This window comes from Kineobactrum sediminis (genome assembly GCF_002868715.1).
GTDB classification, from domain to species: Bacteria; Pseudomonadota; Gammaproteobacteria; order Pseudomonadales; family Halieaceae; genus Kineobactrum; species Kineobactrum sediminis.
In genome coordinates, this window is the sequence record NZ_PKLZ01000012.1 from 1 (window position 1) to 115,343 (window position 115,343).

Genomic DNA, 115,343 nt, shown 5'->3' on the forward strand with positions numbered 1-115,343 from the left:
CTCGCATTGTAGCATTTGCTTAGCAAAGCCGATGCTACAATGCGAGACCTGACCCCGGCCCTTGCTTTCCATTTCCCGCAGGCGGATACTTTTCCCATCCACCGCGGGGAGCGATGCACGATATGAATAAATTCTTTGATCAGTTAGGGCTATTGGCTGGCGTAATCGGGGTAGGCTTCTGCATTCTGGCCGTCGCAACTCGTCTCATGGGCCAGTATTATTTATTTGGTACAGAACTACGGATGTGGCTGCTCGGTGGGATTGCCTTAATCGTTATGGGCTGTTTTGCCAAGCTTCAGGTGCTTACGGCAGAATCCGCCAAATAACTTTACTAGCTATGCAAAGTTATTCTTTGCCGCTTTAGGACCAGTGCGAAAGCTTTAATACATGGCAAAAGCCTCTCCTCACGAAAGCGCAGCTCGAGTCTACCGGAACAAGCGCCGTCTCAAAAATCAGCTAAATGCTACCATGCGAGACCTGACCCCAGCCTATACACCAAGCCACCGATGCTACAATGCGAGACCTGACCCCAGCCGTTCCAGGAGGGCCTGGGCGGCGGGTTTTTCGGCGAAGTCGGGGCCGTTGACGAGGCTTTGGAGGATTTCGGCGGCGCGGATATTGTCGCCGGAGGCGGCAAGGATCCGGGCGCGGTGGTAGCGGAACTGGCGTGAGTCGGGCGAAGCATCCATGGCCTTGCGGTTGGCTTCAAGAGCCTGGGTATAGTCGCCGCGCTCCAGCAGGATCATCGCGTGGGTGTCGAGGACGGCGGGGTTTTCAGGCGCAATGTCCAGTGCCTGCCCAACGTAGTCCAGTGCGAGATCGGAATTGGTAGCGCGATATACCCAGGCCAGATTGTTCAGGGCGACAACGTCGCCAGGATTCAGACTGTTCAGGCTTTCGTACACTTTCACTGCGTCGGCATCGCGGCCTTTGCCCAGATAAAAAGACCCCAACTGGTTCAGTACCACGGTGTCTTCAGGATTCTTGCTCACCCAGTCCTCAAGCATTGCGCCCGCTTCGGCTTCCTTGTTCTGCTGCAGCAGGGCGGTAGTCAAGAACACCAGTGAATTGGTATCGGGCTGATTGCTGTGCGCCTGGCGCAGCAGGTTCTCTGCCTCCTTGAATTCACCCACAGTGAGTGCAATACGCCCCCGGGCAAGGTTCAGCTGGTTGGCCGGCACTACCTCAGGGGGCAGCAGGGCCAATTGATCACTCGCCTCGGTGAGCTTGTTCTGCTGTAACAGAATCTCCACCAGTAGCTTGCGGGAATTGTGGTCCGCCGGTTGTACCGCTACCGCCTTGACCAGCAATTCCTCTGCCGCCGGCAAGTTGCCGCTGGCACGCTCCGCCTGGGCAACCAGCCTCAACGCCCGGGGATTCTCGGGCAGCAACTCCAGCAACTTGCGTCCGGCGGTGACGGCGGATGCCGGCTCATTTTCAGCCAGGTAAGCACCCACCAGCAACTGGTGCAATTGCGGCTCGGTGGCGTTGCCATCCCGAACCTCGGTCAGCAGCGAGATGGTTTCACGGGTCTCACCCTTGCGGAAATAGTGCCGCGCCAGCATCAGCCGGGGTCGCACCGCATCGGGGTTGGCAGAGACCGCAAGCTTCAGGCTCTCTACCATGTCGTCTGTCTCGCCGCGCTCCTCGTGCACTGCGGCGATATTCAGCAGCATCGCCAGGTCGCCAGGGGCGGCTGCCAATCCCTCTTCGAGGATTTTCAGCGCGGCGTCGGAATCGCCATCCTGCATGGCCAAAGCGGCCAGTCCCTGGCGCGCCCCGGCGTTTGTCGGGTCAAGCGCCAACACCGTGTTGAACTCCTGCTCGGCCAGCTCGAGGTTGCCATCTTCGATTGCCAGCTGCGCCGCCAGCAAAGCGGGCAGAACGCTGTCCGGCGCATCCTTGCGAAACTGCTCCACCTCGGCCAGCGCGGCGGCCTTGTCGCCGTGAGCCACGTGGGCGCGCACCAGCCTGGCCCTGACATTCTCATTAGCGGGATTCATGCTCCTGGCACGCTCCAGCTCTTCGATGCCGCGCTCAATGTCTCCCGCGCGTACCAGCTGGGTTCCCAGCTCCATGCGCACATCGGCAGACCCCGCGTCGGCACCGGCCATATCGTCGTACACTTCCGCACTCGCGGAATGCATGCCCTGGGCGGTCAGGGCAATGGCAAGCAGGTTCATTGCTGCACTATTCATGGGATTTTCTTCCAGCAGTTTGCGCGCTATGGTTTCTGTCCGCGCAGGGTCACCCTGCTGCAGGTACAGGCCGCCCATTAACTGCCGGGCATTGTTGTTAGTCGGGTTTGCCGCCAGGAAGGTACGCAACTGCCCCTCGGCGGTCGCGAGGTTACCCGCGCGAAAATTGCCCTGGGCCGCAAGATACAGGCTCGGCATATGGTCCGGCATCATACCCAGCACGCTGTCCAGGCGCTCCAGCGCCAACTCGGTATCACCCGCCTCCATCGCCAGGCTGGCTCGCGCATAATTCACGCCGGGGTGCTGGGGAATAAGTTTTTCCAGCTTCTGCAACTCGGTATCAGCGTCGGTTGTATTGCCTTGCGCTGCCAGCACGTTTACCAGGCTAAGGCGCTCACTCAGCCGCGAGGCATTGAGGTCCGCCACGCGACGGAATGCCTCGGCCGCCTCGTCCAGCTTGCCCTGGGCCTGGGTGAAACTGCCATACAGGCTCCAGGCATCTTCGAAATCCGGGCTGCTCTCAGTCAGTTGCTGCAGCATGTCGCCGGCTTCAGCAATCGCGCCGGTGTGACGCGCCAGCACAACGGCCTGGGCGAGCCGCACCTGGTCGCTCTCCGGCGCCAGCTCAAGTGCCGAATTCAGTGTTGTTTCAGCGGTGAAGGTGTCGCCGGACATCGCCTGCGCCCTGGCGAGAAAGGCCAGAAAATCGGCATTATCCGCAGCAAAATCAAAGTCACCCTCGCGGTACTGGTCGACCAGGTCCTGGTTGCGGCCGGAGGAGACCAGCGCCTCGGCATACAGCGCCGCCACCTCAGGGTCATCCGCCGTTGCCAGGGAGCGCTCGAACTCATAGGCGGCGTCGGCAAGATTGCGCTGGCGCAGGTAGGACTCACCCAGCAGGCGCCTGCCCGCCGCGCTGTCCGCCTGCTGCTGCAGTGCCGTTTTGGCATCAATGATAGCGGCGTTTACCTTGCCCTCATCAAAGGCCTGTTGCGCCCGCAGCAGCAGTTCATCGTGCGACAGTTGCTCGGAGCAGGCGGAAAGGGCCAGGGCACAGAGGCCTGTGAGCAATAACTTGCGCGGAAACGGTGCGAGCATAACGACGACTCTCTTCAACGAGTTTAAAGGACTCACTGTAGGCCAAGATCACTCCACGGCCAAGGCAAGAAACGGGCAGCCGCTCACAAAACGGTGAGAAAAGCCGTCAAAACCACCTTCTGAGTTCCAGGTACACGCGGTCGCTGTCGTCATACTGGCCAAACAGGCCGATTTCGCTACCGCCGAACCAGTCCGCGCCCACCTGCAGGCGCCAGCTTTGGGTGACATTCCAGGTAAGGCTGGGCTGGAACGACCAGTCGCTGCGATTGAGACCACTGAGATACAACAGCTCGGCCTCCAGGCGGTCCGTGAAACGGCGGTTGAGGAGCACGGTAATCCCCACTTCATCGGCATCAAAACCCAGCGCCGGGCTGTGGTCGAATACATGGCGACCGTAGAACTGCAGGTCCAGGCGCCAGTCACCCCGGGGGATCATCACTCCCAGCACATAATCCAGGGCGTCGCTCTCCTCCAGGCCGAAGCGCGCCGCGGGGTCCGCGGACAGGAATTTGCGCCCGAAGGTATGCACCGCCTCCCCCTTGAGCACAAAATCCAGGTAGCCTTTGGAGAACGTGGTACCCAGCTGGCGGATGCGATCGTGGCGCAGCTCCAGCCCGGTTGCCGTGCGATACAGCGTCGGAGCCACATCCGTGCTCTGGTAATAGAAACCCGTCAGGTCCCAACCCCCCACCAGCCGCGAATACCGCGCCCCAAAGCCATGATTCGACAACTTGCCCCGGCTTGGCGTTATATGGTCGGGAACCAGATCGGGGGTCAGGTCTCGCATTGTTGCATCGGCGGGAATCGGGAACGGGTAGAAGTCACTCCCGGGCTCGCCAATCTCGTTGTAGCTGGGGTACGCCACCCACAGCAGGTCAATGTGGGAATCGCCGATAAAGCGCTCTGCGCGCACCGCCCACTGGGGAATGCGCATGGTCTCAAACTCGGGCAGGAAGAATTCGCGGGTATCCTGGGCGGACACCACATCGGCGAGGAACAGGCCCACCATTTCACCCCACACCACGTGCTGGCGGCCCAGGCGGTATTCCCAGTCGGCGGCACTGAAATCCAGATAGGCCTCGCGGATGGAGAAGTCACTGCGCTGGTCATTGCGCACCGCGCTGGGGTAGAAATCATCCTCCACACTGTAGGCGGCGTCTCCCTCGGAGCGCGTCATGAGCTTGAAGCGCCCGCCCCAGTCCAGCTCGCCGGTCACGCCCAATTCAAGTCGCGCACGCAATTTCGACCAGTGGCTGGGGTCCGCCACCGTATAGGCACCGGCCAACTCGCCATAGCCGCTCACCCGAAGGTCAGTCACCCTGGGCGCCGGGCGCGCGGGTGACACTGGAGCGGACAAGCCGGGCCCGGTAGCGGCAGCGTCATCGGGTTTAGTATCCGCTTCCCCGGCTTCCACCATCACCGCGTCAGACTGAACCGCCGCCACCCTGCCATCACCGGGCTCTACACTGTCCTCAACAACACTATCCTCAACAGCACCCTTCTCAACAACACTCCCCTCAACAGCATTCTCCTCAACAAGGCTCTCCTCAACAGCACTCTCCTCAACAACAACCTCTACACCCTCATACAAATCCACCACCAACCGATGCCCACCGTTAGCGTCCGGTCGCAGCACAAAATCCTCGCGGCGCAGATCCGGGTTTTCCAGGTCCAGCACCAGGCGCAGGTTATTGCCATCGCGCGCAGCACTGCGCAGGCCGGCCACCGGGGTTGCGGCGAACAACCCGGCAGGCACACCACCGCTCAGGCGGGTATTCGCCAGGTCAATTACGATACGATCAGGGTTGGTGAGGCTGAAGATGCGGTATTCGGGCACGGCGCTGAGGTCCAGCACCATCCGCGTACGGCCGGGGTCCCGGCCCACCCGGATGGTAGCGGATGCCGGCACCGGCGATACAGCGCCAACAGCCACGCCGTTAGCGCCCTGGGTGGCATCCCCATCCGCCCCGCTCGCAGGAAACACCCCCACCGCCCCGGCGAGAACCACAACCAGCGCTGCACTCGCGGAGCGAAGAACATGCCCCACCGTGAGGGCTCGCGGCAATGTCACACGCCGGGCCCCTGCGGGTGTGCAGCTTCGCTATGCCTCACCGATTCAACACCGGCAAGCTTGGTCTCCAGCGTAATGATACGGCCATCTTCCATGTGTACCAGGCGGTCCGCCATGTCCATCACATGCGCGTCATGAGTGGAAAAAATGAACGTGGTGCCGGCGTCGCGATTAATGCCCTGCATCAATTCCAGAATGCCGCGCCCGGTCTCCCGGTCAAGATTGGCGGTGGGCTCGTCGGCCAGTACCACTTTGGAATGAGTCGCCAGAGCGCGGGCGATGGCAACACGCTGGCGCTGGCCTCCAGATAGTTGGTTGGGGCGGTGCCCGGCATAACGGGTGAGCCCCACCATATCCAGGTAATAGGCCACCCGCTCGCGGCGCTGGGCTTTGGACAGCTCCCGCAACTGCAGCAGCGGGTAGTCCACATTCTCCTGGGCGGACAGCACCGGCAGCAGGTTAAAGTTCTGGAAGATAAAACCAATGGTTCGCGCGCGCACCTCGGCCAGCTCATCCGGAGTCTTGCCAGACACATCCTGGCCGTCCACAAATACCTTGCCCTCGCTGGGATTATCGATGCAGCCAAAAATATTGAGCAGGGTGGATTTGCCGCTCCCGGAGGGCCCGGCGATGGCGAGGAAGGAACCCGGCTCCACTTCCAGGGTCACATCACGCAGGGCCTCTACCACCTGTTCACCCAGGAGGTAGCGCTTACTCACGTTTTCAACCTTTACAATAGCCATGCTGTAGAGCCAGAATGTTTTTTGAAGACCGCCACAGGATATCACCCATGTTCGTCACTTTTGCAGCAAAAACCCGGCTTTTACCCATTCTGGTTAGTGCGCTGGTTCTCAGTCTGGGTACAATTTCGAGCACCCTGGCGGAAACTGCCGCTGAAACATCAACAGTCGCACCCGCAATTGACGCCAACGCCCTGGTACAAAGGGCCGACACCCTCCGCTTCCCCCGGGAAAGCTTCCAGACCGACATTACCGTGACCAACTACAGCGCTGGCGAGGCCGGCGACGTGCGCCAGTACGAGGTGCTGTCCCGGGGCAACGAGAACACCATCGTCCTCACCACGGCACCGGCGTCCGAGCGCGGCCAGGCCCTGCTGATGCGCGGCCGGGATTTGTGGATTTTCATGCCCACGGTGTCACAGCCGGTGCGCCTGTCCCTGGCGCAGCGCCTTACCGGGCAGGTAGCCAACGGTGACCTGGCCCGGGCCAACTTTGCCGGTGACTACGACGCCACCCTGGCCGCCACCGAAGAGGTGGATGGCGTGCAGGCCCACGTGCTGGACCTTACCGCAGTGGGCCGCGGGGTGACCTACGCCAAAGTGCGCTACTGGGTGTCGGTAGCGGATGACAGGCCGATCAAGGCGGAGTTTTATGCGGTGTCCGGGCGCCTGCTAAAAACCAGCCGCTACGAAAACTTCGCGGAACTCGCCGGCCAGATGCGCCCCACCCGGCTGGTGATTGAGGATGCGCTGAACGCGGGCGATTACTCAGTGCTGGAATATGCCACCATGGAGCTGAAAGACCTGCCGGAGCGGATGTTCACGCGGCAGTATTTGAAGCGTCTGTAACAGCCTGCTAGCGCTCCATACGCAGTGAATACGGGTTCAGGAACTGCCGGCCCCACAGCAGATTCCTGTCAACTTCGCTGAGTTCAGCGGTATCACACACGTCACTCCAATGCTGCTCTATCGCCGCCATCTGTTGTGCAAAAATCGCCCTGGCCCTGGTTTCAGACAGCATGAAGCCCGCCGCGGCATCAAGGCATGAAGCCAGCTGGCTCAGGTTATTATTGCCGGATATCAGCATCGCCTGGGACGCCTCATTACCGGTACGCCCCTGGGGACAGATGTCATAGGCAGGCGTGAGGGTGAGGGACCGGCCATCCCAGAATGCCGCATGGTTACGCGCATGATCATCCGTATTACCGCACAGAATGTTGAATACCAGCCGTGAAAATAATTCCTCCAGCGTTTCTTTTGGCTGGGTAAAGCGACGGCGAATAATCTCGGCCAGGGTTTCATAGCTGGCATAGCGCGCCATCATTTCATCCAGGCCGAACAGCGTCAGTGCGGATACCATCAGCTTACGCGACCAGCCCTGGGCACCTGGCATGCGGTCAAAACGTTCAATCAACAGCACGTCCTTGTTAGCGGCGCGAGCGAGCCGCACCGGCGCAACATCAAGCCCCAACAATGCAGCGAGGCGCATCGCCACAAATTCCGCTTTCACCACACTGTATACATCTGAGCTGGAAGAAAACTTGGCGATATACTTTTTACCATGCTCCTCAATCAGCGCTTTGGGCCTGGCACCGCCAATAGAGCTACCACGAAACAGGGCCTGGTCAAGCTCGGGGGAAAGGGGGATGCCCTGCTCTACCCGCTCAGCCGATTCCAGCAATTCCAGCATGGTCACGTTACTGACGGCGCGCGGCACATACTCCGTGGGTGAGGCCTGAAAATCGAGGCCGCCGATACGGTCAGAACCGGACTCCAGCAAATAGGTGAACTCATCAAGCTCAGCGGTATCGATCCCCGCGCCCTTGCGACCCAGTGTTTTATTGATGATAACGCGCCGTCCCCAGGCATCCGGTGCGGCATCCCTGATACACCCCGCCATATTGAGACCTTCAAGCGGTGCCAAGGCACCGGGCCGCAACGGCAACTCAGGCTCATAAATCGCAATCGCGGGCGCACCACTGCGCGTGCGTTCAAGATAACTCTGGCCATAATTGAACAGCATTTTGCCATCGCCTGATATCACCCGCCCGGCGACCACCGGTTCTATCTCACCCGGTAACCATATCCACACAAACGCCTCCCTGCCAGCCTTAAAAATCATCAAAAACTGCCTCTCCGCCGGTTTTTATCCTTTGCGGCAGCAGGGCGATCTTGTCGCGGGTGTGATCGGTATGCCGGGCCAGGGCGGGGGTATCGTGATCAAACAGGGTCACTCCCACCAGCGCGGCCACCTCGAAAACCAACCCGACTGCGCAGCCCATATCCCCGTTCTCGATTTTTTGCAGGGTTGCCCTGGATATACCGGCGCGTTCCGCCAGGTTTTTCTCGGTCCAGCGGCGCTGCTTGCGGCCAAGGCGGATCTGCTCGCCCAGCAAGGTGACGGCTTCCCGGGCGTATCGGGTGTAGGTTCGCGGCATTGTCATTGCAGGTCTCCCGGCAGCATTAAGACCACTTTAATGATCATTAGATACCCTAAAGATCACAATACTAGTCAAAGAAGCCGAAAATCGCCAGTGAAAAACTAAACCCCCTCCCGCAGCGACTCCGCAATATCCGCCCGGGACGCCCTCAGTGCCGGGCGCACCGCGGCCACGATGGGCGCCAGCAGCCCGATCAGACCAGACAACAGGGTGATCTCCCAGCCCAGGCGGATCAGGGAAATGTAGCCCAGGTCCGAGTTGGGAGGTGGCGGCATGGGGATGCCGATGGCGGAGATACCCAGGGCCAGCAGGTTGCCGGCGGCAATGCCGAAACCGGCGCCGAGCAGGCCCAGTATCGCGCTTTCGGCGATGATCAGGCGCAGGATCTCGTTCTGGCGGCCGCCGCAGGCCTTCATGGTGCCAAATTCCGCGGCGCGCTCGTGTACGTTCATGTTGATGGCGTTGCTCACGCTCAGGGTGACCATCAGCAGGATCACCGCCACCAGGAAGCCGAACTGCTGCTGGTACAGTTCCACGGTCTGCTCGTAGAAGGGGTTGAGCTCGGTCCAGTCCAGCACTTCATAGCCCTGGGGCACCATGGTGGCCGCCACCCGGGCAGCAACAGCATCGGTGTCCCCGGTGCGCTGCAGGGTCAGCACCGCCAGGTGCACACCATCGTCGCCCATCAGTTCCTGGGCAGCGGCCAGGGGAATACGCACGGCGCGGGCATCGTAGTCCTTGGAGAAGGTCTGGAAGATGCCCACCACTTCAAACTCCAGCACATTCACCGCGCCGTCCGGGGTATTGGTAAGCAGGTTGGCCCAATCACCGGGTGCCAGGTCCAGGGCCTGGGCCACACCGGCGCCCAGCATCATGCCGTAGCTGTCTGCCGCTTCCAGCTGGCGGCCCTCGGACACATTGATATAGGTGCCCAGCCTGGCCTCCGCTGCCGGCTCCACGCCCTCCCCCATAATGGCCCAGTCAGTACGGCCATTGTTGAGCAGCCCGGTGAACACCATGCGCAGCAGTACCTCATCCACCCCGGGCACCGCGGCCAACTCGCTGCGCAGGGCCTCTGGCGTATCGATAAGATAGGCCCCGGCGTCGCGGGTGCCGTGTTCACGGTAGCCACTGCGGCTCACCTGGATATGCCCGGACTGGGAGTGGATCATGGACTCGCCCAGCTCATCCACCGTGTCCTTGATAAAGCCGCCGGCGAGGATCAGCGCCACCACCCCGAAGGCAATGGCGAACAGCGTCATCGACGAGCGACCGCGATGGCGGAACACATTGCGCGCGGCCAGGCGCCACAGCTCAGACATTACACACCTCGAACATGCAACACCTCAGCGCCCATTGCGAATGGCATCCACAATCACCATCCGCGAGGCGCGCAGCGCCGGGTACAGGGAAGCCAGGGTGGTGGCCACCGCGGCGATAACCACCGTCTCCAGCACCATGGACGGGGTGAGCAACAGGGCCGCATCGTAACTGCGGGCGAAACTCGGCGGCGGCGGCATTTCAACCTGCGCCAGGGCCAGCAGCCCACCCAGGCCGAACGCCACCACCACGCCGATCAGCGCGCCCAGCAAACCCAGCAGCGCGCCCTCCAGCAGAAACCCGCGCAGCACCTGGGCGCGGCGGGTGCCCAGCGCCATCACCGTGCCTATTTCACCGGTGCGCTCCAGCACGCTCATCATCATGGTATTGCCAATGCCCAGCAGGATAATGGCGACCACAATGCCCTTGACCAGTTGCAGCTGCTGGGCGAACAGCTCCGAGGCGCGGGCGTAGAATTCCGCCAGCGCGTGCCAGGGCTGCACCTCAAACTCAGCGGCCGGCAGCGCATCGCGCACGCTGGGCAGCAGGGCATTGGTGGCCCCGGTGGTTTCCAGGAATACCAGCCAGGCGTGGGCCCCCTCCACCTGCACCAGGCTGCGCGCCAGGCCGATGGGCATGAGCAGCGCGGCATCGTCAAACTCCTTGCTGAAGGAGCTGAAGATACCCACTACCTCGGCCTCCGCGGCGCCCAGGTGGCCCTCTGGCGTATTGGCGAGCAGAACGATGGCATCACCCACCGCCACCTCCAGCTGCGATGCCAGGCCCCTGCCCAACACCAGCTGGCGCTCATCCCCCGCGGCCAGCCGCCGACCCTCGACCATCCGCAGGGAGCGGTCATCCACCATGTCCACCGCCGGGTCAATACCCTCGGCCATGAACGGCAGGGTCACCTCGCCAAAACTCGCCAGGCCGTTCACCAGCAGGCGCGGCGCCAGGGCAGCACCCCCGGGCAGCAGTGCTTCATCCAATGCGACCTCCCGGGGCAGCAGATAGGCATAGGGATCACTGCGGCCCTTGTCGTGAAAGCCGGGCCGGGTGATCTGGATATGGCCGAACTGGGAGCGGATGGTGGCCTCGCGGAACTCGTCGAACATGGCCTCATTAAAGCCACTGGCGGTGAGCATGGCGGCTACCCCGAAGGCGATGGCCAACAGCGAGGTGAGGCTGCGCCGGAAGTGCCGACGCAGGTTACGCAGGGCTATTAACATGAGCTATTGGCATGGGCTTTCAGCAGGGCCTTAAACATGGGCGCTCACCTCATCCGCGGCCGGTAGATAACGAAACTTGCGCTCGTAATCCAGGCTCATGCCGTGGGGAAAATCCGCATAGGCGAAGCAGCGCAGGGCCGGTGCGGGCGCACCACGTTCCCTGGCAGAAGCCGCCATTAATGCAGACAGCTCAACCGCCATTTCGGCCGGCGCCTGCACACAATTGCGGCCCAGCTGTATATGCAGCGCGGGGCCATCGGCGCCAGGCAACACCCGGAACGCGCCGGACAGATGATCTGCCAGGGCAGCATCCCGATACAACAGCGCCTTGAAATGGTCCACGTGCCAGTGCTCGCCAATGCGATCGCGGTCGCGGCCAACAATGGCGACCATCGGCAACGGCTGGCGGTACAGCGCCAGATACAGCTCCGACGGCAGGCTGCGCAGCTCGGCGTCCGGCACCCAGCGGGCCCGGTCACCGGTCTTGTAGCGAATCATCGGCACCGGCGCCAGGTTATCCAGCATGGTGACCACCAGATCACCTACACCGTCGTCATCCGGCTCCAGCACCTCCACAAAGGTGCGCAGGGGGTTGTAGCAGAAAAACGCCGGCAACAGCGCATCGGGCTGCTGCCAGTGCCGCTCCCGGCGCAGGGCAATGGTTTCAGCGGTTTCGAAAAACAGGTTCAGACCCAGTTCCCCCACCCCCATGGAACTGCCTATGAGTACGCCACCCGGGGTGTCGATATCCGCGCCCAGGCGCCTTGCCAGATAGCTGCGAAATTCCTCGGAAAACATCTCCTCGCCCAGGATCACATGGGTACGCAGGGCAGACCAGTCGAAGGCCTGCTCGGCGGCGTAGTCCAGCAGGCGCTTACAAAACAGGGGGTCGACACACAGGATCACCTGCTCGAACAGGGGCCCCGCCTGGCGCAGGATCGCCAGCGCCATATCCTCGCGCACGCTCACATTGGCCACACACACGGTATTGGAGGTAAACACCACCCCCATGGGCAGGCAGTTCACCAGCAGCGTGCTGCGGCCGTCGATATCAAAGGCGCCCTGCAGGCCCATGTCGATGTCCGCCGGCGTAAACGCCAGCTGGGCGCGGGTACTCAGGCCAAAGGCAAAATTGCTGCCGCCGTGGCCGGAACTGGTCAGCACCCCCGCCAGCGACGCCGGTGCCACCGTGGACGCCACCAGCTCGTGGATGGGAAAACGCTCAAACAGGTCCGCTTTTTCCAGCACCGGGGCGCGCTGCAGAATCTCATCGGCGGCCAGTTTGGTGCCCGGCGCCACTCCGGCTTCCGCCAGCAGGGCCCGGTAGGCGGGGGATATCCTGGCCGCCCGGGCAAAGGCCTTTTGCAGGCGCTTCCTGGACACCGCCGCAAGCTTCGCCGGGGTTTGCCGGGCGAGCAGTGCCAGCACCAGGGTGCGTTTGAATTTTGTGAGGGAGAAGGCCATAAGCGGGCCTGGTCAGTAGGGCCGCAGTGCGGTGTTAGCCATTGATAAACCACTCCAGCAGCTCCGGGCTGGTAGCGCGCAGCTGGTCTTCCAGCTTCCTTAAATCACCGATATAGGGGGTTACCGGGCCGTAATAGTCGTGTTCGTCACCAATCGCGGTGAACACAAACCCGTACATGGCCAGCACCCGAGCCAGGGACCTCTCCATGGCCGCATACCAGTAACGGATATTGTTCTTGCGGCTGAAGCGGTACATCTCCCGGTACAAACCGAGCACCAGCAGGGGCCCATTAACACGCTGGTTCCTGAACCGGGTGTCGTCGTTACCGTTCTCGAGTGCTTCCGCGTTAACGCCATCACGGGTATCCCCCGCACGGCGGCGATACTGCCGGCTAACGGCCAGCCGCGACACCTCAACTGCCTCCATCACCGGCGGGCGCTCAAAATCACTGTGTGGTGGGCAATGGGCTTCATAGGGAAACGGCTCACCAGGTTCAGGGAACACCAGCCTTGCCGTGCCTATTACCACGTTATCAGCATTCAGGGCGGCAAAGTGTGCCGAACGGTGGTCAACCTCGTCGCACTCCAGCCCACTGGGATAGTCCGCCGCACTGAGGAACTCGCACTCAAGGCAATACACCTGGTAGCGCAGGGCATACAGGTCATGCAATGTGCCTTCACTGCTGCCAATTTCAAAGGCTTTAAGCGAAAAGTACTTTTCCAGGGCATCCAGCGGCGCTGCTGCAGATTTCATAGCCCTCCCCACCCCGTTCATTATATCTGCCGCGAGCATAACACGTTTCTGCGCCGTGTCAGCCGCCCCGAGGACTCACCCGCGGTAGTATAACACCCATAAAAGCTTCAGGTTTAATCGACAAACCAATATTGATAGTTCAGGGATTCTTAAAAGCGCCTCAATAAACAACCCCAATTAAAGCACGATCCTAGGGAAGCCCTAGTTGAGCGCCAGGCGGGAGAGTTCGCCAGCAACTGTCAGGTTTTTTTACATCCGACAAGATTCGCTTATCCCTGTAAATCATATCTATCTGTTTTTACGACACTTTTACCACATGGCACAGTATGTGCTTTACCGATAATGCAAATCCCCTCGTGACCAAAGCGCCACGAGTAGGCACCTGCTTTCATTACCCAGGAGACACAACATGAAATACTTACTGAAACCAGCTGTTGCAGCGACCGCACTCGCGGTGACGGTCTTCGCGGGCAACGCTGCTGCCGTCCCGCTGTCCCAACTTTACTTCTCTCAGTCAGCAGGTTGGGTTGACCCGAGAGCTGATGGTGACACCAACACCGGCTTCTTCGGTGGCACCAATACAGAATTCAGCATGACTGGAACCGAGGCCAGTGGCGGCGCCGGCCCTGGCCCCGACGGCACTTATACAGGCATGCAATGGAGAGGGGCTCCAGGTACTACTAGTGATCCCAATCCATTCAGCCAGATTAGCATTGAGTCTTACAACGATACCGAAAGTAACTCGCTTTATGGCGCGAGTGGTACGTCAGTGAGTGACCTGAATCAGGAGTTTGCCAATACCGGACAATGGAACGCAGGGGAGTTTTGGGTCATTGATGAACTGATCCAGGAAAATAATGTACTTTTCGGCCCTGCAAGCCAGTTTCCCAACCCACTCTGGAGAGCTGATACCTTGGCAGACTTGCGCATTTTCACGAATGCAGGGCGCACCACCCAACTGCTTAGAGATTTCCCCAGTACAACACGGATAGAGTTCTGGGAGACAGTCAATACAGAAGGATTTGACGACTGCACCCCTACAGACCCCTATGCTACGATTGATGATGAGCCTTGGGGGCCCTGCGCAGACCGTTACCGGGTTGGTTTGGGTGAATTCGCTGCCATCAGCGAAGCGCTGGACGGCTATCTCTATACTATTAGCTTCACGCTTTTCCCGGGCGCGGTAGAGGACTCGGCTGGTAACGTAATAACCGACGGGAGCGGAAATCCAATAAGCACAATCGTCGATGTAGATCCAACTGGAACCGGAGAGTTTATCGATGTATACACTCCCGAAATAGCACCGGGGTTCAGCAAGCTCTATGTGGCAGCGAGTTGGAATGTGCAGAAAATACCAGAACCTTCCATTTTAGGTTTGTTTGGTATCGGCATGCTTGGCTTGGGTTTGACTGCGGCAAGACGCCGCAAGCACAAGCAGAGCTAATCTCGAGCAAGAGGCAGCCTGTTTGAATAGACAGCCTATCCTCCAACACAGGCACCGCCAAAAAAGGCCTCTCTGAGGCCTTTTTTTTGTATAATTGCGTTTTTTCGTGAACGCAGCTGAACTGCGGCGTGATTATCTGGCTCCCCATATAAAGATTATCCCGCCACAGTGATTGACTCAGAACTCACAAATAGCGTCAGTAATTTTCGACCATCACTTTTTTACCGCTGGAGTAAGCACGCAAAATGACATCAATCGACCTCACTCACGACCTGGTTCGCACCTGCCTCAACCTCGATGCCAGCGAACCACTGACAGCAGACACGTTCCTGATGGGCGGGTTCCCCGAGTTTGATTCGATGACGATCATGGCATTGATTGAGCATATTGAGGAAGCCCTGGGCTGCGAGATCGACGACGACGAGATCAGCGGCGAGACTTTCGAAACCGTGGGTTCACTGGCGGAATTCGTGGCCGGAAAGATGGGCCCCCCCGGCCACTGACCTCAGTGGCGGTGGTGCTTGTCCGGCAGGGACTGGATGTAGATCACGAGATGATCGATTTCTGACGGTTGCAGAAACTCTCCCCAGGGCGGCATCAGCGGGCTCATACCCAGCGCGGCACCGCCCTTTTCAATGACCGCGTGGATATCCTCTGCGGAACGCTGAAAATGGTATAAAGGGGATGTCAGGTCTGGCATGGGCACTCCCAGCAAGGGCGCATCCGGCCCCTGGCCGTCACCGGTAACACCGTGGCAGCGTGCGCAATTGACGGCGAAGGACGCGGCACTGGCCTGCTCATCGTAGTCTGCGGGTGCAGCAGTGGGCGTGTCCTCGCGCTGTACCACATCGGCCTCCTCCGCGCGCACCAGCACCAGCACCTCGCCACTGGGCTCTGATGCCGCGCCCAGTGTAGTCACCAGAATCTCCCCGGATTCCAACTGTGCGACTGAGCTCACGCCCCGCTGGGCGTACTGGCTAGCTCTTGCGATCAAATCAACGTCATCTACCCGAGACTGATCCGCGGGCATGACAAAGATCTTCGCGGAATAATTGTCGGCAAACACGTACTTGCCCTGCAGCGAGGGATAGCGATCACCACGATAGACCACACCGCCAATCACCGCGCGATCATAGGCACTGTGCTCGTAGGCATAAACAGGACCCTGCTCGGGGACATCCAGCGTTTCCGGGCCAGCCCGGCCGGTGGGGTGATGCCCCTCCGCCATTGGGTACTGGTAGTGCTTGCCAGGCTCTATAAGATTGACCTCCTCCCAAATCGTGGACCCGACATCGCCCAGCCAGAGATCGCCATTGGCGGGATCGAAGCTGAAACGGAACGGATTGCGCAGCCCCAGTGCCCAGTACTCGCCGCGGATATCCGGATGATCGACAAAAGGGTTGTCCGCCGGCACCCGGTAATTCTGCAGAGAGCCCCAGTAGAAGGGCTCGGGCGACAAGTTGTCGGGCTGCTCATCCACGTCCAGCCGCAGGACGGCCGAACGCAGTACGGTAGCGGAGCTGCGAGCCTCCTGGTCCCGGGGGTGCACTCCCTCCCCAACGCCGACATACAGGTAGCCATCCGGGCCGAATCCCAGCGAGCCACCGTTGTGGAAGCCGCTGCCCTCACGCTGCAGCACCATGAGCGGGGTTTCCGTGGCACGGCGCGCAGCCGGGTCCGGGGCGGCGAAATCAAAGCGCGATAGCCGGTTTACCTGATCCTCGGCGGGGCGGGTATCCGTGTAGTAGAGGTAGGCAAACCGTGAACCTGCATCGTCCGCGAACCGGGGGTGAAATGCCAGACCCAGGGCCCCGTTTTCCATTTCCACCTCGCCGAGCTGGTCACTGATATCCAGCACCAGTTCCTTTTCCGTGGCAACCGGGAACGGTACGCGGTACACCCTGCCCACCCGCTCCAGCACGTAGAGACCAGCGGTATCGCCGGGCGCCTGCCGTACCAGCACCGGCTGCTCGAAAACCAGCTCGGGGTAGAGGTTCTTCAGGCCCCATTCCGACGCGGGCACGGGATTGAACCAGATGCGGACCTGGGTAATGCGATTCGCGATGTCCCGGTCGACCGTGAAGGCCATACCCAATGCCAGCGGCACCAGGAAATATCCTATCGCGAGTACGCCAGGTATGCTGAGCAGGCGTCGCACCAGACTCCAGACAGGCTGCCAGATTGAGGCCAGCACGCCCTGGCGGTCTCGCACCAGGCAAACCATCATCATGGCCAACAGGTAGAAAACCGTGGATATCAGCCCGATGGCGGCTATCAGCTGAGGGTCATAGTTGATAGTGGTGGCCAGAAAGCTGTAAAGCGATGCCGTTGTGTAGGCAAACAGGTAAAAGAGGTACTCCGTGCCAAACCGACGCAGAGAGCTGAAGCCGTGACTCCTTAGGATCACGTTACTCAGTATGATTTGCCCAAGGTACACCGTGACAAATATCCCCGCCAGACTCCACAAATCGCTCTGGCTGACGTAGACATCCGGCAGGCGCAGCACCGCCCCGGGTATGATCGCCACCTCCCGGGACAGGACATACCCCAAGATACAGGCCACTACAATGAACAGCAGTTGCAGCAGAGCTACCGCCAACTGCATTCGATACCCGGATTGCTTCACGGTATGCCCCTTCAGAATGATGATTACGGTATAGTGCCCACATTGCCACCATGATGACAAGCGCACACAGGGAGAAAGCGTGAAGCACACCACACTGGCCATTGCCGCCGCAGCTCTATTGTTGGCCCCTCCGGGCCAAACCGCAAACATGGACACGGTAACCGTCACCGGCAGCCGGCTGCCGCAGGCCACATTGGGCGCACACAGCAGCCTCTCGCGGACTGAGATCGAGCGCATCAACGCACCCGACACCGTGACCCTGCTGAAGCAAGTCCCCAACCTGCTGATATCCCGCAATGGCGGCCCGGGTGGCCATGCGTTCGCCTCTATTCGCGGCGGCGAGCCCAACTTCATTCTCGTCATGATTAACGGGGTAGCCGTAAACGACCCGACCAATAGCAGTGGCGGTGGCTTTGATTTCAACCAACTGGACCCGTCGATTATCGAACGGGTGGAGGTGTATCGCGGCGGTATCAGTGCCGTACATGGTGGCGAAGCCATCAGCGGGGTGATTCACTTTATTACCCGCGAGCGAGGTACCTCAAGCGTGGCGGTGGAAGCGGGCGGTGACGGTCAGCGCCGTGCCAACGTGACCCTTGCAGGCACCCGTGAAGGCCCTTGGTCGGCCCTGCTCAGCCTGGCCGCGGCCCGGGAGGACAGCAGCGTATACGCCAACTACGACAACCAGCAGGCCCTGCTACAGCTACAGGCAAAGGGCGAGGACCAGCGCCACCAACTGCTGTTCAGCGGCAGCCGGACCAACCGGGAAAGCCTGGCCGAGGACAGCGGCGGCATTCGCTTTGCAGACCCGCTTGAATCCGAAATCAGGGACAGTCAACAGTGGCTCGCCAGCTGGCACAGCGAACACCAGGCGGATGGCAACCGCACGTGGACCACCCGCCTGTCATGGAGTCGACACCAGGAGGAGATCGACAACCCAGGAATCCGGCAGGGTGTTCTCAGTGGCATTCCGCCCAGTGTCGTCCAGTCCGACTACCGCAAGCTGGACGGCGAATTCTTTGTGCGCTGGAAGCGCACCCCGGATCTGTCTTTCATCGCCGGGGTCAGTGGCCAACGGGCCGATGGCTACAACCGCGGCACCCTCGACTTTGGCTTCCCGGTACCGGTGGACTACAGCCTGACGCGAGAAACCGTCGGTGCATTCGCAGAGGGCTCGCTACGCCTGGGGGCCACTTCCCTTGACCTGGGCGCGCGCTATGACGCCCCCTCCGGCTTCGACAGTGAATCTTCAGCACGGATTAGCCTGAGCCGGGACCTCGGTCCCGGTACCCGCCTGTTCGCAGCCTACAGCGAGGGCTACAAGCTCCCCAGTTTTTTTGCATTGGCCCACCCCCTGGTCGGCAACCCCGCGCTAAAACCGGAGCTGAGCCGCAACAGTGAAATCGGCCTGGCCACAGAAACCACAACAGGTACCCGCCTACAAGTCAGCCTATTCCATAACCGCTACCAGGATCTGGTGGACTTCGACGCCGACCTGTTCCTCTCGGTCAATCGCAGCGAAGTGACCGCCAAGGGGGCGGAGTTGCAGGGCACCCTGCCGCTAGCCAGCTGGCTGTGGGTAAACCTCGACATCACCTACCTGGACACTGCCATTACGGACTCGGACAGTCGCCTGAGACGCCGGCCGCAGTGGTCTGGCGGACTGCAGTTGCAAGCTGAACTGGGGCCGGTGGAGCTGATGCTGGCGGCAGATTCCAGAGGTTCATTCCACGACGCATCCGTCGCTACGGGACCGGTTAAGTTGGGGGGATATACGGATATCAATGCCACGCTGCTGTGGCAGGTCAGTGAGCGCCTGAGAATCTCGGCCAACGTGGACAATTTGGGCAACAGGCGGCTCGAATCCTCGATCGGCTTTTACGCGCCAGGCCGGCGGGCCAGGATTGGCTTGCAACTAAAGATCTGACTTGCACCTCACGGCCAATGACCCGCTCTGCTGAGCTGGTTTCTAAGCCCCGGCAACGGGAATTCCGCGTCATAGGCTATCTTCGCGTGGCGCCTGGCTTCCGGATAGTTTTTCATGGCGGCCAGCAACAGGCCATAATTGTAATGCAATTGTATGTTGCGGGAATCGAGTTCCAGCGCTTCCACATAGATTGCCCGCGCCGCTTCCAGCTTGCCGACCTTTTGAAGATGCATGGCGTAAAGCATCCGGGTTGTCGCGTCACGGGGGCTGAACTGGATCGCCCGCTGAAACCAGCACTCTGCGGGGATGCGCAGCTGCTCGCCTTTGCGGCTGGACACCATCTGGTAACGAGAAATCGCGTTCAGGGCACGATGATGATTTGGCCATGCTCCCAGCGTATACGCAAGATCGCCATAAGGAAGCATCGTAGTGCTTCCTCGCTTCAGTGATTCCACATCGGAGGTGAAGTGGTAGCTCTCCACTGTATGAAGCTGCTTCCCTAAACTGGCCCGCTGCGTGTAATCAAACGGTCCATACGTCCCCCCAGAACCCGAGCATTGAAGTCCCAGAAAGTCCATACCGACAAACGGGGCTCCTGGCTGTGTCTGAGCGTGGACCAATGGGACACCGAGCAACACTGCCAGCGCCACAATACCGCGAAGGTACCTCATATATCTTGCCTCCATTATCCTTTATGCCACAGTCTACAATATTTGGCTGTAATAACTTGAAAACGATGTATTACTGGCGATCCCGTCACAACTCCCAAGCCTCGCGAGCACCAACACATTTACCTTTCCGAATGCAACGGTTAGCATGCCATTTCAGTATGGAGGCTTGGGGCAAGAACTTCACCAATAGATTGATAGTCGAGAATTCAAGTGAGCTCAATGACCGTTAGCCGCGCCACCACCAGAACACCATCAAATCGAGATGCAAACAACTGCAAAAATGCCTCCGAGCCACTGGTGAGCGTGGTGATACCTGCTTTTAACTGTGACGGCTGCCTGTCGCGAGCAATCAAGAGTGTACTGGAGCAGACCTATACCCATTTTCAATGCATCGTCGTGGATGATGGATCAACCGATGACACCGCCGCTGTCGCCGCGTCCTATGGCGGTAACGTCAAACTGGTCCGGCAGGAGAATAGCGGGGTATCTTCTGCCAGAAATACTGGCATCGAGCACGCCAGCGGCGAACTTATCGCCTTTCTTGATGCAGATGACTGCTGGCACCCCTCCAAGCTGGAGAAACAGGTTCAGCTGCTTCAGGAGCACCAGGATGTCGTACTCGTCAGTACCGACCTGATAACATATTCGCCTGAACGCCTGGGCAGTGGCTCGCTGGCATCAGTCACGCAGCCATATGGCCCTGACATATTTGAAATCCACTCGGATTTTTTGCCGCTGTTCCGCAATCCTTACCTCGGCACACCTAGCGTGATGGTAAGAACCCACCGCGCTAGAGAGGTCGGTGGCTTCGACACTACCCTGCCCATTGGCGAGGACGTAGACTTTTTTTTTCGAGTCTGCAAAGGCCGCTGCTACGCCAAAATAAGGCAGCCTCTGGCCATTATTCACCAACGCAGTGGAAGTCTCACGAGGACACTGCCGGGGTACCGCTACAATCTTGAGGTGATCGACCGACTGGAACACAATCATCCTTTGTTCGCGCACAGCCATGCCGAAGAGTTCACCAGGCAGCGCCTTTCGGTGTACGGGCGCTGGATCGACAAATGCCTATACATGGGCAAGGGTCAGCAGGCCAGAACACTGCTAAGAGAAAGCAAGAAGCACGGGCGCCTTGAGCATCCGAGCTGCTTGATCCTTAAGTCCTATTTCGCCCAGCCTATCGCTTGGCTAAGAAAATTCGCCCGTCGTTTCAGTTGGATGACGGAAACAACGGCGAGCCGCGAGTACTAACCAATCATGTGGATTCTGACTGACGAAACAACACCCCCCCCAACTGGAGTTCGCTGGCTAACCTTTGCCGCCCAGCCCTCGCGGACAAACTCTACCCGCCTCAACATCGTGACAGAGCACCCCTCGCTGCTATGCGAGGATGACCGGTTTCATGCAATTGTGCTTGGCAGGCTACGCCCGTATGGTCAGGACTACGGCCTTGAGCAGCCCGGCACCTGGTTTCTGGAGCAGTTTCATGGCGCTCCCACGCATTTCTACAGCAAAGTTGCAGGCTTTTTTGCCATCATTCTGCTGGACAAGGACAGTGGCAATATCCACCTGATCAGTGACCATGTTGGCAGTGTTCCACTCTATACCGCGACTGAAGCTAATCAATGGTGGATTACGGACTCCCTGAAACTGCTGGAGCCACACCTGCCGGCCATTAGTAAATCACTCAATGCACAGGCGATTTACAACTACTGCTTTTTTCACTGTATTCCTTCACCTGGCGCAATCTACAAGAGCTTCACGAAATTACAGCCGGGGGAACAGGTTGATGTTGACCTGACAGGCAAGTCCACGCGACGCAATCTATATAAACCACCCTATAACTACAGCCCAGCGGCACCGGCTATACTGATGGCTGAGTGCAGACAGGTCATACGGGATGCTGTCAGGCGCAATATAGCTCCGGCAACCGGTGCATTCCTGAGTGGCGGGCTTGACAGCTCAACCGTCGCAGGGATGTTCGCAGAACAACAACCCGGAGCCCCGACCTTTGCAATAGGATTCCATGCCGAGGGTTATGATGAGTCTGCTTATGCCCGCACCACGGCACGTCATTTTCAAACAACGCATCACGAACACTACCTCCAACCAGCAGAAATTAGCGACAATTTCTCTGCGGTTGCGGGCTTCTTCGACGAGCCGTTCGGCAACTCCTCTGCCATGGCCGCCTTTATCTGTGCCCAGGTAGCTCGTGATCACGGTGTCGACGTCTTGTTGGCGGGTGACGGGGGGGACGAAATATTTGCCGGTAATGAACGCTACGCCAAGCAAAAACTGTTCGAGCTTTGGGGACGGGCACCAACCGCGCTAAGCGGACCGTTGGAAGCCTTGCTGAGCACCCAATTGGGTGAACTGCCCCTATTGAGAAAGGGCCGAAGCTATATCGAGCAGGCGTCTGTCCCCCTGCCCGATCGTATGGATAGCTGGAACTTTCTGAATCGCTTTGAGCCGTCACATGTTTTTGAGGAATCTTTCCTCGCAAAAATTGACGCATCGACACCCAGTCGTGAAAAACGGAGTCGCTATGAACAGTGTCCGTCGCAGGATCCGGTGGAACGCATGATGTATCTGGACTGGAAGTTCACCCTGGCTGACAACGATCTGGTGAAGGTATCCAGCATGTGCCGAAAGGCCGGGGTGGAGGTACGATATCCGTTATTTGAAAAGGAAGTGGTTGATTTCAGTTGTACAATTCCCGCTCGCGTGAAACTACCGGGCAGCAAGCTGCGAAACTTTTACAAAAACAGCTTTCGCGAGTTCCTGCCCGAGACAACGCTGAATAAGGAAAAGCATGGTTTCGGCCTTCCTTTCGGCTTATGGATGAAAGAACAGCCCGCCCTGCAACAGCTAACAGATGAGACGTTAAAGAAACTCAAGCAACGGGGGATATTTCGGCCCGATTTTATAGAGGACGCCATTACCAATCATAAGTCCGGGCACTCGGGCTACTTCGGAGAGCTGATCTGGATTATGGTGTCGCTTGAATTTTGGCTGGCAAGCAGAAGTCCATGAATCTCACACACTCTGCTTTATCACTGGTAGGAAGGGCACTGGCAAGCGGAAAACTTTCCATTCTCATCTATCACCAGGTGCTGGATGCGCCAGACCCCATGCGCCCCACCGAACCTACGGCAGACATATTCGAATGGCAGATGGCATTACTTGCCCGCCACTGCAATCCCATGCCGCTTGCCGACGCGGTCCAACACCTGCGCGAAGGTAGCTTACCCGCCAACACGGTCTGTGTAACCTTTGACGACGGCTACGTGAACAACCTCACGGTGGCTCAGCCCATTCTTGAGAAGTACCAGATCCCTGCAACGGTGTATGTCGCCACGGCTTTCAGTCGAGGCGAGAACATGTGGAATGACCGAGTTATTCACCTGTTCAGTGATCCTGCGCGCGAGACACTCCAGCTTGAGGACAGAGTTATCTCACTGGGATCCTGGGAGCAGCGAAGGTCAGCAGCACAGCAGATGCTGAACGAGTTAAAGTACCTACCGGTAGAGCAGCGGCTGGACCGGGTGGCTACGCTTTACCAGACCAGTGGAGTGGAGGAACAAGCACCCCTGATGATGAATCCGGGCCAGATTCGGGCGCTGTCTGAGAGAGGCGTGGAAATCGGGGCGCATACGGTAAACCATCCCATTCTCAAGGAATTGGATGCCGATGCCCAGCGGAGAGAGATAGACCAGAGCAAGGCTGACCTGGAATCCTGGGTCGGGCAGGAGCTTAAACATTTTGCCTACCCAAACGGCATTGAGGGCAGGGATCTCGATGGGAGTACCGTCCAGCATGTACAGCAGGCTGGTTTCGACACCGCGGTTGTCACCACCAAGGGGACCTCGGACAAGAGCACCTCCCCTTTCCTGCTTAGACGGTTTACGCCATGGGACAGGATTCCGTTTCGGTTCCACCTGCGCCTGGTTCACAACCAGGTACTGTCGTGAACGGGCGCCCTAAGGCCAATCGCTATACAGCGTTCTTTCGCAGGCATGGCCTGGCAGTTGGCGCTGCGCTGGCCGCCCATCGATTGATCAGCAAACTGGGGAAGCAGTCCGGATTGTACTGGTACCGGTTCTACAAGCAGCCACTGGATACAGCGATAAATGCTCGCACCAGCGGGAAGCTGGAGTTCAGATGGCTGGAAAAGTATGAAGACCTGCTGGCGCAGTTGCCCAGACCTTTGCCAAACCTGAAGGCAAGGTTCGAGCAGGACGTACAGTGCCTGATCGCTGTCAAGCAGGAACAAGTGGTAGCCTGCGCCTGGTTTGGCTTTGGCGAGTTTGAGGAAGATGAGGTCCGCTGCACCTATGTTCTGCCAGCCACTGCGGTGTGGGATTTCGATATTTATGTCGTGCCGAAATATCGCATTGGCAGGGTATTTCTGCAAACCTGGCAAGAGGCCAATCGCACGCTCACCCAAAGAGGCTATGCCTGCACCTTGAGCCGTATTTCCGCCTATAACATGCATTCCATTCGCTCCCATGAAAAGCTGGGAGCCAAAAAAATAGGCAGCGCCCTGTTCCTGAGGGTGGGAATGGCGCAAGTAATGATAGCCAGCCGCCGACCTTACTGTTCGCTGTCCTTTTCGAAGAAACGATCACCGCGCATTGACTTGCTGGAGGTTTAGTTGCCATGGCAATAAGCGGGCACTTCATTGCTTCCGCAAGGGGCCGGATTTTCCTGTCGGTCACGGGACAACTACAATCCGGCAGGGCAATACTTTGTCTGCCACCCCTGTTCGAGGAAATGAACCTGTCGCGCGCCGTCATCGCTAAGCAGGCGCAGTACTTCGCCGCTCACGGCCTGCCCACCTGCGTTCTGGATTACTATGGGACTGGTGACAGCGAAGGCAATGTCAACGAGGCCACCGCCCAGGTCTGGCTGGAGGACATCATCGCCGCCGGAGACTGGCTCAGACAGCAGGGAGTCCAGGAAATTGTTCTCTGGGGGGTGCGCTTCGGAGGCCTGATCCTGCTGCATTTCCAGAATGCGCTGCATGATGCGCTGCCAGTGAACCGGCAACTGCTCTGGAAGCCCGTGACGGCGGGCAAACTCTATATCAGTCAGTTCCTGCGCCTGAAGCAGGCCAGCACGATACTTAACGGCAGTAACGACAAGGTGAACTGGCGGCAGCGCATCGCTGATGGCGATAGCATAGAGGTGGCGGGCTACCCGCTCAATGAGCCATTGGTCCGTTCAATCGAGGCACTTGAGGTACCTGCCGGCCTGGCGCCGCTCAGCCACATTGGCTGGCTGGAGCTGGGAGCAACTACAATCACGCCAGGGGTCCAGCGTGTGACAAGTTCCTGGCCTGCCAGTCATTATTGCCTGGATGCCCGGGAGAGCCCCCTGTTCTGGCAAACGCCTGAAACATTTACCGTCCCGGCCCTGTATCCTCACAGCCTCGCCATGCTGGAGGAATAGGTTGTGGAAAGAGCCCTGGCCATCCCAATCAAAGACCTGCAGATGCTGGGCATCCTGCATCAGCCCGAAACATGCGCGGAGGTTGGTGTCGTGCTGATCGTTGGTGGCCCACAGTACCGGGTCGGCAGCCACAGGCAGTTTGTCCAGCTGGCCCGGGCACTGGCCCGGGAAGGTATCACCTGCCTGCGCTTTGACTACCGGGGAATGGGGGATAGCGAAGGCGGCAAGCAGCCCTTCGAGAATATTGACCTCGATATTGAGGCAGCCTGCGATGCCTTCAGTGCGGAAACCGGTATTCAACGCATTGTTCTATGGGGTCTTTGCGATGCCGCCTCTGCCGCGATGATCTATGCGCCCACGGACCCACGCATAGCGGGACTGGTGCTATTGAACCCTTGGCTGCGAAGCGAGGCAGCCATGGGAAAAACCATGGTACGCCACTATTATCTGCGGCGGCTGCTCTCGATAAACTTTTGGCGTAAACTGCTGGGAGGCAAGGTAAACATGAACGGAAGCTTGCAGGACCTTGGTGGATTTGTGCATGCCAGCCGCGAGAAGGAGGAATTGCCAGAGAACAGCTATCAGGCCCGGATGCAGGCCGGGCTGAACCGGTTCCGGGGCCAGATCTGCCTGATACTGAGCGGGTCGGATCTGACGGCCAGGGAGTTCGAACAGCAGGCCCTGGAGGATACACAATGGGCCGCACTCAAGTCCGGGAAGGCGCAAATACACAGGCTGCCGAAAGCAGACCATACTTTCTCGTCCGCTGGCTTCAAGACCGAGGTTGAAGCACTCACCTGCGAGTATATTGCAAGCCTCATAACGGAGGATCCGGCAAGATGATTGCATTGCGTCATTTCCTGTTGTCAGCAGCAATGCTGCTACTTGTGCCCGGGGTACACGCCAGTGAATACGGAGCCGCCAAGCCAGAGCTCGAATCACAACGCTCAGTGCTGAAAAAACTTGCGAACCTGGCGCCCAATCACGCGATCCGGCTCGGCAACGCACGGGTCCTGGGTGAATTCAATGAGGTCGCCAGGAGATTCAAACTGGATCAGACAGGCCCCATGGGACGGGACTACTCCATCAAAATGGTGTGGGCGCCTGAACGCCAGCGGGCACTGTTTGCAGGAGCCAATCACGGCCGCCCTCACCGCTTGAATGACGTCTGGGAATTTGATCTCGGCGCGCTTGCCTGGGTCCTGCTGTACCCGCCCGACAACCCCCGCAGCTACGCCGGCCTTGGGCCTGACCCCAGCGATGTAAGGTTCAGGGACGGCATTCTAGTGACCGAGCGCGGCGGCCCCGTCGTCATCGGTCACAGCTGGTGGGGCATCACCTGGGATCAAATGACCCGCGAACTGCTGTTCATGAACACCTGGGATACCAACCAGCACGAGGTCATCAAGCAACTGCAAGGAAACCCTGGCGAGCGTTACAAGGGGCCACCACTGTGGGGTTTCGACCCGCAGACCCAGCAATGGCGGTTCCGCAAGACTAGCCCCCCCTTTCCGCGAGCACCGTTCGGAGGCTTGCTTGAGTATGTTCCCGCTCTTGGGGGGGCAATCTGGCATACCAATCACTGGCAGATGTTGGCCACCTGGCTTTATTCACCCGACACGCAATCCTGGACAAACCTGCGTGCCAATGCGGAGACAGGGGATTTCCAGGCGCAGTCCCCCAAAACGGAGCAGGTAGGTTACTATGACCCTGAACGCAAAGTTATCATCTCCCAAAGGGGGCATGGCACATTTCAATTTGATATCCACAAGAAGCGCTGGAGCAAGATACTGGCGCGGCCAGAGCAGGAAGAGCACTGGCCCGAGGGCCATGACGCCTTCGCGCCCATGTATCGGGATCCGGTAACGGGTCACGGACTGTTGGTAGACTTTAGAAGCAACAACCTGTGGTCCTATGACCCGAAGGATAACTGGTGGACAAGACTCAACCCGAAAGGCGCCGATATGCCTAACGGAAACAAGCGGCTCGCTTATTTTGATGTGAAACACGGCGTCCTGGTAGTTGTGGATGGAGTACAAGTCTGAGCATACCGTTATCAGTAAACAGCGCATGCTGACAGAGACCAATGTGGAGAGAAATGTGAACTACCGCAATGCAGACCGATATTTTCCAGACGCCAGCCGCAGCCCCTGGCAGCTCGGCCTCTACAGCTTCGTGCTGGCGCTCATGCTGCTTGCTCTACCGGGCACCCTCAAGGCTAGTGTACCCCTGAGTGACGGCCCCCGCGGAATGACATGTGGCGCGCATTTTGCGGCCGCACATGCAAGCTGGCAACGGGGGGGGGGAGACTGGCTGGATGCCCGAGGGGAACTCTGGGGCACCGAACCATTCGACAGTACCCGGGTACGTCCCTCCTCCAAACGTCAGATCATCCGCTGGGATATCACCTCAATGGCGGGCAAGTGGCAAGCCGGAGCTCAACCTGCCGGTGCACTTTTCCTGCGCTCCCTGCCCAATGCACCCGAGGGGGTAGTCAACTTTCGCAGCCGGGAAAGTGACGATCCCGAAGTAAGGCCGCTTTTGGTGGTTGAATGGGACAACGGTGAAATCACAAGCCTCGCTCCAACAGCCGACACTTCTATCAACTGTACGACCATCAGGGGCCTGGGCGGTGGCTCTCTTTTTTCTGTTGGGGGCAATGATAACGCCATTATCATTTTCCCATTCAAGGCTGATCCGCAACGAAAGATACACAAAGCAGAATTAAAGCTGACAACCGACAAGCAGTGGCACAACGGGTCAGCTGTAGGCGTTTTCCAGGTACATCCACCCTGGGCTACCAGTACAACGTCGCGTATGGGCCTCGCCGCCAACCACCCCGAGGATAGGGATATTGTCTCCCATCCAGCAGTCTATTTTGCAACGGGCTTTGAAGAACGAAACTGGCCAGCAGGATGGAGCCATGCGGGGCGAACCAGCAAAACACAACCCGTTGATGACGATGAGAATGGCTTTGCGCCACTCCAGGGCCGGGCACTACGTACCACCCTGGTTCCCAAAAAGAATTTCGCCCTGGATCTGCGCTACGATTTTGCCAAGCTGCACCGCGAGGAGCCCGAGGAGGCTTACTTTCGCTACTACCTAAGATTTGGCGACAACTGGAATCCATCGGCTGATGGAGGAAAGCTTCCCGGTTTCGGCGGCACTTATAACAAGGGCGGCTGGGGTTTACGGGCATCCGATGGGTACAACGGCTGGTCTGTACGTGGAGCATTCATGCGCAGATCCGACAACGTTCCCGAAATGACCAACAAAGTCGCGATCGGGTCCTACGCATACCATGTCGGAATACAGGGAGCGCCGAGTGCAAACTGGGGGTGGGGTATGGGACCTACAGGTTGGCTACAGCAGAATAAATGGTACAGCGTTGAGCAATACGTAAGAATGAACGAGCTTGGGCAGTCCGACGGTGAATTCAAAGCGTGGATCGATGGCCAACTGGTGTTCGAGCGCAGCGATATCCGTTTCCGGGACACGAAGGAACTGAAGATAGAAAACGTGTGGTTCAATGTCTACCATGGCGGAGTTACCAAACCACCTCATGAAATGTCGCTATATATAGACAATGTAGTAATATCCCGGGAATATATCGGGCCAATGATAAAAGAATGACCGCTCTGCTCACGACCGGAGCACCGACCTCCGAGATCCGCCACAAACCTCCCAAGCTTAGGCCTTGTGCCGCGCGACTATAGAGGACTTCATGACTAATCCGCTTAGGCGCCCTGCTGGTCGAACAAGCAGACATAAAGATATCGTGCGAAGGGCATTCGTCCTTAACTCTAGTAATTTGGGCCGCAGGGTTATCAGCGGCGCAACCTTTACATTTATTGGTATTGTTCTTAGAACACTGCTCACACTCGGATCAGTAGCTGTATTGGCCCGGCTTCTTTCTCCCGCGGACTTCGGCTACATCGCCATGGCGACGGTGATAACCGAGTTTGCGGCATTATTCAGCAATTTTGGCTTCAGTGCGGTACTTATCCAGCGCAGGGTTATTACTCGTCTGCAAATTGATACGGTTTTCTGGGCATCCGTCATGCTGGGCATCACACTCAGCTTCTTTGTGTTTGGACTTTCCTTCTTCGCCAGTTGGCTCTACTCAGATCCACTGACAGGAGAAATACTTCGGGTTCTTTGCTGGATTTTTCTAATTGAGGGGCTTGCTATTGTTCCCCATGCATTGCTGGCGCGTCTCATGCACTTTCAAACTGAGTTTTGGATTCAAATCAGTGCGATGATTGTTCGGGTATCTGTCGCCATTACATTTGCCTACCTGGGCTTTGGCGTTTGGAGCCTGGTTGCCGGTTCAATCGCAGGATCTGTGATGTCAGTTGTGCTTAGTCTGCTGGCAGTACCTTATTGGCCTCGGCGCCGGTTTCACCTTGCTTACCTTTCGTCAACCTGGAAGACCAGCGGAAGCTATTTTGGCGGTGGCTTGTTGTTTTATTTGAATATGAATGTTGACCTCGCGCTCATAGGGCGGCAATTGGGCGCGACCCCACTGGGCTATTACCAAAATGCCAGATCGCTGACAGATGAAGTGAGATCACGCATTGCCATACCATTACAGCGTGTTCTGTTTCCGGCTTTCTCGGCCATACAGCATGACCGGGTACGAATGCAGGATTCGGTGATGCGCAGCGCCCGTATTCTTGCCGCGATCATCTTCCCAATAGGATTTGGCCTTTCGTCGGTCTCCAGAGAGTTAGTGCCAATATTGTACGGCGACAAGTGGCTACCTATGATCCCGATCCTGACCATGTTGGGACTAAGTATTGCATTACGCGGTTCAACAGCAATTATCACGCCCGTCTTCAACGCAATGAACCGTGTTGGATTGGCGCTGAAGTACAATCTTTTCGGAACAATGCTTGTTGTCACGGGAATTGTAATCGCCCTACCTTATGGTCTCGAAGCAGTATCAATTGCTATCGCAATCACCTCATTATATTCAGTTGTTACATTCCGAATTGGCCTGGGGTTGATTGGGCTGAGATCTAGACATCTTTGGAAGATACTGGGGCCACCCGCAGTGGCGTCTATACTCATGTGGATATCCATCTCCATCTTTCGAGGTCTTAGTCATGACTGGTCATGGCCATATACACAAGCACACCTTCTTGTCGCGCACATGCTATTAGGTGTCTTTATCTATTCCATTTTTCTCAACGTCATATCGTTTCAGTATTTCAAAGACTTCAAAATACTCGCCACCAAGATACTTGGACGACCATGATTGTCCGTTTTTAAAGATCGACAGACAATGCTTTTCAATTTCACAATAATTTGATGCCTAGGGGACGCGATAGGAGATAAAGGCTTACAGTCAATTTCATTAAATTAAGTCTACCTTGCCTGCTTACCAAAGTACTTCTCATCGACCAAAGAAGGCCTCGGCAAAAGCTTCGTATAATTTGCCTTTTTGCGATTGAATACCGAATGGGCTTCAAGCCTTCCAATAACACGTTATCCCCCAAGGAAGCTTGCAATACAAAATATTTTGTGCAGGCCGCTCCGCGACAAAGTAAAATCTCCTCACTGGACAACACGCTCCCGCAGTGACTTAGCGCGCTGGCTACGTCCTCCACCATCTCAGGAACAAGTCCTTTACTGGCCATGACGCTCATTCTTCTCATTAATGCCAGGCGCTTAGGGTATTTTGCCTCTTGCATCTTCTCCGGCAAATATTCCATCAAATTCAAAGCAGATCTTACCTTCCTTCCGATCATTTGATCATATCTAAGCCAGATATTATCCTTCTCTTGGTAATCATGCAAAGCATTGAGCGGCCCCCTCACACCACTGTGGAGTCTGACAATAAAGGTCGGCGTATTTGTCATGATTGCCTTCCCTTGATGAAGAAGTCTGATGATTATGTCGTAATCCTGAGATCGTAATAGTGCTTCATCGAATGGCCCAACATCTCTTAGTAGACTGGTGGCGATAAGCATGCCCGGAAGCGTAAAGAAGCAGCCGCACAATACCTGGAAAAAAAAATCCTCATTTGAAACCATGGGAAATTGGTACTGTTGCGTTGATATTATTTTTCCATCCACATCGTCCACACCGACAAAATGAGAACTAATCACCAGATTTACGTCCAGTGCTTCCGACAATAAAGATGCTCGGTGAGAAATTGAATCTGGAAGCGCCACATCATCATCATCAAATAACCAAACATAGTCTGATGTAACAGATGGCAATATGAAGTTTAGAGCCTGCGCCTTACCTCCATTAGCCTTATTTACCACAGTGATCCTGTCGCCGAATTGGGAAAGCACTCCAAGAGTATCATCGGTTGACCCATCATTAACGACTATTATTCGATCCGGTTTCATCGTTTGCGCGAGTAGACTCGCTATACACTCGGCTATGTACTTCGCTCGGTTGAACGTTGGAATAATGACCGTGACAGAGATACCTTCGCTCATGACTTTTTGCACCCTCATCAACACTTCCGGCTATTACTACCGCGTCGACCTAGACCTGGTTAAGACCGCTATCCCCTTTTCTGCGAAAGCGAATTCGTTCAATTTAAACTGCGGAAATTCTCTGAGCCACTGCGCTACTATAAGTGACTCATCCTCCCTAGCCGCGTCATCCAGAAAGATCGTACATTCCTCAGCCAGAAGCTCACTTAAAACATACAATGCGGGCAACCTTGCTTTTGCACAGATCGTGGCGGGAGGCCCATCAATGACGAGCATATCTATCTTTTTGTCCTTCGGCAGCTGCTCAATGTTATACCAAGAACCGTGCCAATCCGGGAGATCAATAGCCCCCAAAGGCGCATCAATGATTTGCGCATTTTCTTCAAATTTGTGCAGTTCCAGCAACCTACGTGTCTTGCTCGCGTAAACGGGGTCGTGCTCAAGACTGAAAACGTGACCGCCATAGTTTCTAATACATCCACTTATTATCAACGTACTAACGCCACTACTACATTCGAGCACGGTCTTTGGAGAAGTATCTTGAATGTGGCGAACCAGGTGGTATAAGAAGTCCGGCGAAGCCGCCCATCCCCGCATAGGAGGAAACCCATGTGTGGGCTTAACTTCGACATATAGTCCTAACAGAGCTTCAATCTGACTATAAATATTTGCAATAGACAGGTTGGTCTTTTTCGATGAGCTATCTATCAGCGAAGATAGCTTATGGTAAATCCACGCTGCAATCAAAAGGTACAAAGCCGCAAGAGCAAGCAATTGCATAATAAGCATGGTTCCTGTGTGCATTGTTGATCTCCATAATTTTTCGTAGGTGGGCTCAATAGTTTTCATAGCTACGTTATTGTCGGCATAATGCCAGCTATGAAAATTCGCAACTTCCAATCAGTAGTTCTCTCCCGATCCACGAGCTCATTACACAGTGGCTCTAACATCCTGACGCAAACCTGTAGGCCTTGGCCGTGCAAGACCGGCGTCTGATACTGACAAAAGTGCATCCCTATTCATGGCCATCACCGCGATTATTCCAAGAACAGCATAAAGCAGGTCGAAATAGGCCAGACTAACATTGGCCCCTGTAATACCATACCCCACTAGAGAAAGTGTCAAGGCGCTAGCGAGTTGCCGGAACCAGTAGACATTCTGCTGCCTAGCCACCTTTAAGCTCTTCAAGTTTTCCAGTAGCGCTAGAAGTAAAAACATCAGAAAAATACCAAGCCCTACAAACCCGTGATCGCCCAAAACCTGGAAATAAATATTGTGGGCCGCTTTTGGGTTCTGCCAATCCGGTATTGGCGGTGTCTTCACTGGCGGGTAGTCTGGAGTCAAGGGCGCGTAGTAATTCCAAAGCCTAGGCTCTATTACGGCACCGAAGCCTCCCCCCGTCAAAGGATAGTCCAGCGCGATCATGGTTGATATCTTCCATGCCCACAGCCTGCCAATAAATGAGCTGTCGTCTTGCGCAGCCGTCGATATTGTGGCTTGGCGATCCCGCCAATGTTCTGGAGTTTTGTCATACAGCACCGGAACAACCAGCAACGCTGCTAGCAACAGCACTACTTTATGGCGAGACTTCAACCAGAATGCTATTGCCAGCACTATCAAGCCGATAAATCCCCCGCGAGAACCAGTGCCGACAATAGCCAGAATATTGAGCGCCAAAAGCCCCCATAGGCCCAGCCTCAGGGTGTGGTGCCTGGTCGTCTGCGCCAGGTAGATAACAAGAGGAATGCACATGTTTACCGCCACGGCAAAGTCATTTCTATCACGTATGATGCCTGCCCTGCCCACGACCTGGTGGCTGCCACCCGAGAGTATAAACTTCACTGCTTCCATAGCGGCGTATGCGGATATCGCCAGTACAATGGCCCAAATAAGAGTATCGATATGTAGCCGCTTGGTGATGATCAAGGTGATAAAGAGATAAAGGAGGAGGATTTTCAGGAACTGGTTCCAGTACCCCCACACCCAAGCTGGGTCCGAGTTCATGTTAAAACTCGTTGTAATCAGCGTCCAGAACCCAAACAACAATACCCAGGCGCCCAAGCCATTAATACGCATCTCTTTATTCTTATAGACAAAGAGGTAAGCGAGAACCGTGACCACAACGATCGTCAGGTTCAACCTGAAACTGTTAGAAAACCCGAAAGCCCACTGAGTCGGGGCCATCAGGGCAATCCATGCCCAGGCAGCAATACCGATATACGGCCGTCGGAAAGCGAAGTAGACCGCCACAAACAGGAACCCTACCAACAATAGGTCGCGCATTAATCTTCATCCTGTCGGTCCGCCCACCAGAATAGGTAGCACACACAGATCACAACTAAAAGCAGAAACAAGCTGTCTATCATCGATAGTCTACCTTGCTGAACATACTCCGGAAATCACCCGACTCTTGAGTGTGAGAACCCTCACCTCTGTTTCTCTGAAATTCTTTGCACCTGGTTCGACTTGGCCCAAAGCAAGATTAGAGAAAGTATATCATTGAGCCTCTCTCTTCTCTCGTGACGTAGACCACAGTTTCAACGTTTTCTGAAAGATGCACACCAAAACGAGAATGGCACCTTCGCGGCCCCTGTTGTACCATGAGCAAACCGAACGACACAGGCTCAGGCGGCTCCTGTATGACCACACACGTCGCTGTCACCTTCGACATCGAGTTCGACATCAACGGCACCTTCGCAGCCCCTCGAACGCGCACTCCTCAGGGTGCAATTTCGCTGACCGGGCAGCCAGGGCAACCAAGCGGACTGCCGGTGATCCTGGACATTCTGGACCATCACGGGGTGCGAGCAACATTCTTCGTGGAGGCACTACAGGCCAGCTGGTTCGGGCTGGAGGAAATGGGCAGGATCGTGGAGCTCCTGAGTGCGTGTGGGCACGAAATTCAACTCCACCTCCATCCAGCCTGGCTAATATTCGACAAGCCAGACTGGATATCACACATTGGGCGTGAACCACCACGCGCCGCCGTCCATGATACGCTGATCAATCTGTCGCATGAACGGGTCACTGAGATAATACAACGTGGCAAGGCGGCGTTTGTGGCATGGGGGCAGCCTGAACCGGTCGCCCTACGTACCGGCAGCCTGTTTATGGAGCGCCACCTGTACTCGATATTCAGAGCTAGCGGTTTGACGGTTTCTTCTTCCGTTGGCCTCGGTATCCACCAGCCCGAGGATCACGCCATGAAACTATTCCAGCGACCAAGGCTGCTTGATGGAGTTTTGGAGATACCGGTCAGCAGTTATATCGGAACTGACCACCTCCTGCGACACAAGACCCGGCTGGCAACGCTTATCGGTATGGGGCTTCGGGAACAGCGTACATGGCTAGCCCAAGCTGCGGCAGAGGAGACACCCGTTCTCGTGTTGTTATCCCATGCCAGTGAATTCCACAAACCAAAGAGCGTTGACGGGAGCTACCAACGCAACACATTGACCGAGCGCAAGTTTGAACAGCTTTGCCACCAGCTAACTCAATCGCCGTCGTTGAAACCAGTGACAATCAGCGAGATAGCGACCACCCTGGGCGACTGCATCGAGTCCGTTGATACCCCCATCGTCCTGCCTCGCGAGGCTTCTTTTCTGCGTTTTCTGGAAACTGCGTCGCACAAGGTACTCCAGGCATGACGAACTCTCCATCCAAGCTCCGTTTTTCCCTGGCGAATCGTACGTTGTTCGCAATGAAACTGAACCTCCTTCATATCAATGCGCTCGGCAGAGCCAGCACCGACAACTTCCGTGCCTTGCTCCCAGCGGCATGGGCACAGGACGTGGACGGCTACCTCTTGCATTCGGTAACTTTGGCGAGCGAGCCTCCCGATCTCGTTTTTGATCACGGGCAAATCCAGTATGTGTTGCAGCGCTACTCCCACTACCTAACCGATATGAGCATAGGGTTCGAGGATTTCCAGAAAATCAAGTCATCCAAGACCCGGTCAACCCTGCGGCGCAAAATCAGGAAATTCACCGAGGCCAACAAGGATCAAACACTCGACTGGCGGGAATATCGTACCCCAATTGATGTCGATATATTCCTCGAGCTTGCACAGCCACTTGCACAGGCCACATATCAGGCAAAGCTATTCGAGGGAGCACTACCCAATAGTCCGGAATTCAAGGAGCACTCCCGACACCTGGCAGCAGCCGGCCGATTGCGATGCTACCTTCTGTTTCTCGACCAAAGTCCAGTAGCCTACTTGTATTCGCCGATTGACCACCGAACAGCGGTCTATGCCTACCTCGGTTATGATGCTGCAAAAGCCGGGCTCTCACCAGGTACTGTACTGCAGTACCTCGTGCACGAAAGCTTGTTCGCTGATGCCGATGTAGACTGGTTTGACTTTACTGAGGGAGAAGGGTCGCACAAGGCCTTGTTCGCCACTGAGCAGGTCTCGTGTGTGAACATATTGTGCCTTGTTGATACATGGAGGAACCGGGCTTTGATAAAAGTTCATTCCTACTGGAATAGGGCAATCGATGAGCTGAAGCGATTACTGCGAAAATAATAGGCTAGATTCACAGCCGAACAGCCAAAAAAACCGAACAGGATTGCGAAGAGAGCATGTATCGTGGGAGAAACTTGGTATTCAAGAAGAGTCAGGCCCGGTGCCGAAGATCAATGCCAATCGGCCCAACTGGACAATGTTATTGAGCATGATCCGGCATGGCTTTTCGCACAGTGCGACAGTGGAGACAAGCACATACTTGCGCTAACCGACGGAGAAGATCGCCTGATACCACTTTTTGTACACAAAGGAAGGCTGTCCTTCAGTATTGGCGAGCTCACCATAGGAAGCCTCTCCGTTTTAAGGCACGTACTTGTAGGAAACTTTACCGGAATTTCACGTAATAGCTGGCTGGAGGCCATCCAGGCACTGTGCAATGGACTGACTGCGCGGTCAGCAGTTTTTCTTCTAGGTGTTGTGGATGGGGAGGAGCTCGACGCGGCACTGCTTTCACCAGAGCTCCAAAATCGCCTCCTTGTTCTCCAGCAAGGTCCCGTGTACCAACGCAGAATGTGTAAGCTTGGAACAAGTCTGGAGGAGTACCTGCAGGGACTGTCCTCAAAATCACGACAGGATGTCAAGCGAAGCCTTCGTCGATTTCAAAATGAGTACCAAGGCCGATTTTCGCTCTCTGTATATTCGTCTGCCTCTGAAGTGGCCACCTTTCTGGATACGGTGGAACCGGTGTCCAGGCGAACGTATCAAGGGAAATTGCTGGGCTTGGCCATTGACAAGAAAGGACACATAGGCCACAAGGCTCTTCAGGGTGCCAAGCTTGGTTACACTCTATGCCTGCTGTTAACAGTCGATGATAAACCCATAGCCTGGCGGATAGGCTTTCTTTACCAAAACGTATTCTACAGCCACCATATCGGATTTGAACCAGAACTCAGGCGGTTTCACCCGGGTGTGGTAATGCACCTTGAGACAATCAGATATCTCAGCGAGAGCCATCCGGAGATCGACATTCTTGACATGCTGTACGGAGACAACGATTTCAAACGCAAGGTTGGTAATTCAACGCGACAAGAGCGAAACATCTATCTCTTTCAAAAAAATCTGTATGGTAGATTCGCTTGGGTTTTACTGAGAAGTTGCAATTTCGTATCCCAAAAAGCAGGAGCGGCACTTGAGTATCTGGGTCTGAAGAACACTCTTCGGGCAGTAATCAGGAAGATAGCGGCTTCCTGATATTGAGGCCCAATGAAGCGCAACCCTGAGTGCCCAGAAGATTTCCTCCTCTGGTTGTCACAATTCTCCCCCGTCTCTTCCATCCAGCTTTATTAAATGCTCGTTGGGAGGCGTGATTGGTAGATCTCACATGAGCCAGGCATTTGTGTATACCCATTTGGCGCTCCTCTGAACACGCAAATGCCATTAGATGATTAGCCAACCCCAAGCCACGGCACTCTGGGCGGGTATACAAATAGTTCAGGAAAGCAACTCCCGGCGCCAGTGAGAACAGCAGATCAATCGGCGAATCGACCGTGGTTTTTCCATAAAGAATATTAAGCTGAACTGCAACCTTACTACCATCAAGAGCATAATAAACGTGGCAACCTTGAGCTATCAGCTCTCTACAGGACGCTCCCGAATGTTCATTGAGCTGATCTTCAACAATTGGATCAAGCAGGCTTTGGCTACGATAAAACTTGAATAGAGGCAGAACACGCCCTATGGATTCCTGGTTGTCCCTCGTGTCATGGCCCAGCGATTTCGCAAACACGTCATGAATCTGAACGCCTGTCATTTTGCGTAGAGCCCAGAAGATGACAGCCCTCAAAAATTCGGGGCGGCTCAGATTTTTCAGTTTCGCGTACATGCGGCTCCTGCACCAAACCCAAGTTAGCTCCGTACGACCTGACGAAGTCTACTGCAATGACCACAAAAGTCATTCAATCGGCAGTCCATCCGCCAGCACCCGATATCAATATGGCGATTTAATTCGAGTCTGGCAAGATGATCCTGAAGGTTCGTACCTTTTAATAGCACGATATCACCAGGCTGGAGGATAGTATCAAGGTACTCCGCCGCGTCACGTACTTCAGGAAATGCCCGTATTGTTTCATCACGCAACTCATTCAAGGCATCAAGCGCTTTAGCTGCCTGGGTACCGACCAACAGTACTTGGTCCGCAACCTGTCTCGCCTGCTGCGCAATTTTTGGATAACGTTTTGAAGGGCCAAGGCTTGAATCGGAGACTGTTCCTATCACTATGATCTTTCTTCGTGCTTCTGCGTTCTTGATAAATCGAAGCGGCAAGTCAATCGACCAATGTGGAGATTTCCAGTCATCTCGCACAAACACTACACCATCCTCATGCGCCACAACCTGCATCCGGCCTTCAGCGGGCACAGCGTTGGCCAGTGCCGCAATCGCATCCTCAAAGTCAACACCAGCTGCAACTGCGACACCCAGTGTACTGATTACGGCTAACGATTGATGTTCGCCATGAAGGCCGGTCACGACTGTGTAAGAAGAACCATCGTACTCGACCTGGAGAGTGAGGGGAGCCGGCCAACGCGACGATACGTTGGTTAACCTCACGGTGGCATCTTGAGCCCAGCCCACCCAGACCTTCCTGCAGCGGCTTGCTTCGCCTATTCTTTTTACCAATGGGTCATCAATATTGAGCACTGCCACACCCGAACTGGGCAAACCCCTAATCAGCTTTGCCTTCTCATCAGCAATCCCTTCGACACTTTTGAAGGCGCTGTAATGGTCTCGACCAATTGTCGTAAGCACCCCTATCTGCGGCCGACTTAACCTGAGTCGTAAATCCATTGCGCCAGGCTCACCCCCGGAAAGCTCGACAACACAATAACGGTCCTGACGTCGAGTCCGCAGAACAAGTGCTGCAACGTGGATGCGGTCATTATCTGTCCCGCTATTGCTGATGCATGAACCAAACCGGGACAAGACAGTCTGGCAGAGATCCTTTGTTGTAGTCTTACCTGCACTACCTGTTACGCCAATAAAAATCGTTTGCAAGTTTAGACGGCGCCAAGCCCATGCCATTGGATAGGCCAGCAATCTTCGGGAAACTTTGTACACCCAACTTTCAACCATAAGTGACCTGAAGGACATCAATGCTCGCACCCACACACCCCACACAATCGAAAAATACAGTATTGGCCAGTGCAAGAAGAAACTGGCGTCCCGTTGACGACACGCAGTCGATGCGCCTTCCCGCGACAAAGGCACACCTCTGAAAGCCTAAATCTTATAGCGCCCCCAAAGCCCTGTATGCTACGATTGCCAAGCTCAAAATGCCAGCAGGCACTGAGTAAATCAGCAAATAGGATAGCCCTCGAGGAGACACCTAATTGGCGCCCGTTTGCTTCTATTCCGAGGTTGCCCTTATATGCATGTCACCTCTATTCCCATAGCAGGTATAAAGTTTCTCTCTGCCTGCGTACGTTTTCGAGCTAATCCAATTACTGCGCTAAAGCGCTTTATAAAGCTTTGCCGAGATGATCTATTCTCGCCAGATGAAATCTATTTCCATCGACTGCTTGATCCGAGAATAGACAATGCAGTGATTAGGCGCATGATCAGCAAGGAGAAAATGCTGGAACCGCAACTGCGATTGAACCCAGCGGGGTTCCGCCATCATGTCGATGATAAAATCACCTTTAACGGTTTGTGCGTCAGGCACGGCCTGCCCACACCTGATATCCACGCAATATTTAACCGCAACAGCGCCAGTAAGCCGAACGGTACACCCTCGCTAAGAAACCTCGAAGATATCGAACGCTATCTAAGGGATACGTCCAATACCCCCATTATTCTCAAACCTGCTGATGGGCATGACGGGGTAGGCGTAGACCGCCTCGAAAAGCGCGGAGAAACCTGGTTCGACATGCATGGTGGACGAGTGACTCCATCCCTTATCTTCTCTCGTGTGCAGAGCCCAGATACATCGCGATGGATATTTCAGCAGGTCGTCGACAACCACCCTGAGATTGCTGAGCTGTCGGGCGCTTTGGGTCTGCAAACAATGAGGATAAGGACCGTTGTGAACGATAACGGGCAGCCTGAATTACTCGGCGCCTTACTCAGGCTGATTTCGGGAGATAACGTATATGATAACTTTCGGGGCGGTGCGACTGGCAATATGCTTGCAGTTTTGGACGTTTCTGATGGACGAATTGTTGAAGTCATTACCAGCAGCAAACATCACCGGGAGATTAACTCTATAACTCACCACCCCGGCACAAAAAAGCAGCTGATTGGCTTTAAAATCCCCCATTGGGAGGATGTTCGAACCCTCGCACTCAAGGCCAGCTTATCATTTAGGCCTTTGCGATGCATAGGCTGGGATATCGCCATTACCGCTGCTGGGCCTATGCTTATCGAAGGCAATCTCACGTGGGGTATTCTTAATCGCGAAAGAGATATCTACGAGTATTTGCAAAGTATGTCTACTGATACCTGAAGAGATAGTTGCGCCAAGTTGTAGTAATGTTTTTTAAGGTTGCTGCTCAGTCTTGGTGACGGAACGACAAGGCGCTGGTGTTTCCCTATCATACTTTGCTCACCACATACCGGAACTTCCCTGACTGCTCGCGCGCAATTGCTTCGACCTGCCTCATCTCAATCGTGACCTCCTGTCCTAGCCGGGCCTGCAGGCCCCGGTGAATCTCCGCCACCATGAGCTCAGTCAGAACGTCCCGCGGTACTACCTCTACCCGCGTCAGCGTCAGTGACTCCTGCACAATGCGGAAATTCGCCACCCCCGGCATATCCCGCAGGACATAGATAAGCGCCAAGCCGTGCAGTATAGTGCCATCCGCCGCGGTGACAAAATCCGTGGTTCGTCCTTCAACGCTGGCCAGCACCGGCAGCCCGCGGCCACAAGGGCAGGGCTGGCCGCCCAAAGTGCCAACATCCCCGGTGCGATAGCGCACAAACGGGAACTCGCTGGTAAACAGGTGAGTGACCACGATTTCCCCCTGCTCCCCCGCAGGTAACACCCTGCCATCACCGTCCACAATCTCCACCACCATATCCTCGGCAGTTATATGCAGGCTGCCCTCCGGGCAGGCGTGGGCGATAAAACCGGCATCGCGGCCGCCATAGCCATTGGCGACGGGGCAGCCAAAGGCCTGCTCTATGCGCTCGCGCTGGTGATCATACAGCCGCTCCGAGGTAACAAACGCCACCTTGATGCCCAGGGTATTGAGTGCCAGCCCCCGGGCCAGGGCGAAGTCCGCAATCAGCGCCAGGGACGATGGGTAACCAAACAGCATTTTAGGCCGCAGCTGCTGGATGCGCTGCACAAACTTGGTGAGGTTGGCCTCGGACATTTCAAAAGCGGACAACAATTCGGTGCGAAACAGCTTGTCCCGCAGCAGGCGCACCCGGTCCTGGGAGCCCAGCTCTATGGGGGAACCCCACACCACGATCTCGGGGTCACCCAGGTCCACCCCCCACCAGCGGGTGGCGCGACGCTTGGCGGCAACATCGTGGCTGACGCGTTCATTGCCCAGGTAGAAGATCAGCGGCTCACCGCTGGAGCCGCCGGTATTGAAACGCTTCAAACCGCTGGCATCCCGGGCCTTCAGGGCGTCGGTATGGGCGCGGATAGTGGGTTTGTCCAGCAGCGGCAGGGCCTGCAAATCAGCCAATGTGGTGACGGCTTCAGGCCGGAAGCCGAGGCTGGCGAACAGGTTTTCATAATAGGGGACGGTGCGACCGATACGCTCCAGAAAGCCCCGCAGGTTGGCCAGCTGCAGCTCTGCCAACTGTGCGGGCGGCAGCCACTGGGACTGGTCCAGGCTTTTATGCACGGCTGTAGTGCTGTGGCCCTTGAGTTTTTCGTGCAGGGGGAACAGCGCACCCGCCACCAGTTTCTGGTAGAGGCTCATGCCGCCACCCCACCAAAGGCGCTGCCGGCAGTGCGATAAGTTGCAAGCCACTGTTCGCCCACGTTGGCCCAGGTGTATTGCTCCACCTCCGCCAGGCTGTTGCTGCGCAGGCGCTGCTGCAACTCTTCATCTCCCACAAGACGCAGAATAGCCGTGGCCAGGGCGGCCTCATCGTTTGGCGGAACCAATAAGCCGGTGTTCTCGTGGCGGAGAATATGGGGCACACCACCCACATTGGTAGACACCACCGGCAGGCCGCAGGCCATGGCTTCCAGCACGGAATTGGGCATGTTATCGACGGTGGTGGGGTTCACCATGGCGTCGGCCTCGGCATACAGGGCCACCACCGCTGGGCGCTGCAGGCGGCCTTCAAAGGTCACCGCATGGCCAACATCCAGTTGTTGCGCCAGCGCTCTTAGTGCGGCCTCCGCCGGGCCACTGCCCGCTATACGCAAGCGCACCTGTGGCTGCACCGCCAACACCCGGGCCAGGGCTTTCAGCGCGGTATCAATCCCGTAAATGGGTTCCAGGTTGCGGGTGATCACCAGCGTGTAGGGTGCGGCCTGCTCGCTGGTGCCCCCGACCCGGGTTTGCTTCCGGGGCTGGAACAACTCGCGATCAATAATATTGGGAATTACCCGGGTGGGCTGGCCAAAGTCGTCGAACACCGCCTTCAGGTATCCCGAGGGCACCACCACCATTGCTGCCCTGGCCATGGAGGGCTTCACCCGGCGCCAGGACTGCTGAAAATAGGCCTGCGCCTCGCCCCCGCGATAGTTCACGATAACCGGCGTGCACCGCCAGCGGCACAGCCACAATACGGGCGCCGCATACAGCTGCCAGGACCAGCCGGAATTCGCCATCAGGTGGACCACATCCACCCGCCCCGCCAGGCGCCACACAGCCAGCAGGTAAGGTAGCAGACGTACCACGGCGCGCAGCCCCGGCAGCCGCGCCACAAAGGCGGGACGAACGGGTGCATTGGTGGCCAGCAACTCCACGGTGACACCCTCCCCTGCCAGCAACTGCGCCAGCTGCGCGGTTTGCATGGCCATGCCGCCATTGGGTGGCGGCACTGGGCCAATCAGACCCAGGCGCAGGAAGGGCTGGCGGGATGATTGCAGCGGCGCCGTCACGCCAGGCTCCAATACACCGCCGGATAACGACTGACACTTGCCGCCCAGGTACGCTCCTGCTCAACAAAAGCGCGGCCGCTGTCGCGCATGGCCTGCCAGCTGTCACGCCGGTCCAGCAGGTCCTGCACCGCCGCCGCCAAGGCCAGGGGCTGGCCCGCGGCGAACAGCATGCCGGTGTCGCCGTGGCGTATCAGTTCCTTGTGGCCGCCGACATCCGAGGCCACCACCAGCCGACCCTGGGCCATGGCTTCCAGCGGTTTCAGGGGAGTTACCAGCTCGGTCAAGCGCATGGCCAAACGCGGGTATATAAAAATATCCACCAGATTATAATAGTCCTGCACCGTGTTGTGGGGCACCCGGCCGGTGCTGACCACCGCATGGGCCACGCCCAACTCATCAATGGCGGTGTTAATGGCCTGTTCCTGCGGGCCGCCACCCACCAACAGCAGGCGCAGATCCGGGTTTTGCGAGAGCAGCCCGGGCAGTGCCTGCAGCAGCAGGGGTATGCCTTCATAGGCGTAAAAAGAGCCGATGAAGCCGAGCACGGTTTTGCCCTGCAGGCCCAGTTGTTGCTGCAGGTCTGCCCGGGCCGGAGCGCCGAAGGTAAAGCTTTCGGTATCCACCGCGTTGGGGATCACGGTGATTTTATCCGCCGCTATGCCGCGGCCGGCAATCTCGGCGCGCAGCCCTTCACAAATGGTGGTTACCGCATCGGCCTGCCTGAACACATGGGTTTCCAGCGCACGGGTGAGCCGGTAGCGGGCACCGCCCTCGCAACTGGTGCCGTGGTCCACCGCCGCATCCTCCCAGAAGGCACGGCATTCATACACTACCGGCAGGCCCAGTTTACGGCCCGCCAGCAGGGCCGCCAGGCCATTGAGGGCCGGCGAGTGGGCGTGCAGAACATCCGGTTTTTCTATTGCCGCCACTTCCTCAATACGCCGGGCCAGCGTGCGCACCACATCCCACTGGTTCAGCAGGGGCAGCCGGAACAGGGCACTGGTGCTGGCCGCGGTGCGATAAAAATGCAGGCCGTCTATCTTCTCTTCCCTGTGTTCAGTAGAGCCCTGCTTGAGCCCGGTGACATGGGCCGTGTGCCAGCCCAGCGCGCGCTGGCCACGCAGCAGGTTGCGGGTGCGGAAAGTATAGCCGCTGTGCAGGGGGATGGAGTGGTCCAGGATATGCAGTATGCGCATGGTGGTTACCGTTACCCGCCCACAACAAACTGGTCATCGCGCACCGTGGCCTGGAACATCAGCAGTGACCACAGGGGCGCGCTGTGGTCGCGCACGCCGGACTGGTGCTCGTCCACCAGCCGCTCCAGGTAGCCTTGGTTGAACAGGCCGGTGGCAGCCAGGCCGCTTTCCAGCAGGTCGCGGCGCAAGCGGGCTTTCAGTGGGCCGCGAAACCATTTGGCTAAAGGTACCCCAAAGCCCATCTTGTCGCGATACAGCACGTCGTGGGGCAGATGCGATTCCAGGGACTTCTTCAGCAGGTACTTGCCCTCCTGGCCACGCAGTTTCATATTGGTGGGCAGGCCGGACACCCACTCGGTAAAGGGGTGGTCCAGGAACGGTACCCGCACTTCCAGGGCGTGGGCCATGCTGGCGCGATCCACCTTGGTGAGGATGTCACCCACCAGGTAGGTTTTCATGTCCAGGTACTGGATGAGTGACAGGGGATCATCCGTGGGGCTGTTGGCAGCGTGTTCATCGAACACGCTGTGTACCGAATAGCCCTGCAGCTCGCGCTTGAGGCTGTCGCTGAACATGGCGGCGCGCTGTTCGTCACTGCAGATGGATACGGAGTGCAGATAGGCCTGCACCGAGTTGCGGGCCAGCGCCTGGAAGGTGGTTTTGGCCCGGAATACCCGCGGTGCCCAGTCGGCCTTGGGATACAGGCGGCCCAGGGCACCAAACACCGGCTGGCGCAGGCCCAGGGGCAGCGCCGAGCGCAGCCGCTCTTCGTTCATGTGCCAGCGGTAGCGGCGGTAACCGGCAAAGTGTTCGTCACCGCCGTCACCGGAAAGCGCCACCGTTACCCGCTGTTTGGCCAGCTGGCATACCCGGTAGGTGGGAATCGCGGAGCTGTCTGCATAGGGTTCGTCGTAGAGCGCGGCCAGCTGGTCCAGCAGGTCAAAGTCGTCGCTGCTCACCGTTTCTTCAAAATGGTTGGTGTGGTAGCGCTGGGCCACCTTGGCGGCGTACTCGGTTTCATTGAACTGCTTGACATCAAAACCGATGGCGCAGGTGTTTACCGATTCTGTTTGCAGCTCGGCCATCATCGCCACCACCGCGCTGGAATCCACCCCGCCGGACAAAAACGCACCCAGGGGCACTTCCGCCATCATACGCACCTGCACTGCCTCGCGCAGGCGGGCCACCAGCTCATCCTGCAGGCTTTCGGGGCTGGCCACCGCCACTGGGGTGAAGGGAATATCCCAGTATTGCTGCTGTGCCGGCACCGGCTGGCCGCGCTTGAACAACATACTGTGCCCGGGGCGCATCTTGTAGACATCCCGGTATATCGTTTTGGGTTCCGGCACGTAACCCAGGGCAAAGTAGTCTTCCACCGCCCGCGGCTCCAGCTGCCGGGGCAGTGCCGGGTGGGCCTTGAGTACCTTCAGCTCCGAGCCGAACAGCAGCTGCCCGCTGGGCAGGATGGAGTAGAACAGCGGCTTGATGCCAAACCGGTCCCGGGCCAGAAACAGGCTTTCGCTGCGGCTGTCATACAGGGCAAAGGCGAACATGCCGCGGAAGTGATCCACACAGCGCTCGCCCCACTGCTGCCAGGCATAGAGGATCACCTCGGTATCGCAGTGGGTGCGGAATACATGGCCCAGCTCGGTAAGCTCCCGGGCCAGTTCGCGGAAGTTGTAGATTTCGCCGTTGTACACCACACACAGGGTATTGTCGGCGCTGAACATGGGCTGTTGGCCGGCGGCCAGATCAATAATCGACAGGCGCCGGTGGGCCAGGCCAACACCGGCGGCAATGTGCAGGCCGCCTTCATCCGGCCCCCGGTGAAACTGGGACTGGTTCATGGCATGGAGCAATTCGCGGTCTGGCTCGCGCAGTTGCTCAAGATCAAATATTCCGGCGATACCGCACATAATCAGGCCTTGCTGGTGTTCGGTGAAAAGCTGTTCCCGGGGCGCTGCAGCAACTCATCATACACCTGTAAATAATTTGCCACCGTGCGCTCCCAGTCAAAATCCGTTTGTACTCTCTGAAGAGCTGCCCTGCCCATGCGCTCGCACAGAACCGGGTTATCCACCAGCGTTTGAATGGCGGCAGCCAGGGCCGCCACATCACCTACTGGCACCAGTTGCCCGGTAACACCTTCCTGTACCAGTTCCGGGTTGCCGCCCACATTGGTGGCAATCACTGGCAAGCCGGTCGCCATGGCTTCAAGCACGGTATTGGAGATGCCCTCCCCCAGTGACGGCAATACAAATATATCCATGGCCGCCAGCAGCGCGGGAATATCATCCCGGTCACCCGCCAGCCAGACGCAACCCGCCAGGCCTTCGCGAACAATGCCCTGCTCCAGCGCCAGGCGCTCCGGCCCGTCGCCCACGAGTATAGCGCGGAGCCTGCCGCGCTCCTCTGGCCGGGTTGCGAAAATGTGGCCCAGTGCACGAATTAGCAGCTGTTGGTCCTTTACCGCGGCCAAACGGCCCACGGTGCCCACTACCCGGGCGCCCTGTGCCGATAAAAAACCGACCGGCATGGCGTCAATAGCCCGACTCAAGTTATTGCTTGTGTTGCTGTTTTCGCCGCTGCTTGCCTGCGGATTTGCAAAGCGCGAGATGAAGCGCGCATGATCCACACCGTTGTAGATGTGGCGAACCCGCGCTGCAGGTACTTTTACCGTGGCCACCAGCCACTGGGCGAGGTCATCACTCACCGCAATAAAACGGTGGATGAGCGGCTGCAGCCCCCGTCTCAGCATCCGGTATTTGCGGTTACTGCCGTCCAAGTCATTAACGTCGCGGCCGTGTTCGCCGTGCACCCGTTTGCAGCCGGGCAGGAACAGGCCCAGGGCCTGGGTTTCCAGCGCTGCCAGGTTGCGGGTGTGCACAATGGCCGGGCGCAATTGGCGCAGGGTGCGCCATAGGCGCCAGTACATACGAAGGTCATGCCCCGGGTTTTTATGCAGTTCAATAATTTCAACATCGGCTGCGGTAATACGCCCGGCAAAGCTCTCCGCCCGGGTGAGACAGATAATGGCGTGGCGGTAACGCCCCGGCGGGCTGCGGTTGATGATGTTGACCAGCCCGTTCTCCAGCCCGCCGGTGCCCAGGGCATAAATGATGTGGGCGACCAGGGGCGGCTGTGTAGAACCCGTATCGGGCATGGCTAGGGGCCAACCTGTGGCTGGCGCTGGTCAAGAACCTGTTCAATGGCGGGCAGATGCAGGCCCAGGAACTGTTGCAGGCGCTGCCGGGCGGCTTCCGGGTTGTCATCCACCGGGGTTGCCAGGAACAACCGCGCACCTTCGCTGCGACCTGAGACCAGTTGCTGCCTGGATTGCAGGAGCTTTACCACATAGGCGTTGCTGGTGTGCTGGCCATCCACCCGGAACCAGGCCCATACCAGCAAACGCTGCCGCCCGGAGGTAACCGTGGCCTCACGAACAATGGTTTCGCCGCCCTCACCCAATCCAACCGCTGGGGCATGTCGGTTTATGACCCGCCAGGCATCGGTATCGGCCAGCCAGGGTTCGCCCCGCTGCACCAGCTCCTCGCCCGCGGTTTGCTGGAGATACTGGCGCAGCAGCAGGGCCACGGGCTGGCCGTTACTGTAATAATGTTCAATCTGGCGGTCCGCACCCTGCTGGTTCGGCTGCCAGTCCCACCCCGGGTTAATGGATTCCTGCCAGCCTGTGGCGGGCGGCGGTATTTGTAGATCGGCCAGGTTCCCGACACTGGTATTGCGCTCCAGCGCCAGTGCCAGCGTGGGGCCGAGCCCTGTGGCCACCAGCACCAGAATCAGTATTGCCGCACTCCGTCGGGTGTCGGGCGCGGGGCCGGTGACCTTATGGTTGATTGCAGTCTCCACCGGGCGCTCGGCCTCCTGCCAGAAACCGCCTATCCAGAACAGCAACAGCATCACCACCCCGAAGAACACCCAGCCGTAAATCAGGTGGTCAACCCCCACCGCCAGCTCCATGCCGCTGAGGTGGCCTATCATCACAATGCCGTAGGCGCGCAGGCTGTTGGCGACAATGGGCACCAGAATGGCGGCCAAAACGAAGGCCGCCCGGCGCCACAAGCTCTGGTAGCTCAGGTAGGCATATACGAGGCCCAGGGTGAAGGAGGCAATGAGATAGCGCACACCGCTGCAGGCTTCCACTACGGACCAGTAGCCCGTGGGCAGGGTCAGGTACATGCCCTCGCGGAATACGGGGATACCGGTGGCCCGCACCAGGAATTCGGTGGAGTCTGCGGTTATCAGCATTAACGGGCCGATCAGGTCCTCGCCCATGGGCACCGCCATGAACAAGAAGCCGAGCGGAAACGCAATGCGCCGGGCAAGCGCGGTGCCCAGGATCGCCCAGATGCCGGTCACCAGAATACCGACAAAGGCGAGTTGCTGCACCACGTTCACATCGACCATGTAGGCGAGTGACCACACCAGGCCACCGCCCGCGGTTAACGACAGCACCCAGGGCTGGGGCCGGGCCACCGCGCCGGTGAGGTCATCGCGACGGCGCCATATCAGCCACAGGCTGATGGGTACGATCAGGAAACCGTGGGTGAAGGTTTCGCTCGCGAGCCAGACACCCACCATACTACTCACGGTATCGTAGAACAGCGCCACCGCCAGCAGGCTGTACAGTGCCACCACCACGGCCAGGCTGCGGCCCGCCAGCAGGCCATCGCTGGCACCCGTATTCAGCGGCTGTTGCTCAGCCAGGGTTGCTTGTTGCATCGCTGTGGCTTCCCGTGTCTTCGTGGTGTGCGGTGTGTGTTTTGGCGTAATAAGGCACCGCGTTATCCTCCCCGAGTAAAAATACCACCTCGGGCAGGTTCTCATCCCAGTTAAAGCCCTGCTGCACACAGCGCCGGGCGCGCTCGCCCAGGCCCGTGTGCGCACCGGCCAACAACTCATCCAGCTGGCGCTGGTAATCGGCCACGGTTTCCGCCAACAGCACATGCTCGCCATGGCGGGCGGCAATACCCTCCAGCCCGCGCTGGCTTACCAGCACCGGGCAGGCCATGGCCATGCCCTCCAGCACCTTGTTCTGCACCCCGCGGGCCACCCGCATGGGGGCCACCACGGCAAAGGCGTGGCGCAGGTAGGGCCGCACATCCGGCACCCGCCCGGTCACCAATACCCCTTCCATGTTGGCCAGTTGCTGCACGGCCCGGGGCGGGTTACCACCCACAATCGCCAGCAGCACGTTCGGGTGGCTGGCGCGCAGGGCGGGCAGCACTTCCCGGGCGAACCAGGTGACGGCATCAATATTGGGCCAGTAGTCCATGGCCCCGGTAAACACCAGGGGCAGGCTGTTCTCGGGAAAGGGGCTGGCTATCGGCTGGCCTGCTTCCGGCGCGGCATCACAGGCGGGATCAAAGTAGTCGCAGTTAACGCCATTATTGTAAAAGCCGATTTTGTGGGCGGTGGCCGGGGACAGCTGGTGGAACAGCTCGGCCTCTGCCGAGGATACAAACAGCCCGGCATCAAATTGCTGCGCCAGCACCTGCTCCAGTTGCAGCAGGCAGCGCGCCTCGCGCCGGTACACCCAGCTCATGGGCGGGCGTTTCTGCGCCGCATACTGCTGCCATTTGTCGGAGTCCACATCGACAAAATCTATCACCTTGCGGGTTAACTGCTCGCCACCCCGGGGTAAAAACTGGGCCATGGCCGAGGAGTACACAATGGCGTGGCGAATGCCGTGTTCCGCCACTGCCTGTTCAACCCAGCGCTGCAGGGGTTTGTCTGCATAATAGGGTACGGAAAGCGCCTGCCCGGTGAGCAGCCCGCGCAGGCTGCGCAGGGTGGCGCGCCAGGACACCAGTGGCCGCAGGTACACCTCGCGGCAGAGCTTTTCCAGCTCCGGGGCCCAGGGCCAGTCTTCCGGGTCATCCACGAAGCTGGCCAGGTAAATGTCAAAGTGCTTGCTGAGGTGATGCAGCAGGTGGAACGCGCGGATTTTATCGCCCTTGTTGGGCGGGTAGGGTATGCGGTGGCAGAGGAACAGCAGCGGCGGCCTGGGCTGCGGCTGCTGGTCGCCGGCGTGACTGCCGCTGGATGCTGCCGCGTTGGTCATGGCCCTTAACCCAGGCTGCGGGCAACAGGCGGGCCCAGCAGGTTGGCCAGCGGCAGCGGCAGGCGCCGCCAGGTATCCACCAGCAGGCGGTATTTGGGATTGCTGGGGTTTACGTCCGGCACCGCAGTCGCCTTTACCAGGAAGTACTCATAGGGCAGCGGCTGCGGCTCAAAGCCCCAGTTCTTCTTGAAATCAAACGGCCCGGTGTCGCGTTTGCTGCGGCCAAAATCAAAGCTGGTGATGCCCTCTTCGGCACTGCGCCGCAACAGGTCCCAGTACATGAAATGGTTGCAGCCCTTGATGTGCCGCGCCCGGGCGATGCTGCCGCCGTAGTAGGGCAGCACTTCACCGCGGAAGTAGAAGCTCATCACCCCGGCCACGTCTTCATCGCCTTCGCGGATCATTAGTACCCGGCAATCGGTGCCGAATTCCTCGCGCAGGATCTCCAGGTAGCGACGGCTGAACACCGGGGTGCCCAGGTTGCGCACGCTCTCGGCGTACACCCGGTACAGGCGGTTGGTGCCCGCCACTTCCTCACCTTCCAGGCCGCTGTTGATGCCCTTGCGGATCATGGCCCGCTGGCGGTTGGGAATGGCCTTGAGGTTGGCGTCGTTGTCTGCGGTGATCGGCTTGCGAAAGGTGTAGTAGAGGTCCTTGGTGGGCCAGCCGCTACCGGAATCCTGCGTATTGCGCAGCTCCAGCGCATCAACCCCCAGGGCCTGTGCACGTTCGCAGGCGGCTGCGCGCAGCGCACCGGCCGCGGCCTCGGAGTTCGCGGCAATGCCGCCGTACACACAAAATGGCAGGCTGGACAGCTTGTAGCCAAACAGGCGGCTGCGCACCTCGGCCAGGGGCAGCACACCCACAATCTCACCCGCCTGTTCCGCCAGCAGGAAGTGGCCGCGGTGGCCAAAGGCCCGCTGCAGTACCCGCTGCCAGGCGAAGCGGTGGCAAAAGCCGGCCTGGGGGCTGGCCAGCACAAAGGCGTCCCAGGCGGCTTCATCCTCGGGGCGGCACAGGCGCACGGTCAGGCTCATGGGCGGGCCTCCCCGGGCTGGAGCCCGTCAGCTGTAGCGCGGACCTTATTACCACCGTCCTGGGCGTGTAGCTCGGCGTTGGCACTGATCACCGGCGCGAACACCCGGTCCATACGGTCCCAGCGAAAATCCCCCAGTAGCTTGACCAGGCGCCCTTCCATGCGGCCCAGGTTGAGGTAGTGGCGGAAGCGGGTTTTGGCGCCCACCCCGGTTGGTCGTGGCTGGTTGGGGTCAATTTCCCAGGGGTGAAAGTAGAACAGGCCGCTTTCACCCTCTCGGCGATTGATCTGTTGCAGTGCCCAGCGCGAGAACGCATAGGGGAACAGGCGAAACCAGCCGCCGCCGCCACAGTTGATATTGCGCCCGGCCAGGGTCAGGGTGGTGACCGGGATCTCGGTGAGGCGACCACCGGCGGCGGCAAAGGCAAAGCGCGGCGCCTCGGGCATGCCGTAGAGGTCATGCCTGATGGGAGCGATACTGGAGCTGTAGGCGTAGCCGGCATCCGCCAGCACATCCAGGGCCCACAGGTTGCCGGCGCCAATGGAGTAGCTGGCGGCGCGGTAACCGGCAACCGGCACGCCGCCGATATCCTCCAGCAGTGCCTTGGTGCGGGTAACGTCCTCGCGGAAATCCTCGGGCTGCTGGGTATTCACCCGGATGTGCTCCCAGCCGTGGCTGGCGAGTTCGTGGCCGGCGGCCACAATACGCCGCACCATGGCCGGGTGGCGCTGGGCCACCCAGCCCAGGGTGAAGAAGGTGGCCTTTACATCGCGTTCGTCAAACAGGGCCAGGATGCGCTCCACATTGGCCTCTACCCGCATGGGAGTGGTTTCCCAGCTGGCGCGCGACACATGCCGTTCAAAGGCAGACACCTGGAAGTAATCCTCCACGTCCACCGTCATGGCGTTCACCATGGCCGCCTGCGCGTCCGGGTGTGTGCCAGGAGATGTCATGCAGCCTGCCCCGCCGCGGCGTTGGCAGCACACCACCGGGCGATGACCGCGACAATGCGTTCCGCCGCGGCGCCGTCCCACAGTTCGGGCTGGCGCCCGGCCTTGCCGCCGCCGTTGGCGATGTCGGCAAAGGCCGCGCGGATGGCCGCGGGATCGGTACCGACAATCGTGTTGGTGCCCTGGGCCACGGTAATGGGCCGCTCAGTGCTTTCGCGCAGGGTAATGCAGGGCACACCCAGGGCGGTGGTTTCTTCCTGGATGCCGCCGGAATCCGTCAGCACCAGGCGCGCGTCGCGCATCAGGCCCAGCATTTCCAGGTAACCCTGGGGCGGCAGGGTCAGGATATTACCGGAAGCCAGCAGGCCATCCAGCCCGGCGGCGGTAATACAGCCACGGGTGCGCGGGTGCACCGGGAACACCAGCGGGGTGTGCTGACTCAATTCCACCAGCACCTCCAGCAGGCGCGCCAGTACCGCCGGGTCATCCACGTTGGAGGGCCGGTGCAGGGTGAGCAGGCCGTAACCTTCGGCGAACCCGGCGTTGGCACCCGCCGCCGCAAGGGTCTGCCGCGGCGGTGTGGCCGAGGCCAGGTTGTACAGCAGGGTGTCTATCATCACGTTGCCGGCGAAGTGAATTTTCTCCGGGGCGATGCCCTCGCGGTGCAGGTTATCCGCGGCGCTGGCTTCGGTGGTGAACAACAGGTCGGACAGCTGGTCGGTGAGGATACGGTTGATCTCCTCGGGCATGCTGCGGTCACCGCTGCGCAGGCCGGCTTCCACGTGCACCACCGGTATCTGTTTTTTCACCGCCACCAGGGCGCAGGCAATGGTGGAGTTCACATCGCCCACCACCAGCACCGCGCTGGGCTTGCGCTCATCCAGCACCGGCTCGAACAGTTGCATGATCTGTGCGGTTTGCACCGCGTGGCTGCCGGAGCCCACGCCCAGGTCCACATCCGGTTCGGGGATATGCAGCTGCTCGAAAAATGAGTGTTTCATGGCGGCGTCATAGTGCTGGCCGGTGTGCAGCAGGCTGGCAGTAATACCGCTACCGGGTGCATTGAAGGCGCGCATGATGGGGGCTATTTTCATGAAATTGGGCCGTGCGCCCACGACGCAGAGAATATGCGGAGGCGAGTTTTGATGCACCACAGGAGGCTCCTAGAAACCGAATCGAACGCTGAAGGTTATCCGGTTCTCGTTGTAGTTGTTAAACGCAAAATCGGAATCACGGGTAACGTACTGGTAGGCCACGTTAACCGAGGTGTCGTTGCCGATGCGCCGGGTAAAGCCAAAGCCCCCACGCCAGGTTTTGGCGTTCTGGCCAAAGCTGCCCACCGCGGGGCCCTGGCCCTCGTTCTCACTCCAGCCCAGGCGAAAATCGGCGGACAGCTTGCTGGATAACGTGCGAGTGGCGGTGAAATTGACGCTGCGGAAAGTGGCTTCGCTGAGGTCCTCGGTGCGTTCCTGGCGGGAGTCACTGCCGGACAGGGTGAAGTTGGTGCGGCGGCCGGTGAAGCGGTAACTCAGGGTGAGGCGCTCGTCCAGCACCGGGGTATCACCGATGAAGGTCTGCAGCCCGTCACCGGTAAGGGGATCACCGGGCAAGTCACCAAAACCGGGGCCGAAAGGATCATCGGGGTCGGTAAAGTCACTGTCCGCGCCGCGCAGATTGCGCGGGAAACTGATGGTACGGGTATAACTGGCGGTCAACAGGCTGCGCTTGTGGCGGTAGCTGATGTCCAGCCGTGGGGTGCTGCCAAAAAAGCGCTCGCCGGTACCCGCGGCAACCTCAACCCGGCTGTTGGGTGTCCAGCGTATACCCGCATCCCAGAAGGAGCCGTCAATATCGTCGCGCACGCTGGTGAATTCATTCCACTCTTCACCCACCAGGCCGTTGACCTGCCAGCTGCTGGTAAGCTGCAGGCCCAGGCGAAATTCAGCGGATGACAGTTCGTTATCAAAGGCCGGCCTGAGGTCGGAGCTGTCGTAGCTTATCCTGCTGTAGCGACCGCCGATGCCGGCTGAAATGCGGCCGGTATCGGGCAGGGTATCCAGGTCAAACTGCACCCGGTCTTCACTGCTGTCGCCAAACAGGCCCACGTTGTTGAACTGTTCATTGTAGTTGTAACGCAGGCGCAGTAGCGCGGCCCGGGCGATACGCCGCTGCAGTAGAGCGCCAACACCATAGTCGTAAAGAATACTGGTGTTTTCGCGGCCGTTGATGCTGTCTTCGCCACCGGGGGCGAAGGGGTTGATCGGGTTGCGCCGGGCCGAGGCATCCGCCTCCAGCTGCAACCAGTCCTGGATCAATTCGTAATCCGCATTGAAGCGCAGGCTGGGCACCACGGACTCGCGGTTGGTTAACTGGCCGCCCTGGCCGGTAGCGCAGTCCAGGTTGCTTTCACCCAGGGAGTTGACCTCCGCCGCCGCCTGCAGGGACACATTGCCGCGAGCGCCTGTGCCCTGCAAGGATATATCCGGCCGGGCGGTGGCTACCGCCTTGCCTTCCTCGTCCGTGGGGGCCAGGCAGATATTGTCGGAATAGTAACCGCCCAGGCTAATGCCGGCTTCGGTTTCCCACTCGGCGGCCGACGTGCCCTGGGCCAACAGCGCGCTGCCCAACAGGGCGGCATGGAGGGTGACGTGGAGGGTGGTATGGACAGTACCTTTATATTTACTCACGGATTTTGTGCTCTCCCTGCCGCCTGGTCTGCCAGGTCTGCGGCCTGGGCTCGTTCGCCCTCACCGCCGCCATAGCCGTAGCCATATCCATAGCCGTACCCACCAAACCCATAGCTCTTGCCGAACAGGCCGATACGGCGGCGGGAGGCCCGGTTCAACACCATGCCCACCATCTTGTCCTGGCCGATGCGCTCCAGTGCTTCCTGTACCGCATGCTGGGGAGTAAAATCGGCCCCGGCCACAAACACGACCTGGCCCATGAAGCTGGCCAGTACACCCGCCTCATTGGTAAGCAGCAGGGGCGGTGAATCGAACACGATCACCCGGTCGTGGTAGCGGGCGGAAAGTTCCAGCATGAGCTGGTGCATGCTTTCACTGGCCAGTAACTCGGTAGCGTGGGCGTCTGGCGTACCGGCAGCCAATACCCGCAGCTTGGGCATACTGGTGTGCAGGATCACGTCCTGTAGGGCAATATGCTCATCCCGCAACACATCGATAAGCCCGGGGGTGCCAGCGGGGATCCCCAACTGGTGACCCGCGGTGGCCTTCAGCACATCCGCGTCCACATACAACACGGTCTTGTCCTGCTCCATGGCGATGCTCATGGCCAGGTTGAGGGAAGTAAAGGTCTTGCCGTCGCCCTGGAGCGCGCTGGTGACCATGATCAGGTTGGCGTTCTTGATCGGTGTGGGTGTTTGCCCACTTATGTTTTTCAGCAACGGCCGCTTGATGGCGCGAAATTCTTCCGCAATGACACTACGCGGCACAGTCGGGGTCAGGAAACCCTGGCTGTGCAGGACATCAAATGGAATGTCGATTTTAAGGCCGCCCGCCCCCCCAGCCATGGCGCCTGCTGTGGGTCCAGCCGGCCCGGTCGCTGTTGCCGGGGCCGGACTGCCGGCGCGCTCGATGGTGTCTTCCGTCGCTTCCGGCTCGGCAGCTGCCGACTCGCTCTGCAGGCGGCCGAGGGCTTTTTCTATGGTACTCATTGGCGGCTCTCCAGTGGCGGTGGCTGACGTGTGATTATCGGCATAAGATAGAACTCCGGCATCGTCAGGCAATCAGCCCGGGTACAGTGAGCACCCCGGCAAAGACCAGCAGCAGGACGCCCCCGCAAGCTACAAATGTGGCCAGTTGCCAGCGGCTGCGACGCTTGTCTTCACTGCTCTGGTTCCAGGTAACGGTCCCCAGCAGCGGCAGGCCGGTGGCGTGGGACAACATGCGCGCATCAGTCACTATCGGGTGCAGCAGGGCCAGCAGCAAAGCAAAACCGATGCCACCGCCCAGGGCCATCACCAGTACGCCGGCATTGAGCAGGGATTTGTTCGGCTCGCTGGGCTTGCGCGGCACAAAGGGCGGGTCGATCACCCGGAAGCTGACGTCGCCGGCGGAACTCTCGACATCCCCGGACAGCCGCGCTGACTCACGCCGCTCCAGCAGCTGCTGGTGCTGGGTTGAAATAACACCATAATCGCGATCCAGCTGCTTCAGCTGTGCCTCGACCTCGGGAATCTGGTTTACCATAGTCCCCAGCTCGTCCACGCGCCGCTGGTATTCGGCCACCCGCACCTGCAACTCCGCTGCCTGGGCCTCGGTTTGCGCCAGCATACTGCGCATGCCCTGGTATACCGGGCTGCTGGCCAGGCCGCTGAAGCGGGCACTGCCGGGCTCTTCCCGCAAACGCTCATACTCCGCGTCGCGCTCGGCTTCCAGCTCGGCTATCAGGTTGGTCAATCGCACCACTTCAGGATGTTTGGCGGTATAGCGCGACAACAGCTCGTCCATTTGCAGGCGCATGGCCTGGATACGAGCGGCTACCGCCGAATCCGCGCCACCGGCTGAACCACTGCCGATAAAGACCGGGTCTTCACCTGCAATCTGCCGCTCGAGTTCACGACGCCGGTTCTGTACTTCACGCAACTGCAGCTCAGCCTGCTCCAGATTGGACTTGGCGAGTTGCAGGCCACTGTAATAGTCGCCACGCTCGCCCGGCAATATATCCACATTCTGCTGCTTGAACACCGCCAGCCGGGTTTCGGCCGCGATCAGCCGCTGCTCGGTTTCGGCGATTTGTTGCTCGAGGAATGTCTTGGCGCCGGAACTGTCCAGGCGCTTGTCATTCATCGAGGTTTCAATAAAAACAGTAATCAGCGCCTGGGCAACACGTCGTGCCGTTTCGCGGTCGCGGTCTGTTACCGAAATGGAATACAGTGAGGCATTGCCGCGCTCGCCCATCAGCGAAATGGAGTTCTCCAGGCGCTTTACCAGGGCTTCCTGCTGTATCTCGGTGGTGGCCTGCACATCCAGGTCGGTCATCCGCGCCAGCTTTTCCAGATTGGGGCGGCTGAGCAGGGTACGGCTTAACATGGAGATGCGCTGGTCGATATTGGGGTTGATGGTAAGGCCCCGCATAAGCGGTCGCAGTACCGAGTTGGTGTCAACATAGACCCGGGCACTGGCGACATAGGATTCCGGCATTTGCGCCACATAGGCCCAGCCCGTCAGGGCGATCACCCAGGCGATACCCAGCGCCACCCAACGATGACGCCAGACACCAAGTGCATAACTGATAAAAAGCGCGAATGCTTCCTGCATGGGTATCTACCTTGCCAGCCTGAGAATACGTACCGAGCCCTAGAACCAGGACTCGGAGATGATGACGATGTCGCCGGGCTTGAGCGCCATGTTGGCGGAAATATCGCCCTTCTTCAGCAGGTCATCCAGGCGCAGGCCGAAGGACTGCTGCTGGCCACTGTGGCTGCGCACCAGTACCGACTGGTTACCGGCGGCGAACTCGGTCATGCCGCCCACGGCTATCATCAGGTCCAGCAGGGTCATGTGCTGGCTGTAGGGAAGGCTCGACGGCGTGGCGGCTTCACCGACCACCCGTACCTGTTGTTCCGGTACGCCGACAAAACCATTGACGATAACGCTGACCACCGGCTGGCGCACATATTCACCGTAGGACTTCTCGATGTCGCGAGCCAGTTCGGTAGAGGTTTTGCCACTGGCCTGGAGGTCTTCCACCAGGCGAGTAGTAAACTTGCCATCCGGGCGCACAATGCCGGTGGTGCTGAGTTCCTGGTTACCCCACACAAAAATTTCCATGGTGTCGCCGGGGCCAATCACATAATTGTAATCAGGCTCGTCAAAGCGCTCCCCGGAAGGCAGGGAGGGCTGCGAACCACAGGCACTCAGGGTAAACGCTACCAGCATGGCAAGTGGCAGGGCCACCAGGCTGCGCAAACGATCCAGTTGAAAGTGTTTGTTCATTTTTTTGCTCCTGTTGGGTCACCGGCGACCCGGGTTTGTTCTTGAATAGCACCCATTAAAACCATAAAACACTGCGAAGGTAACGCAGTGTAACCCTACAGTGTGAAATCAATCACAACCAGCCCTGCAATTATTGAGTAAAAAAAGCCAGGCTGAAACCATTGGCGCCCCAGATCACCAGCGCCACGGAGGCGCCAAACACCGCTAAAATCATCCAGGAATCCGTAAAACTTCGCCGCCCGCGAGACTTATCGAAAGTGGTATCGGGAGCGGCATCAACTGCCCTGGTCGCGGGCGCCACACGCGGCGAACCATTGCGAGTGTGCTGCGCCGGGGCCGGCCTGGAATGGTTTGCAGGTTCGGGCGCAGGGCTTCGGGATGTGGGTGTAGCACCTGCCTCGGCATCGGCGGGCCGGGCTTTGCGGGATTTGCCCGGCGCGGCTTGTGGCCGAGTGGGGGCATCCTGTGGTTGCGCCATCGCGGCACCCGCTGTCTCGATTATTATTTCTTCGGCAGCCTCTTCATCGCTGTCATCTTCACCGGCAGCGTAACCATTGGTATCAAATCCCGGCGGCGTAAAATCATCCGCGTGCAAGGCCCCGGCGCCGGCGGCCCCATTCGCCACGACTTTAAGGCGCTGACGTTGCTGGGTGCGCGGGTTGGGTTTTTGCGGTGTCACGGGCGGCGCGGGCGTTCTGGCCGGAGGTTGTGCGACGGCCGGTTCGGCAGACGCCGCCGGGGCCGAATCATTACCGGTGCCGTGATCAGTGTCCGGATTGGGCACATCATCAACGGCAAAGTCCGCCGCGGCAAAGCTGGCGCCCGCGGCCAGGCTCTCGCCCTGGAGTTCCCGCACCACTTCCTGCACATCGGCAACGCCTATCCGGTGGCGCTCTTCAACGGCGCAGTGCAACAACAGGCGGCTACAAATGAGATTGATCCTGCGGGGAATACCCTCGCTGAACTTGTACACCAGCGGAAACACCGCCTGGCTTATGGCGGGGTCACCGCGCCAGCCCACCACTTCCAGCCGGTGCATGATGTAAGCCTGGGTTTCCTCCATCGCCAGGGCCTGCATGTGGCTGGCCGCGACGATGCGCTGGTGCACCTGTTCCAGGGCGGGGCTTAATACCAGTTCCCGCAACTCCGGCTGGCCGAGCAGGAAAATCTGTAGCAGGGGTTTGCCGCTCACCTGGATATTGGTTAACAGGCGCAGCTCTTCCATGGCCGACACCGACAGATCCTGTGCTTCATCCACAATCAGCAGCGCCCGGCGACCATCCCGGTGCCAGGACCTGAACTGCTGGGTAAGCCGCTGCAGCAGTTCGCCCTTCTCCACCACATTCACCGAAACACCGAACTCGTAGGCCACCATCTTCAGCAGGTCATCCGCCTGCAACTGGGTGCAGACCAGGTGGGCAACGCTGACATCCTTGCCGGCAAGGTCATCGACCAGGGCGCCGATGAGAGTGGTTTTGCCGGTCCCGGGGCGACCCGTGATCATCACGAAGCCCTCCGCCCGGTTGAAGGCGTAGCTCATGTACGCGCGGGCCTTGTTAAAGCCCTTGTGCGCGTAGGCGAAGGCGTGGTCCGGGCTTAGCCGGAACGGCTCTGACTTGAAATGGTAGAACTGGTCGTACATGGCGACTCGTCACTATTTCAGTGTATTGACGTTATAACAACTAATATTGCAGTTAAAGCGTGCCGGTAGCAAGCGCGCATTGGGCCAGATGTGAACCGGGTCACGCGGCTTACAAACGCCACAACGCCACACCCTGAGCGTGCGCCTCGCTGCGATTGAGCACGCCCTTGATGTCCATCACCACGCCGTTTGGCGCCAGCAACGGTGTAACCAGGCCAATGCCCTTCGCCAGGTATTCTTCATGCGGCACCGCCAGTACCACGGCATGCGCCGGTGCCAGCTCGTCCCAGGGGCAGAGGCTGACGCCGTATTCCGCTTCCGCTTCCGCAGATGACGCCTGGGGGTCGTGCACGGTCACCTCGCAACAATAATCCTGTAGTTCGCGAATAATATCCTCCACCCGGGAGTTGCGCAGGTCCGGGCAATTTTCCTTGAAGGTCAGGCCCAGCACCGTAATCCTTGCTCCCGCCACCGGGTGGCCGCGACTCACCAGCTGTTTTACGGTCTGTTCCGCAATGAATTTCCCCATGCCGTCGTTGGTCTGGCGGCCGCCGAGTACCACCTGGGGGTGATAGCCCACGCTCTCGGCCTTGTAGGTAAGATAGTACGGATCCACGCCAATGCAATGGCCGCCCACCAGCCCCGGCCGAAAAGGCAGGAAATTCCACTTGGTGCCCGCCGCCTCCAGTACATCGAGGGTGTCTATACCCAGTTTGTTGAAGATCAGCGCGAGCTCGTTCATCAGCGCGATATTCAGGTCGCGCTGGGTGTTTTCGATCACCTTGGCGGCCTCGGCCACCTTCACGCTGGCGGCGCGATGCACGCCCGCGGTGACCACACTTTCGTACAATTGCGCCACGCGCTCCAGGGTTTCCGGAGTGTCGCCGGATACCACCTTGACGATGGTTTCCAGACGGTGAACCTTGTCACCCGGGTTGATGCGCTCGGGAGAATAGCCGATATAAAAACCTTCTTCCGCGGCCACGCTGGCACCCTCGCGCCCCGCCCACTGCAAGCCGGAACCCGCCTCCAGCAGCGGCACGCACACTTCCTCGGTACAGCCCGGGTACACGGTGGACTCAAAGATCACCACAGTACCGGGGCGCATATGCCGGCTGACAGTGCGCGAGGCACCCTCCAGCGGACTGAGGTCCGGGCGGTGGGCCTGGTCAATGGGCGTGGGCACCACCACAATAATGATGGAGGCTTCCGCGAGCCGTGCCGGGTCACTGGTCAATTCCAGCTGGCTGGCATCCGCCAGGGCCTGGGGGCTCACTTCACCGCTGGGGTCATGACCCCGGCGGTAGTGCTCCAGCTTCTGCTCATTGAGGTCAAAACCGATGGTGCGCCGCCGGCCACCAAATGCTACCGCCAGTGGCAGGCCAACATAGCCCAGGCCAACAATCGCTATTGTTTCATGCATCTTTTATTACTCTTGTCTGGGGGATTGGGCGACAAACCAGTCGGCGGTGCGGGCAAGCCCCGCGGCAACATCAAAGGCAGGGGTATAACCCAGGAGGTTCGCGGCCTTGCTGATATCCGCCTGGGAGTGGCGCACATCACCTTCGCGAAACGGCTGGTAAAGCGGCTCTGCGTTGGCGATAGCGGGGCGCTGCTCGCGCAGCAGGTCGCGGATGTAGTAGAACAATTCGTTGAGCGTGGTACGACCACCGAAGGCCACATTGTAGACCTGGTTGGCGGCATCGGGGTGGGTGGCGGTGGCCGCCAGCAGGTTGGCCTGGACCACATTGTCGATGTAACAGAAGTCACGGGAGGTTTCCCCGTCACCGTTGATCTGGCATGGCCGGCCCTGCATCAGCTCGTCGAACCAGCGCGGGATAACGGCGGCGTAGGCGCCCTGCGGGTCCTGGCGCGGGCCGAATACATTGAAATAACGCAGGCCGATGGTTTCCATGCCGTAGGCGGTGGCAAAGACATCCGCATACAGTTCGTTTACATATTTGGTCACGGCATAGGGCGACAGCGGCTTGCCGATCTCGTCCTCCACCTTCGGCAGGCCGGGGTGGTCACCGTAGGTCGAGGAGGAAGCGGCGTAGACGAAGCGGCGAACCCTGGCGTCGCGAGCGGCCACCAGCATGTTAACAAAGCCGTCTATATTGGAGGCGTTGGTGAGCAGCGGGTCTTCCAGGGATCGGGGCACACTGCCCAGGGCAGCTTCGTGCAATACATAGTCCACCCCGGCTGTCGCGCGCCGGCAATCTTCCAGTGAACGGATGTCGCCCTCGATGAACTGCCAGTGGCCACCGTGGTTCACGGCCTTTGCCACTGCCTCCAGGTTGTGCTGGTAACCCGTGGAGAAATTATCCATGCCCACCACGCGCTGGCCAAGGCTGACCAGCGTCTGCGCCAGGTGAGAGCCGATAAAGCCCGCCGCTCCGGTTACCAGCCAGGTTGCCGGCGTGGCCTGTAATTTCTGCTCTGTTACCTGAAATGCATTCACGCGCAAATCCCGTTCCCTGTGATTGGGCCAGCAGGCGCCAGAATAACGCCTGCTCCTTGCTGTTTTGTGCGGTGGGTCTCGCTTGCACATGGCCAGCGTTTACACCACGAAGGCGGGAGTATAAGGTCTACTGGAATTTACAGCCACGCCAAAGCGTGATGCGGTGCACATCATGGCAACAGGATAACCACATGCCGGCCAGTATCGGGCTATTTACCCACCTTATCGCGAGCCTATGTTTTGCCGCTCTCGCCGGGCTGCTGTTAATACAGTGGCGGGTAAAGCCGCTGGGGCCCAGCCTGGTAATGGCCTGCGCTGCGAGCAGCCTGTGGGCTGCAACCGTCGGCCTGGGCACCCTGGCCGACTATCCACCCATCACCCTGATGTACATTACCGAGTTACTGCGCAATGCCGGCTGGCTGTTCTTTTTACTGCAGCTGCTGGGCCTGCAAAGTGACGGCAATGCCTGGAGTGTTCACGGCAAGACCTGGCGCCCGGTTTTTCTGCTGGTGCTGGCGGTCATCCTGGCGGTGCTGGTGATGCCGCTGCTGCAGCCCTTGCTGCCTGTTCGCGTGACCATAGGCTATGAGCTGATACTGGCGCTGTGGCTGGGCATGGCGCTGCTCGGCCTGCTGCTCATTGAACAATTGTTCCGCAATGCCGGTTCCGGTGAGCGCTGGTCACTCAAGTATCTGTGCCTGGGCCTGGGCGCGCTGTTTGTGTACGACTTCTTCATGTATTCCGAGGCCCTGCTGTTTCGCAAGCTGGACTCGGACCTGTGGCAGGCGCGGGGGCTGATCAATGCGGTGGCTACCCCCTGGCTGGCGATAGCCATGGCGCGCAACAGCAGCTGGAAGGTCAACCTGCAGCTGTCCCGGCAGGTGGTGTTTCACACCGTGACCCTGATGGGCGCGGGTATCTACCTGCTGGGCATGGCGGTTATCGGCTACTTTATCAAGTTCATGGGCGGTACCTGGGGCGGCGTACTGCAGCTGGGTTTCCTGGCCGCCGCCGCTGCGCTGTTGTTCAGCCTGCTATTCTCCGGCAAGTTCCGCGCCCTACTGCGGGTGCAGCTGAGCAAGCACTTTTTCAGCTATCGCTATGATTACCGCGAGGAGTGGCTCAAGTTTACCCAGGCGCTGGCGACACTCAATGATGATGTAGCCGAGGGGATTGTGCGAACCATGGCGCCGCTCGCCAGCAGCCATGCCGGCCTGCTGTGGGGTGGCCGCGAGGGGCGCAATTTGTGCCTGCTGGCCAACTGGCAGATGCCGGTGCCCGAGGGTTCTTCAGCGGAGGGACTGGGGATGCTGCCGGAGTGGCTGCAGCGCCGGGATTGGGTAGTGGACCTCAAGGAGTGGCACAGTACCCCGGACCTGTATGGCGATTTGCAGTTGCCGGAATGGCTGGTGCGGGACCAGCAATTGTGGCTGGTCATCCCGCTGCTGTTTCGCGATCGTGTGGAAGGGGTGGTGATGCTTCGGCAATCCGACCTGAAGGACAGTATCAACTGGGAAGACCGCGACCTGCTGAAAACCGCCGGGCGCCAGGCCGCCAGTCACCTGGCCCAGCATCTGGCCAGCCAGGCGCTGGTGGAGGCGCGCCAGTTTGACGCCTTCAACCGGTTATCCGCCTATGTGGTGCACGACCTGAAAAATATCCTGGCACAACAGTCACTGATTGTGTCCAATGCGGCCAAGCATCGCGATAACCCGGCGTTCATTGATGACATGATCAGCACCGTGGATAATTCAGTGACCCGGATGCAGCGGCTGATGGAGCAAATGCGCACCGGCCTGCGCAGCGCGGCGGCGGGAAGGGTTGAACTGGCACCCTTGTTACAGCGGGTGGTAAGCGGCCGCAGTGGTTCGCAACCTGCGCCGCACTATTTTGGGGGGGATTTTGACTGCGTGGCGGAAGCCGACAGCGAACGCCTGGCTACCGTGTTCAACCACCTGATCCAGAATGCCCAGGAGGCCACGCCCGCGGAGGGCACGGTCACGGTGCGGCTGAGCGGCAATGCGCATCAGGCCACGATTCACATCGAGGACAGTGGCCGGGGTATGGATGAGGCGTTCATCCGCGAGCGGCTGTTCCGGCCCTTTGAATCCACCAAGGGCCTGACCGGCATGGGCATCGGCGCGTTTGAAAGCCGCGAATATATCCGCCAGATTGGCGGCGACATCCAGGTAGAAAGCAATCCCGGGCACGGCAGCCTTTTCCGCGTGACCCTGCCGGTTGCCGGTGAACCCGAAGCGGATTCCGCTGCGGATATTCAATAACGGACGAGATTACAATGGCAAAAGCAACGCCCAAGCACCTGCTGGTGGTTGAAGATGATAAAGGCCTGCAAAGCCAGTTGCGCTGGGCCTTTGATGGTTACGAAGTGGCAATAGCCGGGGACCGGGCCGAGGCCATTGCCGCTCTGCGTCGCTTCCAGCCCGGGGTGGTATTGCTGGACCTGGGGCTGCCGCCGGACCCGGGTGGTGTTACCGAGGGCCTGGCGACTTTGCGGGAAATACTGTCGCTGGCGCCGGAGACCAAGGTTATTGTGGTGACCGGCGATAACGACCGTGCCAACGCGGTAAAGGCAATTGCCGGCGGCGCCTACGACTTTCACCAGAAGCCGGCGGAAGCGGAGCTGTTGTCACTGCTGGTTGACCGTGCGTATCACGTGTTCGAGCTGGAAATGGAAAACCGGCGCCTGCAGCGCGCCAGCGAAGACATGCCGCTGCGGGACATCATCGCTATCAGCCCGCAGATGCTGAAGGTGTGTCGCACGGTCGAGAAAATTGCGCCGACCGATATCACCACCCTGCTGCTGGGCGCCAGTGGTACCGGCAAGGAGCGTTTCGCTCGCGCCCTGCATGAGTTGAGCCCCCGGGCCAACCATAAAATGGTGGCCATTAATTGCGCTGCGATTCCTGCCAACTTGCTGGAGAGCGAACTGTTTGGTTATGAGAAAGGTGCCTTCACCGGCGCCAGCCAGCAAACCGCGGGGAAGATCGAATACGCGGACAAGGGCACCCTGTTCCTGGACGAAATTGGTGACCTGCCCCTGGAGCTGCAGGCCAAGTTGCTGCGCTTCCTGCAGGAGCGGGTGGTGGAGCGCATTGGCGGGCGCAAGGAAATCCCGGTTGATGTGCGCATCATCTGCGCCACTCACCAGAATCTTGAACAGCAGATAGCGGATGGTCGTTTTCGCGAGGACCTGTACTACCGGGTGAGCGAGATGACTATCAAGATACCGCCGCTCAAGGACCGCACCGGCGATGCCCAGGTACTGGCCAAGGCCTTCCTGGCGCGCTTTGCGGCGGAGCTGGGTGGCGGCACCAAAGCCTTTGACGACGGTGCGCTGGCCGCCATTGAAGCCTACGCCTGGCCCGGCAACGTGCGCGAACTGGAAAGCCGGGTAAAGCGTGCTGCCATCATGGCCGACGGTAGCCAGATCTCCGCCGATGACCTGGAGCTGGAAGCCGGTACCGAGGAGCGCCCCCTGAACCTGCGCCAGGTGCGCGATGCCGCGGAGCGCGACGCCGTCCTCCGCGCCCTCGGCTACGCCGGCGAAAGCATCTCCGAGGCCGCAATACTCCTCGGCGTCACCCGCCCCACCCTCTACACCATGCTCGAAAAATACGGCCTCAAGTAGATTGTGTTTGAAGGGATGGGGTCAGGTCTCGCATTGTTGCATTTGGCTGTGCAACTTGAAGGCTGGGGTCAGGTCTCGCATTGTTGCATGCGCCCGTTAAGGCGCATGCAACAATGCGAGACCTGACCCCACCTTTGATATCGCGCTGGCCATTGCTGGCGTATGTGCTGTTGCTGGTATATGGCACGTGGTTTCCGCTTAACGCCTGGGATTGGCCCCGTGGTGGGTTGGAGCCGTTCCTCGCCATGGACTGGCCGACCAGGATGTCACGGCCAGACACCATTCTAAACCTGCTGGTTTATGTACCCTTTGGTTTGCTGGTGATGCTACACCTGCGTTATCGGACATGGCTGCGGTTGCTGCTTGCGATACTTGCCGGAGCGAGCCTCTCAACTGTACTTGAGTTCGGCCAGACGTATCTGCCGGGGCGCGTAACATCGCTTGCAGACATATTGCTCAATACCTGCGGCAGTCTGGTAGGTGCACTGATTGCAGGTGCGGCTACCCGGCTGTCACTGGTCCAGAAGCTCTACAAGAACTCAGTTCGCGCATTACGCGACCCGGGCAAGGGACGGCTGGCATTACTCGCGCTGTCACTTTGGGCCTTGTCGCAATGGCTTCCCCTGGTGCCCTCTCTGGACATGGATAATCTTCGAGCCGGGCTGGCACCACTAAAAGCGCACCTGCTCGATCATGCTCCCTTCAATCACAATGGCTTTATCCGCTATTTTTTGATGTTATTCGGGGTTGCCACTGTCGCCCTGGCGGCGCTGCAACCCACATCACGCCATGCGCGGTTAATCGTGATTGCCATTATGCTGGTATTGGCTGGCAAGCTGATTATCGTTAGTCGAGTATTGGCGCCGGAAACGCTGATCGCGGGTATCTGTATCGTTCCGCCATTGTTGCTCTTGCGGCACCTGCCGGCACCCATGCTGCGGCTGCTGGCGTTCTGCGCATTGTTCGCATTCCATGTGCACGAATCACTACTGCCCGGAACTGCAGATGACGCCCTACGCCCAATAAACTGGATCCCGTTCCGGGGCCACATGGGCAGCATTAACGGGATATTGCATTTGCTGGAACTGGTCTGGTTATTTGTTGCGCTGGCCTATGTCACTTCTCCCGAATATCCGCTCAGGTGGCGCGGCAAAATGATCCGCGGCGGGCTATTGATGCTGCCGGTGATTGCCCTCGAGTGGTACCAGCAGTTTGTTCCCGGACGTTATCCCGACGTTACCGATATTATTGTAGCTGCCACCACCTGGTGGCTCGCCAGCGGCTGGCCAGGAGGAAGTAGGGAGCCGGGGTCAGGTCTCGCATTGTAGCATTGGGCTGTGCAACTTGAAGGCTGGGGTCAGGTCTCGCATTGTTGCATGCGCCCATCAAGGCGCATGCAACAATGCGAGACCTGACCCCAGCTCCTACCCCTGCACCACCAAATGCTACAATGCGAGACCTGACCCCCGTAATCTTTGTTGAAGATCCGGGACCAGGCCATCCAGCGCCCTATCAATCTGTGAGAAGACTTCGACAAAGCCCTCCAGGTGACCAAAGTAAGGGTCTGCAATGTCTGCTTCCGCCGTCTCCGCGGAAACGTATTCTCCCAGCAAGCGCACTGACTCGGGGACCGGCGCATCGCCCATGAGAACGGTGATGTCGGACAGGTGCCCACGGTCCATGACCAATACATAATCGCTGTTTGCCAGCATGTCCGGAACCAGTGGCGCCGCACGAATACGCCCCAGCGATACCCCCGCCTCACCGGCAACCTTCACCACCCTCGGGTCCGGGCGGCGGCCGCGCTGCCCCACCCGGGTGCCCGCGGAACGCACTTGCACCCTGCGACCCAGCCCCATGGCCCGCAAGCGGTGGCGCAACATGGCCTCTGCCAGTGGTGAGCGACAGACATTGGCGGTACACACAAAGAGCACTCGCAACTCGGGACGAAACCACATCATAAGCTGTCTATAAAAACTGCCCGTAACCAGGTTTCAAGGGCTTGCACGCGCCAGCAACTCCCGTACCCAAACCACGGGGATGACGTAGGTGATACCCGAGGGACGCTCCAGCACTGCCTCGCGAGACTCTTTCACGAATACACTGTTGACCACACCGAGCACCCGGCCAGTGTCCGGATGGTAGACCGGGCTACCACTGTTACCGGGATAGGCGATGGCATCCAGCTGCAATACGTTAAACGGATTGCGCATGCGTAGCATCTGCGCCGCGCTGAGATCGCGTGCGGCATCCGCGGTGCGGGCGACCGGAGTAATGGACGAGACCATACCGCGATGGGTTACCGGGTACAGGCCCAGCACAGCGCCAATCGGAAAGCCGGTAAAGGCCACCGGGTCACCCTCGCGGACATTTGTGGCATCGCTCAACTCCAGTGTCGGCAAGGGCCCTGAACTGATCCGTAACAAGGCGAGATCGTGCAGCACGTCCTGTGCCACGAGCGTCGCCGGGCGAACCACGGCATCATCCCCACGACCGGAAAATACCGCCAGCACCTGCTTGTTTTCAAGGTCCAGCAGTTCCGGCAACACATGGTAGTTGGTGACGATGTACTGCCCGTCGCCCACCGCAAAGCCGGTACCCAGCAACTGGTTGGGACGCTCCGCACCGATCGGCTGTCGCGGGGGATAACTGGTACCCACACCGACCACCGAAGGGCTAACCCGTTCTATAATATCGGCCAGTGATGCCGCCAACAGAGGCGGGCTGACCAAAAGCAGCAGCGCGGAGAACAACAGATGACGTACTTTCATTAACTGGCTCATAATGCCGTTTTCCATGACATGGGTCACATTCCGGGACCCGACGGTTGCAGCACAAACCTGCAGGGAGGACACTCCCGCCTCGGGAAACCATAGTCCAGAATGCCCATACAGCGCAAACAAACACGCTACCCCGGAGATAAATGCATGGCTGACCTGCTCCACGAACTCATCGCCACGCGTGCTGCCGGCGATGGCGACCAGCCTGCCCTGCTCTACCGGGCCACCAGCCTGACATACGCCCAATTGTGGGCCGAGGTAGAGTGCGCCGCCAACGGCCTGCTGGCAACCGGCATCAACGCCGGTGACCGGGTAGCGGTGTACCTGCCCAAACAGATTGAAACCGCCACCGCCCTGTTCGGTGCCGCCGCGGCGGGAGCCTGCTTTGTGCCGGTGAATCCCCTGCTGAAACCGCGCCAGGTGAACTACATCCTGCAACACAGCCAGGCCCGGGTACTGGTCACCTCTGCCCAGCGCTTGCAGCTGTTGGCGGATGAGCTGGCTGAATGTGATCAACTGAAGACCATACTACTGGTCGATGAACTCACCGGGGAACGCGGCGAGGCCGTGGCGCGCCAACTGGCCGATTTCACTATCATCAACTGGCCACAGCTGCGGACCACTCCCCCACAAACCCCACACCGACGCATCGACAGTGACCGGGTAGCCATTCTTTACACCTCCGGCAGCACCGGCAACCCCAAGGGCGTGGTGCTATCCCACCGCAATATGGTGGCGGGCGCACGCAGCGTTGCCCAATACCTGGAAAACACCCCCGGTGACCGCCTGCTTGCGGTATTGCCATTGAGTTTTGATGCCGGGCTGAGCCAGTTGACCACCGCCTTTTCCGCAGGCGCCTCTGTCGTGCTGATGGACTACCTGCTGCCGCGAGATGTCCTTAAGGCCGTACAACGTTACCAGGTCACCGGCCTGGCGGCAGTGCCGCCTTTGTGGAACCAGCTGATCCAGCAGGACTGGCCGCCCGCGGTGGCCGAGAACCTGCGCTACGTGACCAATACCGGTGGCGCCATGCCCGTGGCCACCACCCGGGAGTTGCGCCAGCGCCTGCCCAACACCCGTGTATTCCTGATGTACGGCCTCACCGAGGCATTCCGCTCCACTTACCTGCCGCCGGAACAACTGGACCTGCGGCCCCAGTCCATCGGCAAGGCAATTCCCAATGCCGAGATCCTGGTGGTTAATGAAGCCGGTGAGCTGTGTGCCCCCAACGAGCCGGGGGAACTGGTTCACCGCGGCGCACTGGTGGCGCTGGGTTACTGGAATGATGCCGAGAAAACCGCCGAGCGCTTCAAACCCTGCCCGGCCCAGGATGCCGCCCTGCCGCTACCCGAGCTGGCAGTATGGTCCGGCGACCAGGTAGTAAAAGATGAAGAGGGTTACCTGTATTTTGTCAGCCGCAAGGACGACATGATCAAGACCTCCGGGTACCGGGTCAGCCCTACCGAAGTGGAAGAAATCGCCTACAATTCGGGGCTGGTAGCCGGCGCCGCCGCCCTGGGCCTGGCACACGGGCTCCTGGGCCAGGCCATCGCGCTGGTGGTAACACCGGGCCAGGGTACCGGCGAACATGATACTGTAGCCGCCGAACTTTTGGCCTATTGCCAGCGCGAACTGCCGAACTTCATGGTACCGAGCCGGATTGTGGTGCGCGATACCCTGCCCCACAACCAGAACGGCAAGATTGATCGCCGTGCACTCGGCGCCGAATACGCCACCCTTTTCGAGGACACATCCGCGTGACCAGTACAGATATCGCAAGCGCCGAAGGCAAAGTCCGCAGCCGCCCCCAACACGTCGGGCAGCATAATTTCCCGGTGGTGGACAACTGCCTGCACATTGGTGGCCAGCCCATCACCACCCTCGCGGAGCGCGCCGGTGACCGGGCCTTCTACGCCTATGACAGCAGCGTGATGAGCCAACGGGTAACGGAGCTCAAAGCACAATTACCGAGTGCCATCCAGTTGCACTATGCGATCAAGGCCAATCCAATGCCAGCGGTGGTACAGCACATGTCCGGCCTGGTGCAGGGCCTGGACGTGGCCTCTGGAGCCGAGCTGGCGGTGGCGATTGCCACCGGCACCGCCAGCGCCGACATCAGCTTTGCCGGTCCCGGGAAGTCCGATGCCGACCTCCGCGCAGCCGTCGCCGCCGGGGTAATCATCATTCTTGAATCCAGCACCGAGATGCACCGCGTGGCGGCACTGGCCGGCGAGACCGGAACCCTGCCGAAGGTGGCCATCCGCGTTAACCCGGACTTTGAACTGAAAGCCTCCGGCATGAAAATGAGCGGCGGCCCCAAGCCCTTTGGCATCGATGCCGAGCAAGTCCCCGAGGTGATGCAGGTGTTGGCGAACCTGCCGCTGGATTTTGTCGGCCTGCATATCTTCAGCGGCTCGCAAAACCTGCGTCCGGAATCGCTTATTGAAGCCCATGACAAGACCTTTGACCTGGCGCTGCGCCTGGCGGAACAGGCACCCCGGCCACTGCGCTGGCTTAACATCGGTGGCGGCTTTGGCGTACCCTATTTTCCCGGCGAACAAACCCTCGACCTCAAGCCGATAATGCACAACCTCCAACGCCTGGTGGATGAACTGCTTGCGGCAATGCCCGATGTGGAGATCGTGATGGAGCTCGGCCGCTACCTGGTAGCGGAAGCGGGTTTGTACGTGTGCCAGGTCAGCGACAAGAAAGTATCGCGCGGGCAGACCTTCCTGATCACCAACGGTGGCCTGCACCATCATCTCGCGGCATCCGGCAACTTCGGCCAGGTGATACGCAAGAACTACCCTGTCTGTATCGGTAACCGGGTAACCAGTGACACCCTGGAAAACGTGTCGGTGGTCGGCCCGCTGTGCACACCCCTGGATATTCTTGGCGAGCGGATGCCCCTGCCCGCCGCCGACATTGGCGATCTGGTGGTACTGTTCCAGTCTGGCGCCTACGGCTTTACTGCCAGCCCGCATCTTTTTTTAAGCCACCCACCACCGCTGGAATTCCTGGTATAGGGCCTTAAGTCTTACCTCGATTTCCTTGACTTACTCAGTTACTGCGACCTTGATCACAAATAACCACATCAAACCAGCAATGTCATATTGAACTGCTAGACTTCAAATCCTGAAAGAATAAAGCCGGCCCCTCCAGCGGATCCCAAAGAAGTACCGCCGCTGGCAACGGCATGGAGTTAACAGTCATGATTCTGGGTAATGTTTTGGGTACGACGCGAGTTTTCAATCACCATGTGCACACTGCCTACTACTGGTTGGCAATCCTGGATATGGTCCTGTTTATTGGCGCCTGCTACCTGGCCACCTGGCTCTACTTCCTGTCCGCACCCGCGCTACTCCCCGACTATATCAATGCCCTGCCCCTGAAAGCGGCGCTTTTTGGCGGCATGACCACCCTCGCCATGTTCTCCCTGGGCATGTACCAGCCACGCCTGCGCGAGGGCCCCAACGGTATTATTCTGCGCACTGCCGGCGCGGTCCTGATGATGACGGTCGGCATGGCGGTTATCTATTTTTTCCTGCCGGGCACCCAGCTGTGGCGCGGCATGTTCGTTTACGCGGCGGTTATCGCTTTCACCTCCGCCCTGATTACCCGCCTGGTATTCATCAATACCGTGGAGCTGGAACAGTTCAAGCGCAAGGTCCTGGTGCTTGGCAGTGGCCAACGGGCCGCCAATATCGCCGCCAGAATGCGGCGCAACAGTGACCGCCGGGGTTTTCGGATATTCGGCTATGTGCGTTTCCCCGAGGAAGAAAGCGCTGTTGAATCGCCCAGGATCTTCAGCCTGGACCAGCCGCTGTCTGCCTATGTGCGCGAACACAACATCCAGCAAATTATCGTGGCCCTGGACGAAAACAGTACGGAATTGCCCGCCGAAGAACTTATCCGCTGTCGCACCATGGGCGTGGAGGTAATGAGCATCATTGACTTCTTTGAGCAGGAAGCCGGCAAGGTGCTGGTAAATGAAGCACCCGCGGAATGGTTCATTTTTGCCGACGGCTTCAAGCGCAAAGACATTGGTAGCTGGGTAAAACGGGTCTTCGACATTGCCGCCGGCTTTCTGCTACTCACCATGACCTGGCCGCTGATGCTGTTAACCGTGCTGGCCATCAAACTGGAAGACGGCTGGAAAGCACCGGTGATTTTTCGGCAAAAAAGGGTCGGCCTGAACGGTCGCGTGTTTGAGGTCATGAAATTTCGCAGCATGACAGTGAACGCCGAGAGTGACGGCAAAGCCCGCTGGGCCACCGCCAACGATGCACGGGTTACCCGGGTTGGACACTGCATTCGCAAGCTGCGCATCGACGAGTTGCCACAGATATTCAACGTTATGATGGGTGACATGGCCCTGGTGGGCCCCAGGCCGGAGCGGCCGGAGTTTGTACGCGAACTGTCAGAACAGATCCCCTTTTTCGACAAGCGCCACTGCGTGAAACCCGGTATTACCGGCTGGGCGCAGCTGAATTACCCCTATGGCGCGTCGGTTCAGGATTCCATGCATAAACTCGAATACGACCTTTATTACGTCAAGAACCAGAGCCTGTTTTTGGATTTTCTGGTTTTGATGCAAACCGCCGAAGTGATCCTGTTCGGCAAGGGGGCCCGCTAGGAATCCGTGGGACTCCTGGGGCCGCCTGAAAGGATCTACAGCGATCTGTAGCACATACCCACGGGTGTCAATAATACGTCACTTTTAATGCGACGGCGTTGCAATGGCGTCGCAAAGACTGTCGGTTTTTTTAACACAATCCCCTCCTGTTTGTTTGCACCAGGAAGCAAACTTCTTTAACCTCCTGATTTAGATATCAATATCCTATCTGGTGTGACTCTTGCTTGGTAAATTAAAGCCCGCCGGATGGCACTCAGGAGTGAAACAATAAATGGATACGATATTGACGATCATTGCCGTACTCGGTTTGGGGGCACTCCTCATCTCCGCGTTCATATTCGCCATGGCAGCGCGTCGCTTTGTTTCCGATGACCATAACTCCCAGGCCCATCGCCCGGTTATTTCCAGCTATAAACCCCGTACCCGGGAAGACCGTCGCCAGCAACAGGCACCCAAACTATTCCCCGTTACCATTAATGGCCGATATATTGCGGAAGATCGCAGAGCAGGTGGCGACCGGCGCCACATGGGTCGCCAGTTCGCCTGATTCATCCTCAACTGCACCGGCCCTCATTCCATCTGCCCTGATACTCGGTTAACAGTCCCGCCAAAAGAGCAGCCGGGTCGTCCACTTGTTGACTCGCCTTACCACCCACAGTACTAGTGACAACCTCTTGCACGCGCTGTAAACTCAACTCTTGTTAGACGCAAACAAGCAAATGTTAAAGAACATCTGCCTGCCTATTAATAATGCAGCTGCCCGCCAGCACCCTCGACGCCTGCGCAGCTAATAACAGGACATATCGCAATGGCTGAAAACATCTCCAAAACAATCGCGGTCGTGGGTGGCAGTGGTGGACTGGGCGCCGAGATCTGCCGGGAACTGGCCGCACAGGGTCACCTCGTCGTCATCGGCTATCACAGCCGTCAGGCCCCCGCCGAAGAAGTGGCCGCAGCTATCGGGACAGCGGGAGGCAAGGCCTTTACCCGCGCCGTTAACCTGTGCGACGAACAGCAGGTGCTCGACTTCCTGGATTACACCCAAAGCTGTGCCAAAGAGGCTGGCAGCAGCCTTGGCGGTGTGGTTAATGCCGCCGGTCCGGCCATTCCCCTGCGCCCGATCACCGACATCAGCAGCGCGGAATTTCGCCGGATCATGACCACCGACGTGGAAGGTTCCTTCAATCTGCTGACCAGTGCCGCCCGGATCATGGCCGCCAGTGGCGGTGGCCCCATCGTACAACTGCTTACCACCGCGGTACTGCGGACACTGGAGAACGACGCCATGTCCGGCGTGCCGAAAATGGCGATCGAGGGCATTGTGCGGCAACTGGCCCGGGAGCTGGGCCCACAGAACGTGCGGGTGAACGGCATTGCCCCCGGGGTGATGAATGTGGGCATTGTGCACAGTTCGTTCACCGCGGACCCGGTGGCGGAAAGTGTTATCCAGAGCTGCCTGGACCGCACCCCGATGCCGCGCATGGGTAAGCCCGAGGAAATATCGGCTTTGGTCGCTTTTCTGCTGAGTGATGCAGCGGCTTATATCAACGGCCAGGTGATCGGGGTTGATGGGGGGTACAGTGCATGACTACATCGGCCAGCAAGCATTTCAAACTCACAGCAGCTGCGGCCGTCCTCGCCGCAGTCACTGCCGCCAGTAGCCCGGGAGCGCTGGCAGATGAGGCGCTGGCCGCCACCGGCGAGGCTTTGTACGCCGCGAACTGCGCCACCTGCCACGGTCTTAATCTACGCGGCTCCGCCCACGGCAACACCCTCAAGGGGCCGGGATTCCTGGGCCAGTGGAGCGAGCGCGAGGCCCTGGCGCTACTGGCCTACAACCGAGCCAACATGCCCCCCGGAGGTGCCGGGAAACTGAGTGACGCCCAGCACGCCGCCATCGCGGCCTGGTTGATCGAATCCAACCGCGAGACCGGCGACCCCGAGAGCCTGCTGTTCACCAGCACTCCCGCCCTGGCAGCGGCGGCGGACGGCTCGGAAGCCGTCTCCTGGGTGGCCTTTGACGCCGCCGGCAGCATCGATGCCGATGCCCGCACCCGGGGCGGCTTCCGCAACCGGGAAGTCGAGGATTTCCAGCCGGTCACCGCAGACCAGCTGAGCAACCCGCCGGACGGCGACTGGCTGAGCTGGCGCCGCACCCTGGATGGCCAGGGCTATAGCCCGTTAAAGCAGATCAATCGCGACACCGTCGGTGACCTGAAGCTGGCCTGGGTTCTGACCATGAAGGATGGCAGCAATCAGGGTACACCGCTGGTACGCAACGGCATCATGTACCTGACCCACCCGGGCAACGTGATCCAGGCGATCGAAGCAGACAGCGGCGAGCTGATCTGGGAGTACAGCTATACGTTCCCGGAAGCCTCGCGCACCCTGGGCGGACCCACCCGCAATATCGCCATCTACGACGACAAGCTGTACATGGCTACCTACGATGCGTCCATCGTCGCCGTTGATGCTCGCACCGGCGAAGAGGTCTGGCGCACGCCGAAAGCGGATTTTGAAAAAGGCTATACCCATACGGCGGGCCCCATCATGGGCGACGGCGTGGTGCTCAGTGGTATCAACGGCTGCGAATGGTACAAGGAGGACGGCTGCTTCATTACCGGCCACGATGCCGAGACCGGCGCAGAGCTGTGGCGCACCTCCACCATTGCCCTGCCGGGCGAACCCGGTGGCGATACCTGGGCCGGGTTACCCGCGGAAATGCGTGCCGGTGGCGACAACTGGATCGCCGGCTCCTACGATCCGGAACTGAATCTGTTCATCCTGGGCACCTCCCAGGCCAAGCCCTGGGTCGCCGCCAGCCGCGGCATGTCCGCCACGGACGAGGCCCTGTATACCAACTCGACCCTGGCCCTGCGCGCGGATACCGGTGAACTGGTGTGGTATTTCCAGCACATTCCCGGCGAAACCATCGACATGGAGGTCGGCTTCGAGCGCGTGCTGATTGATGTCGACGGCGATAAGCGAGTATTCACTATCGGCAAGGACGGCTTACTGTGGCAACTGGATCGCAAAAGCGGTGAGTATGTCAACGTGGCGGAAACCCTGCCCCAGACCATCTACGCCGAGATCGACAAGGTGCGCGGCGTGGTGCATTACCGGGATGACATTGTCGCCGCCGGCGTTGGCGACACCATCGAAGCCTGCCCCGGCATTTACGGCGGCCACAACTGGCAGGCCTCTGCTTACAGCCCGGAAACCGGCAACCTGATCATCCCCCTGCACCAGCTGTGCTCGGACATGGTGGGCCGGGAAGTGGCCCAGGAGCCGGGCTCCGGTGGTTACGGGGCGGATTCCCGCACTTATGAAATGCCCGGGGTGAACGGCATGCTCGGGCGACTGGCGGCGTGGGATGTGCGTAGCATGAGCGAAAGCTGGGCCGTTGAACAGCGCGCGATGTTCCTCACCGGCGCCCTCACCACCGGCGGAGGGCTGGTGTTTGTTGGTGATCTCGACCGCTATTTCAAGGCGTTTGACGTGAAAACCGGCGAACTGAAGTGGCAAACCCGGCTGGGTGCGCCCTTGCACGGCTACCCCGTCACCTATGCGGTGAATGGCAAACAGTACATTGCGGTACCCACCGGTATCGGTGTGTTTCGCGCCATGACCGCGGTAGTCAGCCCGGATATCTACCAGCCCACGGGCGGGCAGGCACTGTATGTGTTTGAACTACCCGGCGACGAATAACATAGGGGGTCAGGTCTCGCATTGTAGCAATTGGCTGCACATGCGAAACCGAAACATGTGAGCCCGGCGCGCGCTTATGCAAAATGCTACGATGCGAGACCTGACCCCGTATGTTACAGGCGAGAACTGGGCCGGCTAGTCGGGGATACCCGACTGGCCGGCCTCGCGGATCATTGGTTGATACTCCGCAAACGCCGGCCCTGCGGCGGTAGCACCGACAGTAATGCCGGCATCTGTGGTCAGGGTGTGGCCGGTAGTGTATGCCGACTCATCACTGGCCAGCCAGAGCGCGGCATTGGCCACATCCAGAGCCAATCCTGCCCGACCGCGCAGCGGTGACGCCTCGGCCAGCACCTTGATGGCGCCGTCGATATCCGCCGGATCCCCGGTGAGCACATTGGCCACCATGGGGGTGGCCATACTGGCTGCCGCAATGGCGTTTACCCGTACCCCGCTGCCTGCAAGTTCGGCAGCGCCACTTTTGGTCAGCCCTACGACCGCATGCTTGGCTGCGGTATAGGCGTGCGGCCCAAGCCCGCCCATGATACCCGCGGTACTGGCCATGCTGATGATGGACCCGGATCCCTGGGGCTGCATAACCCGCGCAGCGTGCTTCATGCAATAGAACGAGCCGTTTAGCAATACATCCATGGTGAAGCGCCATTCCGCGCCAGGGGTTTGCGCCAGCGGGCCGACAGCACCCACAATACCGGCGCTGTTGAACAGGACATCCAGCCTGCCAAACTGTTTTACCACGGTATCAACAGCGTTACTGACGCTGTCTTCATCAGTGATATTGCAGGGAATGAATATCGCCTTGTCGCCGAACTGCGCGGCAAAGGCACGACCCTCGGTTTCCTGAATATCGCACAGGCCCACTGAACAGCCCTCGGCGATAAACCGCTCTACCGCGGCGGCACCCAGGCCGCTGGCAGCGCCGGTGATCAACGCTACCTTACCTGATAGTCTCATCGTGTGTTCTCCAGATTAAAGCTGATACACCGGGTCATCCGGTGCTCGCTTGCCGATGGTGTCGGCGGCGATAGCGCCAAAACCACGGGAATGAGCGGGTTCAAGACGGGTCCAGTCGGTCATGCCGGTGCGACGGCTGATCTTCCATTCGCCCTCGCGTAACTCGAAATGATCAAGGTAACGACCACCCACAAAGAAGTCCATTTCGTTGTCGTAGGCGTCGGGCCCCGCAAGTGGGTCTGTTACCGAGCGCATGCGGTGAAATGCCGTGAAGTACGTCTCCGAGGTTGCTCGCTCCGCCCCCTGGAAGGTGATCAGGATATTACCGAGCTGATGGTGTGTGCGGCTATAGGTCCCCAGCAAACCCAGGGCAAAGGCGACGAAGTCACCCGGCTGCTCCGGGGTTGAAGGAAGCGAGGGGTCCGATGAGGGCCCCTCGTAAAAGTGCTGGTGCTGTGACCCCGGATGAAACACGCTGCGCAGCAGCGGTTCATCCAGCCGGTCAATCGCGCGGGCGTAGCGGACGATCACTTCCGTGATCGCCTGCTTTGCCAGCAATGCCTCCAGTTTTTCGTCCATTGGCAACAACTCCTCGTGTCTACCGCCTCAGTTATTGAAGTTGTAAACCACTTCAAGGCCGTAGGTACGTGGTGGACGGGTGGAAGCGTAAGACCAGAGACCGGCCACTTCGTAGCCATGGGTATAGCCATCTTCATCGGTCAGGTTGCGACCGAACAGGCTCAGCTGCACATTGTTGATGGAGTAGTTGATAGAGGCGTCCACTATCCCCTGGCTGTCGTTTTTCAGCTCTTCGTTGTTCGTTGCATTAGTGAAGTGCTCGCCAATGTAACGATAGGAGGCCCGGGCCCAGGCATTGCCGCCGGCCACGTCCCACTCGTAGGTGGCGTCAACAGTGCCGGTAAACTCCGGCGCCCGGCGGAACTCAAAGTTGCTGAAATCGACGATGGTACCTTCGGAATCCGTAAATACAAAATCATCGTAGGACGAATCGAGGTAACCCAGGTTGGCACGAATACTCAGGTTCTCGTTCACGTATGCCATGGCTTCCAGCTCAATGCCCTGGATGGTCGCGGTGGAGGGGTTGGCCACTACGGTCTTCTGTCCGGTATCGGTTTCGGTGGAGGGCAGTTGCAGTTCTTCCTGCTTATCCTTGTAGTCCATGTTGAAAATGGTCGCGTTCAGGCGCAGGCGCCGGTCCAGCAACTCGGACTTGATGCCGATCTCATAGTTGTCGATGGTCTCGGGATCGTAGGGCTCGAAGGCCTCCACCACGCTGGCGACACGACCATTGAAGCCACCCGCGCGATAGCCGCGGGAGTAGGTACCATAGAGCATGATGTTGTCGTCCACGTTGTAACGCAGGCCAACCTTGGGCGTGAACTCATCCCACTTCTCCTGGGGATGGCTGGTGCGACCCTCGGCCTCATTGACCGTGTCCACTTCACCGTACTGCTGGGATTCCTTCTCGTCCTCGGTGTAGCGACCGCCAAGGGTCAGGGTCCACTTGTCGGTGAAGCGATAATCGGCTTCGAAGAAGCCCGCGATGGAATCAGTCTTCTGCACCGTGGTCTGGGGGATATCCGCAATCAGGCTGGTAAAGGTCGGGTCGCCCGGGGCACCGTTGATGATATCCAGGAAGCCGATGTAGGAGCGCATGCGGCTTTCATACTCGGAATCCCAGACAAACAGGCCACCGACCATGCTGAAGGCACCGCCATCATCCCAGGTCAGGCGCAGCTCGTGGCTGTCCTGCTTCCACTCACCGGGACGACGGGTGTGATAGAGCAGATCCGGGGTGCCGTCCCAGTCCTGCAGGCTGTCTTCGTCGGATTCCCAGCGGCCGAAAATATAGTCAAACTTCAGGGCATCGTTGACATCCCAGCGCGCCTCGACAATGTGGGTATCGGTGTCGAAAAACGCTGTCATGAAATTGTCATTCAACTGATCGCGCAAGGTAACATTGGTTTCCAGGGCAGGCGCTGTTGGTGGCTCGCCACCACCTCCGGCGACGGCGCGGCGATCACCGGTAATGGTCGTGTCGTTGTTGGGGGAGCAATAACCATACACTGTGCAGAACAACTGGTCGGGGCGCGTGGCGTTCACCAGCGGGGGCGTATCCTGGTCCAGGCGCTCGCGTATATAGGAGTACTCGAGTTCAAGCGTATCGGTGGGGTTCCAGAGGAAGTTGGCACCGAGCTGCTCATAGTCCTGCCGACCCTGGTCACCACGGCGAGTGACGTTGTCATAGTAACCCTCACCCTGGTCGCGCTTGGAGGCGGTCAGTTTCACCGCGAGTTCATCCGTCACCGCGAAGTTGAACACCCCATCCATGTACCAGGTATCATAGTTCTCTATCCCGGCACGAAAGCGACCGCCGAGCTCACCGGTGGGCTGGGTGCGGGTGATATTGATGATACCGCCTACAGTGTTGCGTCCGAACAGCGTGCCCTGCGGGCCGCGTAGCACTTCCACACTGGCGATGTCGATGCCGCGCATCAGGGCACCGGCGGTGGAGCCGATAAACACACCATCAACGCTGACGCCGACTGCCGGGTCGAAGTTCTTTTCAAGATCCGCGATGCCTACACCGCGTATGTAAATCGCTGCGGTGCCACCGGGGCCCTGGCCGGTATCATCAATGATGACATTGGGGGCGATGTTGGCCAGGTCCTGGATATCCCGCACGAACTGCCGCTGGATTTCAGTTTCGCTGAGAGCGCTGACCGCCAGGCCAACGTCCTGCATACTTTCCTCGCGTTTACGGGCAGTAACGGTGATCTCTTCCAAGACGCCCGCCTGGGCGTTGACTACGGTTGGGGCCGAGAGGCCGACCGAAGCCGCAGCGATTGCGGCAAACATGATGCTGCGTTGTGTTTTCATGGAACGTCTCCTCGACGGTGTTATTAATAGTTATTTGCGGTTTATAGTGTCTTGCCAGGGCCTCTTTCAGCCCTGCGGCGCCTTCAGTGGCGCGCCGGGTATGGGGTTGAAGTAATGAATCTTGACGTCGCGCTGAACGATCTTCCAAAATCCATTCCGTCGCCGTACGGTGTCAGTATAGGTCGCCCCGACAATCTGGCAGTCGGTATCGCCGGTCAGTGTGCCCACACAATCGACATCACAGACACAACTGGCGTTGTCAGGATCGCGGAAACTGATGGCGTGGTTGGTGGACAGGTGGTGCGATTCCTGCCAGGCCGGCCATAGAATGTCCTGCACTGCCTCGCGTATTCCGTCATGACCGCTGAAGGAACCAAACGGCGGGCCAATATTCCACACACAATCTTCGCTCCAGATGGCAAGGAATCGGTCGAAATCGCGCTTGTCGAAGCCGTGGCAATATTCGGATGTGAGGTCAATAATCGCCTGACGGCTTTCGAGCGCATCAATTCTTGCGGTGAGGGCTGTCAGCGTATCGCTGCTTTCGGACATGCTTTACTCCGCGGTATTGTTATCGTTCATCCACTCGCATCAGCGCCCTAACTTTCCTGGAAAGCATGCGCTTGTTTGCGTCTAGCAAGTGTATGAATAATAGGAGAGCGGAGTCAATAGGTCCAGTAATGAATTGTTGGAGACGGGGTCAGGTCTCGCATTGTTGCATTTGGAGACGGGGTCAGGTCTCGCATTGTTGTGAAGGCTGGGGTCAGGTCTCGCATTTTTGCATGCGCCCATCAAGGCGCATGCAAAAATGCGAGACCTGACCCCAGCTTCCCACCCCAGCACCGCCAAATGCAACAATGCGAGACCTGACCCCGGCCCTAGCGGGGGCCGAAGGCGAGGAGGACGTTGCCGGGCATGTGGAAGTAGATGCCGTAGCCGGAGTTTACGAACATCATGCCGTTACTGAAGACCGGGCCGGAGGCGCCGCCGAAGGAACCGCCCCGCGCGGTAGCGCCACCCAGCGCGGAGAACTCGCGGGCGCTGTCGAATTGCCAGAATACTTCGCCGGTGTCGCGGCTGTAGGCGCGCAGTACACCGTCCATGGCACCGCCAACTACCGCCCCCTCTATCGCAGATGCCGCGGCGGAAAGACCCGGCTGGCAAAATTCCCGGCCCTCGCACTGGTCCTCGGTTTTGGTGAACCAGAGCACTTCACCGGAGCGGATATCCACCGCGTACATGCCCGGCAGGGCCTCACCGGGCCAGCGTGCGCCGCCATCAAAGTCGGACATGGGGACATAGAGCACGTCGCCGTCCAGTGCCATGCCAAAATGCACACCGCCCTGGATACCGCCGCGACCCAGCTTTTTGCGCCAGATAATTTCTCCGCCTTTATCGGGGTCCAGTGCGAACACCTCACCCGACTTCTGCCCCGCCAGTACGACATCGCGACCTTCCGAAGTGGTGGCGAGAATGGTGGCGGCTCCAAAGTCATAATCGGGGCCGTCTTCCGGCGGACAGTTGATACGATCCTCGGTTTCACAGCCCATGTTCCAGGCGTCACCCGCGGTCATCTGCTGGCTCCAGACGATGGAGCCATCTTCAAGGCTCAATGCCAGGATCGCGTCACTGGTATCGTTGGCCGGGGAAGAATAGTTTTCACCCGTGCCCACATACATTACGCCCCGCGCGGGATCCAGTGACGGGGTATTCCACACCGGCGAACCGGAAGGCGCAATACGGTCAGTGCCCACCGCATTCTTACCCACGACGCGTGGCGCCTCCGCGATGGTGTAACTGATACCCAGCTTGTCACCGCTTTGCGCGTCGTATACCGCGACACCACCGCGGAAGGTACAGCAGGCATATTCCGGATCCGCCGCGGCCGTAACCTCCAGCGAAGACAAAGGCACATACAACTTGCCCTCGTGCAGCGCGGGCGATGCAGTCAGGGTCAGGCTGGGATGATCATCGGGCCGATCGCGCCAGGCCAGGGCACCGGTGACGGCATTTATCGCATAGACATTGCCCACCAGGTCACCAAAGTAGAGCAGGGGCGCCTCGGTGGACCCGGACTGCCAATCGGCAACCACAATACCGTTGCGCACTTCCGCAACCGTGGAAAATTGCCAGCGGATACAGCCGGTCTCCCGATCCAGGGCATACACAGTACCGTCCTGGCTGCCGACATACAGCGCGCCACCGGCGATTGCCGGCTGGGACCGGGCACGCACCGCGCCGGGAAAGGCAAAGGACCACTTGAGTTCCAGCTCGCCCAGGTCATCCGCGGTCATGCCTGCGGTCGCCTCGTCAAACATGCGGGCATTGCCGGCATTAACGCCCCAACCCCGGGTATCCGGTCGCGCCGAGTAATCAAAGGCGGCCCGTTCGGCGCTGCAAGCGGGCGCGGACGCCTGCATGTGTTCCTCTGTCAGCGACTGGCCGGAAAGGTATTCCGCCACCCGCTGCTGTTCGGCAGCGTTCATGTTCGCAGCCTGGGTTTGCATGACACCCCCCTGCATGGCGCGCAGAATGGAACTGGGCGCCATTATTTCCAGCAAGCTCAGCTGTGGCGCCTTGGCAACACCGCCACCGTGACAACTTTCACAGTATTGCCCGTAGAGCGCCGCGCCGTCCCGCTCGGCCTCCACTCCAGCATCTGCGCCCAGCGCCGCCATACTGACGAAAGCACTCGCACAGCCGACCATGCCAGCCCTTGCCAGAATTCCCAGGGACGACCATTGAATCTTTCTCATACCGACTTCTCCACGCGATAACCCAGACGGGGGAAATGCACAACCACCTCCCCCGCTCTCTCATCTCTTCGCCTCAAGGCTATATCCTCATGTGTCAGGCGCACCAGCTCACCCGTTACCGGCACCGCGCCATAGTCCTCCGGTGTCACCGTAACTTCAGTGCCAACCGCCAGGCCTGCCATAAGGCCCGGCAACACTTCCGCTTCTGTAGCAGGACTGTGCTCCCGGGCAACTGCCAGGGCTGATTCCGCATCAAGCTCCGTGTATTCGCCGTGTCCAATGGCTGCCATCCTGGCCTCCCATTTTTCCAGCTGCGTATGGGCAGCCAGCAGAGACTCGCCGTCGCGGATATTGCCGCGGCACATCCACACCGGAAAATACCCCTGCATATCCGCCCAGGACGGCGTCGCACCCAAGAGGTATTCGCGGCCATCCGCGAGCATGGAGGCCAACAGCGCCAGGTGGGCATCGAAGCGCGCATACAGGTGTGGCAGGTCACGAGAGAGAAAGTTGAAATCCAGAAACCTGAACAATTCCCGCCGGTCGCGCAGGACCGCAGACGGCAATGCTGTATTTGTTCCCAGGGACAAACCCGCCCCAGTCTGGAAAAAGCCGGTGTCGCTCCAATACCCGAGCGCGGCGCACAACCCCTCGCTCCCCCCGGGAAACAACGTCCGCGCCGGAAACCGACGCTCCAGTTCACGAGCTATGCACTGGGTGTCACAATAAATGTCGGCGCCGATCTGCAGCACGGGTGTTTTGCGGTAACCCCCGGTCAGCGCGGTAAGGTCGGGCTTCGGCATGATCATGGGAATAGTGACCGAGCGCCAGGCCAGGCCCTTGAATCCCATCACCAGCCTGATTTTTTCGGCAAAGGGTGATGCGTCAAAATGGTGGAGAATGAGTTCCATGGATTCGTCCTGTAATCAGGTTATATTATTTGAATAGAGTTCAAGATAGAACTTCGTACTTGTTCTTGTCAATTAAAAAAAAGGGCCGACAATGCCGGCCCTCAACGCACTACTTTTAGAGACTAGCGACCACCAAACTTGTATCCCACTTCCAGACCGTAGGTGCGCGGCGCACCGTAGTAGGACATGGTCCACAAATCAGCCACCGGCAGTTCACCTACCCGATAACGCTTGTCCGTAAGATTGCGGCCATAAACGCGGGCGAAGAAGCGCTCGTCTGCGCTGGTATAGGTCACGCTCGCGTTCACCAAAGTGCGCTCATCGGTCATGCCATGGTACTCGGGGGCAACATTCGAATACACGAATATGGCCTCGTCTTCGTAGGTCACGTTAGCCACCCAGTCCAGGTCACCGTTCATGAAGGTGTGGTTATAAATGGCATCCAGGCCCCACTGCCACTCTGGCGCGCGGTTCACATCTTCATTGGTCAGGTCAACGTTATCAACGCCGTCGAAGTTGGTATCGGCCAAGAACTGGTCGTATTCACTGTGCAGGTAACCCAGGTTACCGCGCAGGGTGAAGTTGGAGGTGACCAGCGCGCTGGCCTCCACTTCAAGACCATACGAGGTCAGGTCGGCCGCGTTGAAAAAGCGTGTTTCCTGGAAGCTGCCGCCAAAGGGATTGTCGAACTCCGCCACCAGGTCCCGCTGCGCATCCGAATATTCCGCATAGAAGGTGGCCACGTTCACCCGCATGCGACCGTCCAGGTACGTACTTTTCAGGCCCAGCTCAAGGGAGTCGGCGATCTCGGGGTCGGTCGGGGCTGCCGAGCGAGCCGTAATAACGGTTCCGGATGACCCGGTCTGGTCGTTATAGGCACCGCTTTTGAAGCCACGCGAATAATTGAGATAGGCGAAGTGGTCATCGGAGAACGTATGGCTCAGGGTCAAACGCCAGGTCGGCTCCTTCCAGGTTTTGCTGTCACGGAACACACCGGTGGAGTACTTGTCGAAATCGGCGGCATCAAGCACCTCATTGAAGGTGTCCGCAGTCAGGGTCGGGTCAAAACCACCATTCAGCTGTTGGAAGAATACCTGGTTGCGACCGGTCCAGCGCTTGCGCTCATTGGTATAGCGGATACCACCGGAAATGGTCCACTTGTCATCAATGTCGTAGCTACCGTCGGCAAACACGGCCCAGTTGTCCGCTTTCTGCTGGTTACACATAACCTGCGGGTTGTTATCCCAGAACGTGGGGTCGCCAAAAGCAGAGCTACCCACACCCAGGAGATCGAGGAAACCCAGGATCTGCACTACGCAGAAAGTGGTTTCGTCTTCCTGGTAAAACCCGCCCAACACGTAATTGAAGGGGCCGGAGAAGTTTGAGGCCAAGCGCAATTCCTGCTGGAATGTTTCGCGATCATCAACCCGGTTGGCATCAAACAGCGAGTTGGGGCCCGCCTCGCCGGTGTAGGTTGAGGGCAGCTCGCTTTCCTGCTTGCGCAAACCGGTCACCGAGCTCAGGGTATAGTCTCCAACCTCCCAGTCCATATTCAGGTAAAAGCCATCAACATCGACCTGGTGGCCGTTAGACATGTTCATCAGCAGGTCATCGCGATTGGTCACCGCACCCACATCCAGGGGGTCACGGCCGACATCCTTGGTGAGGCCCAGCAGGTTGAAGACCACCGGCGCGTCCAGGGGTGTGCCGTTGGCAACTGGCGGCGAATCACCATTGTCGCGAATGATCTCGTATTGCGCCATTGCGGTGAAATTCGGCGTGGGCTCCCACAGAGCCTTCAGGCGGCCCGATATCGTATCGTCGCCACCCAGGTCACGACCGTCACCACCACCGGTGGTACCCAGAGCCGGATGGTTCGGGTCGAACGCGGTGACCGGGCCATATTCAGAGCCTGCCTTCCAGAAACCGTCGGACTTCATATACAGGCCCGCCGCCCGCAGCGCCAGGGTATCGGTCACTGCGAGGTTACCCGCAATCCGGGTTTCATGACGACCGTAGTTCTCGATCTTGCCCTGTACTTCCAGGGAGTTCTCATTCAGCACCGGACGCTTGGTCTTGACGTTGACAACACCACCGGTGGTGTTCTTGCCAAACAGGGTACCCTGGGGCCCGCGCAGCACTTCAATCTGTTCGATATCAAACATTTCGAGCAACTGGGATTGAATGTGCGGTATGACAAAATCGTCAACCGTTACACCCACCTGGGGATCCTGGTAAACAATGATTGAGGTCTGGCCAACGCCGCGCATCGCAAAGGATGCCGCATTGAAACCGGCGGGCTTGGCGGCGGAAAAGTTCGGTACCAGCGTGGCGATATCACCCAGGTCCCGGGGACTGAGTTTGTCGATATCATTGGTGGTGATCGCGCTGACCGATACCGCCGTGGTTTGCACGTCGGTAACGGAACGCCGGTTGGCGGTAACCAGGACTTCTTCCAACTGGGCCACCGCCGACAGTGATACCCCGCCGATCATCGGTGCGCTGGCCATGGCCAGCGCAAGGGGTAGCGTTTTTGCGGTAAACCTGCGCTGCTTTGCTTTAAATTGACTTATCATTATTCCTACTCCTCAACAGAGACTATTATTAAACGTGTTTTACTCAAATTCCGTCGCGCCGTCTTGCGGACCTCGCGCGAACTCCTTATTCCTCCAGCCTGCGCTCCAGTTCCACATGAAAGTGACGCAGCCGTTGCTCCTGCTCGCTCCATAACTGGCCGTCAAATCCCCTTGAACGCATACCCTGTTGCACTACCGGCATCAACTCCGAATCCTGGCTCAACACCTGGCCAAGACCGGCATCCTCTTCAATGGAATAGTGCTCTGTAGGGGGCCGCACCGCACCGGTGATATCGGTGTCATCGGGCAGGCCCATCCACGCGGGTGGCGTGTAACTGCCATCCGCGACCGGAAATATCAGCGTCATGGTATCGTAGTAGAAGCGCTCCGGATCGGACTCGTGGGGCAGGAAACGCATCAGGAAAATAGCTTCCGGATGGCAGCCGATCTGCACATTGGGAAAGATGCCGGTGGCCCAGCTATCCGAGAGCTGGCCATCCACCAGCTGGCTGTAGTCCAGGCCGTTACGCGCGGCGCGCTCACGCTTGGCCACCTGTATGGCCCTGCGCACGTCGGCGGCGGTGCCGGTAAAACCCTCCGCGTTAACACCGGCGTCTTCGAGCATCATCTTCAGGCCCTCGTTCACGGTTGCCTGGTCGTGGATGCGCGGGCTGGGCTGGCCCAGTGGCACTATCATGCGACTGGCGCCCTTCGGGTACAGGTCATACTGCACGTTCAGGTCGCCCATTACACCGCGAGTCTCGGGGTGAACCGCATGCAGGTGATAACTTTCATAAAACGCTTCAACGCCCACTTTCCAGTTGGAGCCCCACTCGCTGCGGACGTGGCGGACAACCCGCATCTGGTCAATGTTGTAGGCTTCCAGATAGCCTTCCGGCAAACCAATCGCCTCTTCCAGGGGACCCGGTGAAGCATCCATGTTGATAAAGATGATACCGGCATGGCTTGCACAGGCCACCGGCTTCAAACCAGGGCGATGGGCGATAACTTCGGGTTTGAAATGCTCTTCATCGGTAATGCGACGCAGTTCGCCAGTGTTGTTGAAACTCCAGCTGTGGAACGGGCAGACGAACACCTTGCGGTTACCCCGTTCATCACGGACCAGACGGGCGCCGCGATGGCTGCAGACATTGTAAAAGGCCTTGATGCCCTCGTCCGTGCGGGTCACGATGATGGACTCTTCAGCAATATTGAACAGGAAGAAATCACCCACCTTCGGCAGGTCGGATTCAACGCCCGCGATCAGCCAGCTGCGAGTCCAGATCTTGTCCCATTCCCGGGCCATGTATTCGCGACTGAAGTACCCTTCCTTGCCGGCGATATCGGTGCCGTTGTCAAACTCCGGCTGCTTTGCTTCCAGGGAGTCCGCAGGTGCATCAGGGTTGATCACCGCAGTGGGGATAATGTTAGACGTCATAAGCAAACTCCTCTAGTTTTCATCGAGCGTAAATACGGGCATTGCCTGAGTCTCTGACCAGGCCGCAAAGGTCACTGTGACAGCGGCACCCACACTCACGCTCTCGGGGTCACACTCAACAATATGGCTCATCAGTTGCGGCCCTTCCACAAGCTTGATGAGCGCCACCACATAGGGCGCCTCATAGGCTGCTGAAATTGCGCGTCGTACCACTGTAAAACTGGCCACGTGGCCACGGCCACTGCTCGGGCTCCACTTCAGGCTACTGCTGTTGCAGCTGGTGCATATCGAGCGCGGATAGAACTGTAGCGCAGCGCAGCTTTCACAGGCCTGGATCAACAGGGTACCGGCATTGCAGCCGGCAAAATACGCTTCACTCAGGGGGCCCGGCACGGGCTGGATTTTTTCCATGTCAGTAACCGTCCCTTCCCAGTATCAGTGTCGTATGGCTGGACATGATCCCACCCTGGGCGTGCAGCAGACCGGCTTCGGCATTCGGTACCTGGCGTTCGCCCGCCGTGTGGCGCAATTGCCAGACGGATTCGGTCAGTGCAAACATCGAACCGGGATTGCCGGGATGGCTGTGGGATAACAACCCGCCGTGGGTATTCACCGGCAGCGCGCCACCGGGGCCAATACCGGCCTCGGTAATGAAGGCCCCGCCCTCGCCCTTCTGGCAAAAGCCGAGATCCTCCAGCTCTACCAGTACCGTGGGTGTAAAGCAGTCGTAGAGTTGCGCAAAGGCCATATCGGCAGGCCCCAGCCCGGCCATGGCATAGGCCCGCTCGCCGGCCTCCACCGCCGCCGATGTGGTGAGGCTGTGCGCCTGGCTGATGTGTTCGTGGCTGTGACCCTCGCCCACGCCCAACACATACACCGGGGTATGGGGAAAGTCACGGGCGCGCTCCGCGGAGGTCATCACGATGGCGGCACCACCATCGGATACCAGGGAACAGTCCAGCAGGTGCAGCGGGTCAGCGATCGGTCGCGACGCCAGCACATCCTCCACGGTGATGGGAGTGCGCATCTGCGCCGCGGGATTACGTGCGGCATGGGCACGACAGGCCACCGCCACCTGCGCAAAATGTTCCGCCGTCGTACCGTATTGCGCCATGTGTGCCTGGGCGACAAGGGCGTAGTACGCGGGCACCGTGAGGCCATAGGGCTGCTCAAACTGGGGGTGGCCAGTAGAGGACTGGACCATCATTGCCTGCTCGCGACTGAGCCCGCTGCGCAGGCTGTCGGCCATGGCGATAACGATGGTATCCGCCATGCCGGTCATGATCGCGGAAGCCGCGTGATGCAGTACCGAAAAGGTGGTACCGCCGCCGGCGCCGGCGGCAAAACAGTAGCGGGGAAAAATCTGCAGGTACTCCGCCATCGCCTCGGCGTGATACAGCATCGGCTGCGACATACTGTTACAGGTAATCAGGCCGTCGACCTGGTGCTTGCTGATGCAGGCATCATCCAGTGCCTTTAAAATCGCATCGACACACAATTCCGTTGCACTCACTCCGGGTACGGTACCCACCCGGGTATCCGCTGCACCGACAATCGCGACCTTGCCACGCATGGAAGCCACTATACCTCCATCACTGCTTTGGCGACGCCGGGGGTAATCACCTCACCGGCCTCATTACGAATGTACACCTCGAGCTGGATTTCACCGCTGGCGTGATCAACCGCGGTTACCTTGCCGCCGGAGTACACCGTGTCGCCGATATAGCATGCGGCGCGATTGGAGTAGGAGATGGAGACCAGCCGGCCCTCTTCGCCCAGCCACTCTTCCACGCTCTGGTTGAGCCAGTCACCCAGCATGGGTCCGGCAATCACCAGCCCCGGGTAGCCTTCCACCTGGGTGGCGTAGGGCTCATCAAAATGAATACGGTGGGCATTCCACAGGGCGGCGTTATACAAAAACAATTGCACATTGTCGGGCTTGAGCGCCCGCTCGGGCAACTCCTCTCCCACCTGTACGGCCGCCAACGGTAAACTTCTGTTCATCAACACGGCCGTTACCTCAGGAGTCTGGTGGTTTGTTCGCGAATAACCGGAGTACCGGCATCATCCACAATCTGCATATCCACCTCGTAGAAAATCAGTGGCCCGGAGCGACCGTGTTTTTCATAGATATTGGTCAGCGTGCGGGTTGCGGTAAGCCAGTCACCGGGATACACGGGCTTGAAATAGTCAATCTCCAGCCCACCCGCCATTGCTTTCTCCAGCGGGAACTTTGGCAGCAGGGTGTCGATGGAGACACCATCCGGGGTCAGCTCATCCAGCTCCACGACATCCCAGAACAACGCCACATGAAACATCGGCGGGGCCTGGTCGCCATCAAGGTACTTACGCTGGCGATTACCGGTCGCGATCGCATATTTGCGAATATCGCGACGCGTCACCAGCTCCCGGTGCGGCGCACTCTGGCGCCCGATAGTGGCAAGCAGCTCGTCACTGAGCAGCGTTGTCATACGTTTCTCTCCCCGTTATTCCAGTAAGGATCGCGCAGTTCCCGCTTGAGAATCTTGCCGGTGGGCGCCTTGGGCAGGCTGTCGACAAAATCCACCGAACGCGGTTTCTGGTAGGACGCCAGGTGTTGGCTGGCGGTGTTGATAATGTCTTCCGCGGTGGCTGTCATGCCCGGCTTGAGCACCACCACCGCCTTGACCGACTCGCCCCACTGGGTATCCGGCACCCCGAATACAGCGGATTCGAGTACCGCCGGATGCTGGTGGATAGCCGCTTCAACCTGGGTGCTGTAGATGTTCTCGCCACCGCTGATGATCATGTCCTTGGCCCGGTCGACGATGAATATGTAACCCTCTTCATCCCATACGGCGATGTCCCCGGTCCACATCCAGCCCTCGCGCAGGGTCTGCTCGGTGAGATCCGGGCGCCCCCAGTACCCCGCCATGTTCGCCTCGGACTGGATCAGGATTTCCCCCGGCGTCGTGCTGTCACGGGGGACCGTATTGCCCTGGCTATCCACCAGCTTGATGGTGGTCATGAAGCCTTCACGTCCACAGGAGCTCAGGCGCTCGGGGTGGATACCCGCCACCGCATTGGCGTGATCTTCCTGGGACAGGAAGCTCATGGTCATACCCTCGGTCTGGCCGTAACCCTGAATGATGGTGCAGGGAAAGGCCTCGAGCGCAGCGCTGACCACACTGTGGGGCATGGGACCGCCGCCGTACTGGATATTGCGCAGGCTGCTCAGGTCATAGTCGGCAAAATTGTCCACCGCCATCATCCAGTTGAGCATGGTGGTAATGCCCAGGAAAGCAGAAACCCGCTCCCGCTGGATGACTTCCAGGGCCAGCCGGGCTTCAAAATTGATCAGCACCAGGGGGCAGCCATGGGCCATATAGTTCATCGCCAGGCCAACCGGAATGTGGAACATCTGGCCGGTCAGCATGTACACATCAGATGGTACGATACGCTCGGCGACTGTCTGGTTGATCATGCCGGCGAACAGCGAGCGATGGGTATGCAGCGCACCTTTTGATTCGCCCGTGGTACCACCGGTGTAGAGGATCAGCACCGGGTCATCATCGCCAACAGTGGCCGCCGCCGCAGGCTCATCCGCGCTCGCCGCGGCCACCAGGGCGTTATAGCTACCATCGCTGTCAGGGCCGAAGGCCAGGGTGACGGGGATGTCCACCAGGGCTCCGAGTTCAGCCGCAATACCGGCATACTCACTCGCGCAGACCAGCACATCCGGCTCGCCCCCGGCGACAATCCTGGCCAGTTCCGGCACGCCCAGACGCCAGTTCAGCGGCTGTACAATCAGCCCGACCAGGGCACAGGCGTAGTAGGTTTCCATGTACTCAATGCAGTTTCTGGCCAGCACCGCCACCCGTGCACCCTTGCGGGCGCCCAGCTCGCCAGTCAGCCCGTTGGCCAGGCGCTGCACCCGCTCGTTCAGCTCGCCATAGCTCATCCTGCGGTCATTGGGCACATCAATCAGTGCCTCCCGCCGGGGATCCAGGCGCGCCGTCTTGGCCGGTATCTTGCCTATATTCACCACAATGCTCCGTTAGTACGACTTGTCCAGATCCAGGTGTCGGGACTGCAACTGCCAGACGCCGTCACGCTGCACGACACGGTCGCGGTAGACCCCGGCGGTCAACAGCTTGATGGCATCGTTTTCCGTGGCCATCAGGGTGAGATTGGAAATCACCACCACGCCTTCACCGGTGTCTGCTTCAAAAAAGATATTGGAAACCGCATGGCGTCGCTTGTCGGCCTGCTCCGCCATGGAGCTGCTCATCAATTGCATGATGCCGTCGCGACTTTCAAAGGGGCCGATGACATCGCCACCGGCAATACGCATACTGAAACTGGCGTCTTCCGCAAAGCTGGCCGCCAGCATTTCCATCTCACGCTCGTCCAGGGCATAGGCCGCCCGGGCAAGCAACTCGTGTATTGCCAGTTTTTCGGCGACTGTGATTTCTGCGCTCATGCGGTTTCTCCCATACCCAGTACATCCAGGGTCCCACGCCAGGCGAGGGACCCACCGTCTATCAGCCACACCGCACCGTTGATAAAGCTGGCGGCGGGGCTCGCCAGGAAACACACCAGTTCTGCCACGTCCTGCGGTTTGCCCATGCGCGGGATCAGGTGGGTAAGGGTCATGGTGTTGAGCATGGCCGAGGGGTCAGGCGCGGCGGCAAGGAAATCGTCAACCATTTTGGTATGAATGGAGCCCGGGCAATAACAATTCACCCGGATCCCGTCGGGCGCCAGGTCTACCGCGAGCATTTTGGTCATCTGCATTACCGCACCCTTGCTGGAGCCGTAGGCGACACAATTGGGATAACCGGTAACGGAACTGGTGGAGCCCGCATTGATAATGGAAGGCAGTGCACTCTCGCGCAGATACGGCAGGGCATACTTGGCACAGAGCCAGACACCGGTGACATTGACCGACATGACACGATCAAATGTTTCCCTGCTCATGGATTCCAGCGACAGCTCCTGCGACAGCATGCTCTCGTGAATGCCGGCGTTATTGTGGAGCACATCGATGCCGCCAAGGTCTGTGCCGGCGGCTGCCATCAACGCCTTCACTTGCGCTTCATCGGTAACATCACAATGTTGATAGAATGCTGTCCCGCCTTCAGCGCGAATTGACTCCACCACAGCCAGCCCATTGGCGTCATTGGTATCGGACACCATCACCCTGGCGCCGTAGCGGGCAGCCAGGGTCGCGGTACCGGCACCAATTCCCGCGCCGGCGCCGGTAATGACAAATTTCAGGTCTTCAACATTCATTATTGTTATCCATAACGGAATATGCGGAAATGATAGCCCTACTTTGAACAATGTTCAAGTTTAAATGCAGGCCCTTCCCGCGGCAACTACCGGGAAACCAATAGCCGCTTTTCCCATTAACTGCTACAGTCCATCGCCATGACAAAAACACAAAAAAAATCAGCAAAAAGCGACGCGCCCGCACGCCCGGGTTCACGTGGTGCGAACCGCAGAAGAGTTATCTTCAAGGCGCTGCACGACTGCATCATCAACAAGGGATATGTAAAAACCACCCTCGCGGATGTCGCCGAGCGCGCGGACATGTCCGCCAGCCACCTGCTGTATTATTTCAATGGCAAGGAGGCCATTCTCGAACAGTATTTCGCCAACGTCGCAGTGCGCTTTCTACAACGCATCGAGAATTTTGCCGGCAACCCGCCGCAAGAACAGATTGAGCTGCTCGCGGACTTCTGGTTCCGGGGAGAAACCAGCACCAAGCTGGAGATCGGCTTCATGCTGGAATGCTTTGGTGCCGCGGTTAATGACAACATACTGCGGGTCACCAAGACCGATTTTGACGGTCGCTGCAAGGCGTACCTGGTGGATGTTTTTGAAGCTGCCCCGCAGCTGTTCCTGGCCGACGCCAGTGACTCGGCGGAGATCGCCTATTCGATGATGATCGGGCTGCGCTCCGCCGTGTACTTTGATGATGACGTTACGCTGGAAAGCGCGCACCGCCTGTTCATAGATACCCTGAACAAAATGTGCGGGTTCGATACCTGAAACCGCACCCCGGCCGGGCTGCGCTCAGCTGCGCTCAGCCGGGCTGCGCTCAGCTGGGCTGCACTCAGCCCGTTACACGCGGCAGCCGCGGCAGTACTTTCTCCGCGATATAGCGCATACGCCGGTTACCGGATTCCAGCGGCTCGCCGGGAAACTGGGCCCAGAAGTGAATATCGCTGATCATCGGGTAATCCTTCGCCAGCTTGCTGAGCTTGGCTACCGCCATATCCGCATCCCACAATTCGTACAGGCCGTTTTCGACCGCGCTGGCAACGTTATCGTGCAGCTTCGCCTGGTCCGGCGGGCCGAACGCTCCCCACTTTATGTATTCGTTGGTCTGGTAGAGGATATGCTCGCCAATCCTGTTGGCCTCGGCTTCGGGATCCTCGGCGATAATGGCCCAGTTACCGAGCACGATATTGCCTTCTGCCAGGGTCTTGCCCTGTCGCAACAGCGCTTCACAGTAGCTGTCCAGGCCCAGGCCGCCGGTCGACAGGAAGCCGTCGGCAATACGCGCGGCGCGGTCAATGGCCGGTACCGCCATACCACCCAGCAGAATGGAGGGCGGATGTACCGGCGTAGGCGTAATACACAAATCCCCCACTTCAAATCGCTTGCCCGCAAAGTTGACCGGGGCACCCGACCAGCCGCGACGGATCACCTCGATCCCCTCTTCCACCAGGCTGGGGCGATGTGACACCTTGCGCTTGAACTGGTCAAACTCAACCTGGCGGTAGCCGATACCTACCCCGAGATCAAAGCGCCCACCGGTGAGCAGCGACAGGGTTGCGCAGTCCTCTGCCATGCGCACGGGATCGTGCAGGGGCAACAGCATCAGGTTGGTACCGATGTGCATGTTGGTGGTGCGAGCACCAATCGCGGCGGCGACCACCAGGGGCGACGGGGTATAGCCGTCGTCACAGAAATGATGCTCGGTAAGCCACACGGAATTGAAGCCAAGCTGCTCCGCCTCGGCTATCTGCTGCAGTCGGCTCGCATAGAATACTTCAAAATCCTCGCGCCACTGGGCAGGATTGCGAAAGTCATACCAGAGGCCGTAATTTATCGTTCGTGACATTATAAAATTCTCCCGGGAGCTCAGGCGTTGTCAGCAAGGAAGCTGAGTAAATCGCGGTTATAGTCTTCTGACACTTCAATGAAAGGCGCGTGACCCACACCCTCGTATTCAACCACGCGGGCATTGGCATTGTTCTGGCCCACCCAGCGGCAGATCTCGGGATCGACGAAGACATCCGCGGAACCGACGAAGGACAGAATGGGCATGGATAGCGCCGCCAGCTGGGCGCGCTGGTCGAGCGGCGCCAGCTGCGCCAGGGAGGCAGAGGCCATCGGCGATGCGCTGCAGAATACCTGCCACATCCAGCGCTCAATGGGCTCGCCCACGTCTTTGGCACACACCGCCTGCGCCAGGCCGGCGAGAAACGAGACCCGGTCGGCCGTGAGTGCCGCCAGGGTGCCGGCCATGTCTTCGGCGGTGCCTCCAGCGGGAAAATCGGGCTTCTGCACATAGATGGGTGATGCCCCGCAGGTGAGCACCAGGCCCGAGCAACGCTCGCCGAGCTGGTCAGCGGCCTCTACTGCAACAGCGCCGCCCAGGGACCAGCCATTGAGCACCACCGATTCAAGGCCCAGTTCGCCGACCAGCCTGACCACGTCACCGGCGATCGCCAGGATACCCATGTCCGCAAAGTCCTTGTCTGACTGTCCGCAGCCACGGTGGTCAATAAGCACTACCCGTTTGCCGGCCGCCAGCAGTGCCGGCAGCGTATTGTCCCAGGCGCGACAACTCATGCCCCAGCCGTGAATCAGCAGCACCGCGGTGCTACCGCTACCGTAGTCTTCGTAATACACATTTTTTGCACAATCGGTTTTCAGGAGTGCCATAGCCTTAGTCCTTCTTGCTGAGGAGTCGTTTTATCGTGGACTCGTAGTCGTCAAAAATGGCGGGCAGATCCAGCGCTTCGGCGTTCACCAGCCACTGATAGATAATCCCGAAAATGAAGCCGTTGAATTGTACGGAGAACTGCTCCGCATTAATGACCGGGTCAATCTCGCCCTGTTCGATGCCGAGCTGGACCCAGCGCGCCGCATCTTCACGATAGATGCGGTGGTGATCCGCCAGCTTGTTCCTGATCTTGGAGTCGTGCCCCAGGGACTCGTACCAGAGGATGTACATGGCGCGCATGTAGCTCGGCTCGGCAATGAGGAACTCACGTACTGCGCGCAGCGCCGCCAGCACGGCCTCGATACCGCTCTTGTCACCCACATGGTCATTGATGTGGGCTTTCCAGCGACCATCAAACCGCGTAAACAGCTGGCCGAGAAAACCCTCCTTGGAGCCAAAGCGAGAGTGGGCAAGGCCACGGCTGTAGCCCGCAAGTTCACCAATTTCCTTGAGCGTGGTGCGCTCGGTACCGTGTTCGCTGATCAGCTTGATGGCAGCATCAAACATGCGGGTATCCGATAACGCGGTGCGCTCCGCCTGGGTCCTGCGGCGGGCGGGGGCAACCGCCCCCTTAACCTGTGCTCTCATGAACTCGTTTCTCCTGGCTGCGGCCTGCCGGGTACAGCCTGCCATTATTTTTTGTAGTGTATCGCGAACTCACCGGCCTCTTGCTGAATACGCAGCAATTTCTTGTCTATTTTGCCCACGCTGGTCTTGGGAATACTCTCCACAAAGGCCCAGTATTCGGGAATCCAGAACTTTGCCACGCGATCAGCGAGAAACTCGCGGAAAGGATCGCCGGAGGTAGCACCGCTTGCGGATACAACGATGGCCAGCGGCCGTTCCTGCCAGCGCTCGTCATCAACCGCGATGACCGCCACTTCGATGACATCGGGGTGTGACAGCAGCGCGTTTTCAAGGTCCACGGAGGAAATCCACTCACCACCAGACTTGATTACATCCTTGGTGCGATCCGTTAACTGTACAAAGTGTTTTTCATCAATGTAGCCGACATCGCCAGTGCGCAACCAGCCGTCGGCGGTAAATGAATCCTCTGCACTGTTATTGTGATAGGCGCCGGTTACCCAGGGTCCGCGCAGTTGTAATTCGCCGATGTCGCGGCCATTGTGCGGCAATTCATTGCCGGCCTCGTCCACCACCCGTACCTGGACCCCGGGTACCGGACGACCACTTTTGGCCCGCCAGGGTGTCTCACCACCGGGGCCGGGGTCTCGCGGAGGATGCGACAAATGGCACAGCGGACTTGTTTCGGTCATCCCCCAGCCCTGCAATACCGGCACCCCCCAGTGCTCGCGGGCGGCATCGATCATCGCCGGTGCCACCGCCGCACCGCCGGCCACCAGCATCCGGAAGCAGCTCATATCGAGGCCACCGCGCTTGGAAGCGCGCAGCATATCGCCGAGGATGGTGGGGACCATGGCGGTAAAGGTGGGACGCTCGCTGCGGATCATCGTTTCGATGCCATCGGCCTGCAAGTGCGGCCCGGGCATGATGAAATCACTGCCACTGAGCCAGCCGCTGTAGGGCAGCCCCCAGGCATTGGCGTGGAACATTGGCGGCAGCAGCAGAATCCGGTCGCGCTCATTGATACCAAAGGTGTCGGTCGCGCGCGAGGCCAGCGAGTGCAGGAAGGTGGTTTTATGGCTGTAGACAACACCCTTGGGATTGCCCGTGGTGCCGCTGGTATAGCACACCGCAGCCGCCCGGGTTTCGTCAAATTCCGGCCAGTCAAAGTGTCCGCTGGCAGCGGCCAGGGCGGATTCGTAACAGGTTGCGGGAATACCCCCCACCGCGGTGTCATCGGCGCCCACCAGGAGGACATGCTCCACGGTTTCCAGCAGGGGTATCACCGGCAAAAACAACTCCAGCAGGCTCGCATCGAGAATCAGCACACGGTCTTCGGCATGGTTGATCACATAGGCAATCTGCTCACTTGATAACCTGATGTTGACGGTATGCAGAATCGCACCCATCGAGGGCACGGCCAGGTAGGCCTCCATGTGGGACAGGTTGTTCCAGCTGAAGGTGGCAACCCGGTCGCCCAAACCCACGTCCAGGCCCTGCAGGGTTTCCGCCAGGCGCACGGCGTGATCCGCCACCTGCCGATAGGGTGTCCAGGTAGTGACCGCGCCATCAAACACACCGACCCGGCTGTCGGGAAATATGCCGGCACCGTGCTCCATGATCATCCGCACGGTCATCGGTGTGTGCATCATTGTTGCATTCATTATCATCTATCCTTTTTACCAGCGCGCCTTTTTACCAATGCCCTTTGGCGGCCGCCTCTGCCTCGGCGAGCAACGCCGGCACATCGTACTCCAGGCCGCGCGCGTATTCCGTATCCACCTTGCCCTCGCAATACAGGGCGTAGGCACCTTCAACAATCGCTGCGAGACGCCAGAACGCAAAACAGAGGTAGAAATCAAGCTTCGCCACCGAGAAGCCGGTAGCGGCACTCCAGCGCTCGGCCAGGGCACGCCGGCTGACCACACCGCTGCGCCGGGTCACCGCCTGCAGGCGCCGGAAGCCCGGGGGGTCCACCGCCCTGGGGCCCCAGAACATCAAAAACAGGCCGAGATCCGCCGTCGGATCCCCGATTGCCGCCAGCTCCCAGTCAATCACCGCCGCGAGCTCGGGTCGATCCGGCCGCGCCAGGGTGTTATCAATATGGAAGTCGCCATGGATCAGGCCAACGGGGCCGTCGCTGGGCAGGTTGGCCAGCAGCCACTCGGCGAGCTCGGCCAGCCGGGGCAGGTCGCGCACGGGTGCCTGCGCGCGGGCATCACGCCAGCGCGTAATCTGTCGTTCCAGGAAATTGTCGGGGTTGCCGAATTTTTCCAGCCCGACCTTGCGCCAGGGTAGCTTGTGAATGGCCGCCAGCTCGTCGACCAGGTCTTCACCCAGGCGGTTTACACTGGTGGCGGTATCCGGGTAGGCCGGGGGTAGCGTATCGGTGATCGCAATACCATCTACGTGAGACACCAGCAGGAAAGGGCGGCCCAGCACCGCGGGGTCATCGCACCAGCCTATTACCTCGGGCGCCTTCACATAGCCCTTGATCGCGCGCAGCACGGTGGCCTCGCGCTCAATCCCGCGATGGGCAGTGGCGGAGATGGCATTCTCCGGCGGCGTGCGCAGCACCAGCGGACCACTGTCGGTATCCAGTAACAATGTCAGGTTGGAGTTGCCGCCGCTCAGGGCGCGTGCCACTTTGGCACCGGTGATGCCGGTGTGCTCGGCCATCCAGCTCGCCAGCGGTGCATTCAAGTGCTCCATCATCCCGGCACCCCAAAACTGCTCATCAGGCCGCCATCGACAGGCACAAAAGCGCCCGTCATGTAGCGCGAGCGGGCCACCCACTCAACCACTTCGGCAACTTCCTCCGGCTGGCCATAGCGGCCCAGGGGAATTGTCTGGCGCATGGATTCCAGCGCCCGCTCGGACAGCCCGCCGGTCATTTCAGTTAACACCAGACCCGGGATAACCAGGTTCACGGTAATACCACGCTTGGCAAACTCGATAGACAGCGCGCGAGTAAGACCCGCCAGCGCGGCCTTGGACGCCGCGTAGGCAGAGTCGCCGGGGAATCCGCGGAAGCCGACCACGGCGCCGATATTGACCACCGCCGCCCCCTCGCCAAGATGGGGGTCCGCCGCCCGGATCACGTTAACAGCGCCCTTGAGGTTGGTGTCCAGCACACTGTCCCAGTCGTCCAGCCCGATACGCCCGATCTTACCGCCCCGGTGTAAACCGGCATTATTGACGAGGTAGTCCAGCTTCCCCCAGCGCTGGACAACCGAGTTCACCGCCGCTTTTACCGCTACCATATCGGTAACGTCCGCCCGACAGGCCATGCAGTTGTCGCCCAGCTCTTGCGCCAGCGCGGCAACACCGTCGCCGCGCGCAAGCACCGCTACCCGATCACCTGCTTTTATGGCACGTTCTGCTATCGCGCGACCGATACCACGGGACGCGCCCGTTATTAACCAACTTTTTTGCTCTACCATTGTTCTCCAGCCATCCGGTGAGTTTATTATTTGCTTGTTTGCATCTAACAAGTCTAAACTAGGGCCTGCTCAAGTCAAGCAAAACAATGTTTTGCAGACAAAGGCCAGACAAACATAACCGGTGCATAGAGGTGCGGGCCCGCCTGCAGTATCCTCGACCAACCAGGATTCACACGCAAGAGGACACAATAGTGAGTTGGAGCTTTGAAACCGACACTGAATTCCAGCAAGAGCTGGACTGGATCGAAAAATTCACCCGGGAGGAGATAGAGCCACTGGACCTGGTGTTTCGCGAGCCTGGAGATCCCTGGGACCCCGCCTCCCCTGCGGCAAAAGCGATGGCGCCGCTGCGCGCAATTGTCAAGGAAAAGCGGCTGTGGGCCTGCCACATCGGCCCCGAGCTGGGCGGTGAAGGCTACGGCCAGGTCAAGCTCGGCCTGATGAATGAAATCCTGGGCCGCAGTCGTTTTGGTCCCAGCGTATTCGGTTGCCAGGCGCCGGATTCCGGTAACGCCGAAATCCTCGCGCACTTTGGCACGCCAGACCAGAAGGCGCGCTTCCTGCAGCCGCTGCTCAACGGTGAAATCGCCTCCTGCTATTCAATGACCGAGCCCCAGGCGGGTGCGGACCCGGCGGAGTTTACCTGTGTCGCCACCCGCGACGGCGACGAGTGGGTTATCAACGGCGAAAAATGGTTTGCCTCGCACGCCCGCTTTTCCGAATTCCTGCTGGTCATGGTGGTTACCGACCCGGACGCCCCCATTCACCAGGGCGCCTCCATCGTGCTGGTGGAAAAAGACACACCGGGGATGGAAATCATTCGCAACTCGGCGGTGGGACCCTATGTTGAGCAGGGCGACGGCGTACACGCCTACATTCGCTTTACCAATTGCCGGGTGCCCGCGGAGAATCTGCTGGGCGAGGAAGGCCAGGGCTTTATTGTGGCCCAGACCCGCCTCGGTGGCGGTCGCGTGCATCACGCCATGCGTAGTGTCGGTGTGCTGAAAAAAGCCATGGACATGATGTGTGAGCGGGTACTCAGCCGCACCACCAAGGGTGAACTGCTGGCACAAAAGCAGCTTACCCAGGAGAAAATCGCGGACAGCTATACCCAGATCCTGCAGTACCGGTTGCACGTGCTGTATACCGCCTGGCTGATCGACAAGCACAAGGAATACAACCGTGAAGTGCGCAAGGAAATTGCCGCGATCAAGGCGGCGACACCCAAGGTGCTGCACGAAGTGATCTACCGCGCGATGCACCTCCACGGCAGCCTGGGTATGTCTGATGAAACACCGCTGATGACCATGTGGGCGAACATCCCCGAGCTGGGTATTGTCGATGGCCCTTCAGAGGTGCACAAGATCACCGTCGCCCGTACCGTGCTGCGTGAGTACCAGCCGGCAGAAGGGTTATTCCCAAGCTACCACACGCCCACGCTGCGCGAAGCGGCGATGAAGAAGTACGGGCATTACCTGGTAGAGGGCTGAACGCCCGGGTGACTGAATGACCAACCGCGAAGCTCCTGCTCAAGGCAGCAGCTTCGCGATTCACCCTGCCCACCAACGCTAACGCGGAACGCTGATCTCCATCACCGGTACATGGTCCGGCATGCCGCCCAGGCCCACGGCGCAGCGTGAGAAACCATTGAAGTACGCTACCACCAGCGATAAATGCAGCAGTTCCTGTTCGCTGAACTCCTCCAGCAAGTCCCCTTTCAGACCCTCATTCAACCCCGCCGGATCCTGCGCGTACTGATCCGTAAAGGCGATAATCAGGTTTTCCCTTGGGGATAGTTGCTCCGCCGGTGACTGCTGCCGGATGATCTGCACCTTTTCTTCGGTCAACCCCGCCGCCATGGCAACGTCATAGCGCACCGCCTGGCAGAACACACAACCCACATGTTGTGCGTTGCGCAGCCTCGCGAGCTCTATCTCCGCGGCATTGAGTGGCCCGGCATCCCAGATCGCGGCATTCAACGCCAGGTAGTGTTCCAGCGTCTGGGGGACAATGCCCAGCGCGGAATCCCTGATCACGTTGCCGGTATCACTGGCCGGAGCCTGTACCCGTGCTTCAGTGGCCATTGTCGGTCACTCCTGTTGCCGAGGTTTGCCAGATCAGGCCCAGGCGAATAACACCATCAAACACGCCCAGGGCCTGCAGCAAGGCGACCAGCCCGACCTCGCCGTGGTGTTGCTTGACGGCGGTCGCCTGTTCATCGGTAATATTCCTGCAGTCCATGGCATATATTTCGGTGAATTCCAGGCAGGCGCGCTCGGCCGCGGTAAAGAGTTCGCCGCGATGCCAGTCCTTGAGGCTGTCGCGTTTGGCGGACGCCAGCGGATACTTCTGCAGTTCAAAATCAGCGTGGCTGCGATGCAGTTGCGCCAGGCGCAGGCGGCACAGCTCCAGCGTCTGTGCCGGCAACTGGGGCAGTTCCCAGAAGCTGGCGTACAGCTGCTCGAAGTGGTCACCAATCACCGGCAATGCAGCGGTGTGTGTCTCGCGGTCCGCGCCATCAATAATCCAGCTCATGAAGGTCTCTCCCTGTTACTGTTCAGCCGCCGAAACCGTCACCCGCGGCGGCTTCACCCATGCGCAGCAGGCGACTGTCTTTTACCGCAACCTGGCGGTGCACTACCGCTTTTTTGTAGGCTTCGTCGGTCACCATGGCCATGAATGCGCCTGAATTCGGGTAGCGGGCAATAAACGCTATATCCCAGTGCTTGTCCGTGGGCCCGATTACCATGCACTCCGGCTTGCCCCGCCAGACGATACTGCCACCCAGGCCCTGGAATATGGGGCCGCTTTCCCGGCCATAGCGGGCATAAGCCTCGGCTCCTGTCACCTGCTCGCCATCCGGGTAGTGGGCCTCGGCGTTGAGCCGGATCAGGTTGAGCATGAATATCGGGGTATCGCGCGGCAGGCTCTTGAACTCGTCAAACTGCTCGCGGGTAGGGTCAACGTAATACGCCATGCGGATCATGCTCCTTCAGAGTTGCGGAATCGGTTTACCTTATTATTGATACTGCCACAGTCACCTGAGTACTCAAACGGCTTCAGACTACGACATGGCGCAACAACGGGCCGTAACCGTTGAATTGCGGCACGCCGTCCAGGGCGTGGCCTGCCTGCAGGTGCCGGCGCAGTGCCGCCAGTCGATAACAGGGTACGCTGGCCATGAAATGATGCTCAAGATGGTAGTTCACCCCGTTGGGCGCCAGCAGCAGGCGCTGCCACCAGGGCGCGTCCACGGTGCGGGTATTCATGCGCGGATCGGGGTGATAGAGGTCCGGCACCGCGGCGTGCTCGGCTATCTGGCGAATACGGATCACCAGCATGTACGCGGTAACAAAGGTGCCCAGCCACAGCAGATAGGCCCAGGCGATCCCGAACGCCGCCAGCACCGCTATCATCAGGCCCTGCACCAGTAACTGGGCGAGAAAGGGCCGCGCGCTGGCACGCCGTTCGCTGCTGGTAATGCCGGCGGCGCCGCGCCCAATGGCGGCCAGCAATTTAAATCCGGTCCGGCCACTGAGGTCGCGCGCCAATTTGCGGCGGAAGCTGGCCCTGGACACTGGATAAGCCGCGTAGTTGGCCAAATCGGGATCATCCCGGCTACCGGCCAGTTGGTGGTGGCGCAGATGACCCCGGGCATAGGAGGGCATATCGTTGAATACGGGTAGTGCGCAGAACCACTGGCCGACTACGGTATTCAACCAGGGGGTGCGGAATAATGTGCGATGGCCCGCCTCGTGGGTCAGTACCGCCAGTCCCAGCTGGCGCCCTGCCAACAGGGGCACCGCCAGCAGTATGGTCAGGGGCTGTGGATACAGTCCCACCACGACAAAGATGGCGATGATGGCCAGCCAGTTGCCCAGCACCAGACGCCAGGCATGGGCGTCGCTCTTGGCGGTGAAGCGGGCGATGTCCTCCCGACTCAGATAATCTGCAATTTTCATATCGGTACCCGGCGCCCCCAGCCCTCTCATGGAACCACCGCAAAGCTTACTTTTTTCGGCGGCACAGGTATACCGCTATCACGCCCAGCTGCGCAACCCCAACGTCTCCCGGCCTCGCGTGCCAGCTGTTCGCGAAAATCCGGGTGCGCTATCCGAACAAGATCCGCAGCGCGCTCCGCAATTGAGCGCCCGCGCAACTCGGCAATACCGTACTCCGTCACTACATAATCCACCTGTGCCCGGGTGGTTACCACACCGGCACCGCTGGCCATGGCGGCGACCAGGCGTGACACTTTGCCGCCGCGGGCGGTACTGGGCAGGGCGATGATCGATTTGCCGCCCTCGGAGTACATCGCACCCTGGACAAAATCCACCTGCCCGCCCACACCGGAATAGATCTTGTGGCCCATTGAGTCAGCGCAGACCTGGCCGGACAGATCCACCTGAATGGCACTGTTGATGGACATTACCTGCTTGTTGCGGGCGATGACCACCGGGCTGTTCACGTACTCCACATCCAGGAATACCACTTCCGGATTATCATTCACAAAATCATAAAGCCGCTGCGAACCCATGGCGAAACTGGTCACCACGCGCCCGTGCACCACTTTCTTGCGGGAATTGTTCACCACCCCGCTTTCCAGCAAAGCCAGCACGCCATCGGAAAACATTTCCGTATGCACACCCAGGTCCTTGCGATTGCCCAGGCACGCCAAAGCCGCATCCGGAATGGCGCCGATGCCCATTTGCAGGCAACTGCCATCCTCCACCAGGCTGGCCACATGCTCACCAACCCGGCGATCCACTTCGGACACTGCACGGCTTTCGTGCAGTAACAATGGTGCCGGTTGGGTGAAGGCATAATCAATACGCTTCAGGTTGATGAAACCATCACCGTGAGTGCGCGGCATATTCGGGTTGATATGGGCAACGATCCTGCCCGCCACTTCACAGGCGGCCGCCGACGCTTCCACTGAAATACCCAGGGAGCAGTTACCGTGTTCGTCGGGGCTTGAGACCTGGACCAGGGCGGTATCAATGCGCTGTTCACCACGGCGGAACAGTTTGGGGATTTCCGAGAGAAAGATAGGCACGTAATCGGCGCGGCCCTGGTTGATAAGGTCACGAGTTACCTTGCCTGCAAAAAAACAGCGGTTGCGCAAGTGTCCTTCGAGCGCGGGATCGGCCAGCGCCTCTGCGTGTTCCAGGTGCAACTGCAGTATATTGACATTGCGCAGGTCACGCTCGCGGGCATGAATGGCCAGGGCATCCAGCAATACCGTGGGGGTTGCGGCCATGGAGTGGCTCCAGAGAAATTCACCGGAGCCGATTGCGGCAACCGCTTCCATGGCGCTGTTCACATAGTGTGGCAATTACAACTCCTCAAAGCGGGTAGGCAGGCACAACCGACTATGCAGCATAGCCGCAAATACGCTATGTTTGAACTTTAAGGCAAAAAGAGCTGGAACCAGTGTGTGGTTGAGACGCCACATCCGGCATGTACGCCAGCGACACTTGAACAGGGGTCCACATGGCAATATCGGAACGCAAACCACAGACCAGAAAAGCGGCCACACCGCCGTTAATGGCGACCCTGCGAGCCGAACACGTTCACCTAGAGAGTGTCGCGGGGTTACTGGAAGAACAGTTGAACGCGATCGAGGCCGGCAAACCCGTTGATGCGCACGTGCTGTATGAAATCATGAACTATCTCGGCACCTGGGCAGACCGCTACCACCATCCGCGAGAAGACCTGATCTATGGCAGGGCCGCTGAACTGGACCGGCAGCTGGCGGACGATGTCGACAGCCTGCAGCGGCAGCACGACAGCATGGCCAGGAAGGGGCAGGCGCTGCAACAGAGTATCGCCGGTTGGCGCGACGGCACTGTCGACAGTACTACGCTGGTAGGTGAAGGCCGTGCTTATCTTGATAACAGCCTGAACCACATGCACAGTGAAGAACAGCGGGTCTTTCCCCGCATCGAAGCCCTGCTGACAACCGCAGACTGGCGCGAACTGGAGTTGGATGACCGCCTGCAACCTGCCGGCGACCCACTGTTCGGGGCCAGGGCTGACAGGGAGTTCCGCAACCTGGCCCGCAAGCTCAAGCGCGGCCTGCGCCACCGCCTGGAGCAGGGTGTTGTCGCGGAATGGGCAGGGCTGGGAGCCGCTGTTGAGTCCTGGGAAATTATGTGTGGCGCCAGACGCTCCGCCCTCACCATCACCGGCGAAACGGTGCGCCAGTCGGCACGGGATTCATTGCGCATCCTGGGCGAGACGCCGCTCACCGCTGGTGTGCGCTGTGCAGCCAACAATACGCGCCTCGGTGGTCGCTGGCTGGCGGAGGTATTCGATATCGCCCGTGACGCGGGCACCGACCTGGCGCGAGTAAACCGGGAGCGTCGGGACAACATCGAGCGTGCTCGCAACAGTTAGGACTTCAAGTGCCGACGGAGGCTGGGGAGACAATGGCACCCACCGGCTGGCCAGTAGAGCTCGCGGCTATGACGACACGATTCCTGCCGGTATCCTTGGCGCCGTAAAGCGCGGAGTCTGCCGCGAGGTAAAGATCATCTTCATTCATACCCGGCTGCAATTCCGCTATCCCGATACTACAGCTTACCTTGAGCTCTGGCCCCAACTCCTCCAGTTCGATGTCGGCTATGCTTTGCCGCAGTCGCTCGGCAACCACCAGGCCGGTGGGCAGCGATGTCAGCGGTAGCTGAACCCCGAATTCCTCACCACCCAGGCGCCCGACCATGTCCGCCTTGCGCAGTTGTGCCTGCAGGGTTGTGGAGACTTTTATCAGCACTTTGTCACCAACGGTATGGCCGCAGGTGTCGTTGATCGCTTTAAAAAGGTCCAGGTCCAGCACCAGCAGGCAAAACGACTGATTGTAGCGGGAGACCATTGCGATATGGTTACCCAGCGCCTGGAAAAAGTGCCTCCGATTGGGGATCTGGGTGAGATGGTCGGTAAGGGATTCCGCCCTCAACATTAATGCCAGTTGTCGCTGCTTTCGATACAGCACCAGCATGATCATCAGTGACAGTGCCATAAATCCCAGCAATATCGACAGTGTTGTCTCGGTCACTGTCGCACCCAGCAACTCCTGCGCACCGGCAGGCAGTGGCACCAGCGTACCCATAACCGGCACCTGGCGCATGAACCCCGGCCGCGCACGCCCGGAAACGTCGTCCCTGAATTCTTTCACATGACTTTCCCTTGCCACTGACACTCGATTATTGGCATATCACCCGCCCCTGACAACCTTTAACGCCGGTTAATTTTGTTTTTGGTGTCTGGAAAGAAGACGCGAATATCCACACAACCGGGCTCGCCTGCGCAAATTCGTCCACCAAACCTGATACTATCGCTTTTTTAATCCGGGATGATGTTTTGCAGGATTCCACACATGGCTCCAGACACGCAATGACGATACGGCCGTCAGGCCTGGCCAGGAAGGCCAGCCAGCTGTTGTTAGCGGGCGCGATTAGTGCCACCGCAGTGCCCGGTAACGCCGCAGCCATTACCGACACCAATACGGCGGTCGTCGCAGGGGATAGCGTGGCCACCACCTCCGAGGTACTGCCTGAAGCCGAGCCGGAGCAGGAAATTCCAGAGGAGGCAATTGATGTCACGCCACACCTGGACTTACTGAAGACGAGGGTTCCGCCCAATACCTATACCCGTTTGGCCTGGGCGCCGACCCAGTCCTTTGAGGGCATCTATATTGCCACGCCGGTGCTGGTAGCCAACGGTGCCGACCCCGGCCCCACCCTCTGCATTACCGCTGCCCTGCACGGGGATGAATTAAACGGTATCGAAACCGTACGCCGGGTGTTATACAACCTGGACCCGGCCAAACTCAAGGGCACGGTAATCGGTGTACCCATCGTCAATCTCCAGGGCTTCCACAGCAGCTCGCGCTATCTGGCTGACCGGCGCGACCTCAATCGCTATTTCCCGGGAGACCCCGGCGGCAGTTCCGCGTCACGTCTCGCCTACTCGTTTTTCAACGAAATCATTCAACACTGCAGCGCGGTTGTGGATCTGCACACAGGTTCCTTCAATCGCACCAACCTGCCCCAGTTGCGAGGCGATCTCAGCAACCCCGGGGTTGTACAGCTGACCAAGGGCTTCGGCTCAACAGTGGTCCTGCACAGCGACGGCTCCAAGGGTACCCTGCGCCGCGCCGCAGTGGAGTTCGGGATACCGGCGGTCACACTTGAAGCCGGAGGCCCATCGGTGCTGGATGAGGATAGTGTCGAGCACAGCGTCAAGGGCATACGCACCCTGCTCAACCACCTCGGCATGACTGCCCGCTTCAGCCTGTGGGGCGACCCCGAGCCGGTCTACTACAACTCAGTGTGGCAGCGGGCACCAGTGGGTGGCATCGTGTTCAGCCGGGTAGCCCTGGGGCAGAGTGTGAAAAAGGGTGAAGTACTGGCCACAATCAATAACCCCATCACCAATGTGCGCACCCGGATTGTGTCCAGTTATGATGGGCGCATTATCGGCATGGCACTCAATCAGGTAGTACAGCCGGGTTTTGCCACACACCATATCGGCATCGCACCACCGAAGGACCAGATCAGCGACCCGGAGCCGGTGGTTACCCTCGAGGGGCGACCGGAGCCCGGTGATGCTGACGAAGAAATGGCTGAAATCAGCGAAGACGAGGATGAAGCGCGCGGCGAAGACTAAACCGGCTGTTGCTGGCGGGTAATGAAGCGTCCCTGTTCATCAATATCCAGATGGCGATTCCTGCCCGCCAGCAGTGCCAGCAGCATCGCTGCCACTACCAGCCCCGTCAGCAGCGCCCATATTCCGCCTATGCTCGCCTCAAAATGCAACAACACCCCGACCAGCAGCGGCCCCAGTGCCGCCAGGCAATAGCCGATACCCTGGGTCATTGCCGACAACTGCCCCGCTATTGCCGGCGTTGAGCTGCGCAGTACCAGCAGCGTCAGTGCCAGGCTGAAACTTCCCCCCTGCCCCAATCCCAGTGCCACGACACCTGGCCAGCGCAGTACCGGCGGTCCCAGCAACAGGCAGTAGAACCCCGCGCCTATGAGCGCCAGCAGCAACAATAATGCAGGACGCTCATCGCGCCCGAGTCGGGCAAGCCACGGCGCGCCGAGGGCCGAGAACAATTGTACAAAGACGGAAGCGCCCAATAGCACACCGGCTTCGGCTTCACCGATATCACGCCGCTGCAACAAGGTGGGGAGCCAGCCAAACACAATATAGGCCATCGACGACTGGCACCCCATCAGCAGGGTTACCTGCCAGGCCAGGGGCGAGCGCAGCAAACCGGTCCCCATTATGCCGTGCCGCTGATGACCCGGACGGGGAATGGGCTGGGGCATCATCGCCCACCAACATACCAATGCGACCAGTGCCGGCAGCGCCCAGCTGCCAAGGCTGCGCTGCCAGCTGCCCAGCCACTCCGCCAGTGGAATACTCAGGCCGGCTCCCAGAGCGCCACCCAGGCACAGTGCCATGGTGTAGAACCCCGTCACCAGGTCGGCGCCCCGGGGCAGTTCGCGCTTCACCAGAACCGGCAGTACCGTACCGGCAATACCAATAGCGGCTCCCGCCATCGCAGTGCCGGCAAACAGGGGCCACAGGCCTTCTCCTGCGCGCAACAGCAAAGCGACAGCCAGCAGCAAAAGAGCAATGGACAGTGTGCGTTCAATGCCTATACGGCGGGATAACCAGGGCGCGGCTGGCGCGAACAGTCCCAGGCACAAGACAGGCAAGGTCGTGAGCACCCCGATTGCCGCCGCGGACAGACCCAGTTCCAGCTGCACTCTCGCCAGCAGGGGGGCTAGCGAGGACAGCGCTGGTCTCAGGTTCAATCCCACCAGCGCCATCAGCAAAAACAAACCGATGCGCACCGGCTAAACCCCGATCAGAATGCCAGTTCCCAGCGCGCCCCGAAGGACACTGTTTCTCCACTGAGGCCATCGTAACCACCCAGGGCCTGGTAGGACACAAAGCCACTGAAGCCGTGGGCAAACTGGGCCGCAACACCGGCACCATAGACCATATAGCTGGTATCGGGATCATCAACCCGGATCTGCAGTGTGCTGTCGGCGAAGGGATCGTTGACAAACCGGTAGCGCACACCGGCGGCGCTGTCTTCCAGCTCGCGGGTATATTCAAGCCGCAGGTACGGTGTGATCACACCCCAACCGGGCAGGAACATATAGCTGAGCTGGCCACTGGCGCTCACCGTCATGGACTGGAAATCGTTATCGCTTACCGCCAGGTTAAGACCCTGGGCACCGGTTTCGGTGAAGCCGTCAACACTCCCGTCAAGATAGAAAAAGCGCATAACCGGGTCCAGCCGCAAGGCACCGGAGCTGAAGGAATAACCGGCGTTAACGCTGACATAGTATTCAGAGCCATCGGTGGAACCTGCCGCCGTGCGCTCGACACTGCCGCCGAAATCCTGGTAGGAAATATTGCGCTCGGTATCGACATCGGACCAGCCATAGCTAAAGATGCCATCGACGTAGCCGTTGCCTGAATACAGGCTTCCGTAGACCGCCAGCGCCTGATTATCTGTCGTGGTTTCGCCCTGCTGCTGGTCAAAAGTCACCTCTGCCTGGCCTATGGATAAAGACGTACCAACAAAGGCGTTATCGGTCAGCCGGTAATCCATGCCCACGGTGAGCGTCTGCGAATCAAAATCAAAGCCGGATTCCAGTCCGGTACGATCCTGGTCACCAAAACTGAGATCGCCGGTAACGAATACACCCAGGCGGCTGCCCGCGAGCATTTCATCGCCACTGGCGCCCATACCCAGGCTTTCCTGAAGAAGGGCATCCAGGGTGCTGCCGGAAACACGAGAATTTTCATAGTTGAGGTCAAGGCCGGCCAGACTGACACCGCGCGAGCCCTCGCGGACCCTCGCCATACGGCTGCCATGGTTACGGAACTGCGAAAACGACAGGACCCGAACCGTTTTACCAATAGCCGCCAGTTCTTCGGGAGTAATCACCCGCAGCGCATCCAGAGCCTGCTTTGCGGTGGTACCCTGCTTGCGCAGATTAGCGCAAAGGGTCAGCAGGTCCTGCTGGTCCGCATTGGCTGGATCAAGACGGGTGCAGATATCATCGAAGCGCCGAGCAACCGCCAGTTCATTGGGCGTCGCGTCGACCAGCACACTGGTGCCATCGGCGTCCTTCTTGGCCGCAAGGCCACCTTCACCTGCGGTATTCCCGTCTACTGTCAGGAGTACCGTAGCAACGTTGGATTCCAGGCCATCGGGATCACGCACCAGGTAGGTAAAACTGTCATTGCCGGTGAAGCCTGCAAACGGTCGATAGGTGAAGCTGCCATCGGGATTGATCTCGAGACTGCCCTCCCCAGGGTCGGTTACCTTGATCGCGGCCAGGTCCTGGGGATTGGCATACAGGTCGTTGGTAATCAGGTTCGCACCGCTGAAATCGCCTTCGAATTCGTCGTCTACCGCGACAGCAGGGGTTACGGTTGCGTCGACAACCAGCAGCGTCACCGTAGCCACATCACTCAGCAGCTCGCCATTGGAAGCCCGGTAACTGAACACATCCTCGCCCACAAAGCCGGCGTTGGGCTCGTAGGTAAAGGTACCCGAGGAGTTGAGCTGCACAGTACCGTTTGCCGGACCCTGTTCCAACAGCGCTACCAGCCCTGCTCCGCTGGGATCCTCATCGTTGGCCAGCACATTGCGGCCGGCGAAATCGGCACCAAAGTTATCATCCAGTGCAACGGGGTTGAGTGGAACGGGTTCCTCAGCCGGGGCTTCCACCTGCAGTGTCACGGTGGCGGTGTTACTCAGCTCGCTGCCATCGCTCGCCTGGTAGGTAAATGAGTCAGTACCACTGAAGCCCGTCGCAGGCGTATACGAAAAGCTGCCGTCGGAGTTCAGGGTCAGGCTGCCATTCTGGATAGGCGTTACCAGAATGGCGGTCAGGGGATCTTCATCTACATCGGTATCGTTGGCGAGCACATTGCGGCCCTGGTAATCAAAACCGAAATTATCATCCTGAGCCACTGGCGCGCTGTTGGCGGGCGCCTCGACCAACAGCGATACTGTTGCCACGTTGCTGAGATCAGTGCCATCACTGGCCTGATAGGTAAAAACGTCATTTCCACTGGCGCCGGTATTGGGTGTATAGGTGAAGGTTCCATCGGAATTGAGCGTTACAGTGCCCAGCTCCGGCTGGGTCACCAGGATCGCCGTCAGGGGGTCTTCATCAATATCGGTATCGTTGGCGAGCACATTTTTGCCCTGGTAATCCACTCCGTAGCTATCGTCCTGTGCCACTGGCGGGCTATTGGCGGGCCCTTCTACAAATAGTGTTACGGTCGCTATATTACTGAAGTCCCCGTTGGCTACCGCCCGGTACTGGAAGCTGTCCGAGCCGGAAAAGCCTTCGTTGGGTGTGTAGCTGAACGTGCCATCGAGCTGCATGAATACGGTTCCGCCCAGGGGCTGGGAGACCAGGTCCGCGGCCAGTGGGTCCCCTTCCGCATCGGAGTCGTTACTGAGGACATTCTGCCCGAGGTAGTCGCCACCATAGTTATCGTCAACCGCCACCGGTGGCGTATTGCTTTCCGAAGTACTGCCCCCGACCTGCAAATACACATTAACGACATTACTGAATTCTCCGGCGGCCTCGGCCCGGTACTGGAACGTGTCCGGGCCCGAAAAACCTTCGTCCGGCGTATACTCGAACACACCGTTGGTCTGCAGGAATACGGTACCACCCTGGGGTTGGGAGACCAGGTCCGCGCTCAGGGGATCGTCGTCAGCATCGGAGTCATTGTCGAGTACGTTCGCACCCGAGAAGAAACGACCGTAATTATCTTCAACCGCCACGGGTGCGGCGGCATGGGCGGCTTGAGATAAGCAGGACAGTAATCCCACCACACACACCACGGCAACATGTTGGACTTTCATTGCGAACTTTCCCCCAAGAAAACGCAACCGCCCGGGTATAACCGGACAGCGTGAACCTGCCGCCTGTGGCAGCTATTATATACAATCCCACTCGCCGACAAGATAACACCTTTTACGCGGGACGGCATGCCCCCCAGCATGAATCACGCCCCTCATTTGTGCCTCACCAATGCACCCCGCGCAGTACCTGGGAAAACAGCTTCCGCCCCAGCGCCAGACGCGACGAGGGAATATCCCTGAGCTCTTCCGCCGCTTCTTCCGGGCTCAAGCCACGAGCCGCCGGCGAGTCGGGAAACAGGTCATAGGCCTGGCTCAGGAATGCCTCGGTAACGGAAGGCATGGTGGCCTGCGCTATCGCACCAGCCACCCCCAGCCCCGTTGACACTTTCTTGGGGCGGCTCACAATCGCTTTCATGACCAGGTCTCGCGCCTGTTCCGGGGACAACGTTGGAAAGGCTTTGTAGAGGCCGGTAGGAGCGATCATCGGTGTGCGCACCAGTGGCATGTGAATGGTGGTGAATTCAATGTTGCAGCGGGCATACTCGGGGGCCGCACACAGACTGAACGCGTCCAGCGCCGCCCTGGAGGCCACGTATGCGGAAAACCGTGGTGGGTTGGCGAGCACACCAATGGAGGAGATGTTGATAATCTGGCCGCTGTTCTGCGCCTCCATATGCGGCAGGAACCCGAGAATAAGGCGCAGCGCGCCAAAGTAATTGAGCTGCATGGTGCGCTCAAAATCGTGGTAACGATCATAACTGAAGCGCACCGAGCGACGGATTGACCGGCCCGCATTGTTGATCAGGATATCGGCGCCGCCGAAATCCGTAAGCACACTCTGCACCAGGCGATCACAGTCCTCGAGATCAGATACATCACAGGCATAGGCCCGTGCCGTGCCCCCGGCTTCGGTAATCTCCTCCAGCGTCGCATCAAGTTTTTCCAGGGTACGCGCCACCAGAATCACCAGGGCTCCCGCCTGCCCCAGGCGCAGCGCACACTCGCGGCCGATACCGGAGGTGGCGCCCGTCACCACCACCACCTTGCCCTCCACCTGCCGCCGCAGGGCCGCAACACTGGTTCGGCCCACCAGACGATCAAACAGCTTGTCCACCTCGTTGATCAGGGACGGCGAATCCTTATGCATGAAATGCAGCCAGTAATCCCACAGCGCCGACGCATAATCCTCAAACGGCGGGCAGATGATACCGGCGGGCTCAAGCAGTGCCCGGGTTCGGCTGGAATCAAAGCGGGTCGGGTAGTTGATATAAGCGAGAACCTCCGGGGGTATACCCATGCGGGCTATCAATCGCTCACCGA

Annotated in this window: 96 protein-coding genes (1 of these 96 running past the window's edge); 31 read left to right on the forward strand and 65 right to left on the reverse strand. The window is 59.1% G+C overall.

The window, feature by feature from the left end:
* The first annotated feature begins 122 nt into the window (after nt 1–122).
* Nucleotides 123–326, forward strand: a complete 204-nt coding sequence (locus CWI75_RS14755; protein WP_146003605.1) for a hypothetical protein — start codon at nt 123–125, stop codon at nt 324–326.
* Between the two features lie 183 nt (nt 327–509).
* Here the strand turns inward: CWI75_RS14755 and prsT are convergent, their stop codons facing one another.
* The 3 genes from prsT to CWI75_RS14770 form a co-directional block, all read right to left on the reverse strand.
* Nucleotides 510–3,296 (reverse strand): XrtA/PEP-CTERM system TPR-repeat protein PrsT, encoded by a 2,787-nt coding sequence (prsT, locus tag CWI75_RS14760; protein ID WP_101522296.1) that lies wholly within the window; start codon nt 3,294–3,296, stop codon nt 510–512.
* Nucleotides 3,297–3,402: 106 nt separating this feature from the next.
* On the reverse strand, nt 3,403–5,367 hold the full coding sequence (locus CWI75_RS14765; protein WP_101522297.1) for an AMIN domain-containing protein: 1,965 nt from the start codon (nt 5,365–5,367) through the stop codon (nt 3,403–3,405).
* The gene (locus CWI75_RS14770; RefSeq protein WP_101522298.1) at nt 5,364–6,110 is read right to left on the reverse strand and encodes an ABC transporter ATP-binding protein; all 747 of its coding nucleotides are present in this window, start codon (nt 6,108–6,110) and stop codon (nt 5,364–5,366) included. The genes CWI75_RS14765 and CWI75_RS14770 overlap by 4 nt, the downstream gene beginning before the upstream one ends.
* Before the next feature lie 47 nt (nt 6,111–6,157).
* On the opposite strand from CWI75_RS14770, the gene CWI75_RS14775 reads away from it, so the two are divergent.
* Nucleotides 6,158–6,955, forward strand: coding sequence for an outer membrane lipoprotein-sorting protein (locus CWI75_RS14775; protein ID WP_101522299.1), 798 nt, complete (start codon nt 6,158–6,160; stop codon nt 6,953–6,955).
* A gap of 7 nt (nt 6,956–6,962) precedes the next feature.
* Here CWI75_RS14775 and CWI75_RS14780 read toward each other — a convergent pair whose 3' ends face one another.
* The 6 genes from CWI75_RS14780 to CWI75_RS14805 form a co-directional block, all read right to left on the reverse strand.
* Complete coding sequence (locus CWI75_RS14780; RefSeq protein ID WP_101522300.1) at nt 6,963–8,228, reverse strand: type II toxin-antitoxin system HipA family toxin; 1,266 nt, start codon at nt 8,226–8,228, stop codon at nt 6,963–6,965.
* Entirely contained in the window at nt 8,218–8,550 is a 333-nt protein-coding gene (locus tag CWI75_RS14785) for a helix-turn-helix transcriptional regulator (protein WP_101522301.1), read from the reverse strand. The genes CWI75_RS14780 and CWI75_RS14785 overlap by 11 nt, the downstream gene beginning before the upstream one ends.
* Before the next feature lie 98 nt (nt 8,551–8,648).
* Nucleotides 8,649–9,869, reverse strand: coding sequence for an ABC transporter permease (locus tag CWI75_RS14790; RefSeq protein ID WP_206604744.1), 1,221 nt, complete (start codon nt 9,867–9,869; stop codon nt 8,649–8,651).
* A gap of 24 nt (nt 9,870–9,893) precedes the next feature.
* On the reverse strand, nt 9,894–11,096 hold the full coding sequence (locus tag CWI75_RS14795) for an ABC transporter permease (protein ID WP_101522302.1): 1,203 nt from the start codon (nt 11,094–11,096) through the stop codon (nt 9,894–9,896).
* A gap of 30 nt (nt 11,097–11,126) precedes the next feature.
* Nucleotides 11,127–12,560, reverse strand: coding sequence for a phenylacetate--CoA ligase family protein (locus CWI75_RS14800; RefSeq protein ID WP_101522303.1), 1,434 nt, complete (start codon nt 12,558–12,560; stop codon nt 11,127–11,129).
* A 34-nt stretch (nt 12,561–12,594) separates the two neighbouring features.
* The gene (locus tag CWI75_RS14805) at nt 12,595–13,314 is read right to left on the reverse strand and encodes a PEP-CTERM/exosortase system-associated acyltransferase (protein WP_162300100.1); all 720 of its coding nucleotides are present in this window, start codon (nt 13,312–13,314) and stop codon (nt 12,595–12,597) included.
* Nucleotides 13,315–13,723: 409 nt separating this feature from the next.
* On the opposite strand from CWI75_RS14805, the gene CWI75_RS14810 reads away from it, so the two are divergent.
* Nucleotides 13,724–14,758, forward strand: a complete 1,035-nt coding sequence (locus CWI75_RS14810) for a PEP-CTERM sorting domain-containing protein (RefSeq protein ID WP_101522305.1) — start codon at nt 13,724–13,726, stop codon at nt 14,756–14,758.
* Nucleotides 14,759–15,003: 245 nt separating this feature from the next.
* Complete coding sequence (locus tag CWI75_RS14815) at nt 15,004–15,261, forward strand: acyl carrier protein (protein ID WP_101522306.1); 258 nt, start codon at nt 15,004–15,006, stop codon at nt 15,259–15,261.
* Between the two features lie 2 nt (nt 15,262–15,263).
* On the opposite strand, the gene CWI75_RS14820 is transcribed toward CWI75_RS14815, so the two are convergent.
* Entirely contained in the window at nt 15,264–17,384 is a 2,121-nt protein-coding gene (locus CWI75_RS14820) for a PQQ-dependent sugar dehydrogenase (protein WP_206604745.1), read from the reverse strand.
* Between the two features lie 79 nt (nt 17,385–17,463).
* On the opposite strand from CWI75_RS14820, the gene CWI75_RS14825 reads away from it, so the two are divergent.
* Nucleotides 17,464–19,311, forward strand: a complete 1,848-nt coding sequence (locus tag CWI75_RS14825) for a TonB-dependent receptor plug domain-containing protein (protein WP_101522308.1) — start codon at nt 17,464–17,466, stop codon at nt 19,309–19,311.
* A gap of 8 nt (nt 19,312–19,319) precedes the next feature.
* Here CWI75_RS14825 and CWI75_RS18280 read toward each other — a convergent pair whose 3' ends face one another.
* Nucleotides 19,320–19,736 carry a hypothetical protein gene (locus CWI75_RS18280; RefSeq protein WP_146003606.1) on the reverse strand — a complete coding sequence of 139 codons (417 nt, stop codon included), beginning with the start codon at nt 19,734–19,736 and terminating at the stop codon, nt 19,320–19,322.
* A gap of 465 nt (nt 19,737–20,201) precedes the next feature.
* On the opposite strand from CWI75_RS18280, the gene CWI75_RS14835 reads away from it, so the two are divergent.
* From CWI75_RS14835 to CWI75_RS14875, 9 genes are all read left to right on the forward strand, one after another.
* Nucleotides 20,202–21,233 carry a glycosyltransferase family 2 protein gene (locus CWI75_RS14835; RefSeq protein WP_101522310.1) on the forward strand — a complete coding sequence of 344 codons (1,032 nt, stop codon included), beginning with the start codon at nt 20,202–20,204 and terminating at the stop codon, nt 21,231–21,233.
* A 6-nt stretch (nt 21,234–21,239) separates the two neighbouring features.
* Nucleotides 21,240–23,015, forward strand: a complete 1,776-nt coding sequence (locus tag CWI75_RS14840) for an asparagine synthetase B family protein (protein ID WP_101522311.1) — start codon at nt 21,240–21,242, stop codon at nt 23,013–23,015.
* The gene (locus tag CWI75_RS14845; protein WP_101522312.1) at nt 23,012–23,953 is read left to right on the forward strand and encodes a polysaccharide deacetylase family protein; all 942 of its coding nucleotides are present in this window, start codon (nt 23,012–23,014) and stop codon (nt 23,951–23,953) included. The genes CWI75_RS14840 and CWI75_RS14845 overlap by 4 nt, the downstream gene beginning before the upstream one ends.
* Nucleotides 23,950–24,636, forward strand: coding sequence for a GNAT family N-acetyltransferase (locus tag CWI75_RS14850; protein ID WP_101522313.1), 687 nt, complete (start codon nt 23,950–23,952; stop codon nt 24,634–24,636). The genes CWI75_RS14845 and CWI75_RS14850 overlap by 4 nt, the downstream gene beginning before the upstream one ends.
* Nucleotides 24,637–24,641: 5 nt before the next feature.
* Nucleotides 24,642–25,433 (forward strand): alpha/beta hydrolase family protein, encoded by a 792-nt coding sequence (locus CWI75_RS14855; RefSeq protein WP_146003607.1) that lies wholly within the window; start codon nt 24,642–24,644, stop codon nt 25,431–25,433.
* Nucleotides 25,434–25,436: 3 nt separating this feature from the next.
* Nucleotides 25,437–26,276, forward strand: coding sequence for a hydrolase 1, exosortase A system-associated (locus CWI75_RS14860; RefSeq protein WP_206604746.1), 840 nt, complete (start codon nt 25,437–25,439; stop codon nt 26,274–26,276).
* On the forward strand, nt 26,273–27,478 hold the full coding sequence (locus tag CWI75_RS14865; RefSeq protein WP_101522315.1) for a Kelch repeat-containing protein: 1,206 nt from the start codon (nt 26,273–26,275) through the stop codon (nt 27,476–27,478). Before CWI75_RS14860 ends, CWI75_RS14865 begins: the two co-directional genes overlap by 4 nt.
* Nucleotides 27,462–29,066, forward strand: coding sequence for a polysaccharide lyase (locus tag CWI75_RS14870; protein ID WP_101522316.1), 1,605 nt, complete (start codon nt 27,462–27,464; stop codon nt 29,064–29,066). The genes CWI75_RS14865 and CWI75_RS14870 overlap by 17 nt, the downstream gene beginning before the upstream one ends.
* Before the next feature lie 91 nt (nt 29,067–29,157).
* Entirely contained in the window at nt 29,158–30,693 is a 1,536-nt protein-coding gene (locus CWI75_RS14875; protein ID WP_101522317.1) for a lipopolysaccharide biosynthesis protein, read from the forward strand.
* Between the two features lie 40 nt (nt 30,694–30,733).
* Here CWI75_RS14875 and CWI75_RS14880 read toward each other — a convergent pair whose 3' ends face one another.
* From CWI75_RS14880 to CWI75_RS14890, 3 genes are read right to left on the reverse strand one after another with little or no spacing between them, the layout of a single operon-like run.
* Nucleotides 30,734–31,888, reverse strand: a complete 1,155-nt coding sequence (locus CWI75_RS14880) for a glycosyltransferase family A protein (protein WP_162300101.1) — start codon at nt 31,886–31,888, stop codon at nt 30,734–30,736.
* A 36-nt stretch (nt 31,889–31,924) separates the two neighbouring features.
* Entirely contained in the window at nt 31,925–32,788 is an 864-nt protein-coding gene (locus tag CWI75_RS14885) for a class I SAM-dependent methyltransferase (protein ID WP_146003608.1), read from the reverse strand.
* A gap of 30 nt (nt 32,789–32,818) precedes the next feature.
* Entirely contained in the window at nt 32,819–34,171 is a 1,353-nt protein-coding gene (locus CWI75_RS14890; RefSeq protein ID WP_101522320.1) for a putative O-glycosylation ligase, exosortase A system-associated, read from the reverse strand.
* Nucleotides 34,172–34,527: 356 nt separating this feature from the next.
* Here CWI75_RS14890 and CWI75_RS14895 point away from each other — a divergent pair, with 356 nt between their 5' ends.
* The 3 genes from CWI75_RS14895 (at nt 34,528) to CWI75_RS14905 (ending at nt 37,604) form a co-directional block, all read left to right on the forward strand.
* Entirely contained in the window at nt 34,528–35,535 is a 1,008-nt protein-coding gene (locus CWI75_RS14895; RefSeq protein WP_162300102.1) for a polysaccharide deacetylase family protein, read from the forward strand.
* Entirely contained in the window at nt 35,532–36,413 is an 882-nt protein-coding gene (locus CWI75_RS14900; protein WP_101522322.1) for a GNAT family N-acetyltransferase, read from the forward strand. The genes CWI75_RS14895 and CWI75_RS14900 overlap by 4 nt, the downstream gene beginning before the upstream one ends.
* A 63-nt stretch (nt 36,414–36,476) precedes the next feature.
* Complete coding sequence (locus CWI75_RS14905; protein ID WP_101522323.1) at nt 36,477–37,604, forward strand: GNAT family N-acetyltransferase; 1,128 nt, start codon at nt 36,477–36,479, stop codon at nt 37,602–37,604.
* On the opposite strand, the gene CWI75_RS14910 is transcribed toward CWI75_RS14905, so the two are convergent.
* Complete coding sequence (locus CWI75_RS14910; protein WP_101522324.1) at nt 37,582–38,235, reverse strand: GNAT family N-acetyltransferase; 654 nt, start codon at nt 38,233–38,235, stop codon at nt 37,582–37,584. The two genes, CWI75_RS14905 and CWI75_RS14910, sit on opposite strands and share 23 nt — an antisense overlap.
* A 23-nt stretch (nt 38,236–38,258) precedes the next feature.
* Nucleotides 38,259–39,482: a Mur ligase family protein gene (locus CWI75_RS14915; protein ID WP_162300103.1), complete on the reverse strand. Its 1,224-nt coding sequence runs from the start codon at nt 39,480–39,482 to the stop codon at nt 38,259–38,261.
* 295 nt (nt 39,483–39,777) lie between these two features.
* On the opposite strand from CWI75_RS14915, the gene CWI75_RS14920 reads away from it, so the two are divergent.
* Complete coding sequence (locus CWI75_RS14920; protein ID WP_101522326.1) at nt 39,778–40,851, forward strand: sugar-transfer associated ATP-grasp domain-containing protein; 1,074 nt, start codon at nt 39,778–39,780, stop codon at nt 40,849–40,851.
* A gap of 88 nt (nt 40,852–40,939) precedes the next feature.
* On the opposite strand, the gene CWI75_RS14925 is transcribed toward CWI75_RS14920, so the two are convergent.
* The 17 genes from CWI75_RS14925 to CWI75_RS15005 all read right to left on the reverse strand — a co-directional run bounded on the left by CWI75_RS14925 (nt 40,940) and on the right by CWI75_RS15005 (nt 62,747).
* Nucleotides 40,940–42,283 carry a phenylacetate--CoA ligase family protein gene (locus CWI75_RS14925; protein WP_101522327.1) on the reverse strand — a complete coding sequence of 448 codons (1,344 nt, stop codon included), beginning with the start codon at nt 42,281–42,283 and terminating at the stop codon, nt 40,940–40,942.
* Nucleotides 42,280–43,419 carry a glycosyltransferase family 4 protein gene (locus tag CWI75_RS14930; RefSeq protein ID WP_206604747.1) on the reverse strand — a complete coding sequence of 380 codons (1,140 nt, stop codon included), beginning with the start codon at nt 43,417–43,419 and terminating at the stop codon, nt 42,280–42,282. The genes CWI75_RS14925 and CWI75_RS14930 overlap by 4 nt, the downstream gene beginning before the upstream one ends.
* Nucleotides 43,416–44,615, reverse strand: a complete 1,200-nt coding sequence (locus CWI75_RS14935; RefSeq protein WP_101522328.1) for a TIGR04063 family PEP-CTERM/XrtA system glycosyltransferase — start codon at nt 44,613–44,615, stop codon at nt 43,416–43,418. Before CWI75_RS14935 ends, CWI75_RS14930 begins: the two co-directional genes overlap by 4 nt.
* Nucleotides 44,616–44,626: 11 nt before the next feature.
* The gene (locus CWI75_RS14940; RefSeq protein WP_101522329.1) at nt 44,627–46,531 is read right to left on the reverse strand and encodes an XrtA/PEP-CTERM system amidotransferase; all 1,905 of its coding nucleotides are present in this window, start codon (nt 46,529–46,531) and stop codon (nt 44,627–44,629) included.
* 2 nt (nt 46,532–46,533) lie between these two features.
* Nucleotides 46,534–47,778, reverse strand: coding sequence for a TIGR03088 family PEP-CTERM/XrtA system glycosyltransferase (locus CWI75_RS14945; RefSeq protein WP_101522330.1), 1,245 nt, complete (start codon nt 47,776–47,778; stop codon nt 46,534–46,536).
* A 2-nt stretch (nt 47,779–47,780) separates the two neighbouring features.
* A complete protein-coding gene (gene xrtA, locus CWI75_RS14950; protein ID WP_162300104.1) occupies nt 47,781–49,355 on the reverse strand; it encodes an exosortase A in 1,575 nt (524 codons plus the stop codon).
* The gene (locus CWI75_RS14955) at nt 49,333–50,697 is read right to left on the reverse strand and encodes a TIGR03087 family PEP-CTERM/XrtA system glycosyltransferase (protein WP_101522332.1); all 1,365 of its coding nucleotides are present in this window, start codon (nt 50,695–50,697) and stop codon (nt 49,333–49,335) included. Before CWI75_RS14955 ends, xrtA begins: the two co-directional genes overlap by 23 nt.
* 5 nt (nt 50,698–50,702) lie before the next feature.
* Nucleotides 50,703–51,734: a FemAB family XrtA/PEP-CTERM system-associated protein gene (locus CWI75_RS14960; RefSeq protein WP_101522333.1), complete on the reverse strand. Its 1,032-nt coding sequence runs from the start codon at nt 51,732–51,734 to the stop codon at nt 50,703–50,705.
* Nucleotides 51,731–52,687: an XrtA system polysaccharide deacetylase gene (locus CWI75_RS14965; protein ID WP_241521248.1), complete on the reverse strand. Its 957-nt coding sequence runs from the start codon at nt 52,685–52,687 to the stop codon at nt 51,731–51,733. The genes CWI75_RS14960 and CWI75_RS14965 overlap by 4 nt, the downstream gene beginning before the upstream one ends.
* Entirely contained in the window at nt 52,684–53,838 is a 1,155-nt protein-coding gene (gene wecB / locus CWI75_RS14970; RefSeq protein WP_338152709.1) for a non-hydrolyzing UDP-N-acetylglucosamine 2-epimerase, read from the reverse strand. Before wecB ends, CWI75_RS14965 begins: the two co-directional genes overlap by 4 nt.
* Nucleotides 53,839–53,847: 9 nt before the next feature.
* Entirely contained in the window at nt 53,848–55,371 is a 1,524-nt protein-coding gene (locus CWI75_RS14975; protein ID WP_101522334.1) for a TIGR03016 family PEP-CTERM system-associated outer membrane protein, read from the reverse strand.
* The gene (locus tag CWI75_RS14980; RefSeq protein WP_101522335.1) at nt 55,368–56,360 is read right to left on the reverse strand and encodes an XrtA-associated tyrosine autokinase; all 993 of its coding nucleotides are present in this window, start codon (nt 56,358–56,360) and stop codon (nt 55,368–55,370) included. Before CWI75_RS14980 ends, CWI75_RS14975 begins: the two co-directional genes overlap by 4 nt.
* A 64-nt stretch (nt 56,361–56,424) precedes the next feature.
* A complete protein-coding gene (locus CWI75_RS14985) occupies nt 56,425–57,966 on the reverse strand; it encodes an XrtA system polysaccharide chain length determinant (RefSeq protein ID WP_101522336.1) in 1,542 nt (513 codons plus the stop codon).
* A 39-nt stretch (nt 57,967–58,005) separates the two neighbouring features.
* Nucleotides 58,006–58,644, reverse strand: a complete 639-nt coding sequence (locus CWI75_RS14990) for an XrtA/PEP-CTERM system exopolysaccharide export protein (RefSeq protein ID WP_241521249.1) — start codon at nt 58,642–58,644, stop codon at nt 58,006–58,008.
* 130 nt (nt 58,645–58,774) lie between these two features.
* A complete protein-coding gene (locus tag CWI75_RS14995; RefSeq protein WP_101522337.1) occupies nt 58,775–60,286 on the reverse strand; it encodes an AAA family ATPase in 1,512 nt (503 codons plus the stop codon).
* Between the two features lie 109 nt (nt 60,287–60,395).
* Nucleotides 60,396–61,709 carry a nucleotide sugar dehydrogenase gene (locus CWI75_RS15000; RefSeq protein ID WP_101522338.1) on the reverse strand — a complete coding sequence of 438 codons (1,314 nt, stop codon included), beginning with the start codon at nt 61,707–61,709 and terminating at the stop codon, nt 60,396–60,398.
* 6 nt (nt 61,710–61,715) lie between these two features.
* A complete protein-coding gene (locus CWI75_RS15005) occupies nt 61,716–62,747 on the reverse strand; it encodes an SDR family oxidoreductase (RefSeq protein ID WP_241521250.1) in 1,032 nt (343 codons plus the stop codon).
* A 191-nt stretch (nt 62,748–62,938) separates the two neighbouring features.
* Between CWI75_RS15005 and prsK the strand changes: the two genes are divergently transcribed.
* The 3 genes from prsK to CWI75_RS15020 all read left to right on the forward strand — a co-directional run bounded on the left by prsK (nt 62,939) and on the right by CWI75_RS15020 (nt 67,724).
* The gene (gene prsK, locus CWI75_RS15010; RefSeq protein ID WP_101522340.1) at nt 62,939–65,029 is read left to right on the forward strand and encodes an XrtA/PEP-CTERM system histidine kinase PrsK; all 2,091 of its coding nucleotides are present in this window, start codon (nt 62,939–62,941) and stop codon (nt 65,027–65,029) included.
* Between the two features lie 14 nt (nt 65,030–65,043).
* Nucleotides 65,044–66,396 carry a PEP-CTERM-box response regulator transcription factor gene (gene prsR / locus CWI75_RS15015; RefSeq protein ID WP_101522341.1) on the forward strand — a complete coding sequence of 451 codons (1,353 nt, stop codon included), beginning with the start codon at nt 65,044–65,046 and terminating at the stop codon, nt 66,394–66,396.
* 113 nt (nt 66,397–66,509) lie between these two features.
* Nucleotides 66,510–67,724, forward strand: coding sequence for a VanZ family protein (locus tag CWI75_RS15020; RefSeq protein WP_101522342.1), 1,215 nt, complete (start codon nt 66,510–66,512; stop codon nt 67,722–67,724).
* Nucleotides 67,725–67,841: 117 nt separating this feature from the next.
* On the opposite strand, the gene CWI75_RS15025 is transcribed toward CWI75_RS15020, so the two are convergent.
* Both CWI75_RS15025 and CWI75_RS15030 read right to left on the reverse strand, forming a co-directional pair.
* A complete protein-coding gene (locus CWI75_RS15025; RefSeq protein WP_101522343.1) occupies nt 67,842–68,357 on the reverse strand; it encodes a low molecular weight protein-tyrosine-phosphatase in 516 nt (171 codons plus the stop codon).
* 33 nt (nt 68,358–68,390) lie between these two features.
* Nucleotides 68,391–69,167, reverse strand: a complete 777-nt coding sequence (locus CWI75_RS15030) for a S1 family peptidase (RefSeq protein WP_206604749.1) — start codon at nt 69,165–69,167, stop codon at nt 68,391–68,393.
* Nucleotides 69,168–69,323: 156 nt separating this feature from the next.
* Here CWI75_RS15030 and CWI75_RS15035 point away from each other — a divergent pair, with 156 nt between their 5' ends.
* From CWI75_RS15035 to CWI75_RS15060, 6 genes are all read left to right on the forward strand, one after another.
* Nucleotides 69,324–70,937 (forward strand): acyl-CoA ligase (AMP-forming), exosortase A system-associated, encoded by a 1,614-nt coding sequence (locus CWI75_RS15035; protein ID WP_101522345.1) that lies wholly within the window; start codon nt 69,324–69,326, stop codon nt 70,935–70,937.
* A complete protein-coding gene (locus tag CWI75_RS15040; protein WP_206604750.1) occupies nt 70,934–72,202 on the forward strand; it encodes a pyridoxal-dependent decarboxylase, exosortase A system-associated in 1,269 nt (422 codons plus the stop codon). The genes CWI75_RS15035 and CWI75_RS15040 overlap by 4 nt, the downstream gene beginning before the upstream one ends.
* Nucleotides 72,203–72,387: 185 nt before the next feature.
* The gene (locus CWI75_RS15045; protein WP_241521251.1) at nt 72,388–73,812 is read left to right on the forward strand and encodes a TIGR03013 family XrtA/PEP-CTERM system glycosyltransferase; all 1,425 of its coding nucleotides are present in this window, start codon (nt 72,388–72,390) and stop codon (nt 73,810–73,812) included.
* A gap of 271 nt (nt 73,813–74,083) precedes the next feature.
* On the forward strand, nt 74,084–74,359 hold the full coding sequence (locus tag CWI75_RS15050) for a hypothetical protein (protein WP_101522346.1): 276 nt from the start codon (nt 74,084–74,086) through the stop codon (nt 74,357–74,359).
* Between the two features lie 261 nt (nt 74,360–74,620).
* Nucleotides 74,621–75,400: an SDR family NAD(P)-dependent oxidoreductase gene (locus CWI75_RS15055; RefSeq protein WP_101522347.1), complete on the forward strand. Its 780-nt coding sequence runs from the start codon at nt 74,621–74,623 to the stop codon at nt 75,398–75,400.
* On the forward strand, nt 75,397–77,520 hold the full coding sequence (locus tag CWI75_RS15060; RefSeq protein ID WP_101522348.1) for an outer membrane protein assembly factor BamB family protein: 2,124 nt from the start codon (nt 75,397–75,399) through the stop codon (nt 77,518–77,520). The genes CWI75_RS15055 and CWI75_RS15060 overlap by 4 nt, the downstream gene beginning before the upstream one ends.
* Before the next feature lie 135 nt (nt 77,521–77,655).
* Here CWI75_RS15060 and CWI75_RS15065 read toward each other — a convergent pair whose 3' ends face one another.
* The 15 genes from CWI75_RS15065 to CWI75_RS15135 form a co-directional block, all read right to left on the reverse strand.
* Nucleotides 77,656–78,492 carry an SDR family oxidoreductase gene (locus CWI75_RS15065; protein ID WP_101522349.1) on the reverse strand — a complete coding sequence of 279 codons (837 nt, stop codon included), beginning with the start codon at nt 78,490–78,492 and terminating at the stop codon, nt 77,656–77,658.
* 15 nt (nt 78,493–78,507) lie between these two features.
* Entirely contained in the window at nt 78,508–79,071 is a 564-nt protein-coding gene (locus CWI75_RS15070) for a nuclear transport factor 2 family protein (RefSeq protein WP_101522350.1), read from the reverse strand.
* A 27-nt stretch (nt 79,072–79,098) separates the two neighbouring features.
* Nucleotides 79,099–81,393, reverse strand: coding sequence for a TonB-dependent receptor (locus CWI75_RS15075; protein WP_175580228.1), 2,295 nt, complete (start codon nt 81,391–81,393; stop codon nt 79,099–79,101).
* A gap of 66 nt (nt 81,394–81,459) precedes the next feature.
* Entirely contained in the window at nt 81,460–81,945 is a 486-nt protein-coding gene (locus tag CWI75_RS15080; RefSeq protein ID WP_101522351.1) for a nuclear transport factor 2 family protein, read from the reverse strand.
* 326 nt (nt 81,946–82,271) lie between these two features.
* A complete protein-coding gene (locus tag CWI75_RS15085) occupies nt 82,272–84,149 on the reverse strand; it encodes an outer membrane protein assembly factor BamB family protein (RefSeq protein WP_241521252.1) in 1,878 nt (625 codons plus the stop codon).
* Complete coding sequence (locus tag CWI75_RS15090; protein WP_101522353.1) at nt 84,146–85,060, reverse strand: glutathione S-transferase family protein; 915 nt, start codon at nt 85,058–85,060, stop codon at nt 84,146–84,148. Before CWI75_RS15090 ends, CWI75_RS15085 begins: the two co-directional genes overlap by 4 nt.
* Nucleotides 85,061–85,182: 122 nt before the next feature.
* On the reverse strand, nt 85,183–87,636 hold the full coding sequence (locus CWI75_RS15095) for a TonB-dependent receptor (RefSeq protein ID WP_101522354.1): 2,454 nt from the start codon (nt 87,634–87,636) through the stop codon (nt 85,183–85,185).
* A gap of 85 nt (nt 87,637–87,721) precedes the next feature.
* The gene (locus tag CWI75_RS15100) at nt 87,722–89,074 is read right to left on the reverse strand and encodes an aromatic ring-hydroxylating dioxygenase subunit alpha (RefSeq protein ID WP_101522355.1); all 1,353 of its coding nucleotides are present in this window, start codon (nt 89,072–89,074) and stop codon (nt 87,722–87,724) included.
* 12 nt (nt 89,075–89,086) lie between these two features.
* Entirely contained in the window at nt 89,087–89,485 is a 399-nt protein-coding gene (locus CWI75_RS15105; protein ID WP_101522356.1) for a Zn-ribbon domain-containing OB-fold protein, read from the reverse strand.
* Between the two features lies 1 nt (nt 89,486).
* Nucleotides 89,487–90,647, reverse strand: a complete 1,161-nt coding sequence (locus tag CWI75_RS15110; RefSeq protein ID WP_101522400.1) for a thiolase C-terminal domain-containing protein — start codon at nt 90,645–90,647, stop codon at nt 89,487–89,489.
* A gap of 8 nt (nt 90,648–90,655) precedes the next feature.
* A complete protein-coding gene (locus CWI75_RS15115) occupies nt 90,656–91,078 on the reverse strand; it encodes a hotdog family protein (RefSeq protein WP_101522357.1) in 423 nt (140 codons plus the stop codon).
* 11 nt (nt 91,079–91,089) lie between these two features.
* Nucleotides 91,090–91,545, reverse strand: a complete 456-nt coding sequence (locus CWI75_RS15120) for an FAS1-like dehydratase domain-containing protein (protein ID WP_101522358.1) — start codon at nt 91,543–91,545, stop codon at nt 91,090–91,092.
* Nucleotides 91,542–93,098, reverse strand: coding sequence for a class I adenylate-forming enzyme family protein (locus tag CWI75_RS15125; RefSeq protein WP_206604751.1), 1,557 nt, complete (start codon nt 93,096–93,098; stop codon nt 91,542–91,544). Before CWI75_RS15125 ends, CWI75_RS15120 begins: the two co-directional genes overlap by 4 nt.
* 12 nt (nt 93,099–93,110) lie before the next feature.
* The gene (locus tag CWI75_RS15130) at nt 93,111–93,536 is read right to left on the reverse strand and encodes a nuclear transport factor 2 family protein (RefSeq protein WP_101522360.1); all 426 of its coding nucleotides are present in this window, start codon (nt 93,534–93,536) and stop codon (nt 93,111–93,113) included.
* Nucleotides 93,533–94,348, reverse strand: a complete 816-nt coding sequence (locus CWI75_RS15135; RefSeq protein ID WP_101522361.1) for an SDR family NAD(P)-dependent oxidoreductase — start codon at nt 94,346–94,348, stop codon at nt 93,533–93,535. Before CWI75_RS15135 ends, CWI75_RS15130 begins: the two co-directional genes overlap by 4 nt.
* A 138-nt stretch (nt 94,349–94,486) precedes the next feature.
* Here CWI75_RS15135 and CWI75_RS15140 point away from each other — a divergent pair, with 138 nt between their 5' ends.
* The gene (locus CWI75_RS15140; protein ID WP_101522362.1) at nt 94,487–95,110 is read left to right on the forward strand and encodes a TetR/AcrR family transcriptional regulator; all 624 of its coding nucleotides are present in this window, start codon (nt 94,487–94,489) and stop codon (nt 95,108–95,110) included.
* Between the two features lie 64 nt (nt 95,111–95,174).
* Here CWI75_RS15140 and CWI75_RS15145 read toward each other — a convergent pair whose 3' ends face one another.
* From CWI75_RS15145 to CWI75_RS15170, 6 genes are read right to left on the reverse strand one after another with little or no spacing between them, the layout of a single operon-like run.
* The gene (locus CWI75_RS15145; RefSeq protein ID WP_101522363.1) at nt 95,175–96,188 is read right to left on the reverse strand and encodes an LLM class flavin-dependent oxidoreductase; all 1,014 of its coding nucleotides are present in this window, start codon (nt 96,186–96,188) and stop codon (nt 95,175–95,177) included.
* A gap of 20 nt (nt 96,189–96,208) precedes the next feature.
* Nucleotides 96,209–97,015 (reverse strand): alpha/beta fold hydrolase, encoded by an 807-nt coding sequence (locus CWI75_RS15150; protein WP_101522364.1) that lies wholly within the window; start codon nt 97,013–97,015, stop codon nt 96,209–96,211.
* Nucleotides 97,016–97,019: 4 nt separating this feature from the next.
* Nucleotides 97,020–97,664: a TetR/AcrR family transcriptional regulator gene (locus tag CWI75_RS15155; protein ID WP_101522365.1), complete on the reverse strand. Its 645-nt coding sequence runs from the start codon at nt 97,662–97,664 to the stop codon at nt 97,020–97,022.
* 44 nt (nt 97,665–97,708) lie between these two features.
* Nucleotides 97,709–99,325: a long-chain fatty acid--CoA ligase gene (locus CWI75_RS15160; protein WP_101522366.1), complete on the reverse strand. Its 1,617-nt coding sequence runs from the start codon at nt 99,323–99,325 to the stop codon at nt 97,709–97,711.
* Nucleotides 99,326–99,356: 31 nt separating this feature from the next.
* Nucleotides 99,357–100,376: a phosphotransferase family protein gene (locus CWI75_RS15165; protein ID WP_241521253.1), complete on the reverse strand. Its 1,020-nt coding sequence runs from the start codon at nt 100,374–100,376 to the stop codon at nt 99,357–99,359.
* On the reverse strand, nt 100,373–101,104 hold the full coding sequence (locus tag CWI75_RS15170; RefSeq protein ID WP_101522368.1) for an SDR family NAD(P)-dependent oxidoreductase: 732 nt from the start codon (nt 101,102–101,104) through the stop codon (nt 100,373–100,375). Before CWI75_RS15170 ends, CWI75_RS15165 begins: the two co-directional genes overlap by 4 nt.
* Nucleotides 101,105–101,295: 191 nt before the next feature.
* On the opposite strand from CWI75_RS15170, the gene CWI75_RS15175 reads away from it, so the two are divergent.
* The gene (locus tag CWI75_RS15175) at nt 101,296–102,594 is read left to right on the forward strand and encodes an acyl-CoA dehydrogenase family protein (RefSeq protein WP_101522369.1); all 1,299 of its coding nucleotides are present in this window, start codon (nt 101,296–101,298) and stop codon (nt 102,592–102,594) included.
* A gap of 78 nt (nt 102,595–102,672) precedes the next feature.
* Here the strand turns inward: CWI75_RS15175 and CWI75_RS15180 are convergent, their stop codons facing one another.
* The 5 genes from CWI75_RS15180 to CWI75_RS15200 form a co-directional block, all read right to left on the reverse strand.
* On the reverse strand, nt 102,673–103,188 hold the full coding sequence (locus CWI75_RS15180; RefSeq protein WP_101522370.1) for a carboxymuconolactone decarboxylase family protein: 516 nt from the start codon (nt 103,186–103,188) through the stop codon (nt 102,673–102,675).
* On the reverse strand, nt 103,178–103,639 hold the full coding sequence (locus tag CWI75_RS15185) for a carboxymuconolactone decarboxylase family protein (RefSeq protein ID WP_101522371.1): 462 nt from the start codon (nt 103,637–103,639) through the stop codon (nt 103,178–103,180). Before CWI75_RS15185 ends, CWI75_RS15180 begins: the two co-directional genes overlap by 11 nt.
* Before the next feature lie 22 nt (nt 103,640–103,661).
* Nucleotides 103,662–104,081 (reverse strand): DUF1330 domain-containing protein, encoded by a 420-nt coding sequence (locus CWI75_RS15190; protein ID WP_101522372.1) that lies wholly within the window; start codon nt 104,079–104,081, stop codon nt 103,662–103,664.
* 82 nt (nt 104,082–104,163) lie between these two features.
* Nucleotides 104,164–105,066 (reverse strand): fatty acid desaturase family protein, encoded by a 903-nt coding sequence (locus CWI75_RS15195; RefSeq protein ID WP_101522373.1) that lies wholly within the window; start codon nt 105,064–105,066, stop codon nt 104,164–104,166.
* Between the two features lie 26 nt (nt 105,067–105,092).
* Entirely contained in the window at nt 105,093–106,439 is a 1,347-nt protein-coding gene (locus CWI75_RS15200; RefSeq protein ID WP_162300105.1) for an acetyl-CoA hydrolase/transferase family protein, read from the reverse strand.
* A gap of 158 nt (nt 106,440–106,597) precedes the next feature.
* Here CWI75_RS15200 and CWI75_RS15205 point away from each other — a divergent pair, with 158 nt between their 5' ends.
* Nucleotides 106,598–107,503 carry a hemerythrin domain-containing protein gene (locus tag CWI75_RS15205; protein ID WP_101522374.1) on the forward strand — a complete coding sequence of 302 codons (906 nt, stop codon included), beginning with the start codon at nt 106,598–106,600 and terminating at the stop codon, nt 107,501–107,503.
* A 4-nt stretch (nt 107,504–107,507) separates the two neighbouring features.
* Here the strand turns inward: CWI75_RS15205 and CWI75_RS15210 are convergent, their stop codons facing one another.
* Nucleotides 107,508–108,281 carry a GGDEF domain-containing protein gene (locus CWI75_RS15210; RefSeq protein ID WP_101522375.1) on the reverse strand — a complete coding sequence of 258 codons (774 nt, stop codon included), beginning with the start codon at nt 108,279–108,281 and terminating at the stop codon, nt 107,508–107,510.
* Between the two features lie 218 nt (nt 108,282–108,499).
* On the opposite strand from CWI75_RS15210, the gene CWI75_RS15215 reads away from it, so the two are divergent.
* Nucleotides 108,500–109,774 carry a succinylglutamate desuccinylase/aspartoacylase family protein gene (locus tag CWI75_RS15215; RefSeq protein ID WP_101522376.1) on the forward strand — a complete coding sequence of 425 codons (1,275 nt, stop codon included), beginning with the start codon at nt 108,500–108,502 and terminating at the stop codon, nt 109,772–109,774.
* Here CWI75_RS15215 and CWI75_RS15220 read toward each other — a convergent pair.
* From CWI75_RS15220 to CWI75_RS15230, 3 genes are all read right to left on the reverse strand, one after another.
* On the reverse strand, nt 109,771–110,970 hold the full coding sequence (locus CWI75_RS15220) for an MFS transporter (protein ID WP_206604753.1): 1,200 nt from the start codon (nt 110,968–110,970) through the stop codon (nt 109,771–109,773). The two genes, CWI75_RS15215 and CWI75_RS15220, sit on opposite strands and share 4 nt — an antisense overlap.
* Before the next feature lie 14 nt (nt 110,971–110,984).
* On the reverse strand, nt 110,985–114,023 hold the full coding sequence (locus CWI75_RS15225; protein WP_101522377.1) for an Ig-like domain-containing protein: 3,039 nt from the start codon (nt 114,021–114,023) through the stop codon (nt 110,985–110,987).
* Nucleotides 114,024–114,186: 163 nt separating this feature from the next.
* Nucleotides 114,187–115,343 carry the 3' portion of an SDR family oxidoreductase gene (locus CWI75_RS15230; protein ID WP_101522378.1) on the reverse strand. The gene runs 904 nt beyond the window's last position, so only the last 1,157 of its 2,061 coding nucleotides appear in the window; the start codon falls outside the window, past its right edge — the gene reads right to left on this strand; its stop codon occupies nt 114,187–114,189.

What these genes read in the sequence shown, in the direction of transcription:
- CWI75_RS14755 (WP_146003605.1), top strand. Translation starts at nt 123, where the DNA reads ATGAATAAATTCTTTGATCAGTTAGGGCTATTGGCTGGCGTAATCGGG.
- prsT (WP_101522296.1), bottom strand. Translation starts at nt 3,296, where the DNA reads ATGCTCGCACCGTTTCCGCGCAAGTTATTGCTCACAGGCCTCTGTGCC.
- CWI75_RS14770 (WP_101522298.1), bottom strand. Translation starts at nt 6,110, where the DNA reads ATGGCTATTGTAAAGGTTGAAAACGTGAGTAAGCGCTACCTCCTGGGT.
- CWI75_RS14775 (WP_101522299.1), top strand. Translation starts at nt 6,158, where the DNA reads ATGTTCGTCACTTTTGCAGCAAAAACCCGGCTTTTACCCATTCTGGTT.
- CWI75_RS14780 (WP_101522300.1), bottom strand. Translation starts at nt 8,228, where the DNA reads ATGATTTTTAAGGCTGGCAGGGAGGCGTTTGTGTGGATATGGTTACCG.
- CWI75_RS14785 (WP_101522301.1), bottom strand. Translation starts at nt 8,550, where the DNA reads ATGACAATGCCGCGAACCTACACCCGATACGCCCGGGAAGCCGTCACC.
- CWI75_RS14790 (WP_206604744.1), bottom strand. Translation starts at nt 9,869, where the DNA reads ATGTCTGAGCTGTGGCGCCTGGCCGCGCGCAATGTGTTCCGCCATCGC.
- CWI75_RS14795 (WP_101522302.1), bottom strand. Translation starts at nt 11,096, where the DNA reads ATGTTAATAGCCCTGCGTAACCTGCGTCGGCACTTCCGGCGCAGCCTC.
- CWI75_RS14800 (WP_101522303.1), bottom strand. Translation starts at nt 12,560, where the DNA reads ATGGCCTTCTCCCTCACAAAATTCAAACGCACCCTGGTGCTGGCACTG.
- CWI75_RS14805 (WP_162300100.1), bottom strand. Translation starts at nt 13,314, where the DNA reads ATGAAATCTGCAGCAGCGCCGCTGGATGCCCTGGAAAAGTACTTTTCG.
- CWI75_RS14810 (WP_101522305.1), top strand. Translation starts at nt 13,724, where the DNA reads ATGAAATACTTACTGAAACCAGCTGTTGCAGCGACCGCACTCGCGGTG.
- CWI75_RS14815 (WP_101522306.1), top strand. Translation starts at nt 15,004, where the DNA reads ATGACATCAATCGACCTCACTCACGACCTGGTTCGCACCTGCCTCAAC.
- CWI75_RS18280 (WP_146003606.1), bottom strand. Translation starts at nt 19,736, where the DNA reads ATGCTTCCTTATGGCGATCTTGCGTATACGCTGGGAGCATGGCCAAAT.
- CWI75_RS14835 (WP_101522310.1), top strand. Translation starts at nt 20,202, where the DNA reads ATGACCGTTAGCCGCGCCACCACCAGAACACCATCAAATCGAGATGCA.
- CWI75_RS14840 (WP_101522311.1), top strand. Translation starts at nt 21,240, where the DNA reads ATGTGGATTCTGACTGACGAAACAACACCCCCCCCAACTGGAGTTCGC.
- CWI75_RS14845 (WP_101522312.1), top strand. Translation starts at nt 23,012, where the DNA reads ATGAATCTCACACACTCTGCTTTATCACTGGTAGGAAGGGCACTGGCA.
- CWI75_RS14855 (WP_146003607.1), top strand. Translation starts at nt 24,642, where the DNA reads ATGGCAATAAGCGGGCACTTCATTGCTTCCGCAAGGGGCCGGATTTTC.
- CWI75_RS14865 (WP_101522315.1), top strand. Translation starts at nt 26,273, where the DNA reads ATGATTGCATTGCGTCATTTCCTGTTGTCAGCAGCAATGCTGCTACTT.
- CWI75_RS14870 (WP_101522316.1), top strand. Translation starts at nt 27,462, where the DNA reads ATGGAGTACAAGTCTGAGCATACCGTTATCAGTAAACAGCGCATGCTG.
- CWI75_RS14875 (WP_101522317.1), top strand. Translation starts at nt 29,158, where the DNA reads ATGACTAATCCGCTTAGGCGCCCTGCTGGTCGAACAAGCAGACATAAA.
- CWI75_RS14880 (WP_162300101.1), bottom strand. Translation starts at nt 31,888, where the DNA reads ATGAGCGAAGGTATCTCTGTCACGGTCATTATTCCAACGTTCAACCGA.
- CWI75_RS14890 (WP_101522320.1), bottom strand. Translation starts at nt 34,171, where the DNA reads ATGCGCGACCTATTGTTGGTAGGGTTCCTGTTTGTGGCGGTCTACTTC.
- CWI75_RS14895 (WP_162300102.1), top strand. Translation starts at nt 34,528, where the DNA reads ATGACCACACACGTCGCTGTCACCTTCGACATCGAGTTCGACATCAAC.
- CWI75_RS14900 (WP_101522322.1), top strand. Translation starts at nt 35,532, where the DNA reads ATGACGAACTCTCCATCCAAGCTCCGTTTTTCCCTGGCGAATCGTACG.
- CWI75_RS14910 (WP_101522324.1), bottom strand. Translation starts at nt 38,235, where the DNA reads ATGTACGCGAAACTGAAAAATCTGAGCCGCCCCGAATTTTTGAGGGCT.
- CWI75_RS14915 (WP_162300103.1), bottom strand. Translation starts at nt 39,482, where the DNA reads ATGGTTGAAAGTTGGGTGTACAAAGTTTCCCGAAGATTGCTGGCCTAT.
- CWI75_RS14920 (WP_101522326.1), top strand. Translation starts at nt 39,778, where the DNA reads ATGCATGTCACCTCTATTCCCATAGCAGGTATAAAGTTTCTCTCTGCC.
- CWI75_RS14925 (WP_101522327.1), bottom strand. Translation starts at nt 42,283, where the DNA reads ATGAGCCTCTACCAGAAACTGGTGGCGGGTGCGCTGTTCCCCCTGCAC.
- CWI75_RS14935 (WP_101522328.1), bottom strand. Translation starts at nt 44,615, where the DNA reads ATGCGCATACTGCATATCCTGGACCACTCCATCCCCCTGCACAGCGGC.
- CWI75_RS14940 (WP_101522329.1), bottom strand. Translation starts at nt 46,531, where the DNA reads ATGTGCGGTATCGCCGGAATATTTGATCTTGAGCAACTGCGCGAGCCA.
- CWI75_RS14945 (WP_101522330.1), bottom strand. Translation starts at nt 47,778, where the DNA reads ATGCCCGATACGGGTTCTACACAGCCGCCCCTGGTCGCCCACATCATT.
- xrtA (WP_162300104.1), bottom strand. Translation starts at nt 49,355, where the DNA reads ATGCAACAAGCAACCCTGGCTGAGCAACAGCCGCTGAATACGGGTGCC.
- CWI75_RS14955 (WP_101522332.1), bottom strand. Translation starts at nt 50,697, where the DNA reads ATGACCAACGCGGCAGCATCCAGCGGCAGTCACGCCGGCGACCAGCAG.
- CWI75_RS14960 (WP_101522333.1), bottom strand. Translation starts at nt 51,734, where the DNA reads ATGAGCCTGACCGTGCGCCTGTGCCGCCCCGAGGATGAAGCCGCCTGG.
- CWI75_RS14965 (WP_241521248.1), bottom strand. Translation starts at nt 52,687, where the DNA reads ATGACATCTCCTGGCACACACCCGGACGCGCAGGCGGCCATGGTGAAC.
- CWI75_RS14980 (WP_101522335.1), bottom strand. Translation starts at nt 56,360, where the DNA reads ATGAGTACCATAGAAAAAGCCCTCGGCCGCCTGCAGAGCGAGTCGGCA.
- CWI75_RS14985 (WP_101522336.1), bottom strand. Translation starts at nt 57,966, where the DNA reads ATGCAGGAAGCATTCGCGCTTTTTATCAGTTATGCACTTGGTGTCTGG.
- CWI75_RS14990 (WP_241521249.1), bottom strand. Translation starts at nt 58,644, where the DNA reads ATGAACAAACACTTTCAACTGGATCGTTTGCGCAGCCTGGTGGCCCTG.
- CWI75_RS14995 (WP_101522337.1), bottom strand. Translation starts at nt 60,286, where the DNA reads ATGTACGACCAGTTCTACCATTTCAAGTCAGAGCCGTTCCGGCTAAGC.
- CWI75_RS15000 (WP_101522338.1), bottom strand. Translation starts at nt 61,709, where the DNA reads ATGCATGAAACAATAGCGATTGTTGGCCTGGGCTATGTTGGCCTGCCA.
- prsK (WP_101522340.1), top strand. Translation starts at nt 62,939, where the DNA reads ATGCCGGCCAGTATCGGGCTATTTACCCACCTTATCGCGAGCCTATGT.
- prsR (WP_101522341.1), top strand. Translation starts at nt 65,044, where the DNA reads ATGGCAAAAGCAACGCCCAAGCACCTGCTGGTGGTTGAAGATGATAAA.
- CWI75_RS15020 (WP_101522342.1), top strand. Translation starts at nt 66,510, where the DNA reads ATGCGAGACCTGACCCCACCTTTGATATCGCGCTGGCCATTGCTGGCG.
- CWI75_RS15025 (WP_101522343.1), bottom strand. Translation starts at nt 68,357, where the DNA reads ATGATGTGGTTTCGTCCCGAGTTGCGAGTGCTCTTTGTGTGTACCGCC.
- CWI75_RS15030 (WP_206604749.1), bottom strand. Translation starts at nt 69,167, where the DNA reads ATGAAAGTACGTCATCTGTTGTTCTCCGCGCTGCTGCTTTTGGTCAGC.
- CWI75_RS15035 (WP_101522345.1), top strand. Translation starts at nt 69,324, where the DNA reads ATGGCTGACCTGCTCCACGAACTCATCGCCACGCGTGCTGCCGGCGAT.
- CWI75_RS15045 (WP_241521251.1), top strand. Translation starts at nt 72,388, where the DNA reads ATGATTCTGGGTAATGTTTTGGGTACGACGCGAGTTTTCAATCACCAT.
- CWI75_RS15050 (WP_101522346.1), top strand. Translation starts at nt 74,084, where the DNA reads ATGGATACGATATTGACGATCATTGCCGTACTCGGTTTGGGGGCACTC.
- CWI75_RS15055 (WP_101522347.1), top strand. Translation starts at nt 74,621, where the DNA reads ATGGCTGAAAACATCTCCAAAACAATCGCGGTCGTGGGTGGCAGTGGT.
- CWI75_RS15060 (WP_101522348.1), top strand. Translation starts at nt 75,397, where the DNA reads ATGACTACATCGGCCAGCAAGCATTTCAAACTCACAGCAGCTGCGGCC.
- CWI75_RS15065 (WP_101522349.1), bottom strand. Translation starts at nt 78,492, where the DNA reads ATGAGACTATCAGGTAAGGTAGCGTTGATCACCGGCGCTGCCAGCGGC.
- CWI75_RS15070 (WP_101522350.1), bottom strand. Translation starts at nt 79,071, where the DNA reads ATGGACGAAAAACTGGAGGCATTGCTGGCAAAGCAGGCGATCACGGAA.
- CWI75_RS15075 (WP_175580228.1), bottom strand. Translation starts at nt 81,393, where the DNA reads ATGAAAACACAACGCAGCATCATGTTTGCCGCAATCGCTGCGGCTTCG.
- CWI75_RS15080 (WP_101522351.1), bottom strand. Translation starts at nt 81,945, where the DNA reads ATGTCCGAAAGCAGCGATACGCTGACAGCCCTCACCGCAAGAATTGAT.
- CWI75_RS15085 (WP_241521252.1), bottom strand. Translation starts at nt 84,149, where the DNA reads ATGAGAAAGATTCAATGGTCGTCCCTGGGAATTCTGGCAAGGGCTGGC.
- CWI75_RS15090 (WP_101522353.1), bottom strand. Translation starts at nt 85,060, where the DNA reads ATGGAACTCATTCTCCACCATTTTGACGCATCACCCTTTGCCGAAAAA.
- CWI75_RS15095 (WP_101522354.1), bottom strand. Translation starts at nt 87,636, where the DNA reads ATGATAAGTCAATTTAAAGCAAAGCAGCGCAGGTTTACCGCAAAAACG.
- CWI75_RS15100 (WP_101522355.1), bottom strand. Translation starts at nt 89,074, where the DNA reads ATGACGTCTAACATTATCCCCACTGCGGTGATCAACCCTGATGCACCT.
- CWI75_RS15105 (WP_101522356.1), bottom strand. Translation starts at nt 89,485, where the DNA reads ATGGAAAAAATCCAGCCCGTGCCGGGCCCCCTGAGTGAAGCGTATTTT.
- CWI75_RS15110 (WP_101522400.1), bottom strand. Translation starts at nt 90,647, where the DNA reads ATGCGTGGCAAGGTCGCGATTGTCGGTGCAGCGGATACCCGGGTGGGT.
- CWI75_RS15115 (WP_101522357.1), bottom strand. Translation starts at nt 91,078, where the DNA reads ATGAACAGAAGTTTACCGTTGGCGGCCGTACAGGTGGGAGAGGAGTTG.
- CWI75_RS15120 (WP_101522358.1), bottom strand. Translation starts at nt 91,545, where the DNA reads ATGACAACGCTGCTCAGTGACGAGCTGCTTGCCACTATCGGGCGCCAG.
- CWI75_RS15130 (WP_101522360.1), bottom strand. Translation starts at nt 93,536, where the DNA reads ATGAGCGCAGAAATCACAGTCGCCGAAAAACTGGCAATACACGAGTTG.
- CWI75_RS15135 (WP_101522361.1), bottom strand. Translation starts at nt 94,348, where the DNA reads ATGAATGTTGAAGACCTGAAATTTGTCATTACCGGCGCCGGCGCGGGA.
- CWI75_RS15140 (WP_101522362.1), top strand. Translation starts at nt 94,487, where the DNA reads ATGACAAAAACACAAAAAAAATCAGCAAAAAGCGACGCGCCCGCACGC.
- CWI75_RS15145 (WP_101522363.1), bottom strand. Translation starts at nt 96,188, where the DNA reads ATGTCACGAACGATAAATTACGGCCTCTGGTATGACTTTCGCAATCCT.
- CWI75_RS15150 (WP_101522364.1), bottom strand. Translation starts at nt 97,015, where the DNA reads ATGGCACTCCTGAAAACCGATTGTGCAAAAAATGTGTATTACGAAGAC.
- CWI75_RS15155 (WP_101522365.1), bottom strand. Translation starts at nt 97,664, where the DNA reads ATGAGAGCACAGGTTAAGGGGGCGGTTGCCCCCGCCCGCCGCAGGACC.
- CWI75_RS15160 (WP_101522366.1), bottom strand. Translation starts at nt 99,325, where the DNA reads ATGAATGCAACAATGATGCACACACCGATGACCGTGCGGATGATCATG.
- CWI75_RS15165 (WP_241521253.1), bottom strand. Translation starts at nt 100,376, where the DNA reads ATGATGGAGCACTTGAATGCACCGCTGGCGAGCTGGATGGCCGAGCAC.
- CWI75_RS15170 (WP_101522368.1), bottom strand. Translation starts at nt 101,104, where the DNA reads ATGGTAGAGCAAAAAAGTTGGTTAATAACGGGCGCGTCCCGTGGTATC.
- CWI75_RS15180 (WP_101522370.1), bottom strand. Translation starts at nt 103,188, where the DNA reads ATGGCCACTGAAGCACGGGTACAGGCTCCGGCCAGTGATACCGGCAAC.
- CWI75_RS15185 (WP_101522371.1), bottom strand. Translation starts at nt 103,639, where the DNA reads ATGAGCTGGATTATTGATGGCGCGGACCGCGAGACACACACCGCTGCA.
- CWI75_RS15190 (WP_101522372.1), bottom strand. Translation starts at nt 104,081, where the DNA reads ATGGCGTATTACGTTGACCCTACCCGCGAGCAGTTTGACGAGTTCAAG.
- CWI75_RS15195 (WP_101522373.1), bottom strand. Translation starts at nt 105,066, where the DNA reads ATGAAAATTGCAGATTATCTGAGTCGGGAGGACATCGCCCGCTTCACC.
- CWI75_RS15205 (WP_101522374.1), top strand. Translation starts at nt 106,598, where the DNA reads ATGGCAATATCGGAACGCAAACCACAGACCAGAAAAGCGGCCACACCG.
- CWI75_RS15215 (WP_101522376.1), top strand. Translation starts at nt 108,500, where the DNA reads ATGACGATACGGCCGTCAGGCCTGGCCAGGAAGGCCAGCCAGCTGTTG.
- CWI75_RS15225 (WP_101522377.1), bottom strand. Translation starts at nt 114,023, where the DNA reads ATGAAAGTCCAACATGTTGCCGTGGTGTGTGTGGTGGGATTACTGTCC.